We start from the raw sequence: 112,673 nt of genomic DNA, 5'->3' as shown, positions 1-112,673 counted from the left end.
GTGACGCGCTGCATCAGATCGCCAGCTGAGAGTCACGGCGACACGCCGTCCATCGTCCGAACGTCGACGCGTTCCGGCGGATCTTCCACTTTTGGTCCCGCGTGCATATGCACGTGCATCTGTCCTTGCTTACGTTCGCGCATATGTCCATGCTTGGGCACGTGCAGCATTACCGGACGCTGAGGAGTAAAGGCATGGACGCCAACCGCGGCCCGAACCGGCCGGTGAGCCACTTCGCGGAGACCGACTACTGCTACGGCACCGGCTCGCTGGCCCTGCGCATCGAACGGGTCGACTGGAACCGGCCGGTGCAGCGCGACGGCGAGAACTGGTACGAGGTCGAGGGGGTCGAGGTCACCGCCGACGGCCGGGAGATCGGCCGCCGCCAGGCGCTGGTCCGCGGCCGCCGGCTGTCCACCCTGCCCCGCAACACCCGCTCCTGAGCAGCGGCCGCACGCGTCAGCTGCCCCCGTTGACCGACGACGCCTCCAGTGCGCCGTTGGTCACGCCCCAGCGCTGCAGCAGCTCCGTGTAGCGGCCGGAGCGGATCAGCGAGTCGAGCGCGGCGCGCAGCGCATCCCGCAGTGCCGTGTTGTCCTTCGCCACCGCCAGGCCGAGCAGGCCCGGCTCGTACTGCACGGTCGAGGCGAGCTGGTAGTAGGACCGGGTCTTGACGTCGGCGGCCAGGTAGGCGGCCGGCGGGAAGTCGTTCAGGATGGCCACCGCCCGCCCGGTGCGCACCTGCAGCAACGCGTCCGCGTTGGTCCGGAAGGTCTTGACGATCATCTTGTCGGCGCCGCAACCGGGCTGGGAACGGCGCAGCAGGTCGGCCTGCACGGTCGACCGCTCCACCGCCACCACCTTGCCGCAGAGGTCCTTGAGGTCCGAGATGCCGTGCGGGTTGCCCCGCTGCACGACCACCGCGGTGCCGGCGGAGAAGTAGTCGATGAAGTCGGCCTTCTTCTCGCGCTCGGCGGTGTCGGTCATCGAGGACAGCACCCCGTCGTAGGTGCCCGCGACCGTCTCGTCGAGGGCGGACCCGAAGTCGGCGGCGACCAGCTCCACCCGGATGCCGGTCACCGAGCCCAGCGCGGCGGCCAGATCGGCGTCGAAGCCGATGATGGTGCGGCCGTCCGCGGCGTAGGACTCCATCGGCGCGTAGCTGGGGTCGGTGGCGAGCTGGATGCTGCCCCGCTGGCGGACGTTCTCCGGCAGCAGCGCGCGGATCTCCTGATCGACCACGACGTCGCCGGTCGCCGTGGTGTCGGTGTCGGCCGAGGCCGTGCCGCAGCCGCCCGCGGCCAGGGCGAGCGCGATGCCGGCGGCGGCCAGGCGGGCGCGCCGGTGGGTGGGGTGTCTCATTACGACCTCCGGTGCTCGGCGGATCAGGTGCGGACGGTGACGGCGTCCGGGGCGGTGGCGAGCTCGGCGCGGGCGTGCCGGCCGCTGCCCCGGGGGTGCAGGACGAGATCGAGCAGGTGCGGCCAGGCCTGCGGACGGGCGAAGAGGTAGCCCTGCGCGTCGTCGCAGCCCGCATCGGCCAGCCACGCCCGGACCTCGGGCGTCTCGACGCCCTCGGCGGTGACGCGCAGCCCGAGACCGTGGGCCAGGGCGATCACCGACCGGACGATCGCCTGGTTCTGCGGGTCGCCGTCCAGCCCGGTGACGAAGCTCCGGTCGATCTTGATCTCGGCCACCGGCACGGTGCGCAGCTGGGACAGGCTGGTGTAGCCGATGCCGAAGTCGTCGACCGCGACCCCGATGCCGAGCGCCGTCAGCTCGAGGACGGCGCGGGCCGCCGTCTCGGCGTCGCCGGCCAGCGCGGTCTCGGTGATCTCCAGCAGCAGCAGCCCGGGCGCGGCGCCGTGCTCGGCCAGCAGCCCGGCCACGGCCTGCGGGAAGCCGGCGGCCTCCAGGTTGCGGGCGGACACGTTGACCGCCACCGGCCAGCGCTGGCCCAGCGCCGCCCAGCCGGCCTGGTCGGCCAGCGCGCGGCGCAGCACCCAGGCGGTGAGCGGCTCGATCAGCCCGGACTGCTCGGCGGCCGGCAGGAACTCGGCCGGCGCGAGCAGCCCGCGCACCGGGTGCTGCCAGCGCACCAGCGCCTCCACCCCGGTGATCTCGTCGTCGGCCAGGCGGACCTTGGGCTGGTAGTGCAGCACCAGCTCGTCGCGCTCGAGCGCGTGGCGCAGCTCCGCCTGGACCACCAGCCAGTGCGCGGGGTGCGCGACCTGGTCCCGGTCGTACAGGACGATGTCGGCGGCGCCGCGCTTGCCCTGGTACATCGCGGCGTCGGCGTGCTGGAGCAGTTCCTCGACCTCGGCGCCGTGCTCGGGGTACAGCGCCACGCCGAAGCTGGCCTCGATCCGCAGCGCCACGCCGTCCAGCACGGTCTCCCGGACCAGCTCGGCGCGGGCCGTCTCGAGCAGCGCGAGCACCTCCTCGCGGGTCAGGCCGGGCAGGATCAGGCCGAACTCGTCGCCGCCCAGGCGCGCGACGGTGCCGCCGGCGCCCAGCGCCGCCGTCAGCCGGGACGCGACCACGATCAGCAGCTCGTCGCCGGCGTGGTGGCCGAGGGTGTCGTTGACCTCCTTGAAGCGGTTGAGGTCGACCAGCCCGACGGCGCCGGTCGCCGCGCCCGCGGCCAGCGCCTCCCGGGCGTGCGCCCGGAACGCCGCCCGGTTGGGCAGGCCGGTGAGGGCGTCGTGCAGCGCCTCGTGCTCCTGGCGGGCGGCGTAGCGGCGCAGCGACCGCGAGGTGGACCAGGCGATCAGCGCGAGCACCAGGTACAGCCCGGCCAGCGCGGCGCCGAGCCGCCAGTAGGTGGCCGTCATCTGGCGGCGCAGGTGCGCGGCGATCCCGTCGTACGGCAGGTAGAGCTCGAGCACGCCGACCGCCTGGCCGGAGGCGCCGGCGATCACCGGTTGCAGCACCCGGATCACCATGCCCGCGCTGCGCCGGGCGTCGGCGACCACGGCCACGTCGGTGGCGCCCCCGACCGCCGAGCGGAAGGCCGGGTCGGAGACCGGGATGCCGCCGGCGGTGGAGCCGTCGTCGGAGAAGGCGACCTGGCCGGCGAAGCTGCGCAGCCGCATGCCGAGCACCGAGCCGTGGAAGATGGCCAGGTCGGTGGCCTCCTGCAGGCGTTGGCGCTGGGTCGCGGTCAGCCCGGCCGCCAGGTCGGCGCCGTCGAGCGCGGGGGCGACCGCCATCTCCTCGATGACGGCGGCCTGGGCCCGGCCCTGGTCCTGGCCCTGGCGGGCGGCGTCGTCGCGGTAGCCCTGCACCAGCAGGCCGCCCAGCACGCCGACGAGCAGCAGGCTAGCCAGGGCGTAGGCCAGGAAGACGCGCGAGCCCGCGCTCGTACCCCGTCTGGTGCCACCGGCCCGCATGTCTGCTCTATCGGCCCTGGGGCGGGCGACTGAAGTGGTTGGCCGGCGCCACCCTCGGTTGACCTAATGCAGAATGCATTCTAGATTGTGGTGTAAGTCACAAAGTTGATCAGTGTCGTTGCGCCGCCCCGGAGCCCCGCACGCAGCCGTACCCCGGGAGGCATGATGTCCGCTTCCGTCCCCCCGCCCACCACCGACGCCGTCGTCGTCGGCGCCGGGTTCTCCGGCCTGTACCTGCTGCACCGCCTGCGCCAGCAGGGCCGGTCCGTCGTCGTGTTCGAGGCCGGCGCCGACGTCGGCGGCACCTGGTACTGGAACCGCTATCCGGGCGCCCGCGTCGACGTGGAGAGCCTGGCCTACTCGTACTCGTTCTCGCCCGAGCTGGAGCAGGAGTACCAGTGGCGGGAGCGCTACCCCACCCAGCCGGAGATCCTCCGGTACGCCCGGCACGTCGCCGACCGCTTCGACCTGCGCCGCGACATCGTCTTCCGGACCCGGGTGGCCGCCGCCACCTGGGACGACGACGCCGGCGCCTGGCTGGTCCGCACCGAGCACGGCGACGCCGTCACCGCCCGGTACCTGGTGATGGCCACCGGCTGCCTGTCGGCGGCGAAGCTGCCGGAGATCCCCGGCCTGGACGCCTTCCAGGGCGCGACCTACCACACCGCGCACTGGCCGCACGAGGGCGTCGACTTCACCGGCCGGCGCGTCGCGCTGATCGGCACCGGGTCCTCCGGCGTGCAGTCCATCCCGGTCATCGCCGAGCAGGCCGCCGAGCTGACCGTCTTCCAGCGCACGCCGGCGTACTCGCTGCCGGCGCGCAACCGGCCGCTGCGGCCCGAGGAGATCGCCGCGAGGAAGGCGGACTACCGGGCGTACCGGCAGGCCCAGCGCGAGTCCGCCGCCGGCATCCCGGTCACCCCGCCGACGCGGTCGGCCCTGGAGGTCTCCGCCGCCGAACGCGACGCGATCTTCGAGGCGGCCTGGGAGAGCGGCAGCCTGGTGAACCTGCTGTCCACGTTCACCGACCTGGCGACCGACCAGGCGGCCAACGACACCGCGAAGCGCTGGATCCACGGCAAGATCCACGAGCTGGTGGCCGACCCGCGGGTCGCCGCCGACCTGTGTCCGGAGTACCCGGTCGGCACCAAGCGGCCGTGCCTGGACACCGGCTACTACGAGACCTACAACCGCGAGAACGTGCACCTGGTCAACCTGCGGCGGACCCCGCTGGTGGAGATCACCGAGCGGGGGGTACGGACCACCGAGCGCGAGCACGCCGCGGACGTCATCGTCTACGCGACCGGCTTCGACGCGATGACCGGCGCGCTCACCGGGGTCGACATCCGCGGCCGCGACGGCGTCTCGCTGCGGGAGACCTGGCGGGCCGGGCCGCGCACGTACCTGGGCATCGGGTCGGCCGGCTTCCCCAACCTGTTCATGATCACCGGGCCCGGCAGCCCCTCGGTGCTGTCCAACATGGTGGTGTCGATCGAGCAGCACGTCGAGTGGGTGGCCGGGATGATCGCGCACCTGCGGGAGCAGGGGCTGCGTACCGCCGAGGTCACCGCGCAGGCCCAGGACGAGTGGGTCGCGCACGTCAACGAGATCGCCCGCCACACGCTCTACCCCAAGGCGAACTCCTGGTACATGGGCGCCAACGTGCCGGGCAAGACCCGCGTGTTCATGCCGTACGCCGGCGGGGTCGGCGCCTACCGGAAGAAGTGCGACGAGGTCGCCGCCCGGGGTTACGAAGGCTTCGCCCTCACCGTCTGACGATCCGCGAAGGAGAACACCGATGTCCCGTCGTCATCTCATCGACCCCGAGGTCGCCGTGCCGCTGGAGGGCCTGCTCGAGGCCCTGCCCGGCGGCTTCAACGCCATTGCCGACATCGTCGCGCGCCGGGCCACCGTCCAGGCCATGTTCGCCGCCATCGAGGTGCCGGAGAACCCGAACGTGACCAACGAGGACCGCACGGTGCCCGGCCCGCCGGGGGAGCCGGACATCACCGTGCGGATCTACCGGCCGCGCGACGCCACCGGCGCCCGGCCCGGCATCTACTTCATCCACGGCGGCGGCATGATCATGGGCGACGTCGCCGGCGAGGACCCCACGGCCACCCTGCTCTGCGACGAGGTCGGGGCGGTCGTGGTGTCGGTGGAGTACCGGCTGGCCCCGGAGCACCCGCACCCGGCGCCGGTCGAGGACTGCTACGCGGGCCTGGTCTGGACCGCCGCGCACGCCGCGGAGCTGGGCATCGACCCGGACCGGCTGGCCCTGTACGGCGGCAGCGCCGGCGGCGGGCTGGCCATCGCGACCGCGCTGATCGCCCGCGACCGGGGCGGGCCGGCGCTGCGGTTCATGATGCCGATCTACCCGATGATCGACGACCGCAACGAGACGGCGTCCAGCCACGAGATCACCGACATCGGCATCTGGGACCGGGCCGGCAACATCGAGGCCTGGGACTGGTACCTGGGCGGCAAGGAGGCCGACCAGTACGCCGCCCCGGCCCGCGCGGAGGACCTGACCGGGCTGCCGCCGGCGTTCATCGACGTCGGCGCCGTCGACCTGTTCCGCGACGAGGACATCGCGTTCGCCCAGCGGCTGATGGCCGCCGGGGTGCCCACCGAGCTGCACGTGCATCCCGGCAGTTACCACGCGGCGGAGACGTTCGCCGCCGAGGCCGCGCTCTCGCGCCGGACCTGGGCGTTGCGCACCGACGCGCTGCGGCGCGCGCTGGCCTGATCCCGTACCGCCGTCGGCGGCCCGCCGGCACCGCGCCGCCGGGCCGCCGACGCCCGTTCGCGCCGCTCTGGCCGTTGCGGCCCCCGCGTGCTCCCGATCCACGCCCCGCTCACCGCTGCGGCGACAGCCTCGCGATCCCCGGGGTCTCGCGCAGCACCGCGGCAGGAGTTCCGCTCAGCCGCGACCCACCCGCAGCGTGCCCACCCCGACCACCGCGTCCAGGTCGATCCGGTTGCGGCTGCCGGCCCAGTCCGGCGACAGGAACGAAGCCCCCCGCGCCACCCCGTCATCCGTACGGCCGTCCAGCTTCACCTGCCCGGCGCCACCGCGCGCCCGGACCCGGACCGGCACCCCCCGGTCCGCGGAGACCTCGAAGCGGTTGACCCCGCCCGACAACCGGATCGGCAGCGTGCCGTCGGGTCGCGGCAGCTTCAGGTCGATGCGCGCCGCGTCGCCGGCGAAGTCCATGCCCTCGACCTCGGCGGCGCCCAGGTCGAAGACCCCCGCCTTGATCCCGCCGGTGACCCGCAGGCGCCAGCGCACCTCGGCGTTGAGCAGCACGGTCACCGCCGCGTCGCCCCGCTCACCCTTCTCGTCGAGGAACAACCGCACGCCGGCCGGGTTCACCTGCGCCCGGGGCAGCACGCTGCCGTCCTGCGGGGTGGTGATCCGGTACAGGTCGGCGCCGGTGTCGCCGGCCCGCAGATCGATCACCGCGGTGTCGCTGACCAGCTCGAACGTGGCCCGCTCGCGGCCGCGCGCGGGCGCCGAGATGACGTTCGCCGGCGCCGGGGCGGCCGACGGGGGCGTGGTCCGGGGCTCGATGATCTGGGCCGGCGCGGTCTGCGCCGGCGCCGGCCGGGTCGTCCGGCCGACCGGCGGCGGTGCGGCCACCGGCGCGCGGTCGCCGCGGGTCAGGACCACCCCGGCGACGCCGGCGCCGGCCACCAGCACGGCGGCCAGAGCCAGCGCCGGCAGGGCCGAGCGCCGGGACCTGCGGCCCGGCGGCGGCGCGGCCGCGCCGCTGCCGTGTCCCGCACGCGAGCCGTCGTGACCGTGGGCGCGGTCGTTGCCGGGCCCGCCGGCCCGCGGGAGGCGGTCACGGGCGCCCTCGTTGCCCCGGGTGCCGTTCTGCGGGAAGCGGTCGTTGCCGGAGACGCCGGTCCCGCGCGCGCCGTCGGCGCCCGGCGCGCCGTTCTGCGGGAAGCGGTCGCGGTCGGTGCCGGGAGCGCCGTTCGGCGGTACGCGGTCGCGCGTGCCCGAGCGCAGCAGGGCGTCGACCGCGGCGTCGGTCGGCTCGTCCGTGTAGTGATCCGCCGGTGGGCCGATCCGGTGCGGCGCGTCGGGCCAGTAGTCGGAGATCGACGGCAGCGTCGGGGGCATCGAGGCGGCGGGCCGCCGGTAGATCGCGTCGGGGTCGGCCGGTGCGGGATTGTCCACTGCGCGTTGCTCCCTCGAGGGCAAGCGCCGCCGGCCGCGGGATCACTGCGGACGTCGGCGCGTGGTGATTCCCTGGTGACTACGGATGGGAACGCGCTTCGGATCGATCACTGAGGGTGCGCAGCGGCCGGCCTCTTGCCATCGACCGCTTTTGCCCCGAATATGGCTCCTGCACTCGCGCGCCCGGTGCGGCTCGCCCGCAGCGTCATGCTCCCCAGCGAACGGATCCGGATGTCCCCAGAGGATGGCCAGCCCGCCGGCTCCCGGCCCGACGGGTGGGTGCCACCACCCCAGTACTTCGCCCCGCCGCTGCCACCGCCACCGCCCCCGCCCGCTGCCGCGACCGTCCTGCTGCCGGTCGTCGAGGCGCCCACGCCGCACCGGGCCGCCGCCTCCGGCCGGCTCCGCACGGTCCTGGTCGCCGCCGCCGTGGTCAGCGCGCTCGTCGCGGTGGGCCTCGCGGTCGCCTCGGGCGGCGACGAGCGGCCCGACCCGCTGTTCGTCGCGCTGCCGCCGGTGCCGACCCTGCCCGTGCTCCCGGGCGAGGTCCCGGCCACGGCGTCGCCGACCCGCCGCACCACTGCGCCACCGACCACGCAGGTGCGCGACGAGGTGCCCACGGGCGGGGCCACGACCGTACGCCCGGCCCCGGTGACCTCGGTCCCGCCGGCCGTGGTCCTGCCGGTGGCGGGCCAGGACCTGGGCCTGGAACCGGTCGGCCGGCCCGGCCGCCGGCTGCGGCACCGCAACTTCCTCGCGCGGGTCGACGCGGTGGGCCCGGCCAGCCCGGCCCTGGACCGGGCCGACTCACGGTTCACGGTACGGGCGGGCCGGGCCGGCGGGGACTGCCTGTCGTTCGAGTCGGTCAACTATCCGGGCTACTTCCTGCGCGCCCGCGATGCCGTGCTGCGCCTCGACCGGGCGGACGGCGGCCCGGGTTACGACGCCGAAGCCACCTTCTGCGCGGTTCCCACGGTGTCGGGTGGCTTCGTGTTGCGCAGCCGCGCCGCCCCGGACCGGTACGTCACCGAAAGTGACGCGGTGCTGTCACTGACTCGGGTGGCGGCCGCTCAGGCCGTGGCTTTCGTGGTCCGCCCGCCGCTGTGAACCGGGGGCGGCGGCTGTCGCTGCGGTGATCGGCCGCGCGTGCAGGACCGGCGTCGGGGCCGCGGCCGGCGATGTCAGGTCGACGGTCGCCGGGTGGCCCCGCAGGTCAGGTCGTGACAGGGCTCCGGCCTGCCGTCCGTTGATCTTGACGGGTTTCTCTGCCGGCGGGTGGGGCGGCTCGGCGCGCGGGTCTTTCGGGCGGTAGCCGGCGGGAAAGGCAATCACGCTCCGCCGCTCTCGCCTTCCTCCGGCGACGGCGCGAAATCGTGGAGGGCGCGGGCTGGTGAGCGGGTGGGGAGCGCTGACGTGCACCAGGTCCAGGTCGTCGCAGAGCAACTGGCTCCGGGTGCCCTTGCCGCTGCCCTGCGCCCCCTGACCACGTACTTGCGCAGCCGGGTGGCCCGGGCCATGGGCAGTCCGTGAGTGTGGATGGCGCGGATTCGTGGGCAGTCCGGGTCGGGCGGCTGAGTGGCTCGGGCGGCCCGGTTGGCCGCCGGGTGAGCGGCCCGGCCGCTCAGGCCGAGTCGCGCCAGACGATCGGGGTCGGCAGCAGCACGTTGCCCGGCGCCGGCTCCTCGCCGCGCAGCTGCCGCAGCACCAGCTCCGCCGCGTTCCGCCCGATCTCGCGGGCCGGCTGGTGCACCGTCGACAGGGGAGGCTGGGTGCGCAACGCCCAGGTGCTGTCGTCGAATCCGACCACGCCGACGTCCGCCGGCGCGGTGCGGCCCGCGTCGCGCAGCACCTCGAGGGCGCCCGCCGCCACCGCGTCGGAGGCGGCGAAGACCCCGTCGATGCGGGGCTCGCGGGCCAGCAGCTCGCGCATGCCCTTGACGCCGGACGCGTAGTCGTAGAGCGGCACCTCGGCGACCAGGCGCGGGTCGAAGCGGTCGCCCAGCGCCTCCCGGAAGCCGGTGAGCCGGTCGGCGCCCGAGTCGCGGTCCAGCGCCGCGGCGATCATCGCGAGGTGCCGGCGGCCGGTGGCGGCCAGCCGGGTGGTGATCGCGCGGGCCGAGCCGACGTTGTCGATGCCCACGAACGGGATGCTGCGGTGCAGGTCGGGCGGGTGGCCGACGAAGGTGGCGGGCAGGCCCAGCTCGGCGATGACCCGGGTGATCGGGTCGTGGGTCCGGGCCGAGACGATGATCGCGCCGTCGACGAAGCCGCCGCTGAGGTAGCGGGCCACGCGTTCGGTGTCGCGGGCGGAGTCAACCACCAGGTTGACCATCTGGTGGTCGGCCACCGAGAGCACCTCGTTGGCGCCGAGCATGATCGCGCCGATGTTGGGGTCGTCCAGCAGCAGCGAGTGCGGCTCGAGGGCCAGGAAGCCGACCGCCTGGGAGCGGCGCATCACCAGGTTGCGCGCGGCGGTGTTGGGCACGTACCCGACCTGGGCGATGGCGGCCTCGATGGCGGCGCGCGCCTCGGCGGAGACGTAGCCGCCGTTGAGGACGCGGCTGACCGTGCCACGCGAGATCCCGGCGGCCGCGGCGACGTCGTGGACGGTGGCGCGTCTGGGCTTGCTCGGCGGGGCCACGCCAGCAGTGTAGATCCGGCCCCTTGACCGGCACCGATCGCCATGCTTAGTGTGTGCACGTTCACACACTCGACACGGTTCCGTTTCCGCGGCGCAATGTGTGCACGTGCACACACGCGGCGGACGGTAAGGGGATCCGATGGCAGATCTACCGGGCATCAGCCTCGGTTGCGACTACAACTTCGAGCAGTGGTCGCCCGAGGTGTGGGCCGAGGACGTCGCCCTCATGCGCGAGGCGGGCGTCGACCTGGTGGCCGTCAACATCTTCGGCTGGTCCAGCATCGAGCCCTCGCCCGGCGTGTACGACTTCGCCACCCTCGACCGGATCGTCGCCCTGCTGCACGACAACGGCATCCGGATCAACCTGGGCACCGGCACGTCGTCACCGCCGCCCTGGCTGACCACCGCGTACCCGGAGATCCTGCCCGAGGCCGCCGACGGCACCACCCGCTTCCCGGGCGGCCGGCAGGCCTGGTGTCCCAGCTCGCCGGTCTTCCGCGAGCGCGCCCTCGCGCTGGTCGAGCAGGTCGCGATCCGCTACGGCGAGCACCCGGCGGTCGCGCTCTGGCACGTCTCCAACGAGCTGGGCTGCCACAACGCCCTGTGCTACGACGAGGCCAGCGCGGCGGCGTTCCGGGCCTGGCTGCTGCGCCGCTACGGCAGCATCGACGCGCTCAACAGGGCCTGGGGAACCTCGTTCTGGAGCCAGCGCTACACCGACTTCGCCGAGATCCAGCCGCCGCGGCTGGCGCTGTCCCTGCGCAACCCCGGCCAGCTGCTCGACTTCCAGCGGTTCAGCTCCGACGCGCTGCTCGAGCACTACCGCGCCGAGGCGGCCGTGCTGCGCCGGCACACCCGCGCGCCGGTCACCACCAACTTCATGGTCACCGCGCACATCCGCGCCCTGGACTACTGGAGCTGGGCGCCGGAGATGGACGTCGTGGCCAACGACCACTACCTCGACCACCGCCTGGACGACCCGGACGCGGAGCTGTCCTTCGCCGCCGACCTCACCCGCGGCCTGGCCGGCGGCCGGCCCTGGATGCTCATGGAGCAGTCCACCGGCGCGGTCAACTGGCAGCCGTACAACCTGGCCAAGGCGCCGGGGCAGATGCTGCGCAACTCGCTGACCCACGTGGCCCGCGGCGCCGACTCGGTCTGCTTCTTCCAGTGGCGGGCCTCCGCCCAGGGCGCGGAGAAGTTCCACTCGGCCCTGGTGCCGCACGCCGGCACCGACACGCACGCCTGGCGCGAGGTGCTGGAGCTGTCCTCGGCGCTGGACGCGCTCGGCGAGGTGGCCGGCACGACGGTCGCCGCCGACGTCGCGATCCTGTTCAGCTGGGAGTCGTGGTGGGCCACCGACACCGAGGCCCGGCCCTCGCAGGACGTGCGGTACCTCGACCAGGTGCACGCGGCGTACCGGGCGGTCCGGCGGCTCGGCCTCACCGCCGACGTCGTGGCCCCCGGCGCCGACCTGAGCGCGTACCGCCTGGTGCTGGTGCCGTGCCTGCACCTGGTCTCGGACGAGGACGCGGCCGCGATCAACGCGTACGTGGCCGGCGGCGGGCACGCGGTCGTGACCTTCTACAGCGGCATCGTCGACGTCGCCGACCGGGTGCGCCTCGGCGGCTACCCCGGCGCGTTCCGGGAGATGCTCGGCGTGGTCGCCGAGGAGTTCTTCCCGCTGCTGCCCGGCCAGCGGGTCACCCTGACCGGGGGAGCGACCGCGACGCTGTGGACCGAGCGGCTGCGCGCCACCACCGCCGAGGTCGTCGCCGGCTACGCCGACGGGCCCCTGCCGGGGGTGCCGGCCGTCACCCGTAACAGCTACGGGGCCGGCACTTCCTGGTACGTGGCCACCGCGCTGGCCGACGATGACCTGCGTGACCTGCTGCGCGACGCGGCCCGGGGCGCCGGGGTGCGAGCCGCCGGGCCCGAGACCGACGGCTCGGTCGAGGTGGTCCGCCGCACCGGCGGCGACCGCAGCTACGTCTTCGTCATCAACCACGGCCCGCAGGACATCGAGCACACCGTCACCGGACACGACCTGCTCACGGGGGAATCCGTCCCCGGGGTGCTCAAGGTCGGCGCCGGCGCCGTCCGCGTCGTCAGAGAGGAACCGGTCGGATGACCGTGACCGAAACCAGGACCGCCGGGGCTGCTCCGCCCACGGCCGGGCGCCCGCGCCCGCGCCGGTCCCGGCACACCAAGGCAGTGTTGTTCTTCGTGGTGCCCTTCGGGGCGCTGTTCGTCCTCTTCTACCTGGTCCCCATCGGATACGCGATCGTGCAGTCGCTCTACAAGCTGGAGCGCACCGGCACGTTCGGCCCGGCCCGCGAGGTGTTCGGGGGGCTCGTCCAGTACGAGCGGGTCTTCTCCGACGGCCCGTTCTGGTCGTCGGTCGGCCGGGTCCTGCTGTTCGGCGTCGTCCAGGTGCCGGTGATGCTGGGCCTGGCCCTGCTGCTGGCCCTGCTGCTCGACTCCGGACTGGTCAGGGGCCGCTCGTTCTTCCGGCTCGCCTTCTTCGTCCCGTACGCGGTGCCGGGGGTGGTCGCCGCGATCATGTGGGGCTACCTGTACTCGCCGAACCTGTCGCCGTTCACCGCGCTCACCCGCAACGTCGACTTCCTCAGCGCCGACCTGGTGCTCTGGGCCATGGCCAACGTCGTGACCTGGGTGTACGTCGGCTACAACATGCTGATCATCTACTCGTCGCTGCTGTCGATCCCCACCGAGATCTACGAGGCGGCCCGGATCGACGGGGCGGGCCAGTTCCGCATCGCCTGGTCGGTCAAGATCCCGCTGGTGATGCCGGCGATCGTGCTGACCACCGTCTTCTCGATCATCGGCACCTTGCAGCTGATCGCCGAGCCGCAGGTGTTCCGCAGCTTCAGCTCGGCCGTGTCGAGCACCTACACGCCGAACCTGACCGTCTACTCCACCTCGTCCATCCCGAACTTCAACCTGGCCGCGGCGTTCTCCGTGGTGCTGGCCCTGGCCACGTTCGCGTTGTCGTTCACCTTCCTGAAGTTCACCCAGGGCCGGGGCGAGCGGTGAGCGCCCCGGCGATCAAGGTCCGGGAGAGCATCCTCTCCCGCACCGCAGCGATGATCATCATGGGCGTCTGCACCGTCTACTTCCTGGTGCCGATCTGGTGGCTGTTCGTCGGCTCGTCGAAGAGCCGGGAGCAGATCACCGGGACCAACCCGATCTGGTTCGCCGACTTCAACCTGGGCGCGAACGTCCGGGAACTGCTCGAGTACCGCGACGGCGTGTTCCTGCGCTGGATGTTCAACAGCCTGCTCTACACCGGCGGCGCCGCGCTGCTGGGCACCCTGCTCGCGGCCATGTGCGGCTACGCCATCGCCAAGTACCGCTTCCCGGGCCGCGAGACGCTGTTCAACGTCGTCCTGGGCGGGGTGCTCGTGCCGGCCAGCGCGCTCGCCCTGCCGCTGTTCCTGCTGTTCAGCAAGGTCGAGGGGACGAACACCTTCTGGTCGGTGTTCCTGCCCAGCGTGGTCAACCCGTTCGGGGTGTACCTGGCCCGGATCTACGCGACCGCCAGCGTGCCCGAGGAACTGCTCGAGGCGGCCCGCCTCGACGGCTCCGGCGAGGTGCGCAGCTTCTTCACCGTGTCGGTGCGGCTGATGTTCCCGGCGCTCGTCACGATCTTCCTCTTCCAGTTCGTCGCCGTCTGGAACAACTTCCTGTTGCCGCTGGTGATGCTCAGCGACGAGCGGCTCTTCCCGGTGACCCTGGGGCTCTACTCGTGGAACAGCCAGGTGACCGGCATCCCCGAGCTGCGCGGCCTGGTGATCGTCGGCGCGCTGCTGTCGATCACGCCCCTGGTGGTCGCCTTCCTCTTCCTCCAACGCTACTGGCGCAGCGGTATCGGCGCCGGAGCAGTCAAATGATCCGATTCAGTCCCGTCCATCACAAAGGAAACGCTATGCGCGCATCCCTCCGGTCGGCCAGCGTGCTGCTGACCTCCGCCTTGCTGCTGGCCGCGTGCTCGTCCGGCAGCGACGACTCGGGCTCCGGCACCGCCGCGGCCTCATCGTGCAAGCCGTCCTCGGGCCCGGTCACGCTGACCTACACCTCGTGGATCCCCGACCTCGAGGAGGTCGTCAAGGTCTGGAACGCCAAGAACCCCAACATCCAGGTCAAGGTGCAGACCGGCCCGAACGGCAACAGCGGCACCTACCAGAACTTCTTCAACCAGCTCAAGGCCGGCAACGCCCCCGACCTCGGGCACATCGAGTACGACGCGCTGCCCAGCTTCCGCGTCCAGGACGGCCTGGCCGACCTGGGCGGCTGTGACATCGTCGCCAAGGCCAAGGACCAGTTCGTGGACTGGACCTGGAACCAGGTGACCTTCGGCGAGGAGGGCAAGGTGTTCGGCGTGCCGCAGGACGCCGGCCCGATGGCCATGTTCTACCGGGCCGACCTGTTCTCCAAGGCCGGCATCGCCCCGCCGACCACCTGGGACGAGTACGCCGCGGCGGCCGAGAAGGTCAAGGCGGCCGGCGGCTACATCACCAACTTCTCGCAGAGCGACATCAACCAGTTCGCCGGGCTCGCCTGGCAGGCCGGTGGCCGCTGGTTCGCCAACGACAGCAACCAGTGGACGGTCAGCATGACCGACCCGAACACCAAGAAGGTCGCCGACTACTGGCAGAACCTGATCGACAAGAAGCTCGTCTCGACCGTGCCGCCGTGGACGCCGGAGTGGGACAACGCCTACAACACCGACAAGTCCTGGACCTGGGTCTCCGCGGTGTGGGGGGCCAACTCCATCGCCACCGGCGCGCCGAAGACGGCCGGCAAGTGGAAGGTCGCCCCGATGCCGCAGTGGGCGGCCGGGGAGAAGAAGGCCGGCAACTGGGGCGGCTCGTCCACCGCGGTCTTCAAGACCTCGAAGCACCCGTACGAGGCGGCGCAGTTCGCGCTGTGGCTCAACACCTCCGAGGAGGCGCTGACCCTGCTCAACGAGAAGGCCAACCTGTACCCGGCGACCAAGGCCGGCGCCGCGCTGCCGGCGCTGAAGAAGGGCGTCAAGTTCTACGGCGACCAGCCCATCTACGACGTCTTCGCCCAGGCCTCCACCGAGGTCGCCCCCGACTTCACCTGGGGACCGACGATGACCTCCACCTACGCCAACGCCTCCGACGGCTTCAAGGCCGCCGTCTCCGGCAAGGGCACCCTGGTGGACGCCCTCACCGCCGCCCAGGCGTCCACCATCCAGACGCTCAAGTCGCAGGCCATCCCGGTCAAGGAGTGACCTGTTGATCATCCACCTGCGGGCCGCGGGCACCAGCTTCGTGCTGGACGCCCGCGGCCCGCGGCCGGCTGCCGTCGTGCACTGGGGACCGGACCTCGGCGACCTCACGGACGGCGACCTGGCCGCGCTGGCCGGCGCGGCGGCGCCCGCGGTGCCGCCCAGCTCGCTCGACGAGCCGCTGCGGCTGTCCCTGCTGCCCACCCTGGACCAGGGCTGGAGCGGCCGGCCCGGGATCGCCGGCTGGTGGCCGGCCGACGGCGCCCCGGTCGCCGGCCTGCGCCTGCTGGGGGTGCGCCGCGACGGGCCGCTCGCGGTCCGGCTGGACCTCGGGGCCGCCGACGGCCGGCTGCGGATCGGCACCGAGATCGAGCTCAGCGCCCACGGCGTGCTGCGGGCGCGCCACCACCTGCGGCACACCGGTACGGGCGCCTGCCACCTCACCGCGCTCGACGTGGTGCTGCCGGTGCCCGCGCCCGCGGCCGAGCTGCTGGACTTCAGCGGGCTGTGGGCGTACGAGCGGCGGCCCCAGCGCGCGCCGTGGCGGCACGGGGTGTGGAGCCGGGAGACCCGGCACGGGCGTCCGGGCCACGACGACCCGTACCTGATGATGGCCGGCACCCCCGGCTTCGACTTCCGCACCGGCCAGGTCTGGGCCGTGCACCTGGCCTGGAGCGGCGACAAACGGCTGTGGGCCGAACGGTCGCCGCTGGGCCCCGGCCTGCTCGGCGCCGGCGAGCTGCTCGCACCGGGCGAACTCACGCTGCGGCCGGGGGAGCGGTACACCACGCCGTGGACGGTCGCGGTCCACTCGGCGCAGGGCATCGACGGGCTGTCGGACCGGCTGCACCCGTGGATCCGTGCGCGGCGCGCACCGCGGCTCCCGCGCCCGGTCGTGCTCAACACCTGGGAGGCGGTCTACTTCGACCACGACCCGGACACCCTGGCCCGGCTGGTCGACACCGCCGCCGAGGCGGGCGTGGAACGCTTCGTGCTCGACGACGGGTGGTTCACCGGCCGCACCGACGACCGCCGCGCGCTCGGCGACTGGCACGTCGACCCGGACCGCCACCCGGCCGGGCTGCACCCGCTGATCGACCGGGTCCGCCGGCGCGGCATGGACTTCGGGCTGTGGGTCGAGCCGGAGATGGTCAGCCCCGACTCGGCGCTGGCCCGGGACCACCCCGACTGGGTGCTCGGCGGGCCGGCCGGGCCGACCTGGCGGCATCAGCGCGTGCTCGACCTGGGCCACCCCGAGGCGTACGCGTACGTGGCCGGGCGGCTGCGGGAGCTGCTCACCGCGTACCCGATCGCCTTCCTGAAATGGGACCACAACCGCGACCTGCTGCAGCACGGCGCGACCCACCGCCAGACCGCGGCCCTGTACCGGCTGCTGGCCGAGCTGCGCGCGGCCTTCCCGGAGGTGGAGATCGAGAGCTGTGCCTCCGGCGGCGCCCGCATCGACCTGGGCATCCTCGACCTGGTCGACCGGGTGTGGACCTCCGACACCAACGACCCGCTGGAACGCCAGCGGATCCAGCGCTGGACCGGCGTGCTGATCCCGCCCGAGTACCTGGGCGGCCACCTGGGCGCGGCGACCGCGCACATCACCGGGCGCACGTCGGCGCTGAGCTTCCGCCTCGCCACCGCGCTGTTCGGCAGCGCGGGCATCGAATGGGACCTGACCACGGCGACCGACGCGGAACGGGCGGCCGTCGCCCGGTGGGTGGCGGAGTACAAACGGCTGCGCCCGCTGCTGCACACCGGAACCGTGGTGCGCTCGGGCGGCGACGACGACGCCCACTTCGTGCACGGGGTGGTGGCCCCGGACGGCCGCTCCGCGCTCTACGCGCTGGTCGCGCTCCGGGCCGCGGACGCCGCTCTGCCGCCGCCGATGCGGTTGCCGGGCCTGGACCCGGAGCGGCGGTACACGGTACGGCCGCTGGCCCTCGGGCCGGCGGCGCGCGTGGTGCAGGACGCTCCGCCGGCCTGGCTGGCGGCGGGTCAGGTCACGCTGCCGGGGCGGGTGCTGGGGGAGGTGGGGCTGGCGGTGCCGCTGCTGACGCCGGAGCAGGCAGCCGTCTTCACCGTCGAGGCGGTCTGACCGCGCGTCCGCCCCGGCGGCCGGCGAACCCGGCTCCGATGGTGCGGCCCGACCGTGATCGTACGGATCGTGCCCACCCGCCGCCTTCCCGCCCCACCGTCCGGGCAAAAGCCGCCAATACCCCGCCACCCGCGTTTTCCGGAGCGCCTTGACCCCTTAAACGGATTGTCCCGGCCATATCCGTGCCTTCCAGGGCCTAGCGGCAGAAGGTGTTCTTGTCGATGATGGCTACGTGACAGGCCGCCATCGACGACGTTCGCGACTCCGCGCCGGCACCGCCGTGCTCGCCACGCTGGCCGTGGTGGCCGTGGTGGCCGGCGCGCGCATCGTCGCCGGGCAGTTCGGCGGGGGTGGGTGCAGCGGTCAGGTGCGGCTGTCCGTGGCCGTCGCGCCCGAGATCGCCACCGCCGTGCAGCAGTCCGCCGCGGAATGGGTCGCCGGCAAGGCGGCCGTGGACGGGACCTGTGTGGCCGTCGATGTCCGCGCGGCCGATCCCGCCGACGTCGCGGCCGTGCTCAGCGCCGGGCAGAAGGTCTCCCTCGCCGGCGCCGGCGCGCCGCGGGCGGGCGTGACGCCGCCGGACGTCTGGGTTCCCGACGCGCGTACCTGGTTGCAGCGGCTGCGCGCCGCCGCCCCGCAGCTGGCCTTCACCGACGAGGGTTCCGTGGCGATGAGCCCGGTCGTCATGGCGATGCCGGAGCCCGTGGCCAAGCGGCTGGGCTGGCCGAAGCAGAAGCTCGGCTACGCCGACCTGGTCGCCCAGATCACCACCAGCACCAACTTCCGGGCCGGCACGGTCGACCCGACCCGCGACGCCGCCGCGCTGTCCGGCCTGCTGGTGCTGAGCGGTTCGGCCACGACGCTGGACCAGCGCCGCCCGGGCACCTCCAACGGCCTGCTGCGGGCCCTGGCCACCGACACCTCCGTGCTGCGCGACGACCTGATGGCCCAGCTGCCGCAGGGTTCCGACGCCGGCTCGCTGGCCGCCGGGCTCGGCCTGGCCGCCATGTCCGAGAGCGACGTCGTGCGGTACAACGCCGCCACGCCGCCGGTCGGCCTGGCCGCGCTGTATCTCGACCCCGCGGCGACCCCACTGGACTACCCGTTCGCGGTCATGCCCGAGCTCGGCCGGCCCCAGGCCGAGGCGGCCCACCAGCTCTACGACGTGCTCAGCGGCTCCGCCGGCTTCCGCGGCCGGCTCGCCGCGGCCGGCGTCCGGCCCCCCGACGGCAGCGCCCCGGCCGGTCTCAAGGCGCCGGCCGGCGCGCCGTCGCGCGTGGGCCCCTCCCCGGGCGCCGGCAGCGGTGAGGCGGCGGCCGCCACGACCGACGGCGCGGCCATCGACCGGGCCCTGGCCGGCTGGTCGGCGGTGGTGGCGCCGGCCCGGATCCTGGCCATCGTGGACGCCTCGCAGAGCATGCGCACACCCGTGCCGACCGCCCGCAACGCCACCCGGATGCAGGTGACGCTGGCGGCCGCCCGCAGCGGCCTGGGCCTGTTCAGCGACGACTGGCAGGTGGGGCTCTGGCTGTTCGCGGCCGGCGTCGGCACCGGCAACCACCGGGAGCTGGTGCCCATCGGGCCGCTGACCGACAAGCGGGCCGACGTCGCGCGGGCGCTCGGCGGCATCCAGCCGGCCGGCGGGGACGCGGGTCTCTACCGCACGATCCTGGACGGCTACCGCGAGGTGCAGGAGGGCTGGCAGGCGGGCCGGGTCAACTCGGTGCTGCTGCTGACCGACGGCGCCGACGCGGGGCAGAAGGCCGGCGACATCAAGCTGGACGAGCTGCTCGCCGAGCTCGACGCGGCGAAGAGCGTGGACCGGCCGGTCCAGGTGATCGTCGTCGGGGTGGGCGACGCGGTGGACCGCTCCCCGCTGGAGCAGATCACCCGGCAGACCGGCGGCGGCGTCTTCATCGCCGAGGACCCGGCCCAGATCGGCGCGGTCTTCCTGGAGGCGCTCTCCCTGCGCACGAGCACGACGCGCTGACCCGGCCGGGCCCGGCCGGGTCCGGACGGGCCGGATGTCGGGTGCGCACGGGCGAGTGTCGGCTATCCGTACGCCGCCGGGGTTTCTCGGGGCCCGCGGCGGCCGCTAGGTTGGCCCGATGCGACGGACGACCAGATCGATCATCGTCGGTGCCCTGCTCGCGCCGGTGGCCGCGCTGAGCCTGCTGCTGAGCACCGCCGGCGCCGCGACCGCGATCGCCAACGGCGAGCCGGTGCCGGACGGCCGGTACCGCTTCGCCGTGAAGCTGACCATGACCGGCATCCCCACCGCGGACGGCGGGCGCCGCAACAGCGCCTGCTCCGGCGCGCTCATCGCGCCGCAATGGGTGATCACCGCCGGGCACTGCTTCCGGGACGCCGACAACGTCCGGGTGAGCCGCCCGGTGGCCGACCTGACCACGGCGACCGTGGGTCGCACCGACCTGACCGGCGCCGGCGGCCACGAGCTCGAGGTCGTCGCGGTGATCCAGTCCCCGACGGCCGACGTCTCGCTGGCCCGGCTGGCCGAGCCCGTGCGCGACGTGCGGCCGCTGCGCGTGGGGCACCGCCCGCCCGAGCTCGGCGCGGTCGTGCGGGTCACCGGCTACGGCTCGACGACCAGCGTGAACCCGGCGCCGGTGACCCGGCTGCGGACCGGGCAGATGACGGTGGTCTCGCTGAGCGACTCGGTGACGGGCCTGCGGGGGTACGCGCCGCAGAGCGACACCACCCCGTGCCCGTACGACTCCGGCGCCCCGTTCTTCCTGGAGCGCGCCCACGCCCGCCCGGTGCTGGTCTCGGTGGTCAGCAACGGCCCGAGCTGCCCGCACACGTCGGTGGAGAACAGCGCGCGCACCGACACCATCGCCGGCTGGATCCGCGAGAGCATCCGCTCGGGTGGCGCCGCCTGATTCGTCCCGCGCGCCGTGGTGGATCGGTGGCGGGCGCCGTCGGGCTCTGCGCTACCGTTTGGCGGTCGGCCGCCGCGTCGCCGGGTCGGTGACGACCCACGCGGCAGCCGCCAGTCCAGGGAGTCACGATGTCCGAGTCGAGTGCCGACAACACCGCCGAGACCGCCGCCGGCGAGTCGGCCGAGCAGGAGCCCGAGGTGTTCGCCAACCGGGCCGAGCGCCGGGCGAAGGGCAAGAAGACCGCCCGGGGCGGCGAGGTCTTCAGCAAGGGCCAGCAGCCGGTCGGCCGGGGCTCCGTGCAGAGCCCCCGCCAGTACGGCAACCGCCGCAGCGGCTGATCCGCGGCAGCGCCGTCGCCCGCATCGCGGAGGACGGTGCCGGCCACCCGCATCGACCCCGGGCGGGCGCCGCTCGCGGCCTCCGCTCAGGCCAGGGCGGCCACGGCGGCGTCCGCGCCGTCCCGCCACAGCAGCCCCGCCTCGGTGAACCCGGCCGCCCGCAGCGCCGCCAGGTGCCAGTCGGCCGGCGGGGTCCACTCGGCGCTGCCGTGCCCGGTCGGGTAGATCTTCTCGCGTTCGGCGTACAGGGGGGCCAGCAGCGGGTCGGCGGCCACGCGCGTCCACCAGTCGCCCCACGACAGGGCCGCCCCCGTCGCGTAGCGGGCCTCGCGGCGGACGTCCGCCGTGGTGAGCAGCTTCTTCGTCAGCTCCGGCAGCCCCTGGTCGGGCATGTGGTCGGCGTTGACGAACAGCCCGCCGGCGCGCAGCACCCCGCGGATCTCGCCGTAGAGCCCGCCGAGGCGTTCCGGCTCGAGCCAGTGCAGCGCCGTCGCGGTCAGCACGGCGTCGTAGTCGCGGTGCGGGAGCGCGTCCGTCCAGGACGGCCGGCTCAGGTCCGCGCCGACGATCCGGGCCCGGCCGTCGAGCGCGGCGCCGGCCAGGGCCAGCAGCACGGGGTCCTGGTCCACGACCGTGACCTGCGCGGACGGGAACCGGGCGAGGGCGCGCAGCGCGATGGCGCCGGTGCCGCCGGCCAGGTCGAGGAGCCGGGGCCGGCCGTCCGGGGTCACCGCCGCGACGGCGTCGAGCAGCGCCGCGATCCGGTGCTCGCGGTCCGGGAGGTAGGCCTCCTGCTGCCGGTCCCAGCTTTCCTGCCATGCGTCCGCCACCCCGGCCAGGTAATGAGTCATGTCCGTCACGGTACTTACAAGCGGGCCCGGGGTCCAGGCTTGTTGCCCATGATGTGCAACAGTGCCGACTCCGGCAGCCGGGTCACGGCGACGCCGAGCAGGCACAGGGCCCCGCCGGCGAGCGCGAGCGGGGCCGGCACCTCGCCCAGCACCAGCCCGGAGAGCAGCACGGCGATGCCCGGCACCAGGTAGGACGACGAGCTCAGCCCGCCCGCGCTCATCCGCTTGAGGGCGTAGGCCCAGGTGGCGAACGCGATCGCGGTGGGGAACAGGCCCAGGTAGAGCACGCCCAGCGTGGCCGGGCCGGGCGCGGCGCGCAGCTCGCCGAGCAGGCCCGGGGCGAACGGCAGGCAGGCGAGCGTCCCGGCCAGGCAGCCGAGCCAGGTGGCGGTGAACGGGTCCACGTCGCGCAGGGCCTGCTTCTGCAGCAGGACGCCGGCGGCGTACAGGACGGCGGCGCCCAGGGCGAGCACGACACCGAGCGCGTCGTGCCGGCCGGTGGAGGTGGCGATCGCGATCGTGACGACGCCCGAGAAGGCGATGGCCAGCCCGGCGACCAGGCCGCGGGGGAAGCCCTCCCGGAGGTACACGCCGGCCGTGACGGCGATCAGGATCGGGCCGACGTTGACCACCAGGGCCGTGGTGCCGGCGTCGAGGTGGTGCTCGGCCGCGTTGAGCACCACCGCGTACAGGCCGAACCAGAGCACGCCGTACCCGATGACCAGCAGCAGCGGGCGGCCGCGGGGCAGGCGCCGCGGACGCAGGGCGGCGACCAGGCTCAGGGCCGCCGATCCGGCGGCCAGCCGGCCCAGGGCCAGCGGGCCCGGGCTGTAGTGGCCGCCGACCGAGCGGATCACGATGAACGCCGACGCCCACAGGATCATCGTGACGGCGGTGGCGACCAGGGGCAGGCTCGGGGTGCGCATCACCCCAATCTCGGGGCCCCGGGGATTAAGCACAAGCAACGGTTTCTACCGAACCGTTAAGCTCTCCTGCATGCTGGACCCGCACCGACTGCGCATCTTCCGGGCCGTGGTGGCCAGCGGCTCGGTCAACGCCGCCGCGGCCAACCTGGGCTACACCCCCTCGGCGGTCAGTCAGCACGTCACCGCGCTGCAACGGGAGACCGGCCTGGTCCTGCTCGCGCGCAGCGGGCGGGGGATCGAGCCCACCGCGGTCGGGCTGGCGCTCGCCGAACAGATCGACGGGGCGCTGAGCCGCCTCGGCGACGTCGAGGTATTCGTCGCCGACCTGCGCAACGGGCGCACCGGCTCGCTGTCGATGGCGTACTTCCCGTCGGTCGGCGCGGCCTGGCTGCCCGCCGTGGCCCGGGCGCTGCTGCGCGGATTCCCCGGCATCCGGCTGGATCTCGAGCTGCGCGACGACTTCACCGCCGGGCCGGCCAAGCGCGTCGACATCCAGCTGCTGGTGGCGCCGCCGGACTTCACCGGCGGCCGGGACACCCGCGCCCATCACCTGCGGGACGACCCGTACGTGGTGGTCGTGCCGCCCGGGCACCCGCTGGCCGGCGCGGACGCGGTCGAGCTGGCCCGCCTCGCCGGCGAACGCTGGATCGACAACGACTTCGCCCGGGGCTGGTGCCGGCAGAACCTGCTCGACGCCTGCCGGTCGGCCGGTTTCAGCCCGCCGTTCCGGGTCGAGGCGCACGACTACCCGACCGCGCTGGCGTTCGTCGCGGCCGGTATCGGGATCACCGTGCTGCCGCGGCTGGGCGCCGCCAACCTGCCGGAGGGCCTGCTCGCGGTGCCGGTCACCGCGCCGGCGGTGACCCGGTCGATCTTCGCCGTGGTGCAGACGTCGATCGAGGGGACTCCGCCGGCGCAGTGCGTCCTGGAGGAGCTGCGGCGCTGCGCTACGGGGTGATGCGCCACTCCTGGCAGGTGTTGCCGAGGGCGGCCCACTGCCGCACCGCGGCGCCGTTGGCGGTGGCGCAGTTCGCCACGTCCAGCACCTTGCCGTTGCCGCGGTTGGCGATGAGGTGGCGCCCGTTGACCGGCGTGATGCTCCACTGCTGGCAGGCGTTGCCGAGCGCGGCCCAGAGGTTGACCGCTGTGCCGTCCGCCGTGCCGCAGTTGACCGAGTCGAGCACCGTGCCGCTGTTCACGTTGGTGATGGTCCAGTAGCCGCTGCCGGCCCGGGCGAAGGTCCATTGCTGGCAGGCGTTGCCGAGCGGGGCCCACTGGTCGATCGCCGTGCCGTTGGCCGTGCCGCAGTTGACCGCGTCCAGCGCCGCGCCGCTGTTCTGGTTGATCAGTCGGTACTTCGTGCCGGCCACGGGGAACGTGACGCTGCCGCCGGGGTCGCCCGAGGGCGCGGTCTGCGTGCTGCCCAGCGCGGCCGGGGCGCCCAGGTTCGGCGAGCCGTCGGCGTTCCAGCCGATCTTCTGGATCCGGGTGGTCCGGGTGCCGCCGCAGCCCTGCCCGGCGGTCTCGTTGGCGTGGTAGACCACCCAGGTCTCGGTGCCGTCCGGCGAGGAGAAGAAGCCCTGGCCGCCGGGGCCGTACACGCCGTTGCCGTCGGCGCGCTGGAAGATCGGCGTGCTCTTCTTGGTCCACGAGGACGCGCTCAGCGGGTTGCCGCCGGTCAGGGTCAGCATGCCGAGCTTGTAGTCCGGGGTGTTGCACGAGCTGGCCGAGTACGTGAGGAACGTCTTCCCGCCGTGCTGGAGCACGTACGGCGCCTCCTGGGTGTTGCCGCCGGACATCTCCCAGGAGTACGACGGCGAGGACAGCTTGGTGCCGTACGCGCTGACCGTCCACGGGTTGCTCATCGGGGCGATGAACAGGCTCTGCAGGTTGCCGACCCAGGACGAGTAGAGGTAGTAGTTCGCGCCGTTGATGGTGGCCACGCTGCCGTCGATGGCCCAGCCGTTGCCGGCCTGCACGGCGAGCTGCGCGGCGTAGTGGTACGGGCCCATCGGGTCGGTGCCGGAGCTCTCCAGCACGTACGACCGTTGCCCGTCGCAGCAGGCCGCCGGGCCGGCCGAATAGTAGTAGTACCACCGTTTGCCGTTCGGCCCGTCGAGCAGGTGCAGCGACGGCGCCCACATGTTGCAGCAGTTCGCCGAGCCCGTTCCGGTGTGGACCACCGTCTCGGCCGCGCCGGCCAGCGCCGCCACCGAGGCCGCCTTCTTGATCACCAGCTGCGAGTTCCAGGTGGTGGCCGCGAGGTAGTAGTTGCCGTTGTAGTAGCCGAGCCACGGGTCGGCGCCGTAGGGCGCCGCCGCCACCGGGTTGGTGAACGTGGTGGCGGCCGCCGCCCGGCTCTGCGAGAGCGGCGCGACGATCGCGACCACGATCAGCAGCACCGCCGCCGCCAGCAGGAAAAGGGGCCGGGACCCCCGGCGTAAGCGCAGCTCCATCGGGCCACTCCTGGTCTTCGTCCGCCGCCGGTCGGTCCGGCCTGGCGATTGTGAACGTTCACAACAGAGTCGGTCAATACCTTCACCCCATCTGCCCGAAACAATCGGGAAACCTTGACGACGCATCTGTTACCGCTCACACTGCGGCACGACATCGACCGATGTCGTTGTCTATCGGACCGGGAGGGTCCCATGGCGAAACTCCACCCGCGCCGTGCCGCGCGGCGCGGCCTGCTGGCCGGCGTCGTCACCGGCGCGTTGCTGGCGCTCACCGCCGTCGCGGCCACGCACGCCGAGGCGGCCGACTATCCGAACCCGGGCGTGGTCACCGGCGACACCGGGGTGCATGACCCGTCGATCGTCAAGACGCCCGCCGGCGGCTACCTCGTCGCCCACACCGGCGACAACATCCAGCTCAAGACCTCGCCGGACCGTACGGCGTTCCGCAACGCCGGCGCGGTCTTCCCGAACGGCGCGAGCTGGACGACCGCGTACACCGGCGGCAGCCGCAACCTGTGGGCGCCCGACATCTCGTACCACAACGGCCGGTACTACCTGTACTACTCGGCGTCCACGTTCGGCTCCAACCGCTCGGCCATCTTCCTGGCCACCAGCACCACCGGCGCGTCCGGCTCGTGGACCAACCAGGGCCTGGTGATCGAGTCGAGCGCCGCCAACGACTACAACGCCATCGACCCGAACCTCACGGTGGACGCGCAGGGCCGGTGGTGGCTGACCTTCGGGTCGTTCTGGTCGGGCATCAAGCAGGTCGCGCTCAACGCCTCGACCGGCAAGCGGTCGGACAGCACGATCCGGTCGCTGGCCGGCCGCGGCGGCGGGGCCATCGAGGCGCCGACGCTGGTCCGGCACGGCTCGTACTACTACCTGTGGGTGTCGTTCGACCTGTGCTGCCGGGGCGCGTCCAGCACGTACCGGATCATGGTCGGCCGGTCCACCAGCGTCACCGGGCCCTTCGTGGACCGCAACGGCACCGCGATGACGGCCGGCGGCGGCACCCAGGTGCTGGCCTCGCACGGCGGCATCCACGGGCCCGGGCACCAGGCGGTCTTCACCGACACCGACAGCGACGTGCTGGTGTACCACTACTACGCCGCCAGTGGCGCGTCCTATCTGGGCATCAACCTGATCGGCTACGACTCGGCCGGCTGGCCGTTCGTGCACTGAGCCGCAACCTGCAAACATCCTGCAAACGCCTTGGCCTTCACATCGACAACCGTCTGTGTTGTCCTGGGAAAGGTAAGCGCTTGCTTCGGGCAAAGCGGGCGAGGGAGCCAGCAGCAGAGCCACCGCGTGGGCCCCGGCGACCGGCCGGCGGCCGCTGGTGCCGATCCGGACGGCGCCCCCCCGTTCCTCACCGGCCGCGATCCACCCGCGGCATCACCGCAACGTCAAGGAGAAGACCATGCGCAGAAACGTGCGCCACGTCGTGCTGGGCTCCACCGCCGGCGCGGCCGCGATCGCTCTCGTCACCGCGGGCATCACCATGACGGGCGCGGCCTCCGCCGCGGAGACCGGGGCGGCGGCGCCGCCCAGCACCCTGGCCGCGGTGACCGACCTGGTCGGCTGGGCGACCCAGAACGGCGGCACCACCGGCGGCGGCGGCGCCGCCACCACGACGGTGACCAGCGCCTCGGCGCTGACCACGGCGGTCGGCTCCAGCTCGGCCGCGGTCATCCGGGTCTCCGGCACCATTTCCTGCTCCGGCATGCTGCGGGTGCGGTCCAACAAGACCATCATCGGCAACGCGGGCGCCACGATCGTCGGCTGCGGGCTGAACGTCAACGGCGACCGCAACGTGATCATCCGCAACCTCACGTTCCGCGACTGGAACGACGACGCGATCAACGTGCAGACCTCGGCCACGAACATCTGGGTCGACCACAACACGTTCAGCAACGGCCACGACGGCGCCGTGGACATCAAGCGCGGCTCCGACTTCATCACGGTGTCCTGGAACCGGGTCTTCAACCACGACAAGTCGATGCTGCTCGGCCACAGCGACGACAACGCCGCGCAGGACACCGGCCACCTGCGGGTGACCTACCACCACAACTGGTTCGACGCGTCGACGCAGCGGCACCCGCGGGTCCGCTTCGGCAACCCGGTGCACGTCTACAACAACTACTACCGCAACAACAGCGGCTACGGCGTGGCGTCCACCGAGGGCGCCGGCGTGCTGGTCGAGAACAACTCGTTCGAGGGCGTGCAGGACCCGTTCCACCTCGGTGAGGGCGACTCCGGCCCGGGCACGCTGGTCGCCCGGGGCAACCTGCTCGTCAACTCCGGTGCCGGCCAGACCGGCGGCAGCGTCAAGTCCATCCCGTACGCCTACACGGCCGACGCCGCCAGCAACGTCAAGTCCATCGTGACCGGCAACGCGGGTGCCGGGCGCATCTCGCTCTGACCCCCGCCGGCCGCCCGGCCTCCCGTACCCGCGGGAGGCCGGGCGCCGGTCTGCGCCCAACGACAGGAGCTCACCATGAAACACCGCAAGTTGCTCGCGACCGGCCTGGCCGGGCTGGCCACCGTGGCCGGCACGCTGGCCGGGGTCACCGGCGCGGAGGCCGCCCTGGCGATCACCGTGGCGGCGGACGGCACCGGCACCGTGCGCACCGTGCAGGCGGCCGTGGACCTGGTCCCGGCCGGCAACGCGAGCACCGCCACGATCACCATCAAGAAGGGCACGTACGCCGGCCGGGTCGTCGTGCCGTCGACCAAGCCCAACATCGTCTTCACCGGGGCCACCGGCGTCGCCACCGACGTGGTGATCACCGCGAGCCGCCCGCAGAACACCGACGGGACCGAGGGCAGCGCCACGGTGCTGCTGGGCGCCAAGGACATCGAGATGCGCCACCTCACCGTGCGCAACGACTACAACGAGAGCGCCAACGGCGCCTCGCAGGCGCTGGCCCTCTACGTGAAGGCCGACCGGGCGAGGTTCCGCAACGTGCGGCTGGTCGGCGATCAGGACACGCTGCTGGTCCACGGCGCGGTCCGCGCCTATTTCTACAAGGCCTATGTCGAGGGCGACGTCGATTTCATTTATGGCAGCGGCACCTCGGTGTTCGACAACTCGGAGATCTTCTCGTCGACCCGTAATCAGTCCAACAACGGGTATGTGACGGCCTCGGCGACGCCGGGCGCGCGGGCCTACGGGATATTGATCGTCAATTCCCGGCTGACCAGCGACGCGGCCGCCGGCACGGTCTATCTGGGCCGGCCGTGGCACCCGGGCGGCGACACCTCGGCGGATCCGCAGGTGCTGATCCGCAACTCGGTGCTCGGGGCGCACATCCGTACCGCCCAGCCGTGGACCGACATGAGCGGCTTCTCCTGGAAGGACGCCCGGCTGGCGGAGTACCGCAACTCCGGCCCGGGCGCGACGGTCAACAGCAACCGTCCGCAGCTCAGCGACGCGGCGGCGGCCAACTACACGGCCCAGAAGTACCTGGCCGGCGGCGACGGGTGGAACCCGGTGGTCACCGGCTGACGGCTGCGGCCGGACAGACGCGAAGGCCCGCGGCGGAGGGGAACGCCGGCGCGGGCCTTCGTCGTGCCGCCGCGGCCGGGCCGCGCCCGACAACGGGAGAACGGGGGATGAGGAGGGCGCCTCATCCCCCGTTCCGATACCTGTTCGGACGGATGAATCGTGGTGCGGGAGCCGGGCCGGTGAATGGTCTTGCCGGATCACCTCCAGGGGGCGGGAGGATGGTGGTTGGGAGCGCTCCCAACCATAACTGTAACTGTCTCGCGGGTCCGGTGGAAGGACCTTAAGGAATTGCTCAGACAGTGGCGCGACAAGTCACCGTCGGGACGGCGCTCGCCCCGGAGGCGATGAATCCGAACGTCGTGCTGCCGCCGGCGGCCAGTGCGCCGTTGTATCCGGTATTGGTCGCCGTCACCGTGGCGCCGCTCGCCGACACCGTGGCGTTCCAGCCCTGCTGGATCGTCTGGCTGCCGGCGTAGGCCAGCGAGACGGTCCAGCCCTTGATGGCCGCCGGGCCGGCGGTCACCTTGACCTCGCCCTGGTAGCCGCCCTGCCACGAGGAGGCCACGGCGTAGGTGGCCGAGCACGCGCCGCTCGCCGGCGGGGCCGGGGTGGTCGGCGACGCCGTGGGCGACGTGGTGACGGGCGGGGTGCTGACCGGCGGGGTGCTGACCGGCGGGGTGCTGGTCGGCGGGGTGCCGGCGCCGCCGAACGTCACGTCGCTGCAGAAGTAGTAGGACTGGTCCAGGTGGCTGGCCTGCCAGATGGTGTAGACCATGGCCCGCCCGGTACGCCCGGACAGCGCCACCGGCACGTCGATCTGCACGCCGCCGCTGACCTGGTTCCACTGCGCGGCCGGGGTGTTGCCGATCTGGCTCACCAGATCCAGGTCGGACCACTTCAGGGCCTGGGTGACCGGGTTGAAGCCGGGCTTGGTGACGTACACCCGGATGTAGTCGGCGCCGTGGCTGGCCCCGTCGAAGAGCCGGACGTTGAAGCTGTTGCCGACCGACGTGGCCGTCCAGTTGCCGACGGCGTCCAGGGCGTTGTAGCGCCCGCTCTGGGTGTGCCCGGCGCTGCACAGCTGGCCGTCCGGGATCGCGGCCTGGTGGTTGCCGGCCACGCCCTCGCGGAAGAGGCCGTTCCAGTTCCACATGGCGTTCGGGTCGGCCTGCCACGCCTGCCAGCACATCGGGTCGGCGGTCGCCATCGCCGGGTCCTGGAACTTGCTGCCCCAGCGTTCGTAGCAGCCGTAGTTGCGCGACGCCGGCCCGGTGACGTTGCCGTGCGCGGCCGCGGGCCCGGCGGGCAGCACGACCGCGGCCAGCGTGGCCACGACGATCCCGACGAGACCGCTGATCAGAAGGCGGATTCGTAGCGAAGAGGACATGAGGGCTCAGCACTCCGTGAGAAAGGGCCCCGGGGAGAGGGGCATGGTCCTTCAGGGGAACGGCGGAGGCTGCCCACGGCCTCCGCCCGCCACCGGCCCGGTGGGGTGCGCGCTCAGCCTCGCCGACCGATCGGTACCTGTCAATGCATCGGCTCGCTGAAGAAAGTTGGCGGTTCCGGGCAACCTTCCGCGCCCGGTTCGCCACTGTGCAGAGGGACGCGGCAGCCGCCGGCGTCCGGTCCGGGGGAGTGGATGAGTGATGACTCGATCTGGCGCGCCGTACGCCGGCCGGCCGTCGCGGCGGACCCGGGACACCTCGGTGGTCGGGCGGCGACCCGTCGGGGGCCGGGTGCATCCCTGCCGCCCGCGCCGTACCCCGGCGACGTGGCCGTGCGAGGTCCAGGTCGTCACCGACCTCGCCGGGCCGGCGTCCCGGCTGGACCGGCCCTGGACCGGCCGGCAGGCCACCATGATCGCGGCCGCGGCGGCGGCCGACACGCTGCGGGCGGTCCGGGCGATGCCCGGATGGCCGATCGGGGTCGGCCCGCTCGCGACCGCCTTCGCGGGCCCCGGCGGCGCGCCGGGCGGCACGCTGCTGATCTCCCCGCAGGTGCCGCAGCTCAGCCCCGGGCTGCTGAGCGACGCCGCCGCGCTGCTGCGCGAGTTCGACGCCGTGCTCGGGCCCACCACCGGCGCGGGCTGGTGGGCGTTCGGGGTACGCGAGCCGTCGCACGGCGCCGCGCTGCGTGCCATGCCGGGCGCGTTGGGCAGCGCCGCGGCTCTCACGGTCGCCGCGCTGCGCCTCGGCCTGCGCGTGGCCATGCTGCCCACCCTGCGCGAACTGGGCACCGGGGCCGACGTGCCGGCGGTGGCCGGGCACTGCCCGGCCGCGGGGGAGTTCGCCGTGACGGTGGCCCACCTCAGCGGCGTACGCCCCTGAACCGGCCCGCCGGTCGGCGGCGACGGCCACCGAGCCGATGGCGGAGGCCGGGCCCCGGTCACGCCACGGTGCCGGCCAGGAACTGCTCCCACGTCCGCAGCCCGACCGCGCGGTCCGGGGCCAGGTGGTTGCCGGACCGGATCGCCCGGTACGCTCCGCCCACGGCCGGGACCGCGACGATCGGGCGGCGCCGGCCGGTCGCCCGCAGGTAGCCGCGCACCAGCTCGGCCATCGGGTGGGCCCGCGGCCCGCCCAGGTCGGGCGCCGGCCCGGCCGGCCCGGCCAGGGCCAGCTCGACCAGCCGGGCGGCCACCTCGCCGGTGTCCACCGGCTGGAAGCGGACCCCGGCCGCGACCGGGATCACCGGCAGCCCCGCCAGCCGGCGCGCCACGGCCGGCATCAGGTCGTGGAACCGGGTCGCGCGCAGCGTGGTCCACGGCAGCCCGGACCCGGCGATTACCTCCTCGGCCGCCCGTTCGGCCGCGAAGTAGCCGAACATCGCCCGGTCCGGCGCGCTGACCACGGCCACCCGGTCGGCGCCGACGACCGAGACGAGGACCAGGTGCGGCGCGCCAGCGTCCGGGCCTGTTCCCGTCGCCCTTGGCGCTGCCCGCGCAGTGCAGGATCGTGGTGACGCTGGCGACGGCGGCGTCCACTCCCGCGCCGGTGTCCAGGTTGCCGGTGACGAACGTGGCGCCCTCGGCCGGCTCGGGCGGGCGCCGGCTGAGCACGCGCACCTGGTGGCCGGCCTTGTGCAGCAGCGTCCACTCCCGCGCCGGCCGAGCGTGCCGGTGCCGCCGGTGAGCAGGATGGGTGCGGACATGGTTTTCTCCCCGAGCGCCGGTCACATCAGCTCGCTGTCGCGGGTCTATGGGATGACACCCGGCGCGGAAGGAATGTGACACGGTGGCGGACAGGGCGGGACTGGCCGAGCTCTTCGAGGCCCAGCGGGGCCGGCTGCGCGCGGTGGCCTACCGCATGCTCGGGTCGGTGAGCGAGGCGGACGACGCCGTGCAGGACGCGTGGCTGCGGCTGGACCGGGCCGGCGTGGACGAGGTGGCCGATCCCGGCGCGTGGCTGACCACCGTCGTCGCCCGCATCTGTCTCAACCGGCTGCGCACCCGCGCCCAGCGGCGCGAGGAGCCGCTCGCCGGGCACGTGCCCGACCCGATCATCAGCCGGGCCGACGGCGTCGACCCCGAGCACCAGGCGCTGCTGGCCGACGCGGTCGGGCTGGCGCTGCTGGTGGTGCTCGAGACGCTGACGCCGGCCGAGCGGCTGGCGTACGTGCTGCACGACATGTTCGCGGTGCCGTTCGAGGACATCGCCACGATCGTCGACCGGTCCCCGGCGGCCACCCGCCAGCTGGCCAGCCGCGCCCGCCGCCGGCTGCGCGCCGGGGCGCCCGCCCCGGACCCCGACCTGGCCCGGCAGCGCGCGGTGGTGGACGCGTTCTTCGCCGCCTCCCGGGCCGGCGACTTCGCGGCGCTGGTCGCGGTGCTCGACCCGGACGTCGTGCTGCGGTCCGACGCGGGTCCCGGACGGCCGGCGCTCAACCTGGTGCTGCGCGGCGGGCGGACCGTGGCCGGGCAGGCTTTCCTGTCCCGGCGCCTGGGGCGGTTCGTGTGCCCGGCGCTGATCAACGGCGCCGCGGGCGCGGTGGTCGTGTCCCAGGGGCGCGCGCTGTCGGTGCTGGCCTTCACCGTGGCCGGTGGCCGGGTCGTGACCCTCGACGTGCTCGCCGACCCGGACCGGCTGGCCGCGCTCGACCTGAGCGCAATCGAGCCGCCGGATCTACAGCCGCAGGCATGACGCGGGCGAACGGAGCATCCGGGCGGCACCCGGGACCGACCGCGCGGCTGGAGTTCCGCCGGATGACCCTCGACGACCTCGACGACATGGCCGCGCTGCTCGGCGATCCCGTCGTGATGCGCTACAACCCCCGGGTCCTGGGCCCCGGTCAGGGTTACGCCACCGGGGCGGCGGCCGCCTGCCTCGCCTACGCGGGTCTACGCGGCCGCCTTCTGAGGGATTTGGCGGGCGGACGCATACTCGGGTCATGAGCCCCGGTGACCGCGTACCGCCGTCGCAGCCCTGGACCGGGCTGCCCCAGACCGCGCACAGCGCCCTGACGCCCGTGGGCGAGATCGAACAAGCCGCCAAGATCGCGGAGGGTCTCCGGCGGCCCCGCGAGGGGTGGCGGCGCGTCGTCTTCCGGATCGGGGTCCTCATCCTGATGCTGGGCGCCACGGCCGCGCTGGTGGCCGGCATCCTGGGCGCCGCGCACCCGTAGGCGGCCGCTGGTCAGGGGAGCGTGCGTGCCGGCGGCCGCGGCTGCCCGCCGCCTGACCCGCCCGCTCACGTCGCGGGGACCGCCTCCTTGGCCACCAGCACGTCCACCGGCGTGACCAGCCGGCGCCCGGAACCCACGACGCGCAGCGGACCGGTCAGCCGGACCGTGCCGCGGCACGGCAGGTCGCCGGCCGACGTGCCGACCATGATCTCGATCTCCCCGGGCTCGACGATGCGCCGCAGGTCGCGGCCGGTGAACGCGGTCCGGTCGGCGTGCACCTGGAAGCTCACCACGGCGTCGGTGTGCGGCGGCAGCGACACCCGGGCGAAGCCGGTGAGCTGCTTGACCGGCCGGGTCACCTGCGCCAGCGGGTCGTGCAGGTAGAGCTGGACGACCTCCTCGCCGGTGCGCTCGCCGGTGTTGCAGACCCGCACCGAGACGGTGAACTCGCCGTCGGTGGGCACCTCGGCGTCGCTGATCCGCAGGTCGTCCAGCTCGAACGTGGTGTACGACGAGCCGTGGCCGAACGGGAACAGCGGCGTCGGGTCGAGGTTGCTGATGTCCGTGCGGTCCGCGCCCAGCGGCGGCTGCAGGTAGGTGCCCGGCTGGCTGCCCGGGTGCCGGGGGATCTGCACGGGCAGCTTGCCGCCGGGCTGGATCCGGCCGCTGAGCACCCCGGCGATGGCCGCGCCCGCCTCCTGGCCGGGCATGAACGCCTGGACCAGCCCGGCGGCGCGGCCGTGCACCTCGCCCAGCGCGTACGGGCGGCCGGAGACCACCACCACGACCACCGGCGTGCCGGTGTCGAGCAGCTCGGCCAGCAGGTCGGCCTGCACGCCCGGCAGCCGCAGGTCCTCGGCGTCGCAGCCCTCGCCGGACGAGCCGTGGCCGAACAGCCCGGCGAGGTCGCCGACGACGGCCACGCACAGGTCGGACTCGCGGGCGGCGGCGACGGCGGCGGCGAAACCGGAACGGTCGGTGCCCTGCACCTGGCTGCCGCGCTCGTGGAGCACCTCGGTGCCGGGCAGTTCCGCGCGCAGCGCGTCGACCACCGTCGGCACGTCGATGCCCAGGCCGAGCCCGGGGTGGCGGGGCAGCACGTGGTTCGGGAACGCGTAGCAGCCCATGAAGGTGCGGGGGTCGTCGGCGCAGGGGCCGACCACGGCGATCCGGTTCGGCGCCGCCCGGACGCCGTCGAGCAGCGGCAGCGCGGTGCCCGCGTCCAGCAGCACGATGGAGCGTTCGGCCAGCTCGCGGGCCAGCTCCCGGTTGCCGGCGGAGTCGAGGTCGGTGCCGGCCGCGCCGGCCACCGAGCCCTCCGGGGTCCAGTCCGGGTCGAGCAGGCCGAGCTCGGCCTTCTGGGTGAGCAGGCGCCGGGCCGCGCGGTCGACCAGTTCCTCGGGGACCTCGCCGGCGCGGACCCGCTCGACGAGGGCGGCGCCGAAGCCCAGCGTGTCGGGCAGCTCGACGTCGATGCCGGCGGCCAGGGCGAGCGCGCCCGCCTCGCCGGTGTCGGCGGCCACCCGGTGCATGGTGGCCAGGAACGGCACGGCCCAGTAGTCGCTCACCACCGTGCCGGTGAAGCCCCACTCGTCCCGCAGCAGGTCGGTGAGCAGCCAGGAGTCCGCGGCGGCGGGCACGCCGTCCACGTCGGAGTAGGAGTTCATCACCGAGCCGGCCCGGGCCACCCGGATCGCCGTCTCGAAGGGGGGCAGGATGACGTCCATGAGCTCGCGCCGGCCCATCGGCACCGGGCCGTGGTTGCGGGCGGCGCGGGCGGCCGAGTAGCCGGCGAAGTGCTTGAGGGTGGCGATGACCCCGCCGCTCTGCAGGCCCCGCACGTACGCGGCGCCGAGCATGGAGACCAGGTAGGGGTCCTCGCCCATGGTCTCCTCGACCCGGCCCCAGCGGTAGTCGCGCACCACGTCCAGCACCGGGGACAGCCCCTGGTGCACCCCGACGGCGGCCATGTCGCGGCCGATCGCCGCGGCCATCCGCTCGATCAGGTCCGGGTCGAAGGTGGCGCCCCAGGCGATCGCGGCGGGGTAGACCGTCGCGCCGTAGGTGGTGAAGCCGGTCAGGCACTCCTCGTGCACCAGCGCCGGGATGCCCAGGCGGCTGTCCTGCAGCACGGTGCGCTGCTGGCGGACGACCTCGGCCGCGCCCTCGGCCACGGTCAGCGGGGCGCCGCCGTAGACCCGGGTGAGGTGGCCGAGCCCGTGCCGGCTCGCCTCGGCCAGCGAGACGCTGCCGGAGGCGGCGAAGACGTCCTGCATGGGCGCGACGTTGGGGGCGCTCTCGGCGCCGGGGTCCGGCTGCTCGTCGTGGTCCATGTCGTTGCTGACCCACCGGCTGCCCAACTGTGCGACCTTCTCCTCGAGGGTCATGTGCGCCAGCAGCGAGCTGACCCGGTCAGCGACGCCGCGGGTCGGGTCGAGCCAGTCAGGTGTCGTCACGATGGTTCTCCTTACGAGCCGGACGGGTGCGGACGTTCCGAAACTTTCGGACCGTCGACGAGACCTGACCGCGACCTTACCGTGACCTTGGAAGGGGGACAGACCGGCCTCACAGCGCTGCAGTGGGTCCACTCTCGCGGGTAAAGCACGAGTAGTTCAAGGGCCTTGACACGCCAATCGCGAAATCCTACGTTAACGAAATCTCTCGGTAACTTGCGGTTGTCGATCGAAAGTTCCAGACCCGGAACCCATATCGGTGGCCCACCCCCTCAGCACCTTCGACCGGCCGTGCACCTGGCGGCTGAAGAGTACGGAGACCAGCGTGGAACGCAGTCCGATATCCCGTCGCACCTTCCTCAGCCTCACCGCCGCCGCCGGCGCGGGCGCGGCCCTGGCCGCCTGTGGCAGTTCCGGCCCGGGCGGTGGCTCCAGCGGTGGCGGCAGCGCCTCCACCGCCAGCTACTGGTTCCTGACCGGCCAGCCCGGCGAGGGCATCCGGCAGGCCGCCGCGGAGCGCTTCAACAAGGCCAACCCGAACAACAAGCTCCAGTTCACCGCGTTCGAGAACGACGCCTACAAGCAGAAGATCAAGACGGCCATCGGCGCCGGCCAGGCGCCCACCCTGATCTGGGGCTGGGGCGGCGGCGGCCTGAAGAGCTACGTCGACGCCGGCCAGGTCGAGGACCTGACCGACTGGTTCGGCCAGAACGCCGCGGTCAAGGACAAGCTGTTCCCGTCGTCGTTCGGCCCGGCGACGATCAACGGCAAGATCTACGCGATGCCGTGCGAGACCGTGCAGCCGATCATCCTGTACTACAACAAGAAGGTCTTCGAGCAGGCCGGCGCCAAGGTGCCGCAGTCGTTCGAGGAGATGATGGCCCTGGTGCCGACGTTCAAGAACAAGGGCATCGCGCCGTTCTCGCTGGCCGGCAAGGCCCGCTGGACCAACATGATGTGGCTGGAGTTCCTGCTCGACCGCATCGGCGGCCCGGACGTCTTCAACGCGGTCTTCGCCGGTGAGAAGGACGCCTGGTCGAACCCGGCCGTGCTGGACATGCTCACCAAGATCCAGGGCATGGTGGCCGCCGGCGCGTTCGGCAAGGGCTTCTCCTCGGTCGACGCCGCGGGCAACGCCGACCAGGCGCTGCTCTACACCGGCAAGGCCGCGATGATGCTGCACGGCGGCTGGACCTACGGCAGCATGAAGAACGACGGCGGCAAGTTCGTCTCCAGCGGCCAGCTCGGCTGGATGAACTTCCCGCCGGTCGAGGGCGGCAAGGGCGACCCCGCCGACACGGTGGGCAACCCGGGCCAGTACCTCGCGATCTCCTCCAAGGCCTCGGCCGAGCAGAAGGAGACCGCCAAGAAGTTCTTCCAGACCGGCGTGCTCGACCAGGAAGAGGTCAAGGCCTGGGTCAACGAGGGTGGTTCGGTCCCGGTGGTCAAGGGCACCGAGTCCGTCCTGGCCGCCTCGCCGGACGCCGACTTCCTCAAGTTCGTCTACGACACCTCGGTCAACGCCAAGGTCTTCGCCCAGTCCTGGGACCAGGCGCTGAGCCCGACCGCGGCCGAGGCGCTGCTCGACAACATCGCCAAGCTGTTCCAGAATCAGGTTTCGCCCCAGCAGTGGGTCACCAACATGAACCAGGTCATCGGCAAATGACGGCACTTGCTCCGCCCCCGATCCGGGTGGCGAAAAGCTCCAACCCGACCGGCGGGCGGAGCAAGCCCGTCGTGTGGATGGTGCTCCCGGCGCTGCTCATGTTCACGGCGTTCGGCCTCGTCCCGCTGCTCGGTGTGCTCGGCCTGAGCTTCACGCAGTGGGACGGCATCGGCGCGATCAACCCGGCCGGGCTGGACAGCTGGAAGGCCGTCCTGAGTGAACCCGGGCTGCTGCACTCGCTGTGGGTGACCTTCCTGGTCATGGCCCTGTCCTGGGTCTTCCAGACGCCGCTGAGCCTGCTCATCGGCGTCTTCCTGGCCTCGCACAAGCGCTACCGCGGCTTCCTCGCGGTGCTCTACTTCATCCCGTTGCTGCTCAGCTCGGCGGCCATCGCGATCACCTTCAGCGCGCTGCTGAACCCGAACTTCGGGCTCGGCGCGGGCCTGGGCGTCGAACTGCTCAACCAGGACTGGCTGGGCCAGGGCAACCTCGCCCTGGGCGTGCTGGTCTTCGTGGTGTCCTGGCAGTTCATCCCGTTCCACTCGCTGATCTACCAGGGCGGGGTGCGGCAGATCCCGACCTCGATGTACGAGGCGGCCCAGATCGACGGGGCCGGCAAGGTCCGCACCTTCTTCAGCATCACGCTGCCGCAGCTGAAGTACACGATCATCACCTCGTCGACGCTGATGGTGGTGGGGTCGCTGACCTTCTTCGACCTGATCTTCGTCCTCACCGCCGGCGGTCCGGGCGACGCCACCCGGGTGCTGGCGCTGGAGATGTACCAGACCGGGTTCAAGGCCAACCTGATGGGACCGGCCAGCGTCATCGCGGTGATCCTGGTGCTCGTCGGGCTCGGTCTCGCCCTGCTGCTGCGCCGGCTCGGCGGCGGCGCGGCGACCGACAGCCAATTGGAAGGTGCCTGATGGCCATCTCTACCCGGCCGGCGCCGCCGAGGTCCGGAGCGATCACCGTCACGGGCGAGGGCGGCCCGCGGCGCCGGTCCTCGGTGCTGCGGTGGAACTGGATCGGCGGCAGCTTCGGCTGGCTGTGGCTGGTGGTGGTGATGCTGCCGATCTACTGGATCGTCATCACCAGCTTCAAGACGCGGGCCAACTACTACGCGCAGAACCCGCTGGCCCCGCCGACCAGCCCGACGCTGGAGAACTACCGCCAGGTCATCGAGGCCGACTTCACCCGGTACTTCGCCAACAGCCTGATCGTCACCGCCGGGGCGACGCTGCCCGCGGTGCTGATCTCGTTCATGGCGGCGTACGCGATCGTCCGCGGCAGCGCGGGCAGCCGCTTCCTGCGCACGGTGAACGGCGTGTTCCTGATGGGCCTGGCCATCCCGCTGCAGGCGGTGGTGATCCCGATCTACCTGATCATCATCCGGCTGCAGATGTACGACACCCTGCTGGCGATCATCCTGCCCTCGATCGCCTTCGCCATCCCGCTGTCGGTGCTGGTGCTGGCCAACTTCATCCGGGACGTGCCCAAGGAGCTGTTCGAGTCGATGCGGCTCGACGGCGCCACCGAGTGGGGCACGCTCTGGCGGCTGGCGTTCCCGCTGACCCGTCCGGCCCTGGTCACCGTGACCATCTACCAGGGGCTGGGGGTGTGGAACGGCTTCATCCTGCCGCTGATCCTCACCCAGGACCCGGCGCAGCGCACGCTGCCGCTGGGGTTGTGGAGCTTCCAGGGCCAGTACGGCGTCAACGTGCCGGCGGTGCTCGCCTCGGTGGTGCTGACCACCCTGCCCATCCTGATCTGCTACGCCGTCGGCCGGCGCCAGCTGCTCAGCGGCCTGACCGCGGGCTTCGGGAAGTGACCGGCCCGCGGCCGGTGCGAGGGGTTCCTCCGCGGGGCGGCGCGGTGCTGTCGCGCACCACGAGCTCGGTGGCGAGCTCGACCCGGGGAGCCTGAAGGGTCTCGCCGCGCGCCAGCCGCAGGACGGTGTGCGCGGCGAGCCCGCCCATCTCGGCCAGCGGCTGGCGCACGGTGGTCAGCGGCGGCGAGGACCAGCGCGCCTCGGGCAGGTCGTCGAAGCCGGTCACGCTGAGGTCGGCGGGCACCCGCAGGCCGCGGCGGCGGGCGGCCTCGTAGACACCCAGCGCCATCTGGTCACTGGTGGCGAACACGGCGGTCGGCGGCTCGGCGAGATCGAGCAGCCGGCCGCCGGCGGCGTACCCGGACTCGTGGCGGAAGTCGCCCTGGGCCACCAGGCCGGGGTCCAGCCCGATGCCGGCCGCGGACAGGGCGGCGCGGTAGCCGTCCAGCCGGGCCCGGCTGCAGGCCAGCGTGCGCGGGCCGGCGATCAGCCCGATCCGCCGGTGGCCCAGGCCGAGCAGGTGCTCGGTCGCGCTGAGCCCGCCGGCCCAGTTGGTGGCGCCCACGGTGGCCACGTCGGCGGCCGCGCCGCCGGCCGGGTCGACCACGACGACCGGGATGTGCAGCCGGCGCAGCTGGGTGTGCAGCGGCGCGCTCACCTGGGACAGCACGAAGATCACGCCGTCGCAGGCCCGGGAGCGCAGGTTGCGCAGCCACAGCCGGGTCGCGGTCTCGTCCCAGTGCACGGCCGAGACGACCGTGCCGGCGCCGGCGGCGTGCGCCACGTCGGCCACCCCGCGGATGAGCTCGACCGCCCAGGGGCTGTCGAGCTCGTCGAAGACCAGGTCGAGCACCTGGGCCCGGCCCGGCTGGCGGGAGTTGCGGCGCCGGTAGCCCTGCTCGCGCAGCAGCTGCTCGACCCGTTCCCGGGTGGCCGCGGAGACGTCCGCGCGGCCGTTGAGGACGCGGGAGACGGTCGGCACGGAGACGCCGGCCGCGTCCGCTATGACGGCGATCGTCACCCGGCGCTCGTCCGCGGTCATCGCGGTCCTCCTCGCTCGTGGGGCAGCCGGCCGGCCCGCACCCGGTGCGGGCCGGCCGGGACGCGCCGGGTCAGCGACCGGCCAGCGCCAGGGTGTCGCGCAGCGCGGCGTACGCCGGCTTGGGGGCCAGGTTCTCGTCGAACGGCGTCGCCGAGCCCTCGCCGTCGAACACGCCCGGCACCCACGAGTAGCGGTCGGTGAAGCCCCACAGCGTGTACGAGACGCACCGGTCGGCCAGCAGGCAGGCCTGCAGCAGCGTGGTGAAGCCCTGCGCCTGGGCCTGCACCTTGATCGGGTCGGCCGGCAGCGGCATCCGCACGTCCACCTCGGTGAAGGCGGTCCGGAGGCCGAGCTGCTCGAACCGGCGCAGGTTGGTCAGCACGTCACCGGGTACGCCGTACTGCACGGCCAGGTGGCCCTGCACGCCGTAGCCCTGCACCGGCACCCCGGCCGCCCGCAGCTGCTTGACCAGCGCGTAGTAGGCGTCGGTCTTGGCGTTCAGGCCCTCGTTGTTGTAGTCGTTGAGGAACAGGGTGGCCCGGGGGTCGGCCTGGTGCGCCCAGCGGAACGCGTCGGCGACGTAGCCGGGCCCGAGGTTGCGCAGCCAGATGGTGTCACGCCAGGTGCCGTCGTCGTTGAAGATCTCGTTGACCACGTCCCAGTGCCAGACCCGGCCGCGGAAGTGCGAGACCTCGTCGACGATGTGCCGCCGCAGCGCGGCGCGCAGCTGGGCCGGGGTGAGGTCCTGTTCGTTGACCCAGGCCGGGTTCTGGTTGTGCCAGACCAGCGTGTGCCCGCGGACGAGCTGGCGGTGGGCCCGGGCGAAGTCGACCAGCCGGTCGGCGGCGGCCCAGTCGTGCACGCCCCGCTGCGGTTCGGTGGACTCCCACTTCATGACGTTCTCCGCGGTCACCGTGGAGAACTCGTGGGCCACGGCGGTGCGGTAGGCGGGGTCGCCGGCCAGCGCGGCCATGTCGACGGCCGTGCCGACGCGCAGGCCGGCGCGGTCGGCGAAGGCCCGCAGGCCGGCGTCGGCCGAGGGCGCGTGGCCGGAGGCGGTCGGGGCGGCGGCGGTGGCGGGGCCGGCCGCCAGGGTCAGGGTCGTCAGCAGGGCGACTCCGGCGAGGACGCGAACTCTCATCGTCGGTCCATCCTTTTCCGGCCCTCCGTGGACGGCCGAGAGTTCCGAGAACTTCCGTTACGTGACCGGAACATATGCCGATCCAGGTCACCGGTCAACCGGTAACTACGTGGACAGAGAATGGCGAAGATCAATGATGTAAACGCGTGATCTGGTACGCAGCACCTTCTTGACGCGACTTCGACCGGGTTCTATGTTACGGACGTTCGGCCGTCCGGTTTCCGAAACTTTCGGAGGTCCCGTTGTTCCATCGTCCGAAGTGGTGGCGCCGGCTGGCGGTGCCGGTGTCCGTCCTGCTGTTGTCCGGCAGCTTCGCCGCCCCGGCCCTGGCCGGCGGCCCGACCGCGACCGTCGTGGACACCGCGCGCGGTCACGGCGACGTCGTCAGCTTCACCTTCGACGACGGCCCCAACCCGCCCGACACCCTGCGCCTGCTCGACGTGCTGCGCCGGCGCCACGTCCGGGCGGTGTTCTGCCTGTGGGGCGACCACGTGCGCGAGCACCCGGAGGTGGTGCGCCGGATCGTCGCCGGCGGCCACGTGCTGTGCAACCACTCGATGCACCACGACGACTTCGGCCCCTGGACGCCCGAGCAGATCCGGGCCGACCTGGTCGAGACCAGCGCGGTGATCCGCCAGGCCGTGCCGCACGCGCGCATCCCGTACTTCCGGGCGCCGTACGGCAGCTGGGGGCAGAGCCCGCAGGTCGCCGTCGAGCTCGGCATGCAGCCGCTGGGCTGGCGGCTGGCGATCACCGACTGGGAGCCGCCGGGCGCCGACGTGCTCGTGCAGCGCCTGCGCGACGGCATCACGCCGGGCGCGGTCGTGCTGATGCACGACGGCGGCGGCGACCGCAGCCAGACGGTCGAGGCCGTCGACCGCATCATCCCCGAACTGCGCGCCCAGGGCTGGCGCCTCACCCTGCCCCGCCGCCGTGGCTGACCGAAAGGGACCGATGTCCACCAGACGCGAACTGCTGGCGCTCGCCTCGGGCGCCGCCGTCGCCGCGACCCTGCCGGCGGCGCCCGCCCAGGCGTCCGGGCGGCCCGCCGCCGGTCCCCGCTGGACCGGCACGTGGGCGGCCGCGCCCACCACCGTCCCGCCCACCCCACCGACCGTCCTCGAGGACCAGACGGTGCGTCACGTGGTGCACGTCAGCACCGGCGGCGACCGGCTGCGGGTCCGGCTGACCAACGAGTTCGGCGAGCAGCCCCTGGTCGTCGGCGAGGTCCGGGTGGCCCGCCGGGCCGGCGCCGGGGCGAGCACGGCCACGCTGCCCGGCACGGACCGGCCGGTCACCTTCAGCGGCCACCGGTCGGCCACCGTCCCGGCCGGCGCGCCCCTGGTCAGCGACCCCGTGTCCCTGCGGGTTCCGGCCGGCACGGAGCTGACGGTCAGCGTGTACCTGCCGCGGCGCACCCCGGTGACCACGCTGGCCGCCTTCGCGTTCCAGGACAACGTGATCGCCGCCGGCAACGTGACCGCGGCCCGGACCGTGACCCCCACGTCGGTGGTGGGGCAGAACCTGTTCCTGTCGGGCGTCAGCGTCGCCTCGGACGCCGGCGCGATCGTCACCCTCGGCGACTCGATCACCAACGGCGCCAACACGGTGGCCAACCTCAACCACCGCTGGCCCGACCGGCTGGCCGAGCGGCTGCGCGCGGCCCGCATCGACCGCGGCGTGCTCAACGTCGGGGTCTCCGGCAACCGGCTGCTGCACGACCCGAACCCGCCGGCCGGCAGCGACGCGGTGGCCTACGCCGCGTACTTCGCGCAGAGCGCCCTGCGCCGCTTCGACCGCGACGTGCTCGCCCAGCCCGGCGCCGAGTACCTGATCGTGCTGCTCGGGGTGAACGACCTCGGCCACCCGGGCACCACGGCCCCGGCGTCCGAGGTGGTCTCGGCCGCCGACCTGATCGCCGGGCACCGCCAGCTCATCGCCCGCGCGCACCAGGCCGGCCTGCGCGCCTACGGCGCCACCGTGCTGCCGTTCAAGGACGACACCCTGGGGTTCTACTCGCCGGAGAACGAGCGCAAGCGCGCCGCGCTGAACCACTGGATCCGTACCGGCGGCGAGTACGACGCGGTCATCGACTTCGACGCCGCCATCCGGGACCGGGCCGACCCGCTGCGGCTGGCGCCGGCCTACGACAGCGGTGACCACCTCCACCCCAACGACGCCGGGATGGCCGTGCTCGCCGCGGCCGTGCCGCTGCGACTCTTCCGGTAGGGAAGGCGTACCGATGAGACACCTGCTCGCCGTCGCGGCCCTCGCCGGGTCCTTCCTGGTCGCGACCCCGGCGACCGCTGCGGTCGCCGGCGGCCACGACGAGGACCGCGACTCCTACGTGGCCACCCGGCCCGGCCGCGACCGGTTCCCACTGGTGGCCGCCGGCCGCGCCGCGCCGCTGGTGGTCAGCGCCGGCGACCACGCCGGCGTCATCCGGGTCGTCGACGACCTGCAGGCGGACATCGCCGCGGTCACCGGGGTGACACCGGCCGTCGGCCACGACCGGGTGCCCGCCGGGCGCGACCCGGTGCTGGTCGGCACGATCGGCAAGAGCCCGCTGATCGACCGGCTGGTCGCCGCGGGCAAGCTCGACGTGCGCGGCATCGCCGGCCGGTGGGAGACCACCGTCGAGCAGATCGTGGACAACCCGCTGCCGGGTGTGCGGCGGGCGTTCGTCATCGCGGGCAGCGACCAGCGCGGCAGCATCTACGGCGCGTACGACCTGTCCAAGCGTCTCGGCGTCTCACCCTGGCGCTTCTTCGACGACGTCCCGGTCCGCCACCGCGACGCCGTGTACCTGCTGCCGGGGCGGCACACCCAGGGCACGCCCGCGGTGAAGTACCGCGGCTTCTTCATCAACGACGAGAACCCGGCCACCGGCACCTGGGCGCCCCGCTACTTCGGCCCCGGCAAGGCGCCGGGCTACCCGGGCGGGCTCAACGCCGCCTACTACGCCAAGGTCTTCGAGACCATGCTGCGGCTCAAGGCCAATTACCTGTGGCCGGCCGTCTGGGGTCGGGCCTTCGCCGAGGACGACCCGCTGAACCACGCCACCGCCTCGTTCTACGGCGTGGTGATGGGCACCTCCCACGAGGCGCCCATGATGCGCGGCATCGAGGAGTGGAACCGGCACCCGGCCGGGACCGGCGAGTGGAGCTTCCGGCGCAACCCGGACGCGATCAAGGCGTACTGGCGCGACGGCGCGGAGCGGATGGCCCGCGAGAAGATCGAGGGCGTCATCACCCTCGGCATGCGGGGCAACGGCGACGTCAGCCTGCCCGACGGCGACGGCATCGACCTGATGAGCTCCATCATCGACACCCAGCGGCAGATCCTGCGGGAGACCGGGCTGATCGGCGCGCCCCAGGTGCAGACCCTCTACAAGGAGGTGCAGCGCTACTGGGACAAGGGCTACCGGCCCCCGGACGACGTCACGGTGGTGTTCTGCGACGACAACTGGGGCAACCTGCGCCGGCTGCCGGACGCCTCGCTGCCGCCCCGCGGCGGCGGGTACGGCATGTACTACCACTTCGACTACGTCGGCGGCGGCCGCAACTACAAGTGGGTCGACACGGTCAACCTCACCAACACCTGGGAGCAGCTGAACCTCGCGTACCGCTCGGGGGTCGAGCGGCTCTGGATGGTCAACGTGGGCGACCTGAAGAACGAGGAGCAGCCGACCCAGTTCTTCCTCGACTACGCCTGGAAGCCCTTCCCGCTCGGCGGGCTGGGGGAGTGGGAACGGGGCTACGCCGCCCAGAACTTCGGCGCCGCGCTGGCCGGCGACATCGCCGACGTGCTCAGCGACTACGGCCACCTGCAGTCGCGCCGCAAGCCCGAGCTGCTCAACCGCCGCATCACGGTGGACCCGGCCACCCGGGCGATCACGTACGACGACCAGGCCAGCCCGTTCAGCCTGACCGACTACCGCGAGATCGAACGGGTCACCGCCCAGTGGCAGGCGCTCGCCGCGCGGGCCGAGCGGATCAAGGCCCGGGTGCCGGCGGCCTGGCAGGACGCCTACTTCCAGCTCGTCTGGTACCAGGTCAAGGCCACGGCCAACCTCTACGCGCTGCGGCTCGCCGAGTTCACCAACATCCGGTACGCCGGCCAGGGGCGCGCCGCCACCAACCGGCTGGCCGACCTGGCCGAGGCCCGGTTCGCCGAGGACCAGGCGCTCAACGCCTACTACAACACCGCGCTGGCCGGCGGGAAGTGGAAGGACTGGCAGCTCCAGCCCAAGATCGGCTACGGCAACGTGGCCCGGTACGGCCCCAACGCGCCCTGGCAGCAGCCGGAGAAGGACAACGTGGCGCTGCCGGACGAGATCTACCCGTACCTGCGGCGCATCGAGGTGCCGGCGGCCGCGGAACTGGGCGTGGACCTCGACGGCGGGGACCCGGTGACGCTGCCGGCGTTCAGCCCGTACCAGGCCCAGCCGCGGCAGTTCATCGAGGTCTTCAACAAGGGCGCGACGCCGTTCGCGTACCGGATCACCCCGGCCGTGCCGTGGGTGCGGGTGACACCGAGCGCCGGCTCGGTCGACCAGCAGGTCCGGGCCACCGTCCGGGTCGACTGGCGGCGCGCGCCGAAGGGCACCACGACCGTGCCCATCACCGTCACGGGGGCGGGGGCCAGCCAGGTCGTGCAGGCGCCGATCGACAACCCGGTGCTGCGCCCGCGGGGCTTCGTCGAGGCCAACGGCTACGTCGCGATGGAGGCCGACCACTACACCGGCAAGGTGGGGGACTGGCGGCTGCTGCCCGGTATCGGCAAGACCGGCAACGGCATGACCCCGCTCGGCGGCGCCGGCGCCCGCCTGGAGTACGCCACGACCCTGACCACCACCGGACCGGTGAAGGTGACCGCCGTGCTGTCGCCGCGCAACAACGTCCACCCGACCGACGGCCTCAAGTACGCGATCTCCCTGGACGACCAGCCACCGCAGACGGTGAACGTCACCCAGGCCACCGGAGCCGACGACACCACCATGAACAAGCAGTGGGAACGCAACACCTCCGACAACGTCAACCGCACCACCACGACGCACACCGTGACCAGCGCGGGCGTGCACACCCTCAAGTTCTGGATGGTGGACCCGACCGTGATCGTGCAGCGCCTCGAGATCGACACCGGCGGCGTGCGGTACAGCTACCTCGGCCCGCCCGAGAGCCGGCGGGTGGCCCGGTGAACCGCCGGTCCGTGCTCGGCCTCGGCGGGGCGGCCGCGGCCGCCGTGGCCACCGCGGTCCCGGGCCGCCGGCCGCGCCCCGGGCGGCGCTGGCTGCACACCTGGGTGGCCATGCCGCAGCTCACCGAGCCGGGCAACCTGCCGCCGGCACCGTTCACCGGCGCGGAGTCGGTGCTGGTGGACACCACGCTGCGCCAGACCCTGCACACCACGATCGCCGGGAGCGCCGTACGGCTGCGGTTCTCCAACGCCTTCGGCGGCGCGGTCCTGCCGATCACCGCCGTCTCGATCGCCCGGCCCGCCGGCGGCCGGCCGGGCGCCGGCGCGATCGAGCCGGGCACGTCGCGCCCGGTGACCTTCTCCGGGCGCCCGTTCGCCGACATCCCGGTGGGCGCGCAGGTGGTCTCCGATCCGGTGGAGTTCGACGTGCCCGCGCGCGGCGAGCTCAGCGTCTCGGTGTACCTGGCCACCGGCCAGGCGAGCACCGCCGTCACCTCGCACCCGGGCTCCCGGACCACCTCCCACCTGGTGCGCGGCGACCTGCACGACGCCACCGACCTGCCGGGCGCCACCACCGTGGCCCACTGGTACCTCCTCAGCGGCGCCGAGGTGCGCACCGCGGGCGACACCACCGCGACCGTGGTGCTGGGCGACTCGCTGACCGACGGCCGCGGCTCCACCACCGACGGCAACGACCGGTGGCCGGATCAGCTCTCGGCCCGGCTGCGCGGCCGGCACGCGGTGCTCAACCAGGCCGCCGGCGGCAACCGGGTCCTGCAGGACGGCCTCGGCCCGAGCGCGCTGGCCCGGCTGGACCGCGACGTGCTCGCGCTGGGCGGGGTCACCTCGCTGATCGTCTTCGAGGGCGTCAACGACATCGGTACGGCGGCGGCGACGCCCGAGGCGCAACGGCGGGTGGGCGACGACCTGCGGGCCGCCTACGACCAGATCGTCACCCGGGCGCACGCCCGCGACCTGCGCGTGTACGGCGCCACCATCACCCCGATGGGCGGCAACCAGAACTACGACGACCCGGCCGGCCTGCGGGAGGGCACCCGTACGGCGGTGAACGACTGGATCCGGCGCAGCGGCCGCTTCGACGGGGTGCTCGACTTCGACGCCGCGGTCCGGGACCCGGCCGCGCCCCGCGCGCTGCTGCCGGCCTACGACACCGGCGACCACCTGCACCTCAACCCCGCCGGTTACCAGGCGCTGGCGGCTGCCGTGCCGCTGCGGTGGCTGCGGTGAGCGCCATGACCACCGTGGCGGTGCTGCTGCCGCCACCCGAGGCGCTGCCGGCGCGGCTGTCGACGTACCGGGAGGTCTTCGCCGGCCCGGTCTTCGACCTGGCCTTCGCCGCCGCCGGCACCTTCGACCTGCTGGCCGAGGCGGACATCCTGGCCATCGCCCCGCCGGTCCGGCGGGACCGCGACACCATCACCGCCGACGAGGCCGCGGCCCTGCGCGACGCGGTGCGCCGCGGGTGCCGGATCCTCGCCGTGGGCGAGGCGGTGTTCACGGCCGCGGCGGCCGGGCTGCTCGACGGCCGGGCCGTGTCGACCTGCGCGGCGCACGCCGAGGAGCTGGGGCGCCGCTATCCGCGGGTCCGGCTGGCGCCCGGCGTGCGGTACGTCGACGACGATCCCATCTTCACGGCGGCCGCCGGCCGGCCCGGCGTGGAGCTCTGCCTGCACCTGGTCCGCAAGTACCACGGCGCGGCCACCGCGGCGGCCATCGCCCGCTCGCTGTCCCGATAGAAGTCATGCCGGTCTATTCCCTTCGGGGAGTGGTCCGGCCCAGAATGGGAGCGCTCCCATTCCCTCGCCCGTCCCCCCATCCCCGTCCGGAAGGCGCCCCCCATGTCCCACCGACTACGCACCACCCTGACCCTGATCGCGGCCGGCGCCGCGGCCGGGAGCCTGGCCCTGTTCGTGGCCCCCTCGGCCGACGCCGCCACGACCCTGGGCGCCTCCGCGGCGGCCACCGGCCGCTACTTCGGCACGGCCGTCGCCGCGAACAAGCTGAGCGACAGCACCTACGTCGGGATCCTGGACCGCGAGTTCAACGCGGTCACGCCCGAGAACGAGATGAAGATCGACGCGACCGAGCCGCAGCAGAACCAGTTCACCTTCACCAACGCGGACCGGATCGTCAACCACGCCATCGCCCAGGGCATGAAGGTCCGCGGGCACACCCTGGCCTGGCACTCCCAGCAGCCCGGCTGGATGCAGAGCATGGAGGGCGCCGCGCTGCGCTCGGCCATGCTCAACCACGTCACCAGGGTCGCCACCAACTACCGCGGCAAGGTCTTCACCTGGGACGTGGTCAACGAGGCGTTCGCCGACAGCGGCGGCGGCCGGCGCGACTCCAACCTGCAGCGCACCGGCAACGACTGGATCGAGGCGGCGTTCCGGGCCGCGCGCACCGCCGACCCGGGCGCCAAGCTCTGCTACAACGACTACAACATCGACAACTGGACCTGGGCCAAGACGCAGGCCGTGTACACGATGGTCCGTGACTTCAAGACCCGCGGCGTGCCGATCGACTGCGTCGGCCTGCAGTCGCACTTCAACAGCGGGTCGCCGTACCCGGGCAACTACCGGACCACGCTGGAGAACTTCGCCGCGCTGGGCGTGGACGTGCAGATCACCGAGCTGGACATCGAGGGCTCGGGGCAGACCCAGGCCGCCACGTACGCCAACGTGGTCAAGGACTGCCTGGCGGTGGCCCGGTGCAACGGCATCACCGTGTGGGGCATCCGGGACAGCGACTCGTGGCGGGCCAGCGGCACCCCGCTGCTGTTCGACGGCAGCGGCAACAAGAAGGCCGCGTACACCGCGACGCTCGACGCGCTGAACAGCGGGGGCAGCACCGACCCCACCGGCACGCCGACCGTCTCGCCCACCGTTTCCCCGACCGTTTCCCCGACCGCCTCGCCGACCACGCCGCAGCCGGGCGCCGGCTGCTCGGCGAGCGTGACCGTCAACCAGTGGACCGGCGGCTTCACCGCCACCGTCCGGGTCACCGCGGGCGCCGCGGCCGTCACCGGCTGGGCGGTCACCCTGACCCTGCCGTCCGGCGCGGCCGTCACCAACGCCTGGAACGCGCAGAACAGCGGCACCACCGGCGCGGTGCGCTTCGCCAACGTCTCCTACAACGGCCGGATCGCCGCCGGCTCCAGCACCGAATTCGGTTTCCAGGGCACCGGCACCGGCCCGTCGGCCACCCCGGCCTGCGCCGCGTCCTGATCGAGCCGTCCGGCGCGGCGCGTGCCACCAACCGCGCCGCGCCGGACCTTCCCCCGGAGCGAAGACTGATGAAACGACTGACCCAGGCCTTGCTGGCGGTCACCACCGCCGTCGCCGCGATCGGCGCCTCCGTGCTGATGTCCGCCTCCCCGGCGGCCGCGGCCACCCTCCAGGAGGTCACCGGTTTCGGCAACAACCCCACCAACCTGCGGATGCACCTGTACGTCCCGGACCGGCTGCCGGCCAACCCGGCCCTGCTGGTGGCCGTGCACTACTGCACCGGCTCGGGACCGGCGTTCTACTCCGGCACCTCGTTCGCCTCGCTCGCCGACCGGTACGGCTACATCGTGATCTACCCGTCGGCGACCCGGTCCGGCAACTGCTTCGACGTCTCCTCGCCCGGCGCCCTGCGCCACGACGGCAACAGCGACCCGGCGGGCATCGTCTCGATGGTCCGCTACGTGCAGGAGCGCTACCGCACCGATCCGGCCCGTACGGTCGTCACCGGCGCCTCGTCCGGCGGCATGATGACCAACGTGCTGCTCGGCGACTACCCGGACGTGTTCCGCGCCGGGGCGGCGTTCATGGGGGTGCCGTTCGGCTGCTTCGCCACCACCGACGGCTCCAGCTGGAACAGCGCCTGCGCCAACGGCCAGGTCACCAAGACCCCGCAGGCGTGGGGTGACCTGGTGCGGGCCGCGTACCCGGGCTACACCGGGCCGCGGCCGCGGATGCAGACCTGGCACGGCGTGAACGACGACACGCTGCGCTACCCGAACTTCGGCGAGCAGATCAAGCAGTGGACCAACGTGCACGGGGTCAGCCAGACCCCGGTGCTGACCGACACGCCGCAGTCCGGCTGGACCCGCACCCGGTACGGCTCCACGTCGGCGCAGCCGCCGGTCGAGGCGATCAGCGTCGCCAACACCGGGCACAGCCTGCCGCAGTCCGGGATGGCCGAGCGGGCCGTCACGTTCCTCGGCCTGGACAGCACGACGGTGCCGACCACCGGCCCGACGACCCCGCCCACCACGCCGCCGACGACCCCGCCCACCACGCCGCCCACCAGCACGCCGCCGGCGACCGGCGGGTGCCGGGTCGGCTACGTGGTCAACGCCTGGAACACCGGGCTGACCGCCAGCATCACCATCACCAACGCGGGGGCGCCGGTGACCAGCTGGACGCTCGGCTTCACCCTGCCGGCCGGCCAGAGCATCACCTCCGGCTGGAACGCCACCTGGACCGGCGCCAGCGGGGCGGTCACCGCCCGCAACGTCTCCTACAACGGCAGCCTGGCGACCGGCGCGTCGACCACCATCGGGCTGCAGGCCACCCACACCGGCGACAGCAGCCGGCCCGCGGCCTTCACGCTCAACGGCGTCGCCTGCAGCGTCGCCTGAGGACCGCCTGCTGCCCCGGACCGGGTGAGCCGGGGCAGCAGGTGCCGCCACCGCGGCCCGTGCCGGCGCGCGTCACGCGCCGGTACGGGTCGCGATCGCCTGCAGGAAGATCTCGTTGATCTTGGCCGGGTCCTCCGCGACGAAGACGCCGCTGCTGGACCCGCTGGCCTCCGCGATCACCTTGAGCTCGTTGCGGTCGACCTCGGGCCCGATGCCGATGAACACCATCCGGACCGGTCGCTTCGGGTCGCGCTGCTTCTTCAGCGCGGCCACCAGCTCGTCCTGGGTGAGCCCGGGATCGTTCTCGTTCACCCCGTCGGTGAAGAGGATGACCGAGTTCACCCGGCTCGGCTGCCACCCGCTCTGCACCGTCTTGTACGCCGCCAGCGCGGTGTCGTAGAGCCCGGTGTCACCGGTCTTCTTCGGCTTCATGTCGTTGAGCGCGTCGTTGAGCTTGGTACGCGCCGAGGACAGCGGGCTGATCGGCACCTTCGGCTGCCACGCCTGCGAGCCCACCAGCTCCGTGGAGAAGAACCAGGTGCCGACGGCCCACCGGTCGTCGAACAGCTGCAACCCCTGCGCGGCCGCGCGCTTGGTGACCTCGGCCCGGGTCAGCCCGCCCGCGGTGGGCACCTTGGTGAGCATCGAGCCGGAGATGTCGAACACGGCGAGCACCCGGCCCGGCTGCGTGATGGCGGCCCAGCTGCCCAGCAGCTGGGTGATCGCCGTGGACGCGGCCTGGGCCGACGCGGCGGCGCCCTGGCTGCCGTCCCCAGCCAGCACCGGGGCGACCTCGGCCGGGGCGCCGGCCGGCGCGGTGAAGCCCGTGCCGCCCTTGCCGTCCGGCCCGCGCAGGCCGGCGGCCGCCAGGGCGTTGCGGAAGACCGGGCCGCGCAGCGCCTCGTGCAGGCCCGCGGCCGCCGCGGCCTTCTGCGCGTCGACCTCGGGCATGACCGCGAACGGGTAGTTCAGGGCCGTGGGCGCCGGGTCGAGGTAGAGCGCGGCCAGCGGGATCGGCGGCTTGCCCGCGTTGAACGTCAGCACGTCCTCCTCCGACAGCGGCGCCGCGCTCAGCCCGGTGGTGACCTCCGAGGGCGCCCGCGGGAACTTCTCCAGCAGGTCCTCGCGGATGCTGGAGGTGTTCGCGGCCAGCTTGCGCAGCGCCAGCACCTTGCGCTGGGTCCCGGCCAGGTCGGAGCCGGCCGCGCCGCCCAGCGCGAGCAGGCCGGTGAGCCCGGCGGCGTCGCGGGTCGGGTCGACGATGCCGGGCAGCAGCGCCTTGCCCGCGGTCAGCTGGGCCAGCAGGTCCTGCCACTTGAGCTGCTTGTCGGGCCAGCCCAGCTGCTGGGCCACGGGGGCCGGCATGGCCAGCACCACGGGGCTCTCGGCCACCGGGGCGTTGTCGGTGGGCACGAAGCCGGGGGCCTCGCCACCCACCCGCAGCAGCCAGGTGGAGGAGTCCGGGAGCCACACGTCGGGCACCACCGGCTTGCCCGACACGGCCTTGAGGCCGGACAGGGTCACCCGGTGCTTGGCGGCGATCTGGGCGGCGGCGTCGGCGGGATCGGCGGCGGTGACGGCGACCTTGACGCAGACGCCGTCGACCTGGGCGTCCTCGCCCTTGGTCCACTGATCCGCGGCGGCCTGCACCGCACCGGCGATCTCCGTGGCCGCGGTGACGGCGAGCCGCACCTGACCGGAGCAGTCTCCGGCGGAGAGGCGCTGGTAACCCAGCCAGGATCCGGCACCGATGACGACGAGGGCGGCCGTGGCCGCGCTGACGACGATGCCGGTGAGACTCAAAGTTCTTCGATGGCGTCCGGGCACCGCTCCATGCTCCGCAAGGGAAGATCGGAATGCCATGGACGTTCGGACGAAATTCTCACATCAGCTGCAAAATAAGCCTTGATCCGGGGAGATCGGCTGCGGTCCGTGTTCGGAGGAGCGGCGCTGCGTGAGATCGGTGAGTTTGCGGGCAGGCGTGCCCCGCCTCGTCGCCGGGAGCGCCGTCACCCGGGCGGCCCGCGCCGCGGGGAGGGGCGCGCTTGACGGCCGCGGACCTGTTCGGGGCGCGAGCCGGCCGGCGGCTCGATCACAAGAATGGCGGGTAAAGACGAAATGAACGGCAGGAAAAGGCGACATCCGAACGCCGGATAATGGCGCGAGTGCCCTACCGTGGCATTCGTGTCCGCCATTGCCAGGACGACGAGAAGGCTACTGCTCCCGGCCACCCCCGCCCGTCTGCGCCTGTGGACCGGCCTGGTCAGCTGCGCGGCGGTGGCCCTGCTGGCCGCGTCCGGACTGCTCACGGCCCGGGTGCAGGAGCAGGTCCGGGTCATCGGCGGCGCGGCGGCGCCGCAGGCCGCCACGGCCGCGGATCTGTATTTCGCGCTCAGTGATCTGGATGCCCAGGTCGCCCGGATGGTGCTGGCCGGCGACGCCGCGGAATTGTCCGGCAGTCAGCTCGACGCGCTGGGCGCCTATCAGCAGCGGGGCCGGGAGGCCGACGAGGATCTGCAACGGTCGCTGACCACCGCGACCTCGGACGCCGACCGGGCGCTGGTGCTGGAGCTGACCCACGAGCTCACCGGCTACCGGCGGTGGGTGTGGCAGACGTTGACGGCCCAGGCCCAGGCCCAGGCGCCGCCGCAGCCGCCGGGCCGGTTGCCGCCGGACGCCCTGGGCTATTACACGCAGGCGACCAACGTGCTGCACCTGCGGTTGCTGCCGGCCGCCGGGCGGCTGCGCGACGCGGGGGAGACGCGCCTCGACCGGGCGTACGCCGCCAAGCGCGCCACCGTGGCCTGGGCGGTCGGCCTGACGGTGCTGTCCGGCGGCGCCCTGGTGCTGCTGCTCGTGTTCCTGCAGGGGTGGCTGGCGCGGCGGTTCCGCCGGGTGCTGAACCCGGCCCTGGCCCTGGCCACCGTGCTGGCGCTGGGCCTGACCGCGGGGGTCTGCCTGGTCCTGGTGGCGCAGGAGCAACGGCTGGGCGCCGCCCGGGACGACAGCCTGCGGCCGTACCTGGCGTTGTCGCAGGCCCGGGCGCTGAGCTACGACGCCGCCGCCGACACCAGCCGCTACCTGCTCAGCGGCAACCTCGCGCTGTACCGCCAGGACTTCACCGGCAAATCCGAACGCGTCGCCGCGGTGCTCGACGGGAGCGGCGCGGCCCTGGAGCGCTGGCGGGGTTACGAGCGCGCCCACCAGCGCGTGGTGGCGCTGGCCGGCGCCGGGCGTACCGGTGCGGCGGTGGACCTGGTCACCGGCATCCGCCGCGGCGACGCCGCCTTCGACTTCTCCTACTACGACGCCGCGGTGGGCGCGGACGCCGGGGCCCGCAAGGCCGGCTTCGACGCGGCGCTGCGGGACGGCGAGCGGGTGCTGGCCGGCTGGCCGCTCGTCCCGCTGCCGGTCGTCGGCGTCGTGCTGCTGCTGGTGGCGCTCGGCGTGCGCAAGCGTCTGGCGGAGTACCGGTGAGCGGGCGGCTGCGACTCGCCGCCGGGCCGGCGGTGGCGCTGGTGCTCGCGCTGGCCGCGTGTGCTCCGGCGGCGGCACCCCGCGCGGTCGCCGAGGCGGTGCCGTGCGTCGCCGGCTCGTTGCGGGGGCAGGGCTCGTCCGCGCAGACCAACGCCGTCAACACCTGGATCAGGAACTACCAGATCGCCTGTTCCGGGGCCACCGTCGCGTACGGGAGCACCGGCTCGGGCGCCGGCGTGCGCGCCTTCCTCGCCGGGAGCGGCGACTTCGCGGGCACCGACTCGCCGCTCACCGCCCCGGAGCAGGCGGCCGCCGACGCCCGCTGCGGCCGGGGGCCGGCCGTGCACCTGCCCATGGTGATCGCGCCGATCGCCCTGGCCTACACCGTCGCCGGGGTCGACGACCTGCGGCTGGCCCCGGCCACCGTGGCGCGGATCTTCGCCGGCGCGGTGACCTCCTGGGACGACCCGCTCATCGCCGCGGACAACCCGGGTGTGCCGCTGCCCGCGACGGCCGTGCGCACCGTGCACCGCTCGGACAGTTCCGGCACGACGGCGAACTTCACCGGGTTCCTGGCGGCCACCGCGGGCGCCGGCTGGCGGTTCGGCACGGACAGCACCTGGGCCGCTCCGGGTGGGAGCGCCGCGCGGGGCAGCAACGGCGTCGCCTCGGCGATCGCCCGCACCGACGGGGCGATCGGCTATGTCGAGGCGTCCTACGCGCGGTTCCACCAGCTGGCCGTCGCGCGGGTGCGCAACGGCGCCGGTGAGTTCGCGGCGGTGACCGACGAGGCGGCCGGGCGTACGGTCGCGGCGGCCGGCGTCACCGGGGCCGGCGGCGATCTGCGGCTGGCGGTCGACCACCGGACCGCCGTGCTGGGGGCGTACCCGATCGTGCTGGTCACCTACGAGGTCGTGTGCCGGACCGGCACGCCGGCCCGGACCCGGCCGCTGCTGCGCGGGTTCCTGACCTACACCGCGGGCCCGGCGGGCCAGGCCGCCGCGGCCCGGCTCGGCTATGCGCCGCTGCCGGAGCAGTTGCGGCGGAAGGTGGCGGCCGTGGTGGCCGGGCTGGACTGAGCGGTCAATCCGGGCGGATCTCGCCCGGAGTACGCCCGAACGCGCGCCGGAACGAGCGGTGGAAGCCCGCCACGGTGCCGAACCCCGCGTCGGCGGCGATGTCGATGATGCGCAGGTGGCGCAGCGCCGGATCGGCCAGCGCCCGGCGCGCCCGGTCGAGCCGCCGGCGCCGCACCGCGCCGGCCCAGCTCGTGCCGCTCCCGGCGAAGGCGGCGTGCACCGTGCGCACCGAGACACCCAGCCGCCGCGCGGTCGTGGCGGGGGACAGGTCCTCGTCGGACAGGTGCTCCTCGATGTCGGCCAGGGCCGCGGACCGGGCCGCCGTCGCTCCGCGCCGGGACCGCGCGGACCCGGCGTGGCCCCGTCCCGCCGGGTCCGCGGGCGCCAGGGCGACCGCCAGCAGGCCGGCCGTGTGGACGGCCAGCCGGGCGGCCACGTCCGGGCTCCAGGGTTCGCGGGTCAGGGCCGTCAGCGCGTGCCGGACGGCGGCGCCGACCCCGGTCGCGGTGTCCACCCGCACGGCGGTCGGCACCGGGCCGACCGTCCGGGCCGTCAGCAGCGGGCGCGGCAGGAACAGCGACAACTGCCGGAAGTCGGTGGGGAAGTCCATGGTGAACGGCTCGTCGGTGTCCAGCAGCGTCAGGTCGCCCGGTTCGAGCACGGTCCGCCGGCCCTGCTGGGCCACCACGCTCGCGCCCGTGATCTGCAGGTTGGCGTAGTAGCCGGGGCGCCGCGCCCGCGCTATGTCCCGGCCGGTGCGGCGCACCCGCTGGCGTTGCGAGGCGATCCGGGCCAGGTCGAGCCGGCCCAGCGGCCACTGCGTCACCCGCCCGGCGAAGCCGTCGCGCAGGTCCGACTCCGGGCTCAGGGCCAGGAACGCCTCGCAGATCAGCTCGCGCCAGCAGGCGAACTGGCCGGCCGGCGGGGCGGCCGACGTGGACCAGGTCTGTGGCACCGCGGCTCCTGTCCCCTTGCCGACGTCTGCGCTGATTGCAACCCGGGCCGCGCCGCGGGCGACACCCTACCGACCGGGATCCGACACGGTGGCCGGATGACGCTGCCCACCCGCTTCACCGAGGCCTTCGGGCTCTCGACGCCGATCGCCCAGGCCGGCATGGCCTTCGTCGGCATGACACCGGATCTCGCCGTGGCCGTCAGCGAGGCCGGCGCGCTCGGGTCGATCGGCGTCGGGCTGATGCCCGCGCCGGCGGTCACCGCCACGATCGCCGCCGTCCGGGCCCGCACCCGGGGCCCGTTCCACGTCAACTTCATCACCCCGCTGACCGCGGACGCCCAGATCGACGCGGCCTGCGCGGCGGGCCCGGCCGGGGTGTCGTTCCACTGGGGCCACCCGGACCGGGCCTGGATCGACCGGCTGCACGCCGCCGGGGTCCGCGTCCTCGAGCAGGTCGGCTCGGTGGCCGCCGCGCGCCGGGCGGCCGGCGACGGCGTCGACGTGGTGGTGGCGCAGGGCCTCGAGGCCGGCGGCCACAACTTCGCCACCCTGCCCACCTTCGCGCTGGTCCCGCTGGTCGTGGACGCGGTGGCGCCCGCGCTGGTACTCGCCGCGGGCGGGGTCGCCGACGGCCGCGGCCTGGCCGCGGCGCTGATGCTGGGGGCCGACGGCGTCTGGGTCGGCACCCGGCTGGTCGCCACGGAGGAGTCCGCCGCCCACGACGGCTACAAGAGCCGGGTGGTCGCGGCGGACGCCACCCAGACCGAGCGGACCGCGCTGTTCGGCCCGGAGACGCCCGACTTCAACCCGATGCGGGTGCTGCGCAACCGGGTGGTGCGCGCGTGGGGCGACCGGGTGGCGGAGATCCCGGCCGACACCTCCGGCCGGCCGGTCATCGGGCACACCGAGCTGGGTGGCGTGCCGCTGGACCTGCACGAGTTCTCGAACCTGGTGCCCATGCGCGGGCTGACCACCGGAGACCTGGAGGAGATGGCCCTGCCCGCGGGTCAGGGCGTGGGCCTGGTCGGCGCGGTCGAGCCGGCCGGCGCGGTCGTCGAACGGATGACCCGGCAGGCCCGCGCGGCGCTCGCCCGGCACCGGGACGCCGAACCTGCGGCCCGGGCGGGCGGGGACGCCGCCACCATCCGGGCTTGACTGCGCAGGACCTTTGCTCCGCGTCGAAGGGGATCGACCCCGCCGGCGTCGGCCGGGTCAGGCGCGGGCGCGCCGCACGATGGCCGCCTCCCGCAACAGCAGCGAGCTGACCCAGGCCTCCGCGAAGTGCATCAGCCCGCGGGCGCCGGCCTGTTCGAAGATCGTGCGCAGCGCCTGCGTGCGCCGCGCCGGCGACACGTGCTGCTCGTCGGCCGTGCCGCGGACCTGGTTCACCAGCTGCTCCACGGCCAGGAACAGGAACGGCCCGGCCACGGCCAGCGCCCGCCAGCGGAACTCCGCCGCGTCGTCGACGCCGCGCAGGATCAGCATCGCCGCGAGCTCGTCGGCCTCGTACTCGCGGCGGGCGCTGCGCTCGTCGTGGCCCGGCGGCGCGTGCCGGTGCCCGGCGAGCAGGTGGCCGTACTCGTGGCCGAGGGCGAACCGCTCGGCCGAGCGGGCCATGAAGAAGCCGAAGGTGTCCAGCGTCTCCGCGGGCTCGCCGGCCTCGCCGCGCAGGAAGGCGAGCACGGCCGCGGCGAAGGCCGCGTCCGCCTCGTCGCGCCGCTGCCGGCGGTCGGCCGCCGGGGGCGGGTTCGGGCCGGCCCGGCGCTGCCCCGGCGCGGTGGTGAGCTGGTACGCGACCAGCGTGGCGGCCACCCGGTCGAGCAGCGGCCGCAGCCCGGTGTCGAGCAGGATCAGCGTGGCGCCCTCGACGGTGTGCGTGCGCGCGTGCAGCGACCGGTGCGGGAACGCGCCGACGTGGGTCCCGCCCGGCACGTCCACGCCGCTGACCGCCAGCGTGCGCCGGATCCCCGCGTCGACCGCCTCGAACGGGTTCGTCAGGAGGTAGCCGCCGGCGCGGATCCCGGCCAGCACGTCCTCGCCGACGCGGGCGCGTTCGGGTGCGGCGAGGCTGTCGACGTAGGCGTGGACCGCGTCGCGGGGCAGGGCGCCGTCGGGCATCGCTCGGCCTCCTGGGCAGCGCGGGGTGGTCCGGCCCGGCCGGTGCGCACCCGCCGGGAAGGACAGGATATGGCCCGCCGTCGATGGCCATCACCCCGGCCGCCGCCCGGGCGCCGCGGGCGCGGCGGCCGGGCGGCGAGCGCCGGCGATCAGAAGCGGCGGAACACCGGCAGGGCGGGCAGGGCCCGGCCGCGGTAGTCGAACAACGCCTGGTTCTCCCAGCCGTCACCGGACGCCGGGTCGGCCGGGTCCCAGCCCGCGCCCTCGGCCGCCGTCCAGGTCGGCTCCCAGTAGAAGACGCCGAGCGCGCCGGGCACCCCGGCGACCACGGTCAGGATGTCGCGCAGCGCGTCGGACTGCCCGCGCGGGGTCGCCGGGTAGCCGCCGGCCTCGGCCAGCGCCGCGGTGAAGATGTTCGGCTCGTGGTCGTTCTCGGCGGTGGTGAAGCCGTACGCGGTCTCGGCCACCAGCACCGGCTTGCCGTAGCGGGCGGACAGGTCCAGCAGGTTGGCCTGCAACGCGCCCAGCGAGCCGTGCCAGTAGACGTAGTGCGACACGGCGATCACGTCGAACGGCACGTTGCGGGCGGTCGCCTGGTCGAACCACCAGCGGTGCCCGCCGTTGTTGCCGCCCTCGGCCAGGTGCAGCACCACCTTGGTGCCGGGGGAGGCGGCGGTGACCGCGGTGCTGCCGGCGGTCAGCAGGGCGGCCAGGCCGTCCCAGTTGTCCCAGCGCCCGTCCGGCCACAGCAGGCCGCCGTTGATCTCGTTGCCCACCTGGGCCATCGCCGCCGGGGTGCCCTGCGCCCGCAGGTCGTGCAGCACCTCGTAGGTGTGGTCGTAGACGGCCTGCTTGAGCTGGTCGAAGCCGAGCGCGGCCCAGGCGGCCGGCTTGTTCTGCTGGCCCGGGTCGGCCCAGGCGTCGGAGTAGTGGAAGTCGATCAGCAGCCGCTGCCCGGCCGCCGTGGCCCGCCGGGCCTGGGCCAGCACGTCGTCCTTGTCGTTGTAGCCGTCGGCCGGGTCCACCCAGACCTTCAGCCGGACGTAGTTCACCCCGTTCGCCGCCAGCAGCCGGAACGGGTCCTGCCGCTGCCCGGTGGCCGTGCGGTACACCGCGCCGTGGTCCTCGTTCTTGGTCACGTGCGAGACGTCCGCGCCGGTGATCGCCAGCGGGGTGCCGGGCGCCGCGTCCGACCGGGCGAAGGTGACGTCGTCGAAGTTGGTCCACTGCCCGGCGGCGGCGTCGGAGTGCAGCACGATCGTGCAGCGCCCGCCGGTCACCCGTACGGTCACCGCGAGCCGCACCCACTCGTTGCCGGTGCGCGGGATCGCGGCCCGCTGCTCGGCGGAGCCGCAGCTGTTCAGCCCCACGTAGGCGTTCGGCTGGTTGCCGCCCGAGCGCACCCGCAGGCTGAGGGTGTACGGGCCGCGCCCCAGCCCGGTGACCGCCTGGCTGGTGGTGATCCGGTACGCGGTGTCGGCGTAGTGGGTGAGCTGGTGGCCGCCGGTGAGGCCGCCGGCCTCGACGAAGCCGGCGGCCCGCGAGCCGCTCGCCGACCAGCCGGTCAGGCCGGACTCGAAGCCGGGGTTGGCGACCTCACCGGCGGTGGCGTGCGCGGGCGGCGCCAGCGCCAGCACGGCGACCGCGGTGGCGGCGGCCAGGAAGGGGGGTGTGCGAAGCATGGGGGCTCCTGGGGGAGAAGGGCTCATCGACTGCCGCGTCGCAGGACGCGGACGCTTCCGGCGGGAACCGGGAGGCCGCCGGCCACCGGGTCCCCGGTCAGCAGCTCGACGCCGTCGCCGGGCACGACGGCGTCGCGCTGCCCGTGGTTGATCGCGATCAGGTAGTCGCCCGCCGGGCCGTGCCGCCGGACGATCTCCACCTGGTCGGGCAGCTCCGCCGGCGCGTCCAGACCGGCGGCCGAGGTGACGAGGGCCAGCAGGGCCGCGGTCCCCGCGGCGGTCAGCCGGGTGGAGACGTAGAACGCCTGCCCCGCACCGTACGCGTGCCGGGTGACCGCGGGCAGCCCCGCCGCCGGACCGTCCGCATAGGACGCCAGCGCCGTGGCGCCGTGCAGGTGCAGGCGTTCGGCCCACGTGTCCGCCGTCCGCCCGTCGTCCAGCCGGACGGTGCGGCCGGCGGCCAGCGGCTCGAACTCCTCGACGGCCAGGCCGAGCAGGTCGCGCAGCGCGCCCGGGTAGCCGCCCGGGTGCACGGTGTCGTGCCCGTCGACGATGCCGGAGAAGTACGACACCAGCAGCGTCCCCCCGCCGGCCACGTACCGCCGCAGGTTGTCGGCCGCGGCCGGGCTCAGCAGATAGCTGCTCGGCGCCACCACCAGCGGGTACGCCGCCAGCGCGGCCTCCGGGTGAGCGAAGTCGACGGTGCGGTGCGCGCGCCACAGCTGCTCGTAGAACGCCTCCTGCCGGTCCCGGAAGGTCAGGTCCTGCGACGGGCGCCAGGGCAGCTCGAGGGCCCACCAGGACTCCCAGTCCCACAGCAGCGCGACCTCGGCGGCGACCCGGCTGTCCCGCAGCTCGGCCAGCCGGCCCAGCTCGGCGCCGAGCGCGACGACCTCCCGCCAGGTGCGGGTGCCGGTGCCGCCGTGCGGCAGCATCGCCGAGTGGAACTTCTCGGCGCCGAAGCGGGAGGCGCGCCACTGGAAGAACAGGATGCCGTCGGCCCCGCGGGCCAGGTGCTGCAGGCTGTTGCGGCGCATCTCGCCCGGCCCCTTGGCGAGGTTGCGGGGCTGCCAGTTGACCGCGTTGGTGGAGTGCTCCATCAGCAGCCAGGGCCGGCCGTGCGCGACCGAGCGGGTCAGGTCGGCGCACATGGCCAGCTCGATGTGGTTGTCGGGGCGCTCGGCCTGCAGGTAGTGGTCGTTGGAGACCAGGTCGACCTCGGCGGCCCACCGCCAGTAGTCGATGTTCTTGCAGTTGGCCAGCATGAAGTTGGTGGTGACCGGGACGCCGGGGGAGAGCCGGTGCAGGATGTCGCGCTCGCGCCGGAAGTTGGCCAGGTGCGCGTCGGAGGAGAACCGGAGGAAGTCGAGCTCGTGGGCGGGGTTGCCGGTGGTCGCCGCGACGACCGGCGCCTCGATCTCGTCCCAGTCGCCGAAGCGGTGGCTCCAGAAGGCGGCGCCCCACGCGTCGTTGAGTTTGCCCAGGTCGCCGTAGCGGTCGCGGAGCCAGTCGCGGAAGGCCGCGGCCGAGGTCTCGCAGTAGCAGGTCGCGTTGACGCCGCCGTACTCGTTGTGGGAGTGCCACAGCACCAGCGCCGGGTGGTCCGCGTAGCGCCGGGCGAGCTGCTCGGTGATGCCCGCGGACGCCGCCGCGTACGCCGGTGAGCTGGGACAGAACGACTGCCGGCCGCCGCCGCCGAGCCGTACGCCGGCCCGGGTGACCGGGGCGGCGTCGGGGTGCCGGCGCCGGAACCAGGGCGGCGGCGCGGCGGTCGGGGTGGCCAGGTCGACCGCGATGCCGGCGGCGTGCAGCTGGTCGAGCACGCGGTCGAGCCAGCCGAACTCGTACTCGCCGGGGGCCGGTTCGAGCATCGCCCACGCGAAGATCCCGACGCTGACCAGGTTGACCCCGGCCTCGCGCATCAGCGCCACGTCGGCGGTCCAGACCTCCTCCGGCCACTGCTCGGGGTTGTAGTCCCCGCCGTAGGCGATCCGGTCCATCCCCGGGATGAGCGGCATGTACGGCTCCGATCTGTGAGCGCTCCCAACCGTGCACACGCATAATTGCACACCCACCACCTGCGCCGTTACCGCAAAGGCCACTCTTGACACCACGCTTCCGAGGGTCAACGCTGTGAGCGCTCACAGCGATAGACGCATCTCTCCGAGAGGTAGTGACGATGAAAGCCAAGCTGCTGGCGGTGGTGCTGGCCGCCGCCCTGTGTGCCGCCTGCACCAGCGATCCCGGCGACGACGGCCAGGGCGCGCCGCCCGGCGGCAAGGTCGAGCTGTCGTTCTGGTCCTGGGCGCCGAACATCGACAAGACCGTCGACGCCTGGAACGCCGGACACCCCGACATCCACGTGACGCTCAGCAAGCAGGCCGGCGGCGGCGACATCGTCACCAAGCTGCTCACCGCGGCCAAGGCGGGCAACCCGCCGGACCTGGCCCAGGTCGAGTACCAGTCGCTGCCCACCCTGGTCAGCAACGACGTGCTGGCCGACATCGCCCGGGAGGCGGCGCCGGTCAAGGACAAGTTCGCCGACGGGGTCTGGCAGCAGGTCACCCTGGGCACCGACGCGGTGTACGCGATCCCGCAGGACTCCGGCCCGATGATGCTGTACTACCGCACCGACGAGTTCGCCCGGCTGGGCCTGAGCGTGCCGAAGACCTGGGACGAGTTCGCGCGGACGGCCCGGGCCGTGCGGCAGAAGGCCCCGAAGAAGTACCTGACCACCTTCTCGGCCAACGACCCGGGCTGGTTCACCGGCCTGGCCCAGCAGGCCGGCGCCGCCTGGTGGGGCATCGACGGCGAGACCTGGAAGGTCAGCGTCAACGACGCCGCCACCAGGAAGGTCGCCGACTACTGGGGTGGCCTGGTCGCCGAGGGCGCCGTCGACAAGCAGCCGATGTACACGCCCGCCTGGAACAAGGCGCTCAACGACGGCACGCTCATCGCCTGGCCCAGCGCGATCTGGGCGCCCGGCGTGCTGGCCGGCAACGCGCCCGCCACCAAGGGCAAGTGGGCGATGGCCCCCATGCCCCAGTGGACCGCCGGCGAGAACAGGACCGGCAGCTGGGGCGGCTCCTCCACCGGCGTCACGGCGGCCAGCAAGAACAAGGCTGCCGCGGTGAAGTTCGCCGCCTGGATGAACGCCGACCCGGCCGCCACGGACCTGCTGATCAGCCAAAGCGCGATCTACCCGGCCGCCCGAGCGGCGCAGTCCAGCCCGCTGCTCGCCCAGCCGCCGGCCTTCTTCGCCGGCCAGAAGGACTTCTACCCCTCGGCCAAGGCGATCGCGGAGACCGCTTCCGGCTTCGTCTGGGGGCCCAACGTCAACGTCGCGTACGACACGTACAAGGACGCCTTCGGCAAGGCGATCACCGGCAGGACACCGTTCGCCGGGGCCGTCGACACCATGCAGGCGGCCACGGTGGCCGACATGCAGAAGAACGGCTTCAAGGTCGCGAGCTGAGAGGACCCGTCATGGCATCGGCCGTCACCGGCCGGTCGCGGCGAGGTGCGGCATCCCGCGGGGTGCCGTACCTCTTCCTCGCGCCGGCCATCGTGCTCTTCGTCCTGTTCCTGCTGCTGCCCGTCGGCTACGCGGTCCACCTGAGCCTGCGCAAGGTCAAGGTCAGCGGCCTCGGGCTGGGCCGCAACTCGCGCACCGAGATCTTCGCCGGGCTGGAGAACTACCGCACCGCGCTGGCCGACCCCGAGCTGTGGGGCAGCGCCGGCCGGGTGCTGGCCTACGGCCTGACCCTGCTGCCGATCATGCTGGGCCTGGCGCTGCTGTTCGCCCTGCTGCTGGACCGGCCGGGGGTCCGGCTCGCGCGCTTCTCGCGCCTGGCCATCTTCCTGCCGTACGCGGTCCCGGGCCTGATCGCCAGCATGCTCTGGGGTTTCCTCTACCTGCCGGCGGTGAGCCCGTTCACCGACCTGGCCGGCCGGCTCGGGCTGCCCGGGCCCGACCCGCTCGACGGCGGCTCGGTGTTCTTCGCCATCGTCAACATCGCGGTCTGGGGCGGGGTCGGCTTCAACATGATCGTGCTGTTCACCTCGCTGCGGGCCATCCCCGCCGAGATCTACGAGTCGGCCCGCCTGGACGGCTGCACCGAGCTCCAGCTGGCCCTGCGGATCAAGATCCCGCTGCTGCTGCCCTCGCTGATCATGACCACGGTCTTCTCGCTCATCGCCACCCTGCAGGTCTTCACCGAGCCGCTGACCGTGCGCTCGCTGACCAACTCCATCTCCTCGACGTGGACCCCGCTCATGAAGATCTACCGCGACGCGTTCGCGCAGAACGACATCTACTCCGCCGCCGCCGGCTCGGTGCTGATCGCCGGGGTCACCCTCGTGGTCTCGTTCGGCTTCCTGCGCCTGGTGCAGCGGCAGGCCTTCGGAAGCGAGGACCGATGACCGCGCTGGCCCCGTCCGTGCCGGTGCACGACGACGCGGATCCGCGGGCGCCGCGCCGGCGGGCCCCGCGGCGGGCCGCCTGGCTGCCGACCGTCGTGCTGCTGATCGGGGCGATCTACTGCCTGCTGCCGGTGGCCTGGGTGCTCGCCGCCTCCACCAAGGGCGGGTCGTCGCTGTTCACGTCGTTCACCTTCGCCCCGGGCGGGGACCTGCCGGCCAACCTGGGCGACCTGTCGGCCTACAGCGGCGGCATCTACTGGAAGTGGATGCTCAACACCCTGCTGTACGCGGGCGTCGGCGGCCTGCTGTCGGCGCTGGTGTCCGGACTGTCCGGCTACACGCTGGCCAAGTACCGGTTCGCCGGGCGCTCCGTCATCTTCAACGTGCTGCTCGCCGGCGTCCTGGTGCCCGGGGTGACGCTGGCGATCCCGCAGTACCTGCTGCTGGCCGAGGTCGGCCTGACCGACACGTACTGGGCCGTGCTGCTGCCCAACATCCTCAGCCCGTACGGGATCTACCTGGCCCGGATCTACGCGGCCGCGGCCGTGCCGGACACCGTGCTCGAGGCCGCGCGCACCGACGGGGCCTCCGAGGGCCGGATCTTCGGCCGGGTCGCCCTGCCGATGATGCTGCCCGGGCTGGTCACGGTCTTCCTGTTCCAGTTCGTGGCGATCTGGAACAACTTCCTGCTGCCGTTCGTGATGCTCTCCGACGACGACAAGTTCCCGGTCACCGTGGGCCTGTTCACCCTGCTCAACCAGGGCCAGACGGTGCCCGCGCTGTACAGCGTGGTGATCGTGGGGGTGCTGATCTCGATCCTGCCGCTGATCGCGCTGTTCCTGACGCTGCAGCGGTACTGGCGCCTCGACCTCGTTTCCGGGTCGGTGAAGGGTTAGTAACTTTCCTGCGAGAGAATGAGACAGTGATCGAGCCCAGCCGCCTCCGCTCCCGCCCGACGATGGACGACGTCGCGGCGGTGGCCGGCGTCTCCCGCGGCACGGTCTCCCGGGTGCTCAACGGCGGGCACAACGTCAGCCGGCAGGCCCTGGCCGCGGTCGAGCGGGCCATCAGCAAGACCGGGTACGTGGTCAACCAGCACGCCCGCAGCCTGGTCACCCAGCGCTCCGGCTCGGTCGCCTTCATCCTCTCCGAGCCGCAGGACAAGCTCTTCGAGGACCCGAACTTCAACAACCTGCTGCGCGGCTGCACCCAGGTGCTCGCCGAGCACGACATCACGCTGCTGCTCACCGTGGCGGCCACCGGCGAGGACCGGCAGCGGATCGGCCGCTGGGTCACCGCCGGGCACGTCGACGGCGCGCTGCTGATCTCCAACCACCTGGGCAGCCCGCTGATCGCCGAGCTCAAGGAGCGGGGCCTGCCGTTCGTGGTCTGCGGCCGCCCGCTGGGCCAGGAGCGCGACGTCACCTACGTGGCCTCCGACGACCGCGACGGCGCCCGGCAGATGACCGAGCACCTGCGCTCCACCGGGCGCCGCCGGATCGCCATCATCACCGGCCCGCTGGACACCCCCGGCGGGGTCGACCGCCTGGCCGGCTACCGCGAGATCGTCGGGCACGGCGACCCGGAGCTGATCGCCACCGGCGACTACACCCGGGCCTCGGGCGAGGAGGCGATGGCCCGGCTGCTGCGGCAGGCGCCGGACCTGGACGCGGTCTTCGTCTGCTCCGACCTGATGGCCGCCGGGGCGATCACCACGCTGCAGCGGGCCGGCCGGCGGGTGCCGGAGGACGTGGCCGTCGGCGGCTTCGACGACAACAAGATCGCCACCACGACCACGCCGCTGCTGACCACGATCCGGCAGCCCTGGGCCCGGCAGAGCGCGGAGATGGTCCGGCTGCTGCTGGCCCACATCGACGGCGAGGAGCACTCGGCCGTCATCCTGCCGACCGACCTGGTGGTCCGCGACAGCGCCTAGAGCGGCCCCCGGTCGACGAAGCTGAACGTCGTGCCGGTGTCGGCGTCGCCCAGGAACTCCAGGTAGACCTGCGGCTTGCGCTCGCGCCACTGCAGCGTGCCGTGCGCGTCGTTGTAGATCGTGTACGTCGGCCGGCCCTTGTCGTCCTTCGCCCCCGTCGCCGTGACGGAGAACAGGGTCGCCTTGGTGGGCGTGCACTCGGTGGCGACCAGCTCGGCGGACTCGCCCGGGAGCACCTTGGCGCCCAGGCAGGGCGGCTCGCCGCCGGCCGGGGCCTGCGACTGGATCAGGAAGTCGACGCCCGCCGGGACCAGGGCGAACAGCGCGTCCGGGCCGGTGCCGTCGGAGGTCACCACCTCGTCGGGATAGGGCATGGCGAGGTCCCGGTCGACCTCCACGAAGTGGATGAGCGTACGCCGGGTGCCGGCCAGGATCGGGGCCGTGCCGGGCGTGGGCGCGGCCGAGCGCGGCGCCGCGGCGGAGGTGACGCGCGCGGTCGGCGCGCTGCCGAGCCCGGAGGTCTGCGCCGCGCCGTTCGGCACCGCCCCGATCCGGTGGGCCACGAGCAGGCCCCCGCCGGCGAGCGCGCCGAGCAGCACCACCGCGGCGAGCAGCACCCGGCCGCGGCGCCGGGGCCGCATCCCGCCGCCGGTGGCGGCCACCACATCCCCGGCCGGGCCGTACGGGGTGACCGTCGCGGCGGGAGGTGCCGGCGGCCGTCCGGCGTCGTCCGGGACCTCGCCGACCGGCAGCGGGGTCGCCGACCGGCCCGACGTGAGCAGCAGGTCGAGCAGCTCACGGGCGGTGGGCCGGTCGGCGGGGTCCTTGGCCAGGGCCCGGGCGACGATGCCGCGCAGCGGCGTGGGCAGCCCGGCCAGGTCCGGCTCCTGGGTCAGGATGCGCATCGCCGTGGCCGGCGCCGAGTCGCCCTGGAACGGCGTGCGGCCGGTGGCCGCGAACGCGACCACCGCGCCCCACGCGAAGATGTCCGCGGCCGGTCCGAGCCGGAGCCCGGGATGCTCGTCGAAGCGTTCCGGCGCCATGTAGGCGACGGTGCCGACCATCTGATCGGTACGGGTGTGCTGGCTGGTCGCCTCCAGCGGGCGGGCGATGCCGAAGTCGATCACCTTGAGCCCGCCCAGCGCGAAGAGCACGTTGCCCGGCTTGAGGTCGCGGTGGATGACCCCGGCGCCGTGGATCGCGGTCAGCGCGGTCGCGATGCCCACCGCCGCGCTGTGCAGGGCGGCGGGGGAGAGCGGGCCGCGCTCGCGCACCACGTCGGTCAGGGTCGGCCCGTCGACGTACTCGACCACCAGGTACGGCGGCTCGTGGTCCAGGTCCGCGCCGAGGACCTCCGCGGTGCAGAACGGCGGCACCTGCCGGGCCCGGCTGACCTCGCTGCGGAAGCGGCCGAGGAACTCCTCGTCGCGGATGAACTCGGTGCGCACCACCTTGACCGCGACCGGCCGGCCCTGCGGCGACCGCCCGAGGAACACGGTGCCCATGCCGCCGGCGCCGAGGCGGCCCACCAGCTCGTACTCGCCGAGGCGGTCCGGGTCGCCCGGGCGCAGGGGCTGACTCGACACGGTCCTTCTCCCCACGCTCCACGACTCGCCGAGGGGCACACTATCGCGCGCCGGCCACCCCGGCGCGCGCGGCGGGTGGCCGGGCGGGCCCCGGTGATTCATCATCGTCAGTGCCCGGGGCGCACCGGCGCCGGGCGCGACGAGAGGACCCACCGTGCCCGACGTGCAGGCCAACGGCATCAGGCTGTGCTACGACACCCTCGGCGATCCGGCCGGCCCCGCGCTGCTGCTGGTCATGGGGCTGGGCGCGCAGCTCATCGACTGGCCGCAGGAGTTCTGCGAGCAGCTCGCCGGCCGGGGCTTCCACGTGATCCGCTTCGACAACCGCGACGCCGGGTTGTCGGAGAACCGGCCGGAGTGGGGGGTGCCCGACATCCGGGCGATCGTCAAGGGGGACCGCACGACGGTGCCGTACCTGCTCGCGGACCTCGCGCGGGACACGGCCGGGCTGCTGGACGCGCTCGGCGTCGCGCGGGCGCACGTCGTCGGCGCCTCCATGGGCGGCATGATCGCCCAGCAGCTGACCATCGACCACCCGCAGCGGGTGGCCAGCCTCTGCTCCATCATGTCCACCACCGGCGACCGGTCGGTGGGCCGGGCGACGCCGGCGGCCGCGACGGTGCTGGGCACGCCGCCGGCCCCGGACCGCGACGCCGCCGTCGCCGCCACCGTCGCGGCGGCGCGGATCATCGGGTCGCCCGGCTTCCCGGCCCCCGAGGACGAGCTGCTGCGCCGCGCGCGGGCCAAGTACGACCGTGCCTACCACCCGCTCGGCACGCTGCGGCAGTACGCCGCCGTCACCGCCTCACCCGACCGCACCGCCGCGCTGGGCGGGGTGAGCGTGCCCACAGTGGTCGTCCACGGCGCCGACGACCCGCTGATCTCGGTCACCGGCGGGCAGGCGACCGCCGCCGCCGTGCCGGGCGCCGAGCTGGTCGTGCTCGAGGGCATGGGCCACGACCTGCCCCGGGCCCTGTGGCCCCGGATCGTCGATGCCGTCACCGCCAACACCGTGCGGGCGGGGGTGCGCTGAGAATGGTCCGCCGGGCCGCAGATTCTTGAACGATCGTTGAGATCCGGCGCCGCGGAATGGTCGTTCGGCGGACTGTGATCATGTCATTACGCGGTGGCGTCGTAATGGCGGGTCGCGATGGCCCCCGGTGGCGGCCGGCACCTGTCGGCCGCACCGCCGGAGGCGACCCCGATTCCTCTCACGACGGTCGCGCCCGGGGCCGGCCGAACCCGGCCCGACCTGCTGATTCGGCACCATGAATGCCCCATTCACCCGGCGCCGGTAATTGTTTTCGGGCCACGGAATGCGCCGCCGGCCACCGGCGGGCCGGGGTCCGACCGCCGCTGGGAACGCTTCCACCGAAACGAGACGCGGATCTCATGGCGTGGGGAAACGGGCCCGCCCCGGTCGCCCGTTCGGGTGAGGTGTGTAGTACCTTCGTCCTCTCCGGTGATCCGGACGTCCCCGCAGGACTGCTGCCGAGGCTCGATTCGGCCGATACCGCAGCGTATCCCGTCATGTCCGTTCGGGGCTTGAAATCAACGGCGGGATCACCCGATTGCCGGGCCTTTAATTAACCGGATGTTTCCGCTGTCCGCCATATTCGACAACGGCGCGGAGCCCGTGTAAAAAAATTGCCGCCCGACTTGAAAGCACCGGGGTGCATCGGGTTAGTGTTTGCCCGCCGGTGGGATGGGGCCCGCCGCATTTCGAAAGGCAACGGCTTTGGCTGCCGCCGTGATGATTGTGGTTTCGTTGGTGCTCGCGGGCTTCGCCGCGGTCACCCTGTGGTGGACGATGCACGCCTGGCGCACGCCGGAGACGCTGGCGTCGACCCGGTTCGCCGCGCCGGACGGCGAACACCGGCTGACCTTCAGCCTGCTGGTGCCCGCGCGGCACGAGCAGGCCGTGCTGGAGCACACCGTGGAGCGTCTGCTGGAGTCCACCCACACCGGTTTCGAGATCATCGTGATCGTGGGGCACGACGACCCGGAGACCGCCGAGGTGGCGCACCGGGTGGCCGCCACCGCGCCCGGGCGCATCCTGGTGGTGACCGACACCAACGAGCAGAAGAACAAGCCGCGGGCGCTCAACACCGCCCTGCCGTACTGCCGCGGCGACGTGGTCGGGGTCTTCGACGCCGAGGACCAGGTGCACCCGTCGCTGCTGGAGCACGTGGACCACGCGTTCCGGTCCACCGACGCCGACGTGGTGCAGGGCGGCGTGCAGCTCATCAACTTCCACTCCAGCTGGTACAGCCTGCACAACTGCCTGGAGTACTTCTTCTGGTTCCGCAGCCGGCTGCACCTGCACGCCCGCAAGGGGTTCATCCCGCTCGGCGGCAACACCGTGTTCGTGCGCACCGACGTGCTGCGAGCCGCCAACGGCTGGGACGGCACCTGCCTCGCCGAGGACTGCGACCTGGGCGTGCGGCTGTCCAGCCGGGGCGCCAAGGTGGTCGTCGCGTACGACTCCGCGATCGTCACCAAGGAGGAGACCCCCGGCACGCTGGTGTCGCTGCTCAAGCAGCGCACCCGGTGGAACCAGGGCTTCCTGCAGGTCTACCGCAAGGGCGAGTGGCGCCGGCTGCCGGAGTTCGGCCAGCGGATGCTGGCCCGCTACACCCTGACCCAGCCGTTCCTGCAGGCGTTCTCCGGCATCGTCATCCCGATCGGCATCGCCATCGCGATCTGGGCCGAGCTGCCGGTGTTCGTGGCGCTGATCACGTTCGTGCCGGTCATCCCGATGGCCGCCAACCTGGTCTTCCAGACCGTCGGCCTGCGCGACTTCGGCCTGCAGTACGGCCTGCGCACCCGCTGGCACCACTACGCGCGGCTCATCCTCGGCGCCTTCCCCTACGCGCTGGTGCTGGCCGTGGCGGCGCTGCGCGCGGTGTGGCGCGAGTACACCGGCAAGCGCAACTGGGAACTGACCGCGCACACCGGCGCGCACCTGACCAAGGAGCCCGTCGCGGCCAAGAGCGGAGTCGCCGCATGAGCATCGCCGAGGCCCCCACCCAGGTCATCATGCTGCCGGACGTACCGGTGCAGCCGGAGCCCCGGCCCGCGCCGCGCCGCCGGTCGCGCGCCGACCTCTACGTGGCCGGCGGCCTGGCCGCCCTGGTCCTGTTCTTCCTGGCCTGGAACATCACCGGCTTCCCGACCGCGACCGACGACGAGGGCACCTACCTGGCCCAGGCCTGGGCGGTGCAGCACGGGCAGGGCCTGGCCCACTACACCTACTGGTACGACCACCCGCCGCTGGCCTGGATCCAGCTCGCCGGCCTGGCCTGGCTGCCCACCGTGCTCGCCCCCGAGCTGATCGCCGTCGCGGCCGGGCGGATCGCGATGCTGCCGGTGGTCGGGGCCAGCCTGATCCTGGTGTACGTGATCAGCCGGCGGCTGGAGATGTCCCGCTGGGCCGCCGCGCTGGCCCTGCTGACCTTCGGGCTGTCGCCGCTGGCGATCACCATGAACCGGCAGATCTACCTGGACAGCTTCGCCGTGGTGTGGATGCTGGCCGCCCTGGCGCTCGCCCTCTCGCCGCGCAAGCACCTCTGGCACTACGCCGCCGCGGGCGCCGCGACGGCGGTCTCGGTGCTGAGCAAGGAGACCATGCTGCTGACCGCCCCGGCGGTGCTGGTGGCGATGTGGCAGAACGCCGCGAAGACCTCCACCCGGCCGTGGGCCTTCGGCGGCTACGTCAGCGGCCTGATCCTGGTCGGCGTCTTCTACCCGCTGTACGCGCTGCTGCGCGGCGAGCTGTTCCCCGGCGCGGGGCACGTGTCGCTGATCGGCGCCTGGCAGTTCCAGCTCACCTCGCGGTCGGGTTCCGGTTCGGTGTTCGAGGCGGGCTCCGGCTCCCACTCGCTGATCGCGGCCTGGCTGTACTACGACACCGTCATCCTGGTGGCCGGCCTGGCCGCCACCGTGGTGGCGCTGGCGGTCCGCCGGCTGCGGGCGCCGGCGATCGCCGCGGTCATCCTGGCCCTGGTCGCCCTGCGCCCCGGCGGCTACCTGCCGGCCATGTACGTGGTGCAGATCCTGCCGTTCCTGGCCATCGTCATCGCCGGCGTCGCGGACGAGGGCGTGCGGCGGCTCCAGCCGCGGCGCAGCTGGTGGCGGTGGGCCGTGCTGGGCGTGGCCGCGGTGACGGCCCTGACGCTGGTGCTGCCCCGCTGGTACGTCGGCGACCGCCGCGCCCTGACCACCGACGACAACGCCCACTACGCGGCGGCGGCCACCTACCTGCGCGAGCAGCTGCCGGACCGGGCCACGAGCACCGTCGTGGTCGACGACGTGCTCTGGATCGACTGCGTCAACGCCGGCTACCAGCGCGAGAAGGTCATCTGGTTCTACAAGCTGGACCTCGACACGGCGGTCGCGGCGACGCTCAAGGACGGCTGGCGCGACGTGGACTACATCGTGTCCACCCCGGCGCTGCGCCAGGATCCCGGCTCCCTGCCCACGGTCACCAAGCTGTTGACCAACTCCACGCCGATCGCGACCTTCGGCCCGCAGGACGGCCGCATCGAGATCCGCCGGATCGACAAGAACAAGTCATGACCGACTGCACCGGAGCGGGCGTGCGAGTGAAGGGCCGGGGCATGACAAAGGAGGACCAGCCATGACGCTCACCACGGGTGACCGCTCGATCGGCCGAGCCGCGGTGTCGCGGATGCCCCCCGCCGTCGGCCAGGCCCGGGTGTCGAGGATGGCCGGCGCGATCGGCCAGGTGCAGGTGGCCACGGCGCTGCGGCAGACCATCGTCATCCCGACCTTCAACGAGCGCGGGAACATCGGCGCGCTGCTGGACCGGCTGGCCGCGGTGCTGCCGGAGAGCGACACCGAGATCGTCTTCGTCGACGACAGCACCGACGACACCCCGGACGTGATCCGGGCGGCGGCGTCCACCTTCCCGATCCCGATCACCGTGCACCACCGGGAGCACGGCGCCGGCGGGCTCGGCGGCGCGGTGGTGGAGGGCATGCGGCTGGCCCGGGGCGCCTGGATCGTGGTGATGGACGCCGACCTGCAGCATCCGCCGGAGGTCGTCCCCGACCTCATCGCGGCCGGCCTGCGCGACGGCGCCGACCTGGTGATCGGCACCCGGTACGCCGGCGGCGGCGCCAAGGACGGGCTCTCCGACGGCTACCGCAAGCTCATCTCCGGCGGCTCCACGCTCTTCACCAAGCTGCTCTTCCGCAACACCCTGTTGCAGGTCAGCGACCCGATGAGCGGGCTGTTCGCGGTGCGCACGAGCTCGCTGCAGGTCGACGAGCTGCGCCCGCTGGGCTACAAGGTGCTGCTGGAGCTGGTGGTCCGCAACCGCCCGGGCCGCATCGTCGAGGTGCCGTACACCTTCCAGCCCCGGCACGCCGGGGAGTCCAAGTCCACGATGGCCGAGGGCGTGCGCTTCCTCAAGCACCTGGCGATCCTGCGGGTCGGCGCCGCGCGGACCCGGATGCTGGCCTTCGCCCTGATCGGCCTGTCCGGCCTGCTGCCCAACCAGCTCGCGCTGTGGTTGCTGGCCCACGTCGCCGGGGTGCACTACCTGCCGGCGGCGGTGCTGGCCAACCTGGTCGCGGTCGGGTGGAACTTCGCCCTGACCGACACCCTGCTGTACCGCAACCGCCGGCACCGCAGCCTGGCCGGCCGGATGAGCCGCTTCTTCGTGCTGGGCAACGCCGACCTGCTGCTGCGGATCCCGCTGCTCGCCCTGCTCGTCGACGGCGCGCACGTCGGCGTGCTGATCGCCAACCTGATGACGCTCGTGACGTCCTTCGTCGTGCGCTTCGGGATCCTCGACAAGGTCATCTACCGGGCCAAGCCCCAGCCCGCCGTACGGGAGAACGCATGAGCCGCCGTCCCCTTCCCCTGTTCAGCCGGCGCGACCGCGCCCGGATCGCCCAGCTCATCGTCATCACGCTGGTCCTGGTGCTCGCGGTGCCCGGCAAGTCGTTCGCCGGGGCCAACCTGCTGAGCAACCCCGGCCTGGAGGTGGTCGACGCCACCGGCTTCCCGGTCTGCTGGGAGCAGTCCGGCTGGGGCGACAGCACCCACACCTACGAGGTGACGCACACCGCGCCGCACAGCGGGACCAACGCCATGAAGGTCACCGTCTCGAAGATCACCAGCGGGGACCGCAAGGCGCTGATGCTGGAGAACCCGTCCTGCGCGCCGAACGTGACGCCGGGCCACCAGTACGACGTGTCGGCCTGGTACAAGACCACCACCCCGAACACGGTCATGACGATGTTCCGCCACGACGTCGCCCAGGGCTGGGTGTACTGGACCGACCTGGCCACGCTGACCACCACCACCGCCTGGAAGCAGAAGACGGTCCGCACCCCGCCGGTGCCGGCCAACACCGACCAGATCGTCTGGGGCGTCACCATCTACGGCGTCGGCACGCTGCAGACCGACGACTACGCCATGGTGGACGCGACGCAGGCCGCGCCCGGCACCTCGTGCAGCGCCGGCGCCGCCTGCACCGCCGGCGCCTGGCAGGTCATGCCGTTCAACTCGCCGGTGCGCGGCATCCACGCCGTGGTGCTCAAGAACGGCAACGTGCTGCTGGTCGCCGGCTCCGGCAACGACCCGGCCGCGTTCGCCGCCGGCACCTTCACCACCGCGGTCTACAACCCGCGCACCGGCTCGTTCACCAATGTGGCGACCCCGGCCGACCTGTTCTGCTCCGGGCACGTCCAGCTGGCCGACGGCCGGGTGCTGATCATGGGCGGCAACAAGGACTACCCGGCGGCCGACGGCAGCCACGGCTACAAGGGCCTGAAGGACTCGTACATCTTCGACCCCGACACGATGGCGTACACCAAGGTCAACGACATGACCGCCGGCTCCTGGTACCCGTCGGCCACCGTCCTGGGCAACGGCGACGTCATCTCGCTGGGCGGCCTCGGTGAGGACTCCGGCGGCACGGTCGCGACGCAGTACTTCAAGAGCAGCGAGCAGCGCTGGCTGGGTCTCAACGAGGCCAACCAGACCTGGAGCTTCTGGGGCCTGTACCCGTCGATGGTGCTGATGCAGGACGGCCGGCTGTTCTACACCGGCAGCCACGTCTTCGGCAACGGCCTGCCCGGCACCGGCTCGTCGATCTACGACTACCAGGCCAACACCATCACCCCGGTCACCGGCCTGCAGCGCAAGGACGAGCGCGACCAGTCGATGAGCGTGCTGCTGCCCCCGGCCCAGGACCAGCGGGTGCTGACCCTCGGCGGCGGCAACATCGACAGCAACCCGGACGCCAACCGGCTCACCGACCTGATCGACCTCAAGCAGGCCACCCCGGTCTACCAGGCCGGCCCGCTGCTGCCCAGCGGCAAGATGACCGGCGGCGTCGCGCAGACGGCCACCCAGGGCAAGATGTACGTGTCCGCGGTGCTGCTGCCCGACGGCAAGGTCTTCGAGACCGGCGGCGCCCTGCACAACCGGGCCGACCCGGTGTACGAGGCGTCGATGTTCAACCCGGCGACCAACACGTTCACCGCGGGCATGGCCACCGACCCGGTGCCGCGCGGCTACCACTCGTCGGCGTTCCTGCTGCCGGACGGGCGCGTCATGTCCGTCGGCGACAACCCCGGCGACGGCACGTTCGACATGCGGATCTCGGTGTACTCGCCGCCGTACCTGTTCAAGGGCGGGCGGCCGCAGATCCTGAGCATGGCCGGCAGCCAGTGGGCGTACGGCACCACCAAGCAGATCACCGTGGACGGCCCGATCCTCAAGGCCGCGCTGATCCGCCCGGAGGCCGTGACCCACTCCAGCGACCCGAACCAGCGCTACGTCGACCTGCCGATGACCGTCACCGGCACCACCATCGGCCTCAACCTGACGAGCAACCCCAACCTGGCTCCGCCCGGCTGGTACATGCTCTACGTGGTCGGCACCAACGGCGTCCCGTCGGTCGCCCAGTGGGTGCAGGTCCAGTGACGGGCCCGCGCCGCGGCCTGCTCGTGCTGGCCGTGCTCGGGGTGCTCGGCGTCGGGGCCGCCGGGATCTGGTTCGTCGCGGCGCCGGGGGAGCACGCGTCCCCGGTGGCCGCGGCGGCCCCCCGGCCGACGGACAGCACCTGGCCGGGCCTGGCCGCCGGCCCGTCCGCGGCGGCGCCGGTCACGCCGAGCGCCGCCGCCCCCGCGGAGACCTCGGCGCCGGCGGCCGGAGCCGGCGGCCCGGCGGAGCCGGTCGCCGCGCCGTTCGTGCAGAACTACGCCGGCCAGCCGGGGGTGAAGCCGCTCAAGCCGCTGCCGTCCCCGACCGGGACCCACTACGTACGGCCCAATGTCGACGGTTGCGACCACAACTACGGCGGGATCACCCAGTGCGTGCCGTGGACGTTCCCGGCCGGCACCACGGACAAATGCGCCTGGCTGGCCGGGCACGGCTTCAAGAACCTGAAGGTGGCCGCCACCGACCGGCAGCGGCTCGACAGGGACGGCAACGGGATCGCCTGCGACGACTGAGGGTCCCCGCGCATCGACGGGAGACGATAGGGTTCGTCCCAACATCTGGTCCCCGAGTGCCGGAGGCGTCCCTCGATGCGATCCGTCCGATTCCTGGTGCGGGCTCTGACCGCCGGCACCGCCCTGCTCACGGTGGTCGCCGGGGCTGCTGTGGCGCAGGCCGCGCCCGCTGCCGGCACCGAGCCGGTGTACGACTACACCCAGGCCGTCCGCGAGCAGGTGTGGGTGCAGACCACGGTGGACAGTGACGCGGACGGCGCCCCGGACCGGGTGGCCGTCCGCATCATCCGGCCGCGGACCGACGCCCGGGTGCCGGTGATCTTCCAGGCCAGCCCGTACTACGCGGGGCTCAACGACGTACCGAACCACGACGACATCGACCGCGACGCGCCCGGCGCGCGCCGCGGCGCGGTGGCCGGCGCGGACCGGGCGGCCGAGACCATCACGTTCGCCGGCTACCTGGACAACTACTTCGTGCCCCGCGGCTACGCGGTGGTCTTCGCCGACAGCCTCGGCACCGGCGGCTCGGACGGCTGCCCCACCTCGGGCGGGCGCAACGAGACGCTCGGCATGAAGGCGGTCGTCGACTGGCTCAACGGGCGCGCCGCCGCCTTCGACGCCGCCGGGGCCCCGGTGGCGGCCGGCTGGTCGACCGGGCGCACCGGCATGATCGGCGTCTCCTACAACGGCACGCTGCCCAACGCCGTCGCCGCCACCGGCGTGCGCGGCCTGGAGACCATCGTGCCCATCGCCGGCATCTCCAGCTGGTACGACTACTACCGCGCCAACGGCGGCGTCGTCGCGCCCGGGGGCTTCCAGGGCGAGGACACGGACGTGCTGGCCAAGGCGGTGTTGACCCGGGAGCACCCCGAGGTCTGCGCCGACGTCATGGCCGCGCTGGAACGCGACCAGGACCGGGTCACCGGCGACTACAACGCCTACTGGGCCGAGCGGAACTACCTGCGCGACGTGGCCAAGGTGCGGGCCAGCGTGCTGCTGGTGCACGGGCTGCACGACGACAACGTCCGGACCGGCCAGGCCGGGCAGTGGTGGGCCGCGCTGGCGCGGCGGCACGTGCCCCGCAAGATCTGGCTGCACCAGGCCGGGCACACCGACCCGTTCAACGTCCGCCGCGCGGAGTGGCTGAGCACGCTGCACCGCTGGTTCGACTTCTGGCTCTACAAGATCGACACGGGGATCATGCGGGAGCCGATGGCCGACGTCGAGGTCGCGCCGACCGTCTGGCGCACGTCGCGCACCTGGCCGGTCCCGGGCACCCGGCCCACCCCGATGTTCCCCGGCGCCGGCGGCACGCTGGGCGGCGCCCCGTCCGGCTCCGGCACCCGCGAGTCGTTCGTGGACGACCCGGCGCGGACCGCCGAGCAGCTCGCCGGCGACGGGCTCGGCGCCGACCCCAACCGGCTGGCCTACCTGTCCGCGCCGCTGACCCGCGAGACCCGGCTGTCCGGGACGCCGACGGTCACCGTCCGGGCCGACCTGGCCGGCGCGTCGCCGTACCTGACCGCCCTGCTGGTCGACTACGGGCCGGCCGAGCGCTATGCCGGCCTGCGCTCGCGGCCCGAGCAGGACTGCGTGGGCCCCGGCATCCCCGGCGACCCGGGCTGCTTCAACCGCCGGGAGTACGTCACCGCGCCGACCGCCTCGGAGATCGTCACCCGGGGCTGGCTGGACGTGCGCAACCGGCTGTCCGCGGCCCGCAGCACCCCGGTACGCGCCGGGAAGGCGTACACGTTCAGCTGGGATCTGCAGACCGAGGACCACGTGTTCGCGGCCGGCCACCGGATCGGCCTGGTGCTGATCTCCACCGAGCGCGACCACACCCTGCGCTACCCGGCCGGCACCACGGTCGGCGTCCGGCTCGGCGTGTCCCGGGTGGTGCTCCCGCTGGCCCGCTGAAACTTTTTCGGGAAGGTCCGAACGATCGGCAGATCCACGCCGTAGTCCTGTCCGAGGCGTCACGCATCGCGTACGCACCGTCAAGGGGACAGCGGGGGCTGCCATGACCAGTGTCATCGACCACGACGTACCGGCTCCCTCCTGGTTCGCACGCCAGGGGGACCTGATCATGCGGCGCCCGTTCAACGAGTGGACCTTCACCCACATGAACTGGCTGCTGCCCACCGAGCGCGTCGCCCGCGGCCCGCTGCACCGGCCGCTGCCCGACCGGCACCGCGAGCTGGCGCTCACGTACCGGTTCGACGGCGCCGAGCTGAGCCTGGCCGACCTGCACCGGCGGACCTTCACCACGGCCTTCGTGGTGCTGCACCGCGGCGCGCTCGTGCACGAGTCGTACCCCGGGGCCTTCGCCGGCCCGCGCTCGCGGTTCCAGCTGTTCTCCCTGTCCAAGTCGCTCACCTCGATGCTGGTCGGCATCGCCCTGGCCGAGGGGGCGATCGGCGCGGTGACCGACCGGGTCACGGACTACCGGCCCGACTTCGCCGGCACGGCCTACGCCGACGCGACCCTGGCCGACCTGCTCGCGATGACCAGCGGGGTCGGCGACCTCGAGGCGTGGGACGTGCCCGGCACCGACATCAAGCGCTTCGAGGAGGCCTGCCTGGGCCGGGGCAGCGTCGAGGACGTGCTGCGCTCCGCCCGGCGCCACGCGGCGCCGGGGCAGCACTTCAACTACTCGACGCTGGACGCGCAGCTCATCGGCTGGGTCCTGGAGGCCGCCACCGGCATGTCCCTGGCCCGGTACGCCGCCGAGCGCCTCTGGAGCCGGCTCGGCGCCGACCGTGACGCCTACTACTGGCTCTCCCGCTCGCGGCCGCGGACGGCGATCGGCGGCGGCTCGTTCAACGCGACGGCCCGCGACGTGGCCCGCCTCGGGCTGCTGATGGCCCGCGACGGGGTGCTCGACGGCGAGCAGATCATCCCGCGGGACTGGGTGCGCCGCGCCGGCGTCCGGGACGTGCCGCACCTGGCGGTCGGCGCGCTCGGCCCGAGCGGCTACGACCACTACGGGTACGCGAACCAGTGGTGGACCCTGGACGGCGGCGCGTTCACCGGCCTCGGCGTGCACGGGCAGTACCTGTTCGTCGACCCGGCGGCGGACGTGGTGATCGTCAAGTGCAGCGCCTGGCCGACCGAGGACGACCCCGACCGGGACCGGGAGACCGTCGCGGCCCTGCAGGCCGTCACCGCCCGGCTCAGCGGCCGGTCAGTGAGCCTGGTCGCGTAGCGCCGCCAGCACCGCGGCCCGGGCCGGCCCGTCGGCGAGGCCGGGCAGGCCCGACGCGTACGGCTTCAGCGCGGCGAGCAGCGCCACCCGCGGATCCGGGTCCGACCGCCCGCGCAGCGCGCCGAGGAACCAGCCGAGCCCGGCGGCGTGCGCGCGCTCCTGCTCGGTCAGCCGGTCCGGGTGCTCCGCGCCCTGCCGGACCGTGGCCAGCCAGCCCCGGACCCGGGCGCCGAGCGGCGACCCGACCTCGATCGGGTGGCCGGCGTCCAGGGCCGGCGTGAGGCCCGGGGTGTCGGCGAGGCCGAGCACGGCTGCCTGCCGGCGTACCTCGGCCACGGCGACCGCCCGCTGCCGCTCGGCGCCGGCGGTCTCGGCCGCGGCGACCAGTTCCGCGGTGTCCGGGTCGCGCCGGCGCGCCCGCAGCAGGTCGCCCCGGGACGCCGGGGTGACGAACCACGGTTCCAGCTCGGCCGAGACCAGCGCGGTCCGCAGCGGCCGCTCGGGCAGCCGCACCCCGGTGATCCGCTGGGCGAGGACGATCGCCCGCGCCTCCGCGTCCTCCCAGGTGCGCTCCGACTCGTCGGACGGCGGTCGCAGGCCGAGGGCGTCCATCAGGCGCCGCAGCATCCCGGGGTCCGACCCCCAGACGGTCTCCTCGGCCGGATAGGCCGGGTCGAAGCCGGTGACCGTCGTGCCGTCGACGGCGTACGCGAAGTGCCCGGCCGCCCCGGCGTGCCGCGACACACAGACCGCGGCGGCGCCCCGCGACGCGGCCTCCAGCAGCGCCCGGTCGGCGCCGAGGGCGCCGCCGGGCTCGATCACGACCGACCAGGCCCCGAGCCGCACGGCCGCGGCGAGCCGGGGGGACGCGGTCAGCTCCGCGCCGGTGCGTTCCCGGACGGTCTCCGGGCAACCGCCCAGCCGGCGCAGCGCCGCCGGGGCGTCGACGCCCTTCAGGTAGGTCAGACAGAAGGTCCCGCCCAGCTCGTCGCCGAGCGCCCGGGCGTGCGCGAGGTCGTCCACAGGTGGGGAGCATAGGCGTCCGCGCCCCCGTATCGTCGGGGGATGGGCCGCGACGAGACCCTGCGGCGCCTGCGGGCGGAGGCGCAGGAGCAGGTGGATCGGCTGGACGCCGAGCTGGCCGCGCTGTTCGAGGCCTCGCGCAGCTCGAACGCCGACGACGAGCACGACCCGGAGGGCAGCACCATCGCCTTCGAGCGGGCGCAGCTCACCGCCCTGCTGGCCGCCGGCCGGCGCCGGATCACCGACCTGGACGGCGCCCTGGAGCGCTCGGCGGCCGGCACCTACGGCGGCTGCGCGCGGTGCGGCGAGCCGATCCCGGAGGAACGCCTCGCCGCCCGGCCCTTCGCCACGACCTGCGTCGCCTGCGCCGGCCGGGCCTGAGCCCGGCCGCGGCTCAGAAGCGGAAGGTGGAGACCAGGCCGCTGAGCTCGGTCGACATCCGGGCCATCTCGGCGGTGGCCTGCTGGGTCTGCGCGACGCCCTGGGCGGTCAGCCGCGCGGCCTCGGCGACGCCGGTGATGTTCTGCGCGATCTCGCCGGTGCCGCCCGCGGCCTCGCCCACGCTGCGGTTCATCTCGGCGGTGGTGGCCGTCTGCTCCTCCACCGCGGAGGCGATGGTGGTCTGGAAGTCGCTGATCCGGGCGATGACCGCGGAGATGCCCTCGATCGCCGCGACCGCCCCGCTGGTGTCGCTCTGGATGGCCTCGACCCGGCGGGAGATGTCCTCGGTCGCGCGGGCGGTCTCCTGGGCCAGGTCCTTGACCTCGCTGGCGACCACCGCGAAGCCCTTGCCGGCGTCGCCGGCCCGGGCGGCCTCGATGGTGGCGTTGAGCGCGAGCAGGTTGGTCTGCTCGGCGATCGAGGTGATGACCTTGATGACGTTGCCGATCTCGGCCGAGGACTCGCCGAGCTTGCCCATGGTGGCCGAGGTGGCGGCGGTGACGCTGACGGCCTCGGCGGCGACCCGGGCGGCCTCGGTGGCGTTCTGGGAGATCTCCCGGATCGAGGCGCCCATCTCCTCGCTGCCGGCGGAGACGGTCTCGACGCTGCGGGACACCTGCTCGGCCGCGGCCGACACGGTCTGGGCCTGGGCGGAGGTCTCCTCGGCCGAGGCGGCGATCTGGGTCGCCGTGCCGGTCATCTGCTCCGTGGCGCTGGCCAGGGACGCGGCGGAGCCGTCGATGGTGGTGACGGTCTGCCGGAGCCGGCCCACGGCGGCGTCCAGGGCCTGGCCCATCCGGCCGGGCTCGTCGCGGGACGTGAGGCCGCTGGTCCGGGTCAGGTCGCCGGCGGCCAGGGCCTCGCAGACCACCTTGACCTTGGTCAGCGCCTGCACGATCCGCCGGGCCACCAGCGCCCCCAGGGCCAGGGCGAGCAGCACCCCGATGGTCAGCGTGAGGATCGCCGTCAGGCGGCTGGACTCGTAGCCGTCCCGGGCCGTGGCGGCGTTGCGGGCGGCGTCGGCCGTCTCGGTCTGGTCGAGCGTGGCGAGGTCGGCGTACATCGTCTTGATCAGGGGCAAGGTCTCGGTGTCGCGCAGCCGGGACCAGGTGGCCAGGTCGTTCTTCGCGCCCACCGGCAGCATCTTCTCCTGGCCCACCTTGCCGTACGTCGACCAGGTGGTCTCGAGCCGGTCGATGACGGCGGGGTCGCCGGCCGGCATGCTGTCGCGGTAGGCCTTCATCGCGGTGTCGAAGGTCCCGAGGTCCGCCAGATAGGCCTGGGTGAACTTGGTGACCGAGGCCTCGTCGGGGGACAGCGCCTGGTTGGCCAGGTCGGTCCGGGCCTGGCTGGCCGCCGTCTTGAGGGTGCCGACGGCCTTGATGCTGGCCACGTTGCTGCGGTAGATCTGCTGCGCGGAGTCGCTGGCCGCGCTCAGCGACCGGATGCCGTTGACGCCGACGATCAGGGCCACGAGGGCGGCGAGGGCCACCGCGGTGAGGACCTTGACGTTGACGCTGAGGTCGGCGAGCGACGGTCGTCCGCGGGCAGGCGTCTCCGAGGCGGTCAGCGTGGTCATGCCGGTCTTCTTTCCGGTGCAGGTGAGGCTGACCCAGCCGGGCCGGGCCCGCCTCGCGGCCGGCCCCGCGCCGTCCGCATGCTCACTATTGCCAGCGGGGGCGGCGGAGGGGGCCGACTTCGGCAATTTGCCCGGGGCTGGACCATGCATCCGCGGCGCCGCTCAGGGGTCGAGCCGCCGTACCGAGATCTCGACCCCCGCCGCGCGCAGCCGGGTGACCAGCGCGTCCCCGATGCCGGTGGCCGGGGTGAGCACGCCGCCGCCGGTGGTGGGCAGCTCCGCGCGGTTCAGCACCAGCGCCAGCGCCGACTCGCCGAGCATGACCGCGGTGGCCGCGTAACCGGGATCGCCCTGGGCGCGGAACCGGGCCGTGTAGCGGGCGCCGGTGCTGGTCCGGGTGAACAGGTCCATGGTGAAGTGGCCCTCGCGGCGGGCCTTCTCGCCCGGGCCGGCGCCGGGCTTGGGCAGGATCCGGTCCAGCACGAACCGGGTGGGCGGCAGGGACAGGCCGACGACCAGCGCGCCCAGCCCGGCCTTGAGGCCCGCGGCGAGCACCGGCGACAGCGGCGACGTGCCCACGCTCATCGCCTCGCGGTAGCGGAACTCCCGGCCGTACGCGTAGCCGCGCAGCGCGTTGCTGCGCCGCACCACCCGGGTGTTGTAGGACGCCATCACGAAGGGGCCCAGGCTGCCCCGCAGCGACGGGTCCACCTGCTCGCCGCGCAGCGTGACCATGTCGTCCTGCCGGCCCAGATCGGGCTCCTCGGCCCGCGCCGGGCTCAGCGAGTACGGGCTGGCGGCCAGCCGGCGCAGCGACCGGTCCTTCCTCAGCACGTCGAGCTGGTGGCGCATGGAGTCGATGGTGCCGCCGCTGAACCCGCCCTTCGCGCTGGTCACGACCAGCGTGGTTGCGGTCAGCTCGCCCGCGTCGTCGGCCCGCACGCGCTCCCACAGCACGTGCACGCCGATGTCCGACGGGATCGAGTCGAAGCCGCACGAGTGCACGATCCGGGCCCCGGTCGACCGGGCGAGCTCGTGGTTCTGGTCCGCGCTGGCCCGGGCGAAGAGCACCTCGCCGGTCAGGTCGACGTAGTCGGTGCCGGCGGCGGCGCACGCATGGGCCAGGGCCCGGCCGTACTTGGCGTACGGGCCGACGGTGGTGATCACGACGTGTGCCGCCCCGGCCAGGCGCTCGACCGCCTCGGCGTCGGCGGCGTCGGCCACCATGACCGGCCAGTCCACCCCGAGCCGGGCACGGACCGCCGCCAGCCGCTCGGCGGACCGCCCGGCCAGGGCGATCCGGGTGCCGGCCGGCGCGTGCGCGGCGAGGTGCCCGGCCACCAGCACGCCGACGAAGCCGGTGGCGCCGTAGACGACGATGTCGAGGTCGCGGACCCGGGGGGAGGTGGGATCACTCATGGTCGATCATTCTCCGGCACGGCGCCCGGACCCGCTCACCCGGGCAGCTTGACCCCGGAGAGTTCGGCGCAGGCGGCCAGCAGCTCCTCCTGCAGGTCCTCCCGGTACGCCGCCGGGTTGGCCCGCAGCTCCCGCCGGCGCTTGAAGTACCGGCCCGACACCCGGGCCGCCGGCTCGTCGGCGGTGGCCAGCCAGATCTGCGTCTCGGCGCCGGCCGGCAGCTCGTCGGTCGCGCCGGGCCCGCCCATCCGGGTCCGGATCCAGCCCGGGTCGACGGCATTGCTCAGGGTCTGCGGCCGGCGCCGGGCGACCGCGAAGGCCAGCAGCACGTCGTACAGCTTCGAGTCGCTGTACGCCTGCATGCCGTGCCAGTCGCGCTCCCGCCACTGCAGGTCGTCCAGGCGGGGCACGCCGCCGGACTCCAGCCCGGAGGTCAGGTACACCAGCCGGGACGGCCACGGGATCAGCGCGGTGAGCACGTACGGCGCCAGCACGTTGACCTGGAAGATCCGTTCCAGCCCGTCCCCGGTGCGCACGGGCGCGTCCTGGCCCCCGCCCACCCCGGCGTTGTGGATCACCACGTCGTACGGGCCCAGCGCCGCCGCCCGGTCGGCCAGCTCCCGGGTCTCCGCCAGGGAGGTCAGGTCCCCGCGCACCACCGCCGCGGCCCGCGGCACCGCCGCCCGGGCCTGCGCGGCGCGTTCCTCGTTGCGGGCGTGCAGCACCACGCGGTGGCCCTGCGCCGCGAGCGTGTCTGCGGTCTGCCGTCCGATGCCGTCGCTGGACCCGGTCACCAATATCGTCGCCATGTCCTCCTGCTTCCCTCGTGGCGCCGCGCTGAACATCACCAGCCGATCCGGAGGTCGAGCCGGCGGGACGGGGCCAGCGGGTCGTCGGCGTCGACCACCGCGACCAGCGACGCCCCGGCGGGCCCGGCGGCGCGCACGGCCAGGCCCTCGATCTTGTACGGCCCGCCGGGCACCGCGGCCACCGCGAGCACCCGCTCGTCGTCCAGCAGCGCGAGGGCGGCGCCGACCACCGGCCCGTCGTCGACCGCGTTCGGGGTGTCCTCGGCGGCGGCGGACACCAGCATCCGGCCGTCCGGCAGGGCCACCGCGTCGGTGATCGCCAGCGCCACCCCGCCGACCGTGCCCAGGTCGTAGCGCCGCGGGTCGCCCACCGCGACCGGGCCGGCGCCGAGCAGGGCGGACAGGTCCACGTCGACCGCCGCGGACGGCACCCCGGCGGCCGAGTTGCCCCGCTGGAACCAGCGCAGCCGTCCCCCGGCCCGGGCCGCGCCCTCCAGGTTGAGCCGGTCGGCCGGCACGCCGAGGGCCGCGGCGACCTGCCGGTAGACCGGCGTCAGATCCAGGGTGGTGAAGGCGCCGGGCGCGGTCACCAGGGAGGCGCGCATCCGGCGGGCGGTGGAGCCCGAGCCGAGCAGCAGCACCCCGCCGTCCACCGCGACCGCCGCCTCGAAGTCCGGCTTGAGGTGCTTGGTGCCCTCGGCCGCGGCGAAGGTGTCGTGCCCCTCGACCGGCTCGCTGACCCGGACCGCGGTCACCCCGGCGGGCCGCAGCCAGGCCGCGTGCGTGGCGTCGTCCTGCGCGACCAGCCAGCCGTCGCCGAACGCCGCGATGGCCGAGGCCGCCCGGACCGGCGCGCCGGTGGCGAACCGCAGCGGGGTGTCGTGCTCCACCTCGACGAGCATGGTCAGGTCCTCTCCGCGCGCATGCCGAACAGCAGCCGGGTGATCCGGGTCCGCCGCACCAGGATGTCGTACGCCACGAACGTGAGGACCAGCGAAATCGCCACGATGACCGCGTACTCGACGATGATCGGCGCGTGCCCCGGCACGACCAGGTAGGCCACCGCCACCACGATCGGCTGGTGCAGCACGTAGAACGGCAGCGCCGCCGCGCCGAGGTAGGCGAGGAGCCGGGCCCGGCCGGCCGGCGTCGGCGCCGCCCGGGCGAGGGGCTCCCGCGGGCGGTCGAGCCGGCCCAGGATGGCGACCAGCGCGCACCAGCCGGACACGCTGAACAGCGCCCGCGAGACCACCGCCAGCGGCGCCATGCCGGTGAACAGGTCCGTGCCGGCGGTGGCGAAGCCCGGTGCGCTCGCCGCGAACGCGACCACGGCCAGGACGGCGGCGACCCGGGCGTGGCGGCGCAGGGCGGCCCCGAAGCGTTCGTCGGTGGCGAGCACGAAGCCGTACAGGAAGAAGAGCACGTAGGCCCACCGGCTCCACGCCCCCAGCCCCTCCTCCAGGCCCAGCAGCACCCCGACCGCCGCGAGGGGGAGCGCGGGCAGCAGCACGACCCCGGCCCGGCCCGCCGCGGCGGCGGCGGCATCGACGGCGCGGCGGCGCGGTCCCTCGGGGAGGCGGGCCACCACGGCCGCGAGCATCAGCGAGTACGCCAGCAGCAGCACGACGAACCACAGGTGCCCGGTCTCGAACACCTCGCCGCGCAGCACGAACGGGAAGTCCCCGGGGGCGAACCGCACGGCGAAGAACCGCGGCAGGAACTCCAGGTAGCTCCCGTCGTAGCCGGCCTGGCCGCGCAGGCGCAGCCACGGCGGCACCGGGACGATGGTGAGCGTCGCCACCACCAGCGGCACGCCCAGCCGCAACAACCGCTCCCGGGCGAAGCCGCCCGGGCCGCGCCGGGCCAGCGAGTACCGGGCGCCGATGCCGGCCACCACGAACAGCAGCGGCATCGCCCAGACCACGCCGAGCCCGGCCAGCACCGTGGTCACCCCGGTCGTCTCGGCGTTCTTGACGTAGTAGTCGTCGGTGGCGTCGAAGACCAGGGCGGCGTGGAAGAACACCAGGCCGATGACGACGACGATGCGCACCACGTCCAGCGCGGTGCGCCGGGCGGGCGGCGCGGTCATGCCGTTGATCAGATCACGGGCGGCGCGGGGCTTGGGAACGCGCCCGCTGGGTACCGTCGAACCGTGTTCCTCATCTTCGGTCTCAAGTCCTCGGAGCGCCGGCTGGCCGCGCCCACCCTGCTGCACGCCTACTGCGGCGCGACCGTGGCGCAGGTGCTGATCCGGGTCACCACGAAGTTCAGCCTGTTCTTCATCCCGCTGTTCCCGGTCCGGCCGGCCCGCTACTACCTGCAGTGCACCAACTGCGGCGTCACGCAGCAGGTCGACTCGCGCGAGGCGGACCGGCTGGCGGTCTAGGACCCCGGTCAGCCGCGCGGCGCGCCGGTGCTGCCCCGCAGCACCAGCTTCGCGGCGGCGTGCTCGACCAGCGGGCCGTCGCGGTCGCCCTCGCGCAGCGCCAGCGTCATGGCGCGCACGCCGATCTCCTCCAGCGGCAGCCGTACGGTGCTCAGCGGCGGCGTCACGTCGACCGAGATGGGCATGTCGTCGAAGCCGATCAGGCTCATCTCGCCCGGCACGTCGATGCCCCGTTCCCGCAGGCAGGCCAGGGCGCCCACGGCCATCGAGTCGTTCAGCGCCGCGATGGCGGTCAGGCCGGGGTTCTGCGCCAGCAGGGTCGCGGCCGCCGCCGCCCCGCCGTTGCGGTCGAAGTCGGCGTAGACCACCTGCCGGGCGCCGAGCCGGTGCCCGTGCTCCTTGGCCGCGCGGCGCAGCCCGGCCAGGCGGTCGGTGGTGGTGGTCAGGTGCCGCGGCCCGGCGATGACGCCGATGGCCGTGTGGCCGAGCCGGTACAGGGCGTCGCCGGCCAGGTAGCCGCCGGGCTCGTTCTCCGGCACCACGGCGTCGCCGGCGTGCTCGTGCCGGCCGATCACCGAGACCCGGCCGCCGGTGCTCTGGTAGAGCCGCAGCTTGCCGTCCAGCCGGGCGGTGATCGGCGCGTCGACGTACCCGGAGCCGGCCAGCACGATCGCGGCGGTCTGGTGGGCGTGCAGCAGGTCCACGTAGGCCAGTTCGCGTTCCGGGTCGCGGTAGCTGTTGCAGATGATGACCAGCCGGCCGTGGTCGGTGGCCACCCGTTGCAGGCCGCGGGTGATCTCGGCGAAGTACGGGTCCGAGACGTCGTGGACGATCACGCCGACCGCGGTGCGGTCCGCCCGGGCCAGCTGCTGCGCGTTGGCGTTGGGGACGAACTGCAGCTCGGCGACGGCCGCGAGGACGCGCTCGCGCAGCGCGTCGGCGACCGGCTTGGGGCTGTTGTTGATGATGCGGGACACGGTCGCGGTCGAGACCCCGGCCCGCCGCGCGACGTCCGCGAGAGTCGCCACGCGGAGAACACTAGCCCATCAACCGCCGGGGGCAACCGCTTGCCTGCGGCGTGGGCGCGCCGGTAGCCTGCCGGGAAAGCGCTTACCTAGGGGGTTGGCCCATGTCCGCTCGCATCCCGATCGGGATCGTCATGAACGGTGTCACCGGAAGGATGGGCTACCGCCAGCACCTGGTCCGCTCCCTGCTCGCCATCCGCGAGAGCGGCGGGCTGCCGCTGCGCGACGGCTCGGTCCTCTGGCCCGAGCTGCTGCTGGTCGGGCGCAGCGAGGCCAAGCTGCGCGACGTGGCCACCCGCCACGGCCTCACCGAGTGGACCACCGACCTGGGCGCCGCCCTGGCCCGTACCGACATGCGGATCTACTTCGACGCCCAGGTGACCAGCGAGCGGGAGAAGGCCATCGGCCTGGCCATCGCGGCCGGCAAGCACATCTACACCGAGAAACCGCTGGCCACCACCCTGCACGGCGCGGTCGAGCTGGCCCGCGCCGCGGACGCCGCCGGGGTCAAGCACGGCGTGGTGCAGGACAAGCTGTTCCTGCCCGGCCTGCGCAAGCTGGAACGGCTGATCAGCGGCGGCTTCTTCGGCCGCATCCTGTCGGTCCGCGGCGAGTTCGGCTACTGGGTCTTCGAGGGCGACTGGCAGGCCGCCCAGCGCCCGAGCTGGAACTACCGGGCCGCGGACGGCGGCGGCATCGTGGTGGACATGTTCCCGCACTGGCACTACGTGCTGGAACAGCTGTTCGCGCCGGTACGGGCGGTCACCGCGCACGTCACCACGCACATCACCGAGCGCTGGGACGAGCGCGGCGAGCCGTACGAGGCCACCGCCGACGATGCCGCGTACGGCATCTTCGAGCTCGACGGCGGCGTGGTCGCGCAGATCAACTCCTCCTGGGCCGTCCGGGTCAACCGCGACGAGCTGGTCGAGTTCCAGGTGGACGGCACCGAGGGCAGCGCCGTGGCCGGCCTGCGCAACTGCCGCGTCCAGCACCGGGCCACCACCCCCAAGCCGGTGTGGAACCCCGACCTGCCGCTGACCCACTCCTTCCGCGACCAGTGGCAGGAGGTGCCCGACAACGAGGAGTTCGACAACGGCTTCAAGGCGCAGTGGGAGATGTTCCTGCGCCACGTCGCCGAGGACGCGCCGTACACCTGGGACCTGTGGGCCGGCGCGCGCGGCGTGCAGCTCGCCGAGCTCGGCCTGCAGTCGGCCCGCGAGGGCCGCCGCGTCGAGGTGCCGGAGCTGGAGCAGTGACCCCGCGGCTCAACCGGCGCGGCCGCCCCGTGGCGCCGCACCGGGTGGGGCCGGCCGCCGGCAAGGTGGCCCGGCCGTGAAGCGCTTCTCGCTGAACCAGGCGACGACCAGACACTGGCCGCTGCCCGACCTGGTCGCCGGCTGCGCCGAGGCCGGCGTGACCGGCGCCGGGCTGTGGCGCGAGGACGTGCAGGCGTACGGCGTCGAGCGGGCGGCGGCGCTGATCCGCGACGCCGGCATGACCGTGACGTCGCTGTGCCGCGGCGGCTTCTTCCAGCAGAGCGGCTGGGAGGAGGAGAACAGACGCGCGATCGACGAGGCGGCCACCCTCGGCGCCCCGGCGCTGGTGCTGGTGTCCGGGGGCCTGCCGGCGGGCAGCCGCGACATCGACGCGGCCCGGGCCCACGTGGGCGAGGCGATCGGCCGGCTCGTGCCGTACGCGCTGGACGCCGGCGTGCAACTCGCCGTCGAGCCGCTGCACCCGATGTTCGCCTCCGACCGGTGCGTGGTGGCCAGCCTCAGGCAGGCGCTCGACCTGGCGGCGCCGTACCCGGCCGAGACGGTCGGGGTCGTGGTCGACACGTACCACCTGTGGTGGGACGACGGGGTGTGGGACCAGATCGCCCGGGCCGGGCGGGAACGGCGGATCGCCTGCTTCCAGGTGGCCGACTGGGTCACGCCGCTGCCGGCCGGGGTGCTGCTGGGCCGGGGCCTGCCGGGTACGGGCTGCGTCGAGCTGCGCCGGTTCCGGGAGGCGGTGGACGCGGCCGGGTACACCGGGCCGATCGAGGTCGAGGTGTTCGCGGAGGAGGTGTGGGCGCGGCCGGGGGCGGACGTGCTCCGGGAGGCCCTGGCGGGGTACCGCAGCCATGTCGCGGAATTGCCTGCGCCGGTGGAGGAGGACGATCGAGCTCCTTGAGCCTCCGCCGGGCGGGTGGGTGGCGCTGACCGGCCCCGCGGCCGGGGCGGCCCTTTCAGGTACGTGGGCGACAATGAGCCGGCACGACCCCGCTCACCTTCTGGAAGGAACCGTCTTGGCCGGTGGACTCGTAGCCCTGCTGGATGACGTGGCGGTGCTGGCCCGCGCCGCCGCCGCGTCCGTCGACGACATCGGGGCGGCCGCCGCGAAGGCCGGGGCCAAGGCCGCCGGTGTGGTCATCGACGACGCCGCCGTCACGCCGCAGTACGTGCGGAGCCTGGCCGCCGAGCGCGAGGTCCCGATCATCAGGCGCATCGCCGTGGGGTCGCTGCGCAACAAGTTCCTCATCATCCTGCCGGCCGTGCTGGTGCTCAGCCAGTTCGTGCCGTGGCTGCTCACGCCGATCCTCATGGCGGGCGGCGCCTACCTGTGCTACGAGGGCGCGGAGAAGGTGTGGGCCAAGCTGGCCCATCACGACGCCCACGGCGCGGAGGAGCAGAGCAAGGACGAGAAGACGCTCGTGTCCGGGGCGGTGCGGACCGACCTGATCCTGTCGGCCGAGATCATGGTGATCACGCTGAACGAGGTGATCGACGAGCCGTTCTGGTCGCGGCTGGCCATCCTGGCCGTCGTCGCCCTGGTCATGACCGTGGTGGTGTACGGCGCTGTGGCCCTGATCGTGAAGATGGACGACGCCGGGTTGCGCCTGGCCCAGCTCTCCGGGGCCGTCGCGTCGTTCGGCCGGGGCCTGGTGAGGGCGATGCCGCGGGTGCTCACCGCGCTGACGGTCGTCGGCACCGCCGCGATGCTGTGGGTCGGCGGGCACATCCTGCTGGTCGGCACGGACGAGCTCGGCCTGCACGCGCTCTACGCGGCGGTGCACCACGTGGAGGAGGCCGCCCACGACGCCACGGGCGCGCTCGGCGGGCTCGTCGGCTGGCTCGTCAACACGGCCTTCAGCGCCCTGCTCGGGCTGATCGTCGGCGCGCTGGTGGTGGCGGTCGTCACCCTGGTCAGCCGCCGCCGGAAGGCCGGGGCCGCGCCCGCCTGAGCGGTCACCGGGCGCTGAGTACCTCGACTCAGGCGCCCGGCCCGCGGGTGCCGCAGGCTGGTGCTCCCCGCCGAACCCTCACCCCAGGAGCGCGCCGTGACCAGTCAGACCTCCGCCCCGATCAAGCCCACCGCCGCCTTCGTCGGCGCCTCGTGGGCCGCGCTGCTGCTCGGGGTGGTGACATTCGCCGTCGGGCTGTGGAACGCCTCCATGGTCAAGAGCGAGAAGGGCTTCTACGCCGCCGTGCTGGTGCTCGGCCTGTTCGCCGCGGTCTCGTTGCAGAAGGCGGTGCGGGACCGGGCCGAGGGGCTCGCCGTCTCGGCGCTCTACCTCGGGTTGTCGTGGTCGGTGCTGGCCCTGGCCGTCCTCATGCTGGTGGTCGGCCTCTGGAACAGCGGGATGACGCTCAGCGAGAAGGGTTTCTACGGTCTGTCCTTCGCCATGACGCTGTTCGCCGCGGTCGCCGTGCAGAAGAACGTCCGGGACGCCCTGCAGGACCGGGCGCCGTCGCACGCTGTCGCCGTGCCGCCGGCGGTGCAGCGGTGGGACGGCCGGCGCGACGGCTCGGCGACGGCCTGACGCGGTGCCCGTAGGGTCGGTGCCATGGACCTGCCGGCCCGCGCCGCCGAACTGATCGCCGTGCCCTCGACCGCGGACCGCCCGGCCGAGCTGCGGCGCGCGCTGGAGCTGGTGCTCGACGTGGTCGGGCCCGGCTTCGCGGTGGAACGGTTCGCCTCCCGCGGCAAGCCCAGCGCGCTGGTGTACCGGCCGGGCCCGCGCCCGGCGTTCCGGGTGCTGCTCAACGCCCACCTCGACGTGGTGCCCGCCGACAGCTACGCGGCCCGCCGCGACGGCGACCGGCTCTACGGGCGGGGCGCCCAGGACATGAAGGTGGCGGCGCTGGTCCTGGCCGAGGTGTTCCGGTCCCTGGCCCCCGGCCTGCCGTACCCGCTGGGCCTGCAGCTGGTCACCGACGAGGAGGTGGGCGGCCACGACGGCACCGCGCACCAGCTCGAGGCCGGCGTCACCGCCGGCTTCGTGGTCATCGGCGAGCAGAGCGGCCTGCGCGTGGTCACCGATTCCAAGGGCATCCTCCAGGTACGGCTGTGCGCCACCGGCACCGCCGCCCACGCGGCGTACCCGTGGCTCGGCGACAACGCCCTGCTGACGCTGACCGGTGCGGTCGACGCGGTGCTGCGCCGCTACCCCGTGCCGGCGGACGAGCAGTGGCGCACCACGGTCAACCTGGCCCGGATCGGTACCCCCAACCGCGCGCTCAACCAGGTGCCGGCCGAGGCCACCGCCTGGCTCGACATCCGCTTCCCGCCCCAGGACACCGACTTCGCCGGGCGCACGGCGGCCGAGATCGCCGGCCATCTGCGCGCGGTGAGCGGCGTCGACGTGGTCGTGGACGGGCTCGGCGCCCCGCACCACGCCGACCCGGACAGTCCCGAGGTGGCCCGGCTGCGGGCCGCGGCCCGCGCGGCCGGGTTCTCCGGGGAGCTGCTGCGCAAGCACGGCGCCGCCGACGGCCGGTTCTACTCCGCGCGCGGCATCGACGCGGTGATCTTCGGGCCGGGCGGCGCCGGCCAGCACGGCCCGGACGAGTACGCCGACCTGCGCACCGTGGGCCCGTACCGGCAGGCCCTGGTCTCGTTCCTCACCGGGCTGGCCCGGGACCCGGCACCAGCGGCACGCCGGGGTTCGGCCGCAGGGTGACCTTGACGGCGTGCGCCCGGGCGGCGGCGGACGCCGTCTGCAGGGCCAGCCGCCAGTCGTCCAGCGCGAAGGTGTGGGTCACCAGCGCGTCCACCGGGTACGCCGGATCGGCGAGCCACTCCACCACCTCGGCCATGGTCGTCCGCCCGGCGAGCGCGGGCTCCGGGCCCGAGTTGACGGTGCCCTGCACGGTCAGCTGGCGGTTCCAGACCAGCGACCAGTCGACCCGCTGCCGGCCCGCGCCGCCCACCAGCACCAGCATGCCGGTCGGCCGCAGCAGGTGCAGCCCCAGGTCGATCGAGTCGGTGCGGGCCACGCAGTCGAACACCACGTCCACGCCCTGCTCCAGGATGGGGGTCCGGGTCAGCCGCGGCCGCACGACCCGGCCGCCGTGCACCCGCGCGAGCGACTCGACGACCTGCGGGCCCGGCTCCAGGGCGCGGCTCGCCCCCGTGCGCATCGCCGCCGCCCGGCTGAACTCGCCCGGGCCCACGACGGTGATGTCCAGGTCCGGGTGCAGCCGGCGCAGGGCGGCCGTCACCAGCAGCCCGATCGTTCCCGGGCCGATGACCACGGCCCGGTCGCCGCGGCGCCGCCAGTGCAGCGCGGCGTGCAGGGCGATGGCCGCGGGCTCGGCCAGGACCGCCCGGTGCGACGCTAGGGCGCCGACCCGGTGCAGCTGGCTCTCGTGGGCCGCCACGTACTCGGCCCAGCCGCCGCCCAGCGCCGCGTCGAAACCCTGGGTCGGCGACCGGCAGCCGGTCACGCCGGGCTGGTCGAAACGCTCGCAGACGTACGGGTGACCCTCCCGGCACGACCGGCACAGCTCGAACCCGCGGTGCACGCAGGACAGCGCCGGGTCGATCACCACCCGGTCGCCCGGGGCCACCGCGGTGACGCCCGGCCCGGCCGACGCCACCACGGCGACGATCTCGTGCCCGAGGATCTGCCGCCGCGCGGTGTAGTACGCGCTGAGCACCAGCGACGACTTGGCGTGCGCGACGGCCGTGTCGCTGCCGCAGATGCCGGACAGCTCCGGACGCAGCAGCACCCAGCCGGGGGAGCGGGGCAGGACCGGCTCCGGCACGTCCTCCCGCAGGCGCAGCAGACCGGTGACGCCCCAGCCGGCGCCGCTGCCCACGCCCCGGGGCAGCGCCTGGGCCGCCGCGGTGGCCAGGTAGCGGGGGACGGACAGATCCGCCAGGACGGCTCGCACGGCGCTCCGCCTCAGCCCGCCGCGGCCAGGGCGGCGACGATGCGCGCGGTCGGCAGGAGCACCACGCCGATCCCGGCGACCTCCCGGAGGCCCTGCTCGCCGGCCTGCGACACGGCGTCGGTGGCCAGCACCACCCGGTAGTCCCGCTCGCTCGCCTCGATCATGCTGGCCCGGGGGCAGTTGGGCAGGTTGCACCCGGCGAAGACGGCGGTGTCGACGCCGTGCCCGCGCAGCAGGTCGTCGAGCGGGGTGCGGTAGAAGGCGCCCCAGCGCGGCTTGAAGACGGCGTACTCGCCGGGGCCGAGCTCCTGCGGGCGCCCGTCCAGCAGCAGGTCGTCGTCGAGCTCGGGCCCGTCGCCGGGCAGCAGCCCGGCGGCGAGCCGCCGGCCGTCGGTGCCGGGCCGGGTGAGCTGGGCGCCGCCGGCGATCAGCGTGCGCCGGACCCGGTCGACGTCGTCGCCGCGGTGCAGCCGGACGATGTGGACGATCGGCCGGCGCGCGGCCCGGAAGGCGTCGGCCAGCGACCGCAGCGCCGGGATGATCTCGGTGGTCCCGGCCAGGCCGTACGGCCGGCCGGACAGGAAGTCGCGCTGCATGTCGATGGTGACGAGCGCGGCCGACTGCCAGTGCGGGGCCAGGTGCGGATCGGTCATGGGACCCTCCGGTGCGGTCGGGCCCCGCCAGCATATCGGCGCCGGCCGGCCGGCGCGCTCATTCCCGCGGCGCGCAGCGATGCCCGACGATGGACTGCCGGACGGCCGGGGCGGCGTCCCGGGTCAGCGACAGCACGACCCGGGTGCGGGTGGCGACGGCCGGGTCCTCCACCAGCCGCCCGTCCGGCTCGACCCGCAACCCCAGCAGCGGCGCGTCCGCGGGCGTGAGCAGGCCGGTGGCGATCCCGGCGGCGAGCGGGTCGTGCAGCGGCACCCGGCGCTCGCCCAGCACCGGCTCGTAGTAGTCGAAGTAGCCGGTCAGCAGCGCGGCCAGGGCCGTGGTCAGCGGCGTGCCGGCGGCGGCCAGCGCCGCCCGGTCGTCCTCGGCGAAACGGTGGCCCATGGTGACGTCCAGCGGCACCAGCGTCACCGGCCAGGCCGCGGCCAGCACGGCGGCCGCGGCAGCGGGGTCACCGGCGATGTTGGCCTCGGCGCGCCCGGTCACGTTGCCGGGCACCCGCACGGCCCCGCCCATGACGGTGACGTCGCGGACCAGCGCGGGCAGGCCCGGCTCCCGGCGCAGCGCCAGCGCCAGGTTGGTCAGCGGCCCGGTCGCCACGATCCGCAACCCGCCGACGGGCCGGCGGGCCAGCCCGAGCAGCAGATCGACCGCGTCGCCGGCGGCGGGCGCCCGGCCGGCGGCGGGCAGCGCGACCCCGCCGATGCCGTTGCCGCCGTGCACCCGGGCCGCGCCGCCGCCGAACGTCCCGGCCAGCGGGTGGTGCGCGCCGACCGCGACCGGGATGTCGTCGCGGCCGGCCAGCGCGAGCAGGTCCAGGGTGTTGCGGGCGGCCTGCCCGGCGGCGGTGTTGCCGCTCACCGTGCCGATCCCGGCGACGGCGGTCCCGGGCCGGCCGAGCAGCAGGGCCAGTGCGAGGGCGTCGTCCACCCCGGTGTCGCAGTCGAGGTACACCGGGACGGCGGTCATGCCTTCTCCCCGGGCGGGACGCGGCCGGTCAGGCAGTAGCGGCCGCCGGCCGGGTCGCGCATCACGGTCCATTCCGGCCACTCGCCGACGAAGGCCGCGCCGAGCTGCTCGTGCCGGGCCCGGGCCGCGCGCACGTCGGAGCAGGCCAGGTCCAGGTGGGCGGATGGGGGCTGCTCGTGGTCCGTACGCTGCAGCAGGATTCGTACCGCCAGCCGGGGCTGCGGGGTGAGCCGGTGGAAGCAGGGCGGCAACCGCTCCAGCCGCCAGCCGGTGAGCCCGGCCCAGAAGGCCACCTCGGTGTCGTAGCCGGCCGGGCCGACGTCCAGGCAGACCTGGTCGAGCAGGGTCCGGGTGCCGTCGGGCGCGGTCAGCGCCCGGGGCAGCACCCGCCCGCCCGGCCCGGCGGCGACGCAGAAGGCCTGCCCGGCCGGGGAGCGCAGCACCTGCCAGCTGCCGTGATCGGCGACGGTCGTGGCGCCGGCGTCGCGGGCCGTCGCGGCGAAGGCGGCCACGTCCGTGACGGCCAGGTCGAGGTGCGCCCCGCCGGGACCGTCCCGGACGCCCTGGATCTCGAGCCAGTCGTCCGAGGTCGCGCTGTGCAGCCGGACGAAGCCGGGATCCTCCTGCGGCGCCGGCTTCGTGCCGGTGACCGCCGTCCAGAAGGCGACGGCCTCGTCCAGCCGCGCGACCGGCCGGTCGATGAACGCCGAGATCCACCGAATCATGACCCCACGGTAGGCCCCTCGGGCGGCGCCGGGTTGCCCCCGGTCCCGGCTGGGTACCTCCAGCCGCATGACGGACTACGGCATCCACGCCTCGCACGAGCAGATCCCGCCCGCCGAGCTCCTCGCCGCCGTGGTCGCCGCCGAGCGCGCCGGCTTCGACGCCGCGATGTGTTCCGACCACTTCTCGCCGTGGAGCGCCCGGCAGGGCCAGTCGGCGTTCGCCTGGTCCTGGCTCGGCGCCGCGCTGCAGGCCACCAACCTGTCCTTCGGCGTGGTCAACGCCCCGGGCCAGCGCTACCACCCGGCGGTCATCGCCCAGGCTATCGGCACGCTGGGCGCCATGTACCCGGGCCGGTTCTGGGCGGCGCTGGGCAGCGGCGAGTACAGCAACGAGCACATCACCGGCGAGCCGTGGCCGCGCAAGGAGGTCCGCGAGGCCCGGCTGCTGGAGTGCGTCGGGGTCATCCGCGGGCTGCTGGCCGGCGAGGAGGTCACCCGCGACGGCCTGGTCACGGTGGACCGGGCCCGGTTGTGGACGCGTCCCGAGACCACCCCGGCGCTGATCGGCGCGGCGGTCAGCACCAGGACCGCCGCCTGGTGCGCCGACTGGGCGGACGGCCTGGTCACCGTCAACGCCCCCGAGCAGCACCTGCGCGACATGATCACGGCGTACCGGGATGCCGGCGGGCGCGGCCCGCTCGCCCTGCAGGTGCACCTGAGCTGGGCGCCGACCGAGGCCGAGGCCGAGGCGATCGCCCACGACCAGTGGCGCAGCAACATCTTCCCGCCGCCGGTGTGCTGGGACCTGGAGACCGTCGACCACTTCGACGTGGTGTCCAAGGACGTGACCGTGGATCAGGTGCGCCAGGTGGTCAACGTCTCCGCCGACCTGGAACGGCACGTCGAGTGGCTGCGCGGCTATGCGGCGCTGGGCTTCGACCGGATCTACCTGCACCACGTCGGGCAGGACCTGCTGCCGTTCGTGGAGGCCTTCGGGGCCAAGGTGCTGCCGGCGCTGCGCTGAGCGGCAGCCGCCGAGCCGGCGGTCACCGTCCGGCGGAGAGCTCGTTGTAGCAGCCGGCCTGCGGCTGGCCGGACAGCCGGCCGATCTCCGTCATGATCCGGTCGGTGGCCGCCCGCCGGGCCCGGGCGGCGTGACCGCCGGGAGCGGGGAAGTGCAGCGGCGCGCCGAAGCGGACCGTGACCCGGCCGGGTCGCGGCAGCCGCGCGCCGACCGGCTGGACGCGGTCGGTGCCGAGCACGGCGACCGGCACGACCGGGGCCCCCGAGGCCAGCGCGAGCCAGGCCACGCCGGTGCGTCCCCGGTACAGCCGGCCGTCGCGGGACCGGCTGCCCTCCGGGTGGATGCCGAACGCCCGGCCCTCGCGCAGCACGCCCAGCGCCGTCTCCAGGGCGGCCTGCGCGGCGCGGTGCTCGCCGCGGGGCACCGCCACCGCGCCCAGGCCGAGCAGCGCGGCGCCGGTGAGCCGGCCCAGCGGGCCGGGCCGGGTGAAGTACTCCGCCTTGGCCAGGAACGCCACCGGCCGCGGCGCCACCAGCGGGATCAGGAAACTGTCCAGAAAGGACAGGTGGTTGGCGGCCAGGATGACCGGGCCGGCCGGCGGCACGTGCTCCCGACCCTCGACCACCGGCCGGAACGCCAGCCGGGACACCGGGACGAGCAGGGCCCGGGTGAGCCGGTGCAGCATGTCAGCGCTCCCCGTACGCGTCGACGGCCGCCCGCAGCAGCGCGTCGGCCTCCTCGGTCCCGACCGCCATCTGCAGGCTGCCCCAGGACCACAGCTGCGCGATGCCGTGCAGGTTGGCCCACAGCGCGCCGGCGGCCACGGCCGCGTCCGGTCGTCCGGGCCGGGCCCGGGCGACCAGCTCGACCAGCACCGTGAACAGCGGCCGGCTGACCGCCCGCAGCCCCTCCTGGTTGCCGCGCAGCAGCTCGTGGCGGAACATCAGCTCGAACATGCCGCGTTCGGTGCGCGCGAACTCCAGGTAGACCCGGCCCAGGGCGAGCAGCCCGGCGCGCGGGTCGGGCTGCTCGCCGAGCGCCGCGATCCGGGCGGACAGCCGTTCGTAGCCGACCCGGGCGACGGCGGCCAGCAGCTCGCGGTGGGTGGGGAAGCAGCGCCGCGGCGCGCCGTGGGACACGCCGGCCCGCCGGGCGATCTCCCGCAGGGTCAGCGCCTCGGTGCCCTCGGCGGTGACCAGGGCTACGCCGGCGGCCACGAGACGCTCGCGCAGGTCATCGGCCATAGACACTGTCTACCAGAGAGCCGTAGACAGTGTCTATGCCGGGCCGCCCGAGGGGTCAGAGGTCGAGCTGGAACAGCAGCGAGCGGTGGGTGCTGCGGTAGCCCAGCGCGTCGTTGACCCGGCGCATGGCCACGTTGCTGTCCGCGGTGTCGGTGAGCAGTCCCGGCACGTCCGGATGCCGCTGCCGGATGTGCCGGATCGCCTCCGCCTTCATCCGGCGGGCCAGGCCGCGCCCGCGGTGCCCGCTCAGCACGGCGGTGCCGTAGTGCTGCGCGTCGGCGGTGCCCGTACCCGGCACCACCAGCTCGCTGAAGCCCACGATGGAGCCGTCCGTCTCGGCGACGGCCGTGACCGTGCAGAGCACGTCGCCGCGGGCGGCGACCGCGGCCGCGACGGCCCGGACCCGGTCGACGTCCCAGGTCTGCGGGGCCACGTCGGCCTCGTCCATCGGCATGTCGTCCATCGCCCGGCGGGCGGCGGTGAACGTCGCCGCCAGCTCGTCGGGGACCGTGCCCTCCCAGACCACCAGGCGGTAGCCGGGATGCGGCTCGGCCGGGGCGGCGGAGACGTCGGCGAGCGCCAGCCGGGCGTAGGTCAGCGCCAGCACCGGCCGCAGCCCTCGGGCCCGCAGGAACGCCTCGCCGGGCGACCCGGCGGCCACCGGGCCCGCCACCAGCGTGCGCCGGCCCAGCCCCCGGGCCGCCGTGACGGCCTCGGCCAGCAGCGCGGTGCCGGCGCCGCGGCGCCGTTCGGCGGGATGCACCGCCACCTCCGCCTCGGCGCGGTGCTGCGCCTCGGCCGTGGTGCCCACCCGCAGGTACGCGGTGGCGACCGGGTGGCCGTCGTCGCCGGCGGCGATCCAGGCCAGCCGGTACGCCGAGGGGCCGGGGGCCTCGGTCAGGGCGGTGATCCTCACCCGGGCATTGTCGCGTCCGTGACCGGCGGCGCCCACCCCGGGCGGGGGATCAGGCAGAACGGGTGCCCCGCCGGGTCGGCGAAGACCGCCACGGGGTCGCCGCCCAGCGCGGTGGCGCCGAGCTCGAGGACCGCGGCGGACGCGGCCGGCACGTCGTCGACCATCACGTCCAGGTGCATCTGCTGCGGCGTCGCCCCCTCCGGCCAGGTCGGCGCCCGGTGCCCGGCCGCCCGCTGGAACGCCAGCCCGGAGGCCCGGTCGCTGACCGACACCACCGCGAAGTCCTCGTCGCGGTAGGTGATCGGCAGATCCAGCAGGGCGCTGTAGAAGGTGGCCAGGGCCAGCGGGTCCGGGCAGTCGATGATCAGGTGGTGCAGGCGGCCGATCGCCACGGTGCCCTCCCGTCCGGTGCGGGACCGGTCCCGGCGTGTCGAGATCCGCCGGCCGGGACCGACCCGGGGGTATGACGAAGTTTCTGCTGATCCAGCACGGCGCCGCAATGGGTTCCTGGGACCCGGCCGACATCCGCCGCCATTTCGCCTACCAGCGGGGCCTGGACGCCGAGCTCGCCGCGGCCGGTGAGCTGGTCGAGACGCAGGGCCTCGGCGGCCGCGCGCACCTGGTGACCGGCGCGGACGTCGCCGGCGGGGGCGGGCTGCCGGCCCTGGCCGGCTACCGGATCGTCGACGTCGAATCCGAGGAACGCGCTCTCCAGATCGCGGCGCTGGCCGCGGCCGGCCCGGGCCCCGGGGGAGCGCCGCTGCGCGGCTCCGTGGACGTACGGCGGCTGCTGACCCCGTGAGAGCGCTTTCTCGGCGTAACCGGTTCCGGGGCCCGGAACGGCCCGGCCGCCAAGGGAAAGCGCTCTCCGTGCCGCGAACCTTTCGTCATCCTTAAGTTGGTCGATGGCTCCTTGACCGCGTCCCTTTCCTCACGGTTGAGTGCGGAACTGTTAAGTCACTTTCCGGTTCCCCGTCCCCCCGGAGTCCGTCGTGCCGAAATCCCCCCGCCGGCCGCTGCTCGCCGCCGGCACCGTGCTCGTCGCCCTGCTGGCCACCGCCGGCGTGCGCCTCGTGGCCCACGCCGACACGGTCACCCCCGCCCGCCCCACGGCCGTCACGGCCGCGGCCGCCTTCTCCCACCCCGGTGTCCTGCTGAGCCGGGCCCAGCTCGACTTCGTCAAGGGCCGGGTCGCGGCCGGGGCCCAGCCCTGGACGGCCGCCTACCGCCAGATGATCAGCAGCCGGTACGCCTCGCTGACCCGGACGCCGAAGCCGCGGGCGACCGTCGAGTGCGGCTCGTACTCCAACCCCAACAACGGCTGCACCGACGAGCGCGAGGACGCGATCGCCGCGTACACCGACGCGCTGGCCTGGTACATCACCGGCGACACCGCGTACGCGGCCAAGGCGATCGCGCTGATGGACGCGTGGTCGGCGACCATCCGGACGCACACCAACAGCAATGCCCCGCTGCAGACAGCCTGGGCCGGATCGGTGTGGCCCCGGGCCGCCGAGATCATCAAGCACGCGTACGGCGCCTGGCCCAACCAGGCCCGCTTCGCCACCATGCTGCGCACCGTGTACCTGCCCGTGGTGCTCCCCGGCATCCACAGCAACGGCAACTGGGAACTGTCGATGATGGAGGCCGCCGTCGGCATCGCCGTCCACCTCGACGACCGGGCCAGCTACGACCGCGCCATCGCCCGGTTCAAGCTGCGCGCCGCGTCCTACGTCTACGTCACCGCCGACGGCGCCCAGCCGAAGTACCCGCCGGCCGGCGGCATCGACACCCGCGCCGAGCTGATCAGCTACTGGCAGGGGCAGAGCACCTTCGTCGACGGGCTGGCCCAGGAGACCTGCCGCGACTTCGTGCACACCGGCTACGGCCTGTCCGCCATCGCGCACGTCGCCGAGACCACCCGCATCCAGGGCGGCGACCTCTACCCCGAGCTGCAGGACCGGCTGCGGCACGCGCTCGGCCTGCACACCAAGTTCGAGAACGGCACGGCCGTGCCGGCGAGCATCTGCGGCGGCAGCGTGACCAAGGGCCTCGGGCCGGTCACCGAGGTCGCCTTCAACGCCCTGCACAACCGGCTCGGCATCGCGATGGCCAACACCGAGACGTACACCCTGGCCCGGCGCCCGCAGGGCAGCAACAACCTCTTCGTCGCGTGGGAGACCCTGACCCACGCCGACAACCCGGCCTGACCCCCCGTCCCCGTCCCCGCCCCGAAGGATCCCCATGCCCCCGCATCCCCGCCGACGGCGTGTCCTCGCCGTCTCCGTCACCACGCTGACCGTCGCCGCCCTCGGCGCCGCCGGCATCACCAACGCCCTGGCCGCCACCACCGGCACCGTCGTCAGCAGCGCCAACGGCAAGTGCCTGGACGTCACCGACGGCTCCACCGCCAACGGCAACCTGCCGCAGATGTGGTCCTGCTCGGCCGGGCCCAACCAGACCTGGACATACGGCGACGACCAGTCGCTGCGGGGCCTGGGCAAGTGCCTCGACGTCGTGAACGGCGCCACCACCGACGGCGCCGTCGTGCACCTGTGGGACTGCTACGCCGGGCTGGCCAGCCAGCAGTGGACGTACACGGCCGGGCGCGACCTGATCAACGTCAAGGCCGGCAAGTGCCTCGACATCAAGGACAACAACCTCGCCGACGGCGCCAGGCTCCAGCTCTGGACCTGCGGCGGCGGCGCCAACCAGAAATGGACCGTCAACGGTGTGAGCACGCCCCCGACCACGCCCCCCACCACGGTCCCGCCGGGCGCCGGCAACCCCGACCTGGGCCCGAACGTGACCGTGTTCGACCCGTCGATGGCCCCGTCGACCATCCAGAACCGCCTCAACGCCGTCTTCAACCAGCAGGTGAGCAACCAGTTCGGCAACCAGCGGTACGCGCTGCTGTTCAAGCCGGGCTCGTACAACGTGGACGCCAACGTCGGCTTCTTCACCCAGGTGGCCGGCCTCGGGCTCACCCCGGACGCGGTCACCATCAACGGCCGGGTGCACGCCGAGGCCGACTGGTGGCCGGACGGCTCGCAGAACGCCACCCAGAACTTCTGGCGCTCGGCCGAGGGCCTGTCGGTCAACCCGACCGGCGGGCTGGACCGCTGGGCGGTGTCGCAGGCGGCCCCGTACCGGCGGATGCACGTCCGTGGCAACCTGGCGCTCTCCGACGGCGGGTGGTCGTCCGGCGGGTGGATGTCCGACACGAAGATCGACGGGCAGATCCAGTCCGGCACCCAGCAGCAGTGGATCACCCGCAACTCGCAGATGGGCTCCTGGTCCGGCGCCAACTGGAACCAGGTCTTCGTGGGCTCGCCGGGCGCGCCGGCCACCAGCTTCCCGAACCCGCCGTACACCACGATCGGCCAGACGCCGAAGGTCGCCGAGAAGCCCTACCTGTACGTCGACGGCGCCGGCGCGTACCAGGTGTTCGTGCCCGCCGTGCGGTCCAACGCGGCCGGCACCACCTGGGCCGGCGGCAACCCGGCGGGGCAGTCGCTGCCGATCGGGTCGTTCTTCGTCGTCAAGCCGGGCGACACCGCCGCGACCATCAACGCGGCCCTCGCTGCCGGCCGGAACCTGCTGGTCACCCCGGGTGTCTACAGCCTCAACCAGACGCTCACGGTGACCCGGGCGAACACGGTCGTGCTGGGCCTGGGGCTGGCCACGTTCGTCCCGCAGAACGGCATCGCGGCGATGACCGTGGCCGACGTGGACGGCGTCCGGGTGGCCGGCCTGCTGTTCGACGCCGGCACCACCAACTCGCCGGTGCTCATGGAGGTCGGCCCGGCCGGCGCGGCCGCCGACCACTCGGCCAACCCGACCGTGCTGTCCGACGTGTTCTTCCGGATCGGCGGGGCCATCGCCGGCAAGGCGTCGGTGAGCCTGCGGATCAACAGCGACGACGTGATCGGTGACCACGCCTGGATCTGGCGGGCCGACCACGGCAACGGCGGCACGGTCGGCTGGACGGTCAACACCGCGGCCAACGGCCTGATCGTCAACGGCGACGACGTCACCTTCCACGGCCTGTTCGTCGAGCACTACCAGCAGTACCAGACCATCTGGAACGGCGAGAACGGGCGCACGTACTTCTACCAGAACGAGATGCCGTACGACCCGCCGAACCAGGCCGCCTACATGAACGGCGCGACGCCGGGCTGGGCGGCGTACAAGGTGGCCGACTCGGTGACCAACCACCAGGCCTGGGGTCTGGGCTCGTACGCCTACTTCAACGTCAACCCGAGCGTGGTCAACGCCCGCGCCTTCGAGGTGCCGGTGCGGGCGGGCGTGCAGTTCCGCAACATGGTGACCGTCTCGCTCGGCGGCACCGGCACGATCTCGCACGTCATCAACAACACGGGCGCCGCCGTCACCAGCGGCCACCAGGTGACCAGCATCGTCAGCGGTCCCTGACCCGTACCGCGACCAGCGTCGGCCCGCCGGTGATCCGGCGGGCCGGCGCCGTCGGTCAGCGGGCGTTGTACCGCCTGCGCGCCCACAGGTAGCCGCCGAGCGCGATGGCGGCGCACCAGGCGGTGGCCCACCAGATGTGGTGGCCCACCGGCGCCCCGGTCAGCAGCGCCCGCAGCGTCTCCATGATCGGCGTGAAGGGCTGGCGCTCGGCGAACTGCCGCAGCCCGGCCGGCATCGACCCGGTCGGCACGAACCCGCTGCCGATGAACGGCAGCAGGGTCAACAGCAGCGGCGTGTTGCTCGCCTCCTCGACGGTCTTGGCGACCAGTCCCAGCGCGGTGGCCAGCCAGGTGACCGCGAACGAGGTCATCGCCAGCACGGCCAGGATGCCCAGCCAGGCCACCGGGTCCGGGGTGGGCCGGTAGCCCACGGCCAGCGCCACGCCCAGCACGATGACCAGGCTGACGAAGGTCTGGATGACGCTGCCCAGGACGTGCCCGGTCAGCACCGCGGCCCGGGCGATGGCCATGGTGCGGAACCGCGCCACGATGCCCTCGGTCATGTCGGTGGCGACCGAGACCGCGGTGCCGGCCGCCGCCCCGCCGATGGTCATCAGCAGGATGCCGGGCACCACGTACGCCAGGTACTCGGCGCGGCCGCCGCCCAGCCCGGCCCCGAGCGTGCCGCCGAACACGAAGACGAACAGCAGCAGGAAGATCACCGGCATGCCGGCCAGATAGAAGATCATCGCGGGGTAGCGCTGCAGGTGGCGCAGGTTGCGGCGGAGCATGGTGCCGGAGTCGCGGACGGTCAGCGTCAGGGTGCTCATCGGGCGGGCTCCTTCGCGGTCAGGGCCAGGAACACGTCGTCCAGGTCGGGGGTGTGCACGGTCAGGGTCTCCACCTCGGCGCCGGCCCCGTCCAGCGCGGCCAGCATCGCGCGCAGCGAGCGGACGCTGCCGTCGCCGGGCACCTGGAGGCTGAGCTGGGCGGAGTCGACGTCCGTGGCGCCGAGGGCCACAGCCGCCGCCCGCAGCGCCGGCCCGTCGGCGAAACGCAGGGTGACGTGGCCGCCCGGGACCAGCCGCTTGAGCTCGTCGGGACGGCCCTCGGCGACCAGCCGGCCGCCGTGCAGCACCGCGACCCGGTCGGCGAGCTGGTCCGCCTCCTCGAGGTACTGCGTGGTCAGGAAGATCGTCACGCCGTCGGCCACCAGGCGCCGCACGGTCCCCCACATCATCTGCCGGCTGCGCGGGTCCAGCCCGGCGGTCGGCTCGTCCAGGAACACCAGCCGCGGCGTGCCGACCAGCCCCATCGCGATGTCCAGCCGCCGGCGCATGCCGCCCGAGTAGGTGGACGCCTGCTTGGCCGCGGCCTCGGTCAGGTCGAACTGCTCCAGCAGCTCGTCCGCCCGGCGCCGCCCCCGGGCCCGGCCCAGGTGGTGCAGGTCGGCCATGAGGACGAGGTTCTCCCGGCCGGTGAGCAGCCCGTCGACGGCGGCGAACTGGCCGGTGACGCCGATCGCGGCGCGCACCGCGTCCGGCTCGGTCGCCGGGTCGTGGCCGGCCACCCGGATCTCGCCGGCGTCGGCGCCGATCAGGGTGGAGAGGATCTGCACGGTGGTGGTCTTGCCGGCGCCGTTCGGCCCCAGCAGGGCGAAGATCGAGCCGGCCGGGACGTGCAGGTCGATGCCGTCCAGGACGGTGAGGTCGCCGTACGCCTTGCGCACGCCGGTCGCGGTGATCATCGCTCCGCCCCGGCGTCGCCGCGGCGCACGATGATGTCGCCGAACGAGGTGCGGGCCCGCACCTGCACGTTGTGCTCGCCCGGCTCCGGGGCGCCGGTGGCCTCCAGGTGGTTGAGCACCTTGCCGAACTGGGTGTGCAGGTCCAGGTAGGCGGCCGTGCCGGGGGCGATGCCGACCTCCAGCTCGCCCGCGGCGGTGCGCACCGCGACCGAGCCGCGGTGGACCGCGCCGATGCGGATGTCGCCGTTGGCGCTCGCCGCGTCCACGTCGCCGTGCACGTGATCGGCCACCACGTCGCCGTTGGCCGCCTTGGCCCGCAGGTCGCCGCCGGCCGTGCCGACCCGGCTGTCGCCGTTGGAGTTCTTCAGCGTCACCGTGCCGCCCGCCGTGCCGATCCGGATGGTGCCGGTCGCCGTGGTGGCGTGCGCGTCGCCGGCCACCGACTGCGCGACGATGGCCCCGCCGGCGGTGGTCACCGACAGGGTCGCGGCGTGTTCCACCTCGACGTTGCCGGTCGCGGTGCGCAGCCGCACGTCGCCGAGGGCGCCGGTGCAGTGGAACGCGGCGACCGCCGCCTCGCCGCGTACCTGGGAACCGGTGGGCAGTGAGATCTCGACGTCGATCGAGCCGGTCTTGCGCAGGATGCCGAGGGTCTTGAGCGTCTTGGGCGTCTTCACCAGCAGCTCGCCGCCGGTGAGCTCGACCCGGGTCAGCTCGGCGGCCCGCACGTCCAGGGGCGCGCCCGGGTCGGTCGGGCGGACCTCGACGACGGTGTCGGTGCGGTCGGAGGCGGCGACGCGCAGGTCGCCGACGAGCATCTCGACGGTGGCGCGGATCGGCGCGGGGGTGTCGAAGGTGGGCATGGCCTGGTCCTTTCGCGGGTGGGCGGGGGGTGCGGCGGGCAACTCAGCGGGCCCAGCCGGTGAAGCGCTCGCCGCTGACCGGGGCGCGGGAGGTGCGCGGGCGGTCGCCGGTCCGGACGGCCGCGGTGGCCGCCCGCACCAGCCAGGCGTTGACCGACAGGCCGTCGCGTGCGGCGGCCTCCTCGATGCGGGACTTGAGCTGGTCGGGCAGGCGGAAATTGATCCGGGAGACCGCGCCGTCGTCGGGCGCCTCGGCGGCGCCCTCCGGCCGGCCGGCCGCGGGCTCCGGCTCGGGGTGGTCGGTGGGCGGCGGGGTCACCACGAAACCGGGGGCGCCGCCGCGCAGCCGCAGCTCGACGGAGCCGGGCGCCAGGTCGCGGGTGATCTCGTCGGCGGCGGCGGCCAGGGCGTCGAGCAGGGCGAGCCGGAACGCGGAGTCCATCGGAGCGGTGAGCCGGTCGGCCAGCGCGCGGGCGTCCGGCCCGCCCAGCTCGGCGGCGCCGGCCAGCTCCTCGCGAAGGCGGGCGACGTATGACGTGAGGTCCATGGCGCCAGCATGGCACCACTATGGCACCAAGTAAAGCCAAGGTGGCACTATGGTGGTGCCGCTCGAGTTGCGTCGCTTTGCGCGTCGTTTGTGCGGCGGGAAAGGCGGGTAGGGGAGGGCCGTGCTCGACGTCGCTGATCTTCCGCTGCCCGGGTCGGGCCGCACCCGGGAACGCTTCGACCGCCTGGCCGCCATCGCGCGGCGGGACCCGGTGCGGGCCCGGCTCGCCGAGGGCCACGCCGACGCGGTCGCCATCCGCGAGGAGCTCGGCGACCCCGGGCCGGAACGGCCGGACCAGGTGTGGGGGGTGTGGGCGGCCAAGCCCGCCTCGCTGACCGCGCGGAGCGACGGCGGGACGTGGACGCTGACCGGCGACCGCCCCTGGTGCTCCGGGGCCGGCTCCTGCACGCATGCTCTGGTCACCGCGGCCGCCCCGGACGGCGTGCGCCTGTTCGCGGTCGAGAACAGCACCGCCTGGGCGACCCCGCTGGACGGCACCTGGCCGGCGGTCGGCATGGCCGGCAGCGACAGCCGCACCATCCGGTTCACCGATGCCCCGGCCCGGCCCGTCGGCGGCCCCGGCGCCTACGTGAACCGCCCCGGCTTCTGGCACGGCGGCGTCGGCGTCGCGGCCTGCTGGTACGGGGGAGCGGCCGGCGTCGCGGACACCCTGCTGGCGCACGCCCGCGGCCCGCACGCGCTCGCCCACCTCGGCGCCGTCGACGTCGCGCTGGGCTCCGCGCGGGCCGTGCTGCACGCCGCCGCCGCCCGTATCGACGCCGAGCCGCAGGCCGACGCCCAACAGCTCGCCGTCCGGGTCCGGTGCACCGTGGAGGCCGCCGCCGCCCAGGTCATCGACCGGGTCGGGCGCGCCCTGGGCGCCGGGCCGCTGGGCCACGACGGCGCCCACGCCCGCCGGGTCAGCGACCTGACGGTCTACCTGCGGCAGAGCCACGCCGAAGCCGACCTCGCCCACCTCGGCGAGCTGCTCAAGGAGGATCCGCCCGCATGGTGACCGCGATCGAGGGCGCCGGGACCGACGACACCCGCTGGCGCGCCTGGCCGGCCGTGGCGGACTGGCCCGCCCTGACCGTCGACCCGCCGGGACCGCCGCTGGTGGTGGCCCCGCACCCCGACGACGAGGTGCTGGGCGTGGGCGGCCTGCTGGCCCGGCTGCCCGACGCCGAGGTGGTGGCGGTCACCGACGGCGAGGCCTCGCACCCCGGTTCGACCGTCTACACCCCGGCCCGGCTGGCGGCGCTGCGCCGCAAGGAGACCGCCGAGGCGCTGCGCCGGCTGGGTCTGCCGGGCACGCCGGTGCGGCACCTGGGCCAGCCGGACGGCGGCATCGACGAGAACGCCCTGACCGTGGCGCTCGGCCGGCTGCTCACGCCGGGCCGTTGGTGCCTGGCCACCTGGCGGGGCGACGGGCACCCGGACCACGAGGCGGTCGGCCGGGCCGCGGCGGCCGCCTGCGCCGCCACCGGCGCCCGGCTGCTGGAGTACCCGATCTGGACCTGGCACTGGGCCGAGCCCGGCGACGAGCGGGTGCCGTGGGAACGGGCCCGCCGCATCGACCTGCCGCCGGGGGCGCGCCGGGCCAAGGAGGCGGCGATCCAGGCGTTCCCCAGCCAGATCGCCGACCTGGGGCCGGAGCCGGGCGACGCGGCGATCCTGCCGCCGCACGTGCTGGCCCGGTTCCGCCGGCCCTTCGAGGTGGTGTTCGCGTGAGCACCCCGCTGGGCTACTTCGAGCAGATGTACGCCGCCGACCCGGACCCGTGGAGCTTCGAGTCGCGCTGGTACGACAACCGCAAGCACGCCCTCACCGTGGCCGCGCTGCCCCGGCCCCGCTACCGCGCCGCCTTCGAGCCGGGCTGCTCGACCGGCCTGCTGACCGCCCGCCTGGCCCCCCGCTGCGACGCCCTGCTGGCCGTGGACGCGGTGGAGTCCGCCGTCGCCACGACCGCGCAGCGGCTCGCCGGCGAGCCGCACGTGACCGTCGCCCGGGCCCGGATGCCGTACGACTGGCCCGGGCGCAAGTTCGACCTGATCGTGCTGTCCGAGCTGGGCTACTACTTCGACGACACGGACCTCGACGCGCTGCTGGCCCAGGCCGTGGTCGCACTGGAGCCCGGCGGCGACCTGGTCGCGGCCCACTGGCGGCGCCCGGTCGCCGAGCACGCCCGCTCGGGCGACGAGGTGCACGAACGCATCGCCGCGACCGGGGGCCTGGAGCTGACGGCCCAGCACGTGGAGGCCGACTTCCTGCTGGAGGTCTACGCCCGGACCCCGCCGGCGGCCCGGTCGGTGGCCGAGCGCGAGGGTCTGTGCTGAGCCGACTCGCCGTCGTCGTGCCCGCCCACGACGAGGAGGGCCTGCTCCCGCACTGCCTGGCCGCGCTGCGGGCCGCGACCGCCGGCGTCGCTGTGCCGACCGAGATCGTCGTGGTGGCGGACGCCTGCAGCGACGACACCGCCCGGGTCGCGGCCGCGGCCGGGGCCGAGGTGGTGACGGTCGCGGCGGCCAGTGTGGGGCCGGCGCGGGCGGCCGGGATGGCGTACGCGGCGCGGCACGGGACGGCCGGGCTGTGGCTGGCCACCACCGACGCCGACAGCCGGGTCGCGCCGGGCTGGCTGGGCTGGCACGCCCGGCACGCGGCGCACGGCGCCCAGGTGCTCGTCGGCACGGTCGAGGTGCGCGACTGGGCGCCGTGGCCGGTGGCCGTGCGGGACGCCTACGAGCGGCGCTACCGGGCGGCGTTCACGGCGACCGGTCACCGGCACGTGCACGGGGCCAACCTCGGGTGCGCCGCGGACGCGTACACGGGTCTCGGCGGGTTCGCCGCGGTCCGGCACGACGAGGACCGCGACCTGGTGACCCGCGCCGTCCGGGCCGGGCTGCGGGTCGTCCGCGACGGCAGCTGCCCGGTGCTGACCAGCGCGCGGCGCGCCGCCCGGGCCCCGGCCGGCTTCGCCGCCCACCTGGCGGCCGTGGCGGACGAGGTGTCCGCGCGCTGATGCGCCGGCCGCCCGGCCCCGCCGGGCGGCGGTGCTGGGCGGCGGTGCTGGGCGGGATGAGCCCGCAGCACGCCATCGTCAGCGGCGGCAGCGCGCTCCCGCGCGACTCCGAGGGCACGCCCTGGAACACCGGCTACATCGTCGCGAGCGGCAACCTACTCAGCAGCAGTGGCTGCTGGGCATCGAGCAGCTGATCGAGGACTGCTTCGTCGAGCACGGCATCGAGAACTCCAACGGGGCCGAGGAGAAGGACGGTCCGGACCGGACCTTCTCCAGCTTCGACCCGCAGAGCACGGCGGGCGAGGGCCGCTGGGCGCAGGGCCCGTCGCTGATCGACCCGAAGGAGGAGATCGTCTACGTGCCGGACGCCCAGCCGCTCACCGACGACAAGCCGCTCGGCCCGGCGCCCGACCCGAAGCTGTACGTCACCTACGACGGCTCGATGGGCAAGGGCAAGCCGGGAACCGGCGCCGGCGCGCACGCCCAGGGCGTGGCCAACGTGGTCAACAAGATCAAGGGAGCGCTCGACTGAGCTGCACCGCGGCATCGGAGGAACCCGGGTCGCCCCCGCGGCGACCCGGGTTCCTCCGGTGCCGAACCCTTCGGGTGACCGGCCGGCCGGCCTGCGCGGCGACGGCCGGGGCCGCCGCTACGGTGGCCCGATGGCCCCCTCCGGACGTGCCCTGGGCAGCTGCGTGGTGCTGGTGTGCGCCGGCGCCCTGACCGCTTGCGGCGGCGACCGCGCCGCCACGGCCACGGCCGTCTACACCGGGATCGTCACCCGCCTCTACGGCACCCCGGCGCAGCGTCTCGCCGCCGAGGAGCAGGCCTGGTGGACCGCGCAGGCGCCGGCGCAGGAGTGCCGGCGGCGGGCCGGCGTCGATCATCCGGCGCGCGGGTTCACCCCCCGCGGCGAGCGCCGGGCCGTGGCCCCCGGCGACCTGGCGGGGTTCGCGCCGCTGGGCGCGGATTTCGACGTCGCCTACCGGTGGGAACAGCTCCAACTGGCCGCGGACAACGCCCGGCTCTTCGCCCGCCAGGTGGCCCGGACCGCGGAGGGGCCCGGCCGGTGGACCGCCCAGCGCTGCGAGGCGGCCGCGAGGGCGGTGGCGGCGCGCGTGCCGGCGGGTCAGCAGCGGCTGGCGACGGCGTTCGTCGACGAGCTGACCCGGGCGCAGACCGCCGCCGCGCCCGGCCTGCCCGCTGACTACCGCCGGTGCCTGCACGCCCACCGGCTGGCCGCGGCCGATCTGCCCGCGTTGCGGGCCCTGGTCGAGCGGGCCTACCCGACGGTGCGGTGGCCGGCCGGGACCGACCCGGCGCGGCTGCCCGAGTGGAGGGCCGCCGTGGCGTTCGAGCACCGGGCCGCCGCCGTCGACGCCCGCTGCCGGGCGGGCGCTGTCCGGACGCTGACGGTGTCCGCCGCGCCGCGGCTGGCGACCTTCGCGGTCCAGCATGCGGCCGAGCTCAGCGAGGTGTCCGACGGCTGGGCGCGCTTCGAGATCGACGTGCGCGGCCTGCGCCCACCGGACT

At 73.9% G+C, this 112,673-nt stretch carries 101 protein-coding genes (1 of these 101 running past the window's edge); 63 read left to right on the top strand and 38 right to left on the bottom strand.

From position 1 onward, the window contains the following. On the top strand, nt 1-29 hold the 3' end of the coding sequence (locus tag Ani05nite_RS12685) for a Sco1979 family transcriptional regulator (protein WP_203768117.1). The gene continues 847 nt to the left of window position 1, outside the view; only the last 29 of its 876 coding nucleotides appear in the window; the start codon falls outside the window, past its left edge; the stop codon is at nt 27-29. Nucleotides 30-32: 3 nt separating this feature from the next. Here the strand turns inward: Ani05nite_RS12685 and Ani05nite_RS12680 are convergent, their stop codons facing one another. Then, a complete protein-coding gene (locus Ani05nite_RS12680) occupies nt 33-170 on the bottom strand; it encodes a hypothetical protein (protein WP_203768116.1) in 138 nt (45 codons plus the stop codon). Between the two features lie 24 nt (nt 171-194). On the opposite strand from Ani05nite_RS12680, the gene Ani05nite_RS12675 reads away from it, so the two are divergent. Further along, nucleotides 195-443: a hypothetical protein gene (locus Ani05nite_RS12675; RefSeq protein WP_203768115.1), complete on the top strand. Its 249-nt coding sequence runs from the start codon at nt 195-197 to the stop codon at nt 441-443. Nucleotides 444-459: 16 nt separating this feature from the next. Here the strand turns inward: Ani05nite_RS12675 and Ani05nite_RS12670 are convergent, their stop codons facing one another. Both Ani05nite_RS12670 and Ani05nite_RS12665 read right to left on the bottom strand, forming a co-directional pair. Further along, complete coding sequence (locus tag Ani05nite_RS12670) at nt 460-1,362, bottom strand: ABC transporter substrate-binding protein (RefSeq protein WP_203768114.1); 903 nt, start codon at nt 1,360-1,362, stop codon at nt 460-462. Between the two features lie 23 nt (nt 1,363-1,385). Beyond that, entirely contained in the window at nt 1,386-3,392 is a 2,007-nt protein-coding gene (locus tag Ani05nite_RS12665; RefSeq protein ID WP_203768112.1) for a putative bifunctional diguanylate cyclase/phosphodiesterase, read from the bottom strand. A 165-nt stretch (nt 3,393-3,557) separates the two neighbouring features. Here Ani05nite_RS12665 and Ani05nite_RS12660 point away from each other — a divergent pair, with 165 nt between their 5' ends. Next, nucleotides 3,558-5,168: a flavin-containing monooxygenase gene (locus tag Ani05nite_RS12660; protein ID WP_203768110.1), complete on the top strand. Its 1,611-nt coding sequence runs from the start codon at nt 3,558-3,560 to the stop codon at nt 5,166-5,168. A 22-nt stretch (nt 5,169-5,190) separates the two neighbouring features. After that, nucleotides 5,191-6,141, top strand: a complete 951-nt coding sequence (locus Ani05nite_RS12655; RefSeq protein ID WP_203768108.1) for an alpha/beta hydrolase — start codon at nt 5,191-5,193, stop codon at nt 6,139-6,141. Between the two features lie 174 nt (nt 6,142-6,315). On the opposite strand, the gene Ani05nite_RS12650 is transcribed toward Ani05nite_RS12655, so the two are convergent. Continuing rightward, nucleotides 6,316-7,581 carry a hypothetical protein gene (locus tag Ani05nite_RS12650; protein WP_203768106.1) on the bottom strand — a complete coding sequence of 422 codons (1,266 nt, stop codon included), beginning with the start codon at nt 7,579-7,581 and terminating at the stop codon, nt 6,316-6,318. 231 nt (nt 7,582-7,812) lie between these two features. Between Ani05nite_RS12650 and Ani05nite_RS12645 the strand changes: the two genes are divergently transcribed. Then, nucleotides 7,813-8,688 carry an AbfB domain-containing protein gene (locus Ani05nite_RS12645; protein ID WP_203768104.1) on the top strand — a complete coding sequence of 292 codons (876 nt, stop codon included), beginning with the start codon at nt 7,813-7,815 and terminating at the stop codon, nt 8,686-8,688. A 514-nt stretch (nt 8,689-9,202) separates the two neighbouring features. On the opposite strand, the gene Ani05nite_RS12640 is transcribed toward Ani05nite_RS12645, so the two are convergent. Then, nucleotides 9,203-10,222 (bottom strand): LacI family DNA-binding transcriptional regulator, encoded by a 1,020-nt coding sequence (locus Ani05nite_RS12640; protein ID WP_239129783.1) that lies wholly within the window; start codon nt 10,220-10,222, stop codon nt 9,203-9,205. Nucleotides 10,223-10,361: 139 nt separating this feature from the next. Between Ani05nite_RS12640 and Ani05nite_RS12635 the strand changes: the two genes are divergently transcribed. The 8 genes from Ani05nite_RS12635 (at nt 10,362) to Ani05nite_RS12600 (ending at nt 20,842) form a co-directional block, all read left to right on the top strand. After that, nucleotides 10,362-12,353: a beta-galactosidase gene (locus Ani05nite_RS12635; protein WP_203768100.1), complete on the top strand. Its 1,992-nt coding sequence runs from the start codon at nt 10,362-10,364 to the stop codon at nt 12,351-12,353. Further along, complete coding sequence (locus Ani05nite_RS12630) at nt 12,350-13,279, top strand: carbohydrate ABC transporter permease (protein WP_203768098.1); 930 nt, start codon at nt 12,350-12,352, stop codon at nt 13,277-13,279. Before Ani05nite_RS12635 ends, Ani05nite_RS12630 begins: the two co-directional genes overlap by 4 nt. Beyond that, entirely contained in the window at nt 13,276-14,136 is an 861-nt protein-coding gene (locus Ani05nite_RS12625) for a carbohydrate ABC transporter permease (protein WP_307836700.1), read from the top strand. The genes Ani05nite_RS12630 and Ani05nite_RS12625 overlap by 4 nt, the downstream gene beginning before the upstream one ends. A 35-nt stretch (nt 14,137-14,171) precedes the next feature. Beyond that, nucleotides 14,172-15,503 (top strand): ABC transporter substrate-binding protein, encoded by a 1,332-nt coding sequence (locus Ani05nite_RS12620; RefSeq protein ID WP_203768096.1) that lies wholly within the window; start codon nt 14,172-14,174, stop codon nt 15,501-15,503. A 4-nt stretch (nt 15,504-15,507) separates the two neighbouring features. Next, on the top strand, nt 15,508-17,604 hold the full coding sequence (locus tag Ani05nite_RS12615) for an alpha-galactosidase (protein ID WP_307836699.1): 2,097 nt from the start codon (nt 15,508-15,510) through the stop codon (nt 17,602-17,604). A gap of 232 nt (nt 17,605-17,836) precedes the next feature. After that, the gene (locus tag Ani05nite_RS12610; RefSeq protein ID WP_203768094.1) at nt 17,837-19,594 is read left to right on the top strand and encodes a VWA domain-containing protein; all 1,758 of its coding nucleotides are present in this window, start codon (nt 17,837-17,839) and stop codon (nt 19,592-19,594) included. Nucleotides 19,595-19,712: 118 nt separating this feature from the next. Beyond that, nucleotides 19,713-20,504: a S1 family peptidase gene (locus tag Ani05nite_RS12605; protein ID WP_203768092.1), complete on the top strand. Its 792-nt coding sequence runs from the start codon at nt 19,713-19,715 to the stop codon at nt 20,502-20,504. A 128-nt stretch (nt 20,505-20,632) separates the two neighbouring features. Further along, complete coding sequence (locus Ani05nite_RS12600; protein ID WP_203768090.1) at nt 20,633-20,842, top strand: hypothetical protein; 210 nt, start codon at nt 20,633-20,635, stop codon at nt 20,840-20,842. An 86-nt stretch (nt 20,843-20,928) separates the two neighbouring features. On the opposite strand, the gene Ani05nite_RS12595 is transcribed toward Ani05nite_RS12600, so the two are convergent. Both Ani05nite_RS12595 and Ani05nite_RS12590 read right to left on the bottom strand, forming a co-directional pair. Beyond that, nucleotides 20,929-21,693 (bottom strand): class I SAM-dependent methyltransferase, encoded by a 765-nt coding sequence (locus tag Ani05nite_RS12595; RefSeq protein ID WP_203768089.1) that lies wholly within the window; start codon nt 21,691-21,693, stop codon nt 20,929-20,931. Nucleotides 21,694-21,707: 14 nt separating this feature from the next. After that, entirely contained in the window at nt 21,708-22,619 is a 912-nt protein-coding gene (locus Ani05nite_RS12590) for a DMT family transporter (RefSeq protein ID WP_203768088.1), read from the bottom strand. Between the two features lie 70 nt (nt 22,620-22,689). Between Ani05nite_RS12590 and Ani05nite_RS12585 the strand changes: the two genes are divergently transcribed. After that, nucleotides 22,690-23,577: a LysR family transcriptional regulator gene (locus tag Ani05nite_RS12585; RefSeq protein WP_203768087.1), complete on the top strand. Its 888-nt coding sequence runs from the start codon at nt 22,690-22,692 to the stop codon at nt 23,575-23,577. On the opposite strand, the gene Ani05nite_RS12580 is transcribed toward Ani05nite_RS12585, so the two are convergent. Beyond that, on the bottom strand, nt 23,567-25,075 hold the full coding sequence (locus tag Ani05nite_RS12580) for a family 43 glycosylhydrolase (RefSeq protein ID WP_203768086.1): 1,509 nt from the start codon (nt 25,073-25,075) through the stop codon (nt 23,567-23,569). The genes Ani05nite_RS12585 and Ani05nite_RS12580 overlap by 11 nt on opposite strands. Before the next feature lie 192 nt (nt 25,076-25,267). Between Ani05nite_RS12580 and Ani05nite_RS12575 the strand changes: the two genes are divergently transcribed. The 3 genes from Ani05nite_RS12575 (at nt 25,268) to Ani05nite_RS12565 (ending at nt 28,586) form a co-directional block, all read left to right on the top strand. Continuing rightward, nucleotides 25,268-26,260: an arabinan endo-1,5-alpha-L-arabinosidase gene (locus tag Ani05nite_RS12575; RefSeq protein ID WP_203768085.1), complete on the top strand. Its 993-nt coding sequence runs from the start codon at nt 25,268-25,270 to the stop codon at nt 26,258-26,260. 319 nt (nt 26,261-26,579) lie between these two features. After that, the gene (locus Ani05nite_RS12570) at nt 26,580-27,500 is read left to right on the top strand and encodes a pectate lyase family protein (protein ID WP_203768177.1); all 921 of its coding nucleotides are present in this window, start codon (nt 26,580-26,582) and stop codon (nt 27,498-27,500) included. Between the two features lie 75 nt (nt 27,501-27,575). Then, the gene (locus Ani05nite_RS12565) at nt 27,576-28,586 is read left to right on the top strand and encodes a pectinesterase family protein (RefSeq protein ID WP_203768084.1); all 1,011 of its coding nucleotides are present in this window, start codon (nt 27,576-27,578) and stop codon (nt 28,584-28,586) included. Nucleotides 28,587-28,878: 292 nt separating this feature from the next. On the opposite strand, the gene Ani05nite_RS12560 is transcribed toward Ani05nite_RS12565, so the two are convergent. Beyond that, complete coding sequence (locus tag Ani05nite_RS12560; RefSeq protein ID WP_203768083.1) at nt 28,879-29,973, bottom strand: lytic polysaccharide monooxygenase auxiliary activity family 9 protein; 1,095 nt, start codon at nt 29,971-29,973, stop codon at nt 28,879-28,881. 259 nt (nt 29,974-30,232) lie between these two features. Between Ani05nite_RS12560 and Ani05nite_RS12555 the strand changes: the two genes are divergently transcribed. Further along, nucleotides 30,233-30,913, top strand: coding sequence for a DUF2064 domain-containing protein (locus Ani05nite_RS12555; RefSeq protein WP_203768082.1), 681 nt, complete (start codon nt 30,233-30,235; stop codon nt 30,911-30,913). Nucleotides 30,914-30,971: 58 nt separating this feature from the next. On the opposite strand, the gene Ani05nite_RS41835 is transcribed toward Ani05nite_RS12555, so the two are convergent. Then, complete coding sequence (locus Ani05nite_RS41835) at nt 30,972-31,736, bottom strand: SDR family oxidoreductase (protein ID WP_275410537.1); 765 nt, start codon at nt 31,734-31,736, stop codon at nt 30,972-30,974. Between the two features lie 83 nt (nt 31,737-31,819). On the opposite strand from Ani05nite_RS41835, the gene sigJ reads away from it, so the two are divergent. Genes sigJ through Ani05nite_RS12535 form a run of 3 tightly spaced genes read left to right on the top strand, consistent with a single transcriptional unit; the run spans nt 31,820 to nt 33,206 of the window. Further along, a complete protein-coding gene (gene sigJ, locus Ani05nite_RS12545) occupies nt 31,820-32,725 on the top strand; it encodes an RNA polymerase sigma factor SigJ (protein WP_203768081.1) in 906 nt (301 codons plus the stop codon). Next, nucleotides 32,722-32,976: a GNAT family protein gene (locus Ani05nite_RS12540; RefSeq protein ID WP_203768187.1), complete on the top strand. Its 255-nt coding sequence runs from the start codon at nt 32,722-32,724 to the stop codon at nt 32,974-32,976. Before sigJ ends, Ani05nite_RS12540 begins: the two co-directional genes overlap by 4 nt. Beyond that, nucleotides 32,973-33,206 (top strand): hypothetical protein, encoded by a 234-nt coding sequence (locus Ani05nite_RS12535; RefSeq protein ID WP_203768080.1) that lies wholly within the window; start codon nt 32,973-32,975, stop codon nt 33,204-33,206. The genes Ani05nite_RS12540 and Ani05nite_RS12535 overlap by 4 nt, the downstream gene beginning before the upstream one ends. A 65-nt stretch (nt 33,207-33,271) precedes the next feature. On the opposite strand, the gene Ani05nite_RS12530 is transcribed toward Ani05nite_RS12535, so the two are convergent. Next, nucleotides 33,272-35,662 (bottom strand): glycoside hydrolase family 3 N-terminal domain-containing protein, encoded by a 2,391-nt coding sequence (locus Ani05nite_RS12530; RefSeq protein WP_239129773.1) that lies wholly within the window; start codon nt 35,660-35,662, stop codon nt 33,272-33,274. Nucleotides 35,663-35,984: 322 nt separating this feature from the next. On the opposite strand from Ani05nite_RS12530, the gene Ani05nite_RS12525 reads away from it, so the two are divergent. The 3 genes from Ani05nite_RS12525 to Ani05nite_RS12515 are packed head-to-tail and all read left to right on the top strand — an operon-like array spanning nt 35,985 to nt 39,153. Then, nucleotides 35,985-37,325: an extracellular solute-binding protein gene (locus tag Ani05nite_RS12525; RefSeq protein WP_203768079.1), complete on the top strand. Its 1,341-nt coding sequence runs from the start codon at nt 35,985-35,987 to the stop codon at nt 37,323-37,325. Continuing rightward, nucleotides 37,322-38,248 carry a carbohydrate ABC transporter permease gene (locus tag Ani05nite_RS12520; protein WP_203768077.1) on the top strand — a complete coding sequence of 309 codons (927 nt, stop codon included), beginning with the start codon at nt 37,322-37,324 and terminating at the stop codon, nt 38,246-38,248. The genes Ani05nite_RS12525 and Ani05nite_RS12520 overlap by 4 nt, the downstream gene beginning before the upstream one ends. Continuing rightward, a complete protein-coding gene (locus tag Ani05nite_RS12515; protein ID WP_203768076.1) occupies nt 38,248-39,153 on the top strand; it encodes a carbohydrate ABC transporter permease in 906 nt (301 codons plus the stop codon). The genes Ani05nite_RS12520 and Ani05nite_RS12515 overlap by 1 nt, the downstream gene beginning before the upstream one ends. Here the strand turns inward: Ani05nite_RS12515 and Ani05nite_RS12510 are convergent. After that, nucleotides 39,122-40,195, bottom strand: a complete 1,074-nt coding sequence (locus tag Ani05nite_RS12510) for a LacI family DNA-binding transcriptional regulator (RefSeq protein WP_203768074.1) — start codon at nt 40,193-40,195, stop codon at nt 39,122-39,124. The genes Ani05nite_RS12515 and Ani05nite_RS12510 overlap by 32 nt on opposite strands. 70 nt (nt 40,196-40,265) lie before the next feature. Further along, nucleotides 40,266-41,336, bottom strand: coding sequence for an endo-1,4-beta-xylanase (locus Ani05nite_RS12505; protein WP_203768072.1), 1,071 nt, complete (start codon nt 41,334-41,336; stop codon nt 40,266-40,268). A 242-nt stretch (nt 41,337-41,578) separates the two neighbouring features. Between Ani05nite_RS12505 and Ani05nite_RS12500 the strand changes: the two genes are divergently transcribed. The 7 genes from Ani05nite_RS12500 (at nt 41,579) to Ani05nite_RS12470 (ending at nt 51,183) form a co-directional block, all read left to right on the top strand. After that, nucleotides 41,579-42,277 carry a polysaccharide deacetylase family protein gene (locus Ani05nite_RS12500; RefSeq protein WP_239129772.1) on the top strand — a complete coding sequence of 233 codons (699 nt, stop codon included), beginning with the start codon at nt 41,579-41,581 and terminating at the stop codon, nt 42,275-42,277. Nucleotides 42,278-42,290: 13 nt separating this feature from the next. Next, the gene (locus tag Ani05nite_RS12495; protein ID WP_203768070.1) at nt 42,291-43,565 is read left to right on the top strand and encodes an SGNH/GDSL hydrolase family protein; all 1,275 of its coding nucleotides are present in this window, start codon (nt 42,291-42,293) and stop codon (nt 43,563-43,565) included. Between the two features lie 13 nt (nt 43,566-43,578). Next, nucleotides 43,579-46,536, top strand: coding sequence for a glycosyl hydrolase 115 family protein (locus tag Ani05nite_RS12490; RefSeq protein WP_203768068.1), 2,958 nt, complete (start codon nt 43,579-43,581; stop codon nt 46,534-46,536). Then, nucleotides 46,533-47,783, top strand: coding sequence for an SGNH/GDSL hydrolase family protein (locus tag Ani05nite_RS12485; RefSeq protein ID WP_203768066.1), 1,251 nt, complete (start codon nt 46,533-46,535; stop codon nt 47,781-47,783). Before Ani05nite_RS12490 ends, Ani05nite_RS12485 begins: the two co-directional genes overlap by 4 nt. Nucleotides 47,784-47,788: 5 nt before the next feature. Next, nucleotides 47,789-48,292 carry a helix-turn-helix domain-containing protein gene (locus tag Ani05nite_RS12480; RefSeq protein ID WP_203768065.1) on the top strand — a complete coding sequence of 168 codons (504 nt, stop codon included), beginning with the start codon at nt 47,789-47,791 and terminating at the stop codon, nt 48,290-48,292. A 102-nt stretch (nt 48,293-48,394) separates the two neighbouring features. Continuing rightward, entirely contained in the window at nt 48,395-49,783 is a 1,389-nt protein-coding gene (locus tag Ani05nite_RS12475) for an endo-1,4-beta-xylanase (RefSeq protein ID WP_203768064.1), read from the top strand. 68 nt (nt 49,784-49,851) lie between these two features. Next, a complete protein-coding gene (locus tag Ani05nite_RS12470) occupies nt 49,852-51,183 on the top strand; it encodes an extracellular catalytic domain type 1 short-chain-length polyhydroxyalkanoate depolymerase (RefSeq protein WP_203768063.1) in 1,332 nt (443 codons plus the stop codon). Between the two features lie 72 nt (nt 51,184-51,255). Here the strand turns inward: Ani05nite_RS12470 and Ani05nite_RS12465 are convergent, their stop codons facing one another. Next, nucleotides 51,256-52,986, bottom strand: a complete 1,731-nt coding sequence (locus tag Ani05nite_RS12465) for a VWA domain-containing protein (RefSeq protein ID WP_239129771.1) — start codon at nt 52,984-52,986, stop codon at nt 51,256-51,258. A gap of 381 nt (nt 52,987-53,367) precedes the next feature. Between Ani05nite_RS12465 and Ani05nite_RS12460 the strand changes: the two genes are divergently transcribed. Both Ani05nite_RS12460 and pstS read left to right on the top strand, forming a co-directional pair. Beyond that, nucleotides 53,368-54,660, top strand: coding sequence for a GlnX family signal transduction membrane protein (locus Ani05nite_RS12460; RefSeq protein WP_203768061.1), 1,293 nt, complete (start codon nt 53,368-53,370; stop codon nt 54,658-54,660). After that, on the top strand, nt 54,657-55,739 hold the full coding sequence (gene pstS / locus Ani05nite_RS12455; RefSeq protein WP_203768059.1) for a phosphate ABC transporter substrate-binding protein PstS: 1,083 nt from the start codon (nt 54,657-54,659) through the stop codon (nt 55,737-55,739). The genes Ani05nite_RS12460 and pstS overlap by 4 nt, the downstream gene beginning before the upstream one ends. A gap of 4 nt (nt 55,740-55,743) precedes the next feature. Here the strand turns inward: pstS and Ani05nite_RS12450 are convergent, their stop codons facing one another. Beyond that, a complete protein-coding gene (locus Ani05nite_RS12450; protein ID WP_203768057.1) occupies nt 55,744-56,694 on the bottom strand; it encodes an AraC-like ligand-binding domain-containing protein in 951 nt (316 codons plus the stop codon). 96 nt (nt 56,695-56,790) lie between these two features. Between Ani05nite_RS12450 and Ani05nite_RS12445 the strand changes: the two genes are divergently transcribed. After that, complete coding sequence (locus Ani05nite_RS12445) at nt 56,791-57,849, top strand: NAD(P)H-dependent flavin oxidoreductase (RefSeq protein WP_203768055.1); 1,059 nt, start codon at nt 56,791-56,793, stop codon at nt 57,847-57,849. Nucleotides 57,850-57,906: 57 nt separating this feature from the next. Here the strand turns inward: Ani05nite_RS12445 and Ani05nite_RS12440 are convergent, their stop codons facing one another. From Ani05nite_RS12440 to Ani05nite_RS12430, 3 genes are all read right to left on the bottom strand, one after another. Then, complete coding sequence (locus tag Ani05nite_RS12440) at nt 57,907-58,812, bottom strand: ImmA/IrrE family metallo-endopeptidase (RefSeq protein WP_203768052.1); 906 nt, start codon at nt 58,810-58,812, stop codon at nt 57,907-57,909. Nucleotides 58,813-58,961: 149 nt separating this feature from the next. Next, complete coding sequence (locus Ani05nite_RS12435) at nt 58,962-60,494, bottom strand: glycoside hydrolase family 53 protein (protein ID WP_203768050.1); 1,533 nt, start codon at nt 60,492-60,494, stop codon at nt 58,962-58,964. 23 nt (nt 60,495-60,517) lie between these two features. Next, complete coding sequence (locus Ani05nite_RS12430) at nt 60,518-62,512, bottom strand: beta-galactosidase (RefSeq protein WP_239129765.1); 1,995 nt, start codon at nt 62,510-62,512, stop codon at nt 60,518-60,520. Between the two features lie 161 nt (nt 62,513-62,673). On the opposite strand from Ani05nite_RS12430, the gene Ani05nite_RS12425 reads away from it, so the two are divergent. From Ani05nite_RS12425 to Ani05nite_RS12410, 4 genes are read left to right on the top strand one after another with little or no spacing between them, the layout of a single operon-like run. Then, entirely contained in the window at nt 62,674-63,969 is a 1,296-nt protein-coding gene (locus Ani05nite_RS12425; RefSeq protein ID WP_203768049.1) for an ABC transporter substrate-binding protein, read from the top strand. Between the two features lie 11 nt (nt 63,970-63,980). Further along, a complete protein-coding gene (locus Ani05nite_RS12420) occupies nt 63,981-64,916 on the top strand; it encodes a carbohydrate ABC transporter permease (RefSeq protein ID WP_203768048.1) in 936 nt (311 codons plus the stop codon). Then, nucleotides 64,913-65,812: a carbohydrate ABC transporter permease gene (locus Ani05nite_RS12415; RefSeq protein WP_203768047.1), complete on the top strand. Its 900-nt coding sequence runs from the start codon at nt 64,913-64,915 to the stop codon at nt 65,810-65,812. Before Ani05nite_RS12420 ends, Ani05nite_RS12415 begins: the two co-directional genes overlap by 4 nt. A 26-nt stretch (nt 65,813-65,838) precedes the next feature. Beyond that, the gene (locus tag Ani05nite_RS12410) at nt 65,839-66,852 is read left to right on the top strand and encodes a LacI family DNA-binding transcriptional regulator (RefSeq protein ID WP_377880459.1); all 1,014 of its coding nucleotides are present in this window, start codon (nt 65,839-65,841) and stop codon (nt 66,850-66,852) included. Here the strand turns inward: Ani05nite_RS12410 and Ani05nite_RS12405 are convergent. After that, on the bottom strand, nt 66,849-68,438 hold the full coding sequence (locus tag Ani05nite_RS12405) for a serine/threonine-protein kinase (RefSeq protein ID WP_239129762.1): 1,590 nt from the start codon (nt 68,436-68,438) through the stop codon (nt 66,849-66,851). The two genes, Ani05nite_RS12410 and Ani05nite_RS12405, sit on opposite strands and share 4 nt — an antisense overlap. 154 nt (nt 68,439-68,592) lie before the next feature. Between Ani05nite_RS12405 and Ani05nite_RS12400 the strand changes: the two genes are divergently transcribed. The 8 genes from Ani05nite_RS12400 to Ani05nite_RS12365 all read left to right on the top strand — a co-directional run bounded on the left by Ani05nite_RS12400 (nt 68,593) and on the right by Ani05nite_RS12365 (nt 80,135). Next, nucleotides 68,593-69,471: an alpha/beta fold hydrolase gene (locus Ani05nite_RS12400; protein ID WP_203768046.1), complete on the top strand. Its 879-nt coding sequence runs from the start codon at nt 68,593-68,595 to the stop codon at nt 69,469-69,471. Nucleotides 69,472-70,191: 720 nt separating this feature from the next. Then, nucleotides 70,192-71,448, top strand: coding sequence for a glycosyltransferase (locus tag Ani05nite_RS12395; protein ID WP_203768166.1), 1,257 nt, complete (start codon nt 70,192-70,194; stop codon nt 71,446-71,448). After that, complete coding sequence (locus Ani05nite_RS12390) at nt 71,445-73,016, top strand: phospholipid carrier-dependent glycosyltransferase (protein WP_239129759.1); 1,572 nt, start codon at nt 71,445-71,447, stop codon at nt 73,014-73,016. The genes Ani05nite_RS12395 and Ani05nite_RS12390 overlap by 4 nt, the downstream gene beginning before the upstream one ends. A 61-nt stretch (nt 73,017-73,077) precedes the next feature. Next, nucleotides 73,078-74,310, top strand: coding sequence for a glycosyltransferase (locus Ani05nite_RS12385; RefSeq protein WP_239129747.1), 1,233 nt, complete (start codon nt 73,078-73,080; stop codon nt 74,308-74,310). After that, nucleotides 74,307-76,400 (top strand): galactose oxidase early set domain-containing protein, encoded by a 2,094-nt coding sequence (locus Ani05nite_RS41830; protein ID WP_203768045.1) that lies wholly within the window; start codon nt 74,307-74,309, stop codon nt 76,398-76,400. Before Ani05nite_RS12385 ends, Ani05nite_RS41830 begins: the two co-directional genes overlap by 4 nt. Then, entirely contained in the window at nt 76,397-76,930 is a 534-nt protein-coding gene (locus tag Ani05nite_RS12375; protein WP_203768044.1) for a hypothetical protein, read from the top strand. Before Ani05nite_RS41830 ends, Ani05nite_RS12375 begins: the two co-directional genes overlap by 4 nt. 75 nt (nt 76,931-77,005) lie before the next feature. Then, complete coding sequence (locus tag Ani05nite_RS12370) at nt 77,006-78,847, top strand: Xaa-Pro dipeptidyl-peptidase (RefSeq protein WP_203768043.1); 1,842 nt, start codon at nt 77,006-77,008, stop codon at nt 78,845-78,847. A 103-nt stretch (nt 78,848-78,950) separates the two neighbouring features. Next, nucleotides 78,951-80,135 (top strand): serine hydrolase domain-containing protein, encoded by a 1,185-nt coding sequence (locus Ani05nite_RS12365; RefSeq protein ID WP_203768041.1) that lies wholly within the window; start codon nt 78,951-78,953, stop codon nt 80,133-80,135. Here the strand turns inward: Ani05nite_RS12365 and Ani05nite_RS12360 are convergent. After that, nucleotides 80,115-81,158 (bottom strand): DUF6461 domain-containing protein, encoded by a 1,044-nt coding sequence (locus tag Ani05nite_RS12360; RefSeq protein WP_203768039.1) that lies wholly within the window; start codon nt 81,156-81,158, stop codon nt 80,115-80,117. The genes Ani05nite_RS12365 and Ani05nite_RS12360 overlap by 21 nt on opposite strands. Before the next feature lie 42 nt (nt 81,159-81,200). Here Ani05nite_RS12360 and Ani05nite_RS12355 point away from each other — a divergent pair, with 42 nt between their 5' ends. Next, the gene (locus Ani05nite_RS12355) at nt 81,201-81,539 is read left to right on the top strand and encodes a TraR/DksA family transcriptional regulator (protein WP_203768037.1); all 339 of its coding nucleotides are present in this window, start codon (nt 81,201-81,203) and stop codon (nt 81,537-81,539) included. Between the two features lie 13 nt (nt 81,540-81,552). Here Ani05nite_RS12355 and Ani05nite_RS12350 read toward each other — a convergent pair whose 3' ends face one another. The 5 genes from Ani05nite_RS12350 to Ani05nite_RS12330 all read right to left on the bottom strand — a co-directional run bounded on the left by Ani05nite_RS12350 (nt 81,553) and on the right by Ani05nite_RS12330 (nt 87,495). Further along, nucleotides 81,553-83,178: a methyl-accepting chemotaxis protein gene (locus tag Ani05nite_RS12350; protein WP_203768034.1), complete on the bottom strand. Its 1,626-nt coding sequence runs from the start codon at nt 83,176-83,178 to the stop codon at nt 81,553-81,555. A 162-nt stretch (nt 83,179-83,340) separates the two neighbouring features. After that, the gene (locus Ani05nite_RS12345; RefSeq protein WP_203768032.1) at nt 83,341-84,597 is read right to left on the bottom strand and encodes a saccharopine dehydrogenase family protein; all 1,257 of its coding nucleotides are present in this window, start codon (nt 84,595-84,597) and stop codon (nt 83,341-83,343) included. 35 nt (nt 84,598-84,632) lie between these two features. Then, complete coding sequence (locus Ani05nite_RS12340; RefSeq protein ID WP_203768030.1) at nt 84,633-85,406, bottom strand: SDR family NAD(P)-dependent oxidoreductase; 774 nt, start codon at nt 85,404-85,406, stop codon at nt 84,633-84,635. A gap of 35 nt (nt 85,407-85,441) precedes the next feature. Further along, complete coding sequence (locus tag Ani05nite_RS12335) at nt 85,442-86,308, bottom strand: DUF6910 family protein (RefSeq protein WP_203768028.1); 867 nt, start codon at nt 86,306-86,308, stop codon at nt 85,442-85,444. 2 nt (nt 86,309-86,310) lie between these two features. Continuing rightward, nucleotides 86,311-87,495, bottom strand: a complete 1,185-nt coding sequence (locus tag Ani05nite_RS12330; protein ID WP_203768026.1) for an acyltransferase family protein — start codon at nt 87,493-87,495, stop codon at nt 86,311-86,313. Between the two features lie 63 nt (nt 87,496-87,558). On the opposite strand from Ani05nite_RS12330, the gene Ani05nite_RS12325 reads away from it, so the two are divergent. Beyond that, on the top strand, nt 87,559-87,792 hold the full coding sequence (locus tag Ani05nite_RS12325; RefSeq protein WP_203768024.1) for a zinc ribbon domain-containing protein: 234 nt from the start codon (nt 87,559-87,561) through the stop codon (nt 87,790-87,792). Nucleotides 87,793-87,800: 8 nt separating this feature from the next. Here the strand turns inward: Ani05nite_RS12325 and Ani05nite_RS12320 are convergent, their stop codons facing one another. After that, nucleotides 87,801-88,820 carry a LacI family DNA-binding transcriptional regulator gene (locus Ani05nite_RS12320; protein WP_203768022.1) on the bottom strand — a complete coding sequence of 340 codons (1,020 nt, stop codon included), beginning with the start codon at nt 88,818-88,820 and terminating at the stop codon, nt 87,801-87,803. A 101-nt stretch (nt 88,821-88,921) separates the two neighbouring features. Between Ani05nite_RS12320 and Ani05nite_RS12315 the strand changes: the two genes are divergently transcribed. The 5 genes from Ani05nite_RS12315 (at nt 88,922) to Ani05nite_RS12295 (ending at nt 93,765) form a co-directional block, all read left to right on the top strand. Further along, nucleotides 88,922-90,076, top strand: coding sequence for a Gfo/Idh/MocA family protein (locus tag Ani05nite_RS12315; RefSeq protein ID WP_203768020.1), 1,155 nt, complete (start codon nt 88,922-88,924; stop codon nt 90,074-90,076). A 76-nt stretch (nt 90,077-90,152) separates the two neighbouring features. Further along, nucleotides 90,153-90,995, top strand: a complete 843-nt coding sequence (locus tag Ani05nite_RS12310; RefSeq protein ID WP_203768018.1) for a sugar phosphate isomerase/epimerase family protein — start codon at nt 90,153-90,155, stop codon at nt 90,993-90,995. 115 nt (nt 90,996-91,110) lie between these two features. Then, nucleotides 91,111-92,046, top strand: a complete 936-nt coding sequence (locus Ani05nite_RS12305) for a DUF808 domain-containing protein (RefSeq protein WP_203768016.1) — start codon at nt 91,111-91,113, stop codon at nt 92,044-92,046. 96 nt (nt 92,047-92,142) lie between these two features. Then, the gene (gene yiaA / locus Ani05nite_RS12300) at nt 92,143-92,625 is read left to right on the top strand and encodes an inner membrane protein YiaA (protein ID WP_203768014.1); all 483 of its coding nucleotides are present in this window, start codon (nt 92,143-92,145) and stop codon (nt 92,623-92,625) included. A gap of 24 nt (nt 92,626-92,649) precedes the next feature. Next, on the top strand, nt 92,650-93,765 hold the full coding sequence (locus Ani05nite_RS12295; RefSeq protein WP_203768012.1) for a M20 family metallopeptidase: 1,116 nt from the start codon (nt 92,650-92,652) through the stop codon (nt 93,763-93,765). Here Ani05nite_RS12295 and Ani05nite_RS12290 read toward each other — a convergent pair. Genes Ani05nite_RS12290 through Ani05nite_RS12275 form a run of 4 tightly spaced genes read right to left on the bottom strand, consistent with a single transcriptional unit; the run spans nt 93,707 to nt 97,347 of the window. Beyond that, nucleotides 93,707-94,981 carry a zinc-dependent alcohol dehydrogenase gene (locus tag Ani05nite_RS12290; RefSeq protein WP_203768009.1) on the bottom strand — a complete coding sequence of 425 codons (1,275 nt, stop codon included), beginning with the start codon at nt 94,979-94,981 and terminating at the stop codon, nt 93,707-93,709. The genes Ani05nite_RS12295 and Ani05nite_RS12290 overlap by 59 nt on opposite strands. An 11-nt stretch (nt 94,982-94,992) precedes the next feature. Then, nucleotides 94,993-95,634: a cysteine hydrolase family protein gene (locus tag Ani05nite_RS12285; RefSeq protein WP_203768007.1), complete on the bottom strand. Its 642-nt coding sequence runs from the start codon at nt 95,632-95,634 to the stop codon at nt 94,993-94,995. A gap of 58 nt (nt 95,635-95,692) precedes the next feature. Next, the gene (locus Ani05nite_RS12280; protein ID WP_203768005.1) at nt 95,693-96,622 is read right to left on the bottom strand and encodes a nucleoside hydrolase; all 930 of its coding nucleotides are present in this window, start codon (nt 96,620-96,622) and stop codon (nt 95,693-95,695) included. Further along, nucleotides 96,619-97,347 (bottom strand): VOC family protein, encoded by a 729-nt coding sequence (locus tag Ani05nite_RS12275; protein WP_203768002.1) that lies wholly within the window; start codon nt 97,345-97,347, stop codon nt 96,619-96,621. The genes Ani05nite_RS12280 and Ani05nite_RS12275 overlap by 4 nt, the downstream gene beginning before the upstream one ends. A gap of 67 nt (nt 97,348-97,414) precedes the next feature. On the opposite strand from Ani05nite_RS12275, the gene Ani05nite_RS12270 reads away from it, so the two are divergent. Then, nucleotides 97,415-98,371, top strand: a complete 957-nt coding sequence (locus tag Ani05nite_RS12270) for a TIGR03885 family FMN-dependent LLM class oxidoreductase (RefSeq protein WP_203768000.1) — start codon at nt 97,415-97,417, stop codon at nt 98,369-98,371. 22 nt (nt 98,372-98,393) lie between these two features. On the opposite strand, the gene Ani05nite_RS12265 is transcribed toward Ani05nite_RS12270, so the two are convergent. From Ani05nite_RS12265 to Ani05nite_RS12250, 4 genes are read right to left on the bottom strand one after another with little or no spacing between them, the layout of a single operon-like run. After that, complete coding sequence (locus Ani05nite_RS12265) at nt 98,394-99,056, bottom strand: lysophospholipid acyltransferase family protein (RefSeq protein ID WP_239129744.1); 663 nt, start codon at nt 99,054-99,056, stop codon at nt 98,394-98,396. Between the two features lies 1 nt (nt 99,057). Beyond that, on the bottom strand, nt 99,058-99,615 hold the full coding sequence (locus tag Ani05nite_RS12260; RefSeq protein ID WP_203767998.1) for a TetR/AcrR family transcriptional regulator: 558 nt from the start codon (nt 99,613-99,615) through the stop codon (nt 99,058-99,060). 55 nt (nt 99,616-99,670) lie between these two features. Next, nucleotides 99,671-100,531 carry a GNAT family N-acetyltransferase gene (locus Ani05nite_RS12255; RefSeq protein ID WP_203767997.1) on the bottom strand — a complete coding sequence of 287 codons (861 nt, stop codon included), beginning with the start codon at nt 100,529-100,531 and terminating at the stop codon, nt 99,671-99,673. Beyond that, nucleotides 100,528-100,923: a VOC family protein gene (locus tag Ani05nite_RS12250; protein WP_203767996.1), complete on the bottom strand. Its 396-nt coding sequence runs from the start codon at nt 100,921-100,923 to the stop codon at nt 100,528-100,530. Before Ani05nite_RS12250 ends, Ani05nite_RS12255 begins: the two co-directional genes overlap by 4 nt. A gap of 71 nt (nt 100,924-100,994) precedes the next feature. On the opposite strand from Ani05nite_RS12250, the gene Ani05nite_RS12245 reads away from it, so the two are divergent. From Ani05nite_RS12245 to Ani05nite_RS12235, 3 genes are all read left to right on the top strand, one after another. Then, nucleotides 100,995-101,333: a hypothetical protein gene (locus Ani05nite_RS12245; protein WP_203767995.1), complete on the top strand. Its 339-nt coding sequence runs from the start codon at nt 100,995-100,997 to the stop codon at nt 101,331-101,333. 190 nt (nt 101,334-101,523) lie between these two features. Continuing rightward, a complete protein-coding gene (locus tag Ani05nite_RS12240) occupies nt 101,524-102,741 on the top strand; it encodes an alginate lyase family protein (protein WP_239129741.1) in 1,218 nt (405 codons plus the stop codon). Nucleotides 102,742-102,775: 34 nt separating this feature from the next. Beyond that, nucleotides 102,776-104,965, top strand: coding sequence for an RICIN domain-containing protein (locus Ani05nite_RS12235; RefSeq protein WP_203767994.1), 2,190 nt, complete (start codon nt 102,776-102,778; stop codon nt 104,963-104,965). Nucleotides 104,966-105,020: 55 nt separating this feature from the next. Here the strand turns inward: Ani05nite_RS12235 and Ani05nite_RS12230 are convergent, their stop codons facing one another. From Ani05nite_RS12230 to Ani05nite_RS12215, 4 genes are read right to left on the bottom strand one after another with little or no spacing between them, the layout of a single operon-like run. Continuing rightward, complete coding sequence (locus tag Ani05nite_RS12230; protein ID WP_203767993.1) at nt 105,021-105,794, bottom strand: ABC transporter permease; 774 nt, start codon at nt 105,792-105,794, stop codon at nt 105,021-105,023. After that, a complete protein-coding gene (locus Ani05nite_RS12225) occupies nt 105,791-106,711 on the bottom strand; it encodes an ATP-binding cassette domain-containing protein (protein ID WP_203767992.1) in 921 nt (306 codons plus the stop codon). Before Ani05nite_RS12225 ends, Ani05nite_RS12230 begins: the two co-directional genes overlap by 4 nt. Next, entirely contained in the window at nt 106,708-107,574 is an 867-nt protein-coding gene (locus Ani05nite_RS12220; protein WP_203767991.1) for a DUF4097 family beta strand repeat-containing protein, read from the bottom strand. The genes Ani05nite_RS12225 and Ani05nite_RS12220 overlap by 4 nt, the downstream gene beginning before the upstream one ends. 43 nt (nt 107,575-107,617) lie before the next feature. Continuing rightward, nucleotides 107,618-108,121 carry a toxin-antitoxin system HicB family antitoxin gene (locus tag Ani05nite_RS12215; protein WP_203767990.1) on the bottom strand — a complete coding sequence of 168 codons (504 nt, stop codon included), beginning with the start codon at nt 108,119-108,121 and terminating at the stop codon, nt 107,618-107,620. A gap of 121 nt (nt 108,122-108,242) precedes the next feature. Between Ani05nite_RS12215 and Ani05nite_RS12210 the strand changes: the two genes are divergently transcribed. The 6 genes from Ani05nite_RS12210 to Ani05nite_RS12185 all read left to right on the top strand — a co-directional run. Then, entirely contained in the window at nt 108,243-109,136 is an 894-nt protein-coding gene (locus tag Ani05nite_RS12210; RefSeq protein ID WP_203767988.1) for an acyl-CoA dehydrogenase family protein, read from the top strand. Continuing rightward, nucleotides 109,130-109,852 (top strand): PIG-L deacetylase family protein, encoded by a 723-nt coding sequence (locus tag Ani05nite_RS12205; RefSeq protein ID WP_203767986.1) that lies wholly within the window; start codon nt 109,130-109,132, stop codon nt 109,850-109,852. The genes Ani05nite_RS12210 and Ani05nite_RS12205 overlap by 7 nt, the downstream gene beginning before the upstream one ends. Further along, nucleotides 109,849-110,457, top strand: coding sequence for a class I SAM-dependent DNA methyltransferase (locus Ani05nite_RS12200; RefSeq protein ID WP_203767984.1), 609 nt, complete (start codon nt 109,849-109,851; stop codon nt 110,455-110,457). Before Ani05nite_RS12205 ends, Ani05nite_RS12200 begins: the two co-directional genes overlap by 4 nt. After that, a complete protein-coding gene (locus Ani05nite_RS12195; protein WP_203767982.1) occupies nt 110,451-111,140 on the top strand; it encodes a glycosyltransferase family 2 protein in 690 nt (229 codons plus the stop codon). Before Ani05nite_RS12200 ends, Ani05nite_RS12195 begins: the two co-directional genes overlap by 7 nt. Continuing rightward, nucleotides 111,140-111,334 carry a manganese catalase family protein gene (locus Ani05nite_RS12190; protein ID WP_203767980.1) on the top strand — a complete coding sequence of 65 codons (195 nt, stop codon included), beginning with the start codon at nt 111,140-111,142 and terminating at the stop codon, nt 111,332-111,334. Before Ani05nite_RS12195 ends, Ani05nite_RS12190 begins: the two co-directional genes overlap by 1 nt. A 468-nt stretch (nt 111,335-111,802) precedes the next feature. Next, the coding region (locus Ani05nite_RS12185; protein WP_203767979.1) for a hypothetical protein at nt 111,803-112,673 on the top strand (871 nt) is incomplete at its 3' end.

Source organism: Actinoplanes nipponensis, assembly GCF_016862275.1.
Classification (GTDB): Bacteria; Actinomycetota; Actinomycetes; order Mycobacteriales; family Micromonosporaceae; genus Actinoplanes; species Actinoplanes nipponensis.
The sequence above is the reverse complement of the archived record's forward strand: the minus strand, read 5'-3'. Positions and strand labels throughout refer to the sequence as shown.

What these genes read in the sequence shown, in the direction of transcription:
- Ani05nite_RS12680 (WP_203768116.1), bottom strand. Translation starts at nt 170, where the DNA reads ATGCTGCACGTGCCCAAGCATGGACATATGCGCGAACGTAAGCAAGGA.
- Ani05nite_RS12675 (WP_203768115.1), top strand. Translation starts at nt 195, where the DNA reads ATGGACGCCAACCGCGGCCCGAACCGGCCGGTGAGCCACTTCGCGGAG.
- Ani05nite_RS12670 (WP_203768114.1), bottom strand. Translation starts at nt 1,362, where the DNA reads ATGAGACACCCCACCCACCGGCGCGCCCGCCTGGCCGCCGCCGGCATC.
- Ani05nite_RS12665 (WP_203768112.1), bottom strand. Translation starts at nt 3,392, where the DNA reads ATGCGGGCCGGTGGCACCAGACGGGGTACGAGCGCGGGCTCGCGCGTC.
- Ani05nite_RS12660 (WP_203768110.1), top strand. Translation starts at nt 3,558, where the DNA reads ATGTCCGCTTCCGTCCCCCCGCCCACCACCGACGCCGTCGTCGTCGGC.
- Ani05nite_RS12655 (WP_203768108.1), top strand. Translation starts at nt 5,191, where the DNA reads ATGTCCCGTCGTCATCTCATCGACCCCGAGGTCGCCGTGCCGCTGGAG.
- Ani05nite_RS12645 (WP_203768104.1), top strand. Translation starts at nt 7,813, where the DNA reads ATGTCCCCAGAGGATGGCCAGCCCGCCGGCTCCCGGCCCGACGGGTGG.
- Ani05nite_RS12635 (WP_203768100.1), top strand. Translation starts at nt 10,362, where the DNA reads ATGGCAGATCTACCGGGCATCAGCCTCGGTTGCGACTACAACTTCGAG.
- Ani05nite_RS12630 (WP_203768098.1), top strand. Translation starts at nt 12,350, where the DNA reads ATGACCGTGACCGAAACCAGGACCGCCGGGGCTGCTCCGCCCACGGCC.
- Ani05nite_RS12620 (WP_203768096.1), top strand. Translation starts at nt 14,172, where the DNA reads ATGCGCGCATCCCTCCGGTCGGCCAGCGTGCTGCTGACCTCCGCCTTG.
- Ani05nite_RS12605 (WP_203768092.1), top strand. Translation starts at nt 19,713, where the DNA reads ATGCGACGGACGACCAGATCGATCATCGTCGGTGCCCTGCTCGCGCCG.
- Ani05nite_RS12600 (WP_203768090.1), top strand. Translation starts at nt 20,633, where the DNA reads ATGTCCGAGTCGAGTGCCGACAACACCGCCGAGACCGCCGCCGGCGAG.
- Ani05nite_RS12595 (WP_203768089.1), bottom strand. Translation starts at nt 21,693, where the DNA reads ATGACTCATTACCTGGCCGGGGTGGCGGACGCATGGCAGGAAAGCTGG.
- Ani05nite_RS12590 (WP_203768088.1), bottom strand. Translation starts at nt 22,619, where the DNA reads ATGCGCACCCCGAGCCTGCCCCTGGTCGCCACCGCCGTCACGATGATC.
- Ani05nite_RS12585 (WP_203768087.1), top strand. Translation starts at nt 22,690, where the DNA reads ATGCTGGACCCGCACCGACTGCGCATCTTCCGGGCCGTGGTGGCCAGC.
- Ani05nite_RS12580 (WP_203768086.1), bottom strand. Translation starts at nt 25,075, where the DNA reads ATGGAGCTGCGCTTACGCCGGGGGTCCCGGCCCCTTTTCCTGCTGGCG.
- Ani05nite_RS12575 (WP_203768085.1), top strand. Translation starts at nt 25,268, where the DNA reads ATGGCGAAACTCCACCCGCGCCGTGCCGCGCGGCGCGGCCTGCTGGCC.
- Ani05nite_RS12570 (WP_203768177.1), top strand. Translation starts at nt 26,580, where the DNA reads ATGACGGGCGCGGCCTCCGCCGCGGAGACCGGGGCGGCGGCGCCGCCC.
- Ani05nite_RS12565 (WP_203768084.1), top strand. Translation starts at nt 27,576, where the DNA reads ATGAAACACCGCAAGTTGCTCGCGACCGGCCTGGCCGGGCTGGCCACC.
- Ani05nite_RS12560 (WP_203768083.1), bottom strand. Translation starts at nt 29,973, where the DNA reads ATGTCCTCTTCGCTACGAATCCGCCTTCTGATCAGCGGTCTCGTCGGG.
- Ani05nite_RS12555 (WP_203768082.1), top strand. Translation starts at nt 30,233, where the DNA reads ATGACTCGATCTGGCGCGCCGTACGCCGGCCGGCCGTCGCGGCGGACC.
- Ani05nite_RS41835 (WP_275410537.1), bottom strand. Translation starts at nt 31,736, where the DNA reads ATGTCCGCACCCATCCTGCTCACCGGCGGCACCGGCACGCTCGGCCGG.
- Ani05nite_RS12540 (WP_203768187.1), top strand. Translation starts at nt 32,722, where the DNA reads ATGACGCGGGCGAACGGAGCATCCGGGCGGCACCCGGGACCGACCGCG.
- Ani05nite_RS12535 (WP_203768080.1), top strand. Translation starts at nt 32,973, where the DNA reads ATGAGCCCCGGTGACCGCGTACCGCCGTCGCAGCCCTGGACCGGGCTG.
- Ani05nite_RS12520 (WP_203768077.1), top strand. Translation starts at nt 37,322, where the DNA reads ATGACGGCACTTGCTCCGCCCCCGATCCGGGTGGCGAAAAGCTCCAAC.
- Ani05nite_RS12515 (WP_203768076.1), top strand. Translation starts at nt 38,248, where the DNA reads ATGGCCATCTCTACCCGGCCGGCGCCGCCGAGGTCCGGAGCGATCACC.
- Ani05nite_RS12510 (WP_203768074.1), bottom strand. Translation starts at nt 40,195, where the DNA reads ATGACCGCGGACGAGCGCCGGGTGACGATCGCCGTCATAGCGGACGCG.
- Ani05nite_RS12505 (WP_203768072.1), bottom strand. Translation starts at nt 41,336, where the DNA reads ATGAGAGTTCGCGTCCTCGCCGGAGTCGCCCTGCTGACGACCCTGACC.
- Ani05nite_RS12495 (WP_203768070.1), top strand. Translation starts at nt 42,291, where the DNA reads ATGTCCACCAGACGCGAACTGCTGGCGCTCGCCTCGGGCGCCGCCGTC.
- Ani05nite_RS12490 (WP_203768068.1), top strand. Translation starts at nt 43,579, where the DNA reads ATGAGACACCTGCTCGCCGTCGCGGCCCTCGCCGGGTCCTTCCTGGTC.
- Ani05nite_RS12480 (WP_203768065.1), top strand. Translation starts at nt 47,789, where the DNA reads ATGACCACCGTGGCGGTGCTGCTGCCGCCACCCGAGGCGCTGCCGGCG.
- Ani05nite_RS12475 (WP_203768064.1), top strand. Translation starts at nt 48,395, where the DNA reads ATGTCCCACCGACTACGCACCACCCTGACCCTGATCGCGGCCGGCGCC.
- Ani05nite_RS12470 (WP_203768063.1), top strand. Translation starts at nt 49,852, where the DNA reads ATGAAACGACTGACCCAGGCCTTGCTGGCGGTCACCACCGCCGTCGCC.
- Ani05nite_RS12445 (WP_203768055.1), top strand. Translation starts at nt 56,791, where the DNA reads ATGACGCTGCCCACCCGCTTCACCGAGGCCTTCGGGCTCTCGACGCCG.
- Ani05nite_RS12440 (WP_203768052.1), bottom strand. Translation starts at nt 58,812, where the DNA reads ATGCCCGACGGCGCCCTGCCCCGCGACGCGGTCCACGCCTACGTCGAC.
- Ani05nite_RS12435 (WP_203768050.1), bottom strand. Translation starts at nt 60,494, where the DNA reads ATGCTTCGCACACCCCCCTTCCTGGCCGCCGCCACCGCGGTCGCCGTG.
- Ani05nite_RS12430 (WP_239129765.1), bottom strand. Translation starts at nt 62,512, where the DNA reads ATGCCGCTCATCCCGGGGATGGACCGGATCGCCTACGGCGGGGACTAC.
- Ani05nite_RS12425 (WP_203768049.1), top strand. Translation starts at nt 62,674, where the DNA reads ATGAAAGCCAAGCTGCTGGCGGTGGTGCTGGCCGCCGCCCTGTGTGCC.
- Ani05nite_RS12420 (WP_203768048.1), top strand. Translation starts at nt 63,981, where the DNA reads ATGGCATCGGCCGTCACCGGCCGGTCGCGGCGAGGTGCGGCATCCCGC.
- Ani05nite_RS12415 (WP_203768047.1), top strand. Translation starts at nt 64,913, where the DNA reads ATGACCGCGCTGGCCCCGTCCGTGCCGGTGCACGACGACGCGGATCCG.
- Ani05nite_RS12395 (WP_203768166.1), top strand. Translation starts at nt 70,192, where the DNA reads ATGATTGTGGTTTCGTTGGTGCTCGCGGGCTTCGCCGCGGTCACCCTG.
- Ani05nite_RS12390 (WP_239129759.1), top strand. Translation starts at nt 71,445, where the DNA reads ATGAGCATCGCCGAGGCCCCCACCCAGGTCATCATGCTGCCGGACGTA.
- Ani05nite_RS12385 (WP_239129747.1), top strand. Translation starts at nt 73,078, where the DNA reads ATGACGCTCACCACGGGTGACCGCTCGATCGGCCGAGCCGCGGTGTCG.
- Ani05nite_RS41830 (WP_203768045.1), top strand. Translation starts at nt 74,307, where the DNA reads ATGAGCCGCCGTCCCCTTCCCCTGTTCAGCCGGCGCGACCGCGCCCGG.
- Ani05nite_RS12370 (WP_203768043.1), top strand. Translation starts at nt 77,006, where the DNA reads ATGCGATCCGTCCGATTCCTGGTGCGGGCTCTGACCGCCGGCACCGCC.
- Ani05nite_RS12365 (WP_203768041.1), top strand. Translation starts at nt 78,951, where the DNA reads ATGACCAGTGTCATCGACCACGACGTACCGGCTCCCTCCTGGTTCGCA.
- Ani05nite_RS12355 (WP_203768037.1), top strand. Translation starts at nt 81,201, where the DNA reads ATGGGCCGCGACGAGACCCTGCGGCGCCTGCGGGCGGAGGCGCAGGAG.
- Ani05nite_RS12350 (WP_203768034.1), bottom strand. Translation starts at nt 83,178, where the DNA reads ATGACCACGCTGACCGCCTCGGAGACGCCTGCCCGCGGACGACCGTCG.
- Ani05nite_RS12345 (WP_203768032.1), bottom strand. Translation starts at nt 84,597, where the DNA reads ATGAGTGATCCCACCTCCCCCCGGGTCCGCGACCTCGACATCGTCGTC.
- Ani05nite_RS12340 (WP_203768030.1), bottom strand. Translation starts at nt 85,406, where the DNA reads ATGGCGACGATATTGGTGACCGGGTCCAGCGACGGCATCGGACGGCAG.
- Ani05nite_RS12335 (WP_203768028.1), bottom strand. Translation starts at nt 86,308, where the DNA reads ATGCTCGTCGAGGTGGAGCACGACACCCCGCTGCGGTTCGCCACCGGC.
- Ani05nite_RS12330 (WP_203768026.1), bottom strand. Translation starts at nt 87,495, where the DNA reads ATGACCGCGCCGCCCGCCCGGCGCACCGCGCTGGACGTGGTGCGCATC.
- Ani05nite_RS12315 (WP_203768020.1), top strand. Translation starts at nt 88,922, where the DNA reads ATGTCCGCTCGCATCCCGATCGGGATCGTCATGAACGGTGTCACCGGA.
- Ani05nite_RS12295 (WP_203768012.1), top strand. Translation starts at nt 92,650, where the DNA reads ATGGACCTGCCGGCCCGCGCCGCCGAACTGATCGCCGTGCCCTCGACC.
- Ani05nite_RS12285 (WP_203768007.1), bottom strand. Translation starts at nt 95,634, where the DNA reads ATGACCGATCCGCACCTGGCCCCGCACTGGCAGTCGGCCGCGCTCGTC.
- Ani05nite_RS12280 (WP_203768005.1), bottom strand. Translation starts at nt 96,622, where the DNA reads ATGACCGCCGTCCCGGTGTACCTCGACTGCGACACCGGGGTGGACGAC.
- Ani05nite_RS12275 (WP_203768002.1), bottom strand. Translation starts at nt 97,347, where the DNA reads ATGATTCGGTGGATCTCGGCGTTCATCGACCGGCCGGTCGCGCGGCTG.
- Ani05nite_RS12270 (WP_203768000.1), top strand. Translation starts at nt 97,415, where the DNA reads ATGACGGACTACGGCATCCACGCCTCGCACGAGCAGATCCCGCCCGCC.
- Ani05nite_RS12265 (WP_239129744.1), bottom strand. Translation starts at nt 99,056, where the DNA reads ATGCTGCACCGGCTCACCCGGGCCCTGCTCGTCCCGGTGTCCCGGCTG.
- Ani05nite_RS12260 (WP_203767998.1), bottom strand. Translation starts at nt 99,615, where the DNA reads ATGGCCGATGACCTGCGCGAGCGTCTCGTGGCCGCCGGCGTAGCCCTG.
- Ani05nite_RS12245 (WP_203767995.1), top strand. Translation starts at nt 100,995, where the DNA reads ATGACGAAGTTTCTGCTGATCCAGCACGGCGCCGCAATGGGTTCCTGG.
- Ani05nite_RS12235 (WP_203767994.1), top strand. Translation starts at nt 102,776, where the DNA reads ATGCCCCCGCATCCCCGCCGACGGCGTGTCCTCGCCGTCTCCGTCACC.
- Ani05nite_RS12230 (WP_203767993.1), bottom strand. Translation starts at nt 105,794, where the DNA reads ATGAGCACCCTGACGCTGACCGTCCGCGACTCCGGCACCATGCTCCGC.
- Ani05nite_RS12225 (WP_203767992.1), bottom strand. Translation starts at nt 106,711, where the DNA reads ATGATCACCGCGACCGGCGTGCGCAAGGCGTACGGCGACCTCACCGTC.
- Ani05nite_RS12220 (WP_203767991.1), bottom strand. Translation starts at nt 107,574, where the DNA reads ATGCCCACCTTCGACACCCCCGCGCCGATCCGCGCCACCGTCGAGATG.
- Ani05nite_RS12215 (WP_203767990.1), bottom strand. Translation starts at nt 108,121, where the DNA reads ATGGACCTCACGTCATACGTCGCCCGCCTTCGCGAGGAGCTGGCCGGC.
- Ani05nite_RS12205 (WP_203767986.1), top strand. Translation starts at nt 109,130, where the DNA reads ATGGTGACCGCGATCGAGGGCGCCGGGACCGACGACACCCGCTGGCGC.
- Ani05nite_RS12190 (WP_203767980.1), top strand. Translation starts at nt 111,140, where the DNA reads ATGCGCCGGCCGCCCGGCCCCGCCGGGCGGCGGTGCTGGGCGGCGGTG.